Here is a 114,014-nt window from a genome sequence, read left to right as displayed (position 1 = left end):
GGCCAGTGAGGCAGTGTGCGCCGCCGCGCAGCTCAACGTGCGTCGGGCAGCTCGATCTTGACCTCCAGCACCTCCAGGTTTTCCTGGCGCTCCAGGTGGACCTTGATGTCATCCGGGCTGATGGAGACATACTTCGAGATCACCTCCACCAGCTCCCGCTGCAACTGCGGCAGGTAGTCCGGGCCACCGGATCGGCCGGAACGTTCGTGGGCCAGGATGATCTGCAGCCGCTCCTTCGCGACCGTTGCCGATTTCTTCTTTTCCCCAAGCAGGAAGGAGAGGAAAGACATGAGCTCACCTCCCGCCGAACAAGCGCTTGAAGAAGCCGGGCTTCACCGCATCGACGAAGCGCATCGGCTTGTCTTCACCGAGAAACCGCGCAACCACGTCTTTGTACGCTTCCGAGACATCACTGTCTTTCAGGTGGATGGCTGGCACGCCCTGGTTGGAAGCCTGCAGCACCACTTCGGATTCAGGAATCACGCCGATCAACGGGATTCGCAGGATCTCCTGGATGTCTTCCAAGGAGAGCATCTGCCCGTCTTCCACCCTGTGCGGGTTGTAGCGGGTGATCAGCAGGTGCTCCTTGATCGGCTCGGCGCCGTCGATGGCCCGCTTGGTCTTCGAGCTCAGCATGCCCAGGATGCGGTCGGAGTCGCGCACCGAGGACACCTCGGGGTTGGTCACCACCAGGGCTTCGTCGGCGAAATGCATCGCCAGCAGCGCACCGGTCTCGATGCCGGCCGGGGAGTCGCACACGATGTACTCGAAACCCATCTCCGCCAGGTCCTTGAGGACCCGCTCCACGCCGTCCTTGGACAGCGCGTCCTTGTCGCGGGTCTGCGAGGCAGGCAGCACGAACAGGTTCTCGCACTGCTTGTCCTTGATCAGGGCCTGGTTCAGGTTGGCCTCGCCGTTGATCACATTGATCAGGTCGTAGACCACCCGGCGCTCGCAACCCATGATCAAGTCCAGGTTGCGCAGGCCCACGTCGAAATCGATCACTGCGGTCTTGTGGCCCCGAAGCGCGAGGCCTGAAGAGAAGCTGGCACTGGTGGTGGTCTTGCCGACGCCTCCCTTGCCGGAGGTCACCACGATGATTTTGGCCATCAGTTGCAGGTCCTATAGAAGTTCAGGGTCTACCGCCCGGCGCGGCCGGCGGCGAATGGTTCAGAGTTTCAAGGGTTCCATCACCAGCTTCTCACCCACCAGGCGGATCTGGGCGGCCTTGCCGGCCACTTCGGGCGGAATGGCGGTTTCCGTGGTCCGATAGATGCCAGCGATCGACAGCAGTTCCGGTTCCAGGCAGGTGGTGAAGATGCGCGCCGCGGTGTTGCCCCGCGCCCCGGCGATCGCCTTGCCGCGCAGCGGCGCGTAGACATGCACGTTGCCGTCAGCAATCACTTCGGCGCCGAAGTTCACTGCAGCCAGCACGACGATGTCGCCGCCCCGGGCGTACACCTGCTGGCCCGAGCGCAACGGTTTGTCCACGATCACCGTGGCAGTGGGCGGCACCGGTATCTCGCGCGCCGCCTCGGGCGGCGCGATGTCCGGCGCCGGCGCGGGGGCAGCGGCCGTCGTGGCGGCCTGCTGCTCGGGCGCCTCGACCAGCCCGGCCGCCAGCGCCGCCGCCATTTGCTCCGCGCTGCCGCCCTTGGCCGCCATCGGGGCCATGCGGTAGCGCCGCAGCAGGGCCAGCAGCCCCTGGAAGTCGATGGTGGCGGCCTCCTCGCGCAGCGGCGCCAAATCGATCACCACCGGGTCCTGGTTGAACAGTTCGGGGGTCGGACCGATCCGCGCCTCCAACTCCGCCGCGAGCGCCGCGAGGTCGGGCGTCTTCAGCACCACGGCAAGCAGGGTCAGCGTGGCGCTCTTCAGGTCAAAGATGGCAGGGGCGTTCCCTGTGGAGACTACGGCCATGGGGCAGCAAACACCTCGAAAGTGCTGAAGTTTACCGGGCAGCGGCGCTCCCCGGCCGCCAAAGCCCGTGGCTCACCGGCGCGGCCAGCGGCCGGCGCGCAAGTCACTGCACCGGCATTCCTTCACACACGACCCCTGTCAATGCTTACATAAACACAGGCAACTAAGGGAAAACCGCAGGATCGCGGGCAAAAATGAGCTTTCAGAACATCGCCCTGGTCGCCTTCGAACCATGGGAATGGAGTGACATGGCTTTTCAGAAGACCGCCCTGTGGAACCGCCTCGATGTCGAACACTGCCCCGCCGTCGTTGCATCCCCTAACTCATGCAGGCGCGTCAGTGATTGCTTATCGCCAGCTCACCCCATAGCATCCTTTGTGCATATACACCTACGTCCTTCGAATTTCAGCGGAGACCCGCTGCTATCGAGCAGGCGCACCGGCTCTGGGAGACCCGGGCGCCTGCACAGCCGACCCGGCATGCGCCCCGTGGCCAGCCGGCGGCCAGTAGGACTCAGCGGCGGCCGGTGCGAGCGAACGCAACCGAGCGCCGGCCGTAAGGCCGCTTGAACACACGTTCAGTGGAGGAGGAAACTCGATGGGCCGCATCCACCCGGAGAAAGGGCTGAGCTCTTCCCTCTGCAGCAGGCCCGCCGGCGCAGCGTCACACGGAACTCACAACATCGTTGCCCGGCTTCACCAACGCGCCCTCGCCTCACCCCGGCATCTGGCGTTTCGCCACCTGCGGGACGGTGAATTCGATGAGCAGGACTGCACCTATGCCGATCTTTGGCAGGCGGCCTGCGCGGTGGCGTCGGAGGTGTCCAGGCGGGGGCTGCAGGGGCAGCGCATCATGCTGGTGCTGGAGCCGGGCCTGCCCTATGTCGCCGCACTGTTCGGCATCCTGCTGGCCGGAGCCACCGTGGTGCCGGCGTTTCCACCGGTAGGCGCCCGTGCGGTGCGCCGCATGGCGGCGATCCATGCCGACTGCCGTCCCTCGCTGGTCATTGCCGGCCCGGACATCCGCCTGCTGCAGCGCCGCGTGGACGCCGAGCTCGGCGCGCTGGGGCAGTCGCCACGCTGGCTGTTCCTGGAGGACGGCCAACTGGAGAAGGGCTGGACCGGTCCCGAGCCCGTGCCGGCCGACTCGCCGATCCAGATGCCAGCGCCCGCCGTGCTGCAGTACACCTCGGGCTCCACCGGGGCGCCCAAGGGGGTGCTGCTGAGCCATGACAACATCGTCAGCAACTGCGAGGTGCTCGAGGCGTTTCTCGATCCGTCCGCGGACCGCATCGGCCTGTCGTGGCTGCCGCCCTACCATGACATGGGGCTGATGGGCACCCTGCTGCTGGCCGTGCACAGCGGCTTCCCGCTCATCACGATGAGCCCGGCGCATTTCGTGCAAAACCCGCTGCGCTGGCTGCGGGCGGTGACCCGGCACCGCGTCAGCATGACGGTGGCGCCCAACTTCGCGCTCGACCTGTGTGCCGACGCCGTCGACGAGCTCTCGCTCGACAGCCTGGACCTGGCCTCGCTGCGGCGGGTCTTCTGCGGGGCCGAGCCGGTGACCCAGGCCACGCTGCAGCGCTTCTGCGGGCGCTTTGCACCACGCGGCTTCTCGCGCGCCGCACTGCTGCCCTGCTACGGGCTGGCCGAGGCGACTCTCTTCGTGGCAGGCAAGGCTGGCCCGGAGTCGCCCAGCGTGGTGAAGGTCGACACCGCGGCCCTCGATCACGGCTTCGTCCATGTCACGCAGCAGACCGCGGGCGCGCGCGCCCTGGTCGGCTGCGGCACGGCGGCGCATGGCCACGAATTGCTCATCGTCGATCCGCAGACCCGACTGCGCCTGCCGGAGCGCATGGTGGGCGAAATCTGGATCCGGGGCCGCAACGTCGGCCTCGGTTACTTTGAGAAGGACGCTGCCAGCGAGGAGACCTTCCGCGCCTGCCTGGCGGACGATCCGGCACGCCGGCGCTTCCTGCGCACCGGCGACCTCGGCTTCCTCTGCCGCGGCGAGCTGTTCGTCACCGGCCGCATGAAGGATGTGGTCGTGCTGGCCGGGCGCAACCTGTATCCCCAGGACATCGAGCAGTCGGTCCAGCAAAGCCATGCGGCCATCCGCCGCAATGGCGTGGTGGCCTTCGCCGTGCGGGAGGACGACAGCGAGCGCCTGGTGATCGTCGCCGAGCTCTCGCGCCGTGCCGGCTTGCAGACCAACGGCGCCCTGGCCAGCGTGCGGCAGGCCGTCGTCGAGTCGGTCGTGCGGGACCACGGCGTCGCCCCTTCCCGTGTCCATCTCGTCCCCACTGGATCCATTCCGCTCACCACCAGCGGCAAGGTGCAACGCCAGGCCTGCAAGCAGGCCTTCCTGGCCCGGTCCCTGGCCGGGCTGGACCCCTGAGCCTCCTCGGCCCTTCTTCGCCCGCAACCACCATGCAGTCTTCCCATGGCGACACCGCCATGTCGCGCCATCTTCCTTCCGAGCCCGCCGATCGACGGGCCCGCCAACTCGCCCCGCTGACCGTTTGTCTGCCGGCGCTCGGCTTCCTCGCAGCGCTCGCGTTCTCGGCGCATCACGGCTTCAACGGCCGCGATGCGGCGCTGCTCGGAGCCATGTACCTGCTCACGGCGCTCGGGGTGGAAGGTGGCCTGCACCGGCATTTCAGCCATCGAGCCTTCAAGGCGCGCCGTTGGCTCAGCATCGGCCTCGCGGTGGCCGGCAGCATGGCGGCACAGGGGCCGCTGCTGTTCTGGGTGGCCACCCACCGCCTTCACCACGCCTTCGCCGATCGGGACGGTGACCCCCACTCGCCCAGGGCCACCGGCTGCGGCCGGCTGAGTCGGGTGCGTGGCTGGTGGCACGCCCATGTCGGCTGGCTGTTCTCGCTGGAGCGGCGAGGCTGGGCTCGCCATGTACCCGACCTGCTGCGCGACCGCGGCCTGGTACTGGTGAGCCAGCTCTACTTCGCCTGGGTGGCGCTGGGCCTGTTGCTGCCCACACTGCTGGGTGGCTTGCTGGCCGGCAACCTGCACGGCGCGCTCGGCGGCTTCCTGTGGGGCGGCCTGGCCCGCATCTTCCTGCTGGACCAGGCCACCTGGGCCGTCAACTCCATTGGCCACGCCCGCGGCGCACAGCCGTTCCACACCCATGACAACAGCCGCAATGTGGCCTGGCTGGCCTTGCCCACGCTGGGAGGGGCCTGGCACAACAACCACCACGCAATGCCAACGCTGGCCTGCAACGACCGGCATCCCTGGCAGCTCGACCCCACCGCCTGGTTCATCCGCCTCATCGAGGCCGCCGGGCTGGCCTGGGACGTTCGCAAGACACCCCTGCCCGGCGCGAGCAGCGCCGCCCCCCATCCACAGATCCGGCCTGCCTGCATGGCGCGCCTAACGTACCCGGAGGACCCTGATGAGCCTGGAGACCGCCTCAACTGCTGCATTGCCGGCACCATCGGGACTGGCCGAGCCGCCACCGGACGGTGTGTGCCCACTGGTCGGCAACGGCGCGAGAACGAAGCAGCTCGCCGCACTGTGCGTGCTGCTGCTGCCGGCCGCCGGCTTCGCCCTGGCGCTCGACCAACTGCGGCAAGGCCGGGCCAGCCTGCTCGACCTCGCGCTGTTCCTCGGCTTGTATGGCCTGCAAATGGCCGGCATCACGATGGGCTTCCATCGCTACCTGGCACACAAGGCTTTCCGCACGTCCAGAGCGTTCGAAGCGATGTTGCTGGTGTGCGGCTCGATGGCCGCCCAGGGGCCCATCATGTTCTGGGTGGCCACGCACCGGCGCCACCACGTCTATGCCGACGAGCCCGGCGATCCGCACTCCCCCAACCTGGCCGGCAGCGGCCTGCAGGGGGCGCTGCGTGGCCTCTGGCATGCGCATGTCGCCTGGATGCTGACCACCGACGTGTCACGCTGGAACTACTTCGCGCCCGACATCCTGCGCAACCGTCGGCTGTTCTTCTTTCACCGCACCTACGGTCTGTGGGTCGGGCTGGGCCTGTTGCTGCCGGCCGCCGTCGGTGGCCTCGCCGAAGCCAGCTGGGACGGTGCCTGGCGCGGCCTGCTGTTCGGCGGGCTGGCCCGCCTGTTCGTCGCCAACCAGGCCGCCTGGTGCGTGGGCTCGCTGTGCCACCGCTTCGGAAGCCGGCCCTTCCACACGCGCGACCGCAGCGCCAACAACTGGCCGGTGGCTCTGCTGACCTTTGGCGAAGGCTTGCAGAACAACCACCATGCGTTTCCTGCTTCCTACCGGCACGGCATGCGTTGGTGGGAACCCGACCTGAGCGGCTGGCTGCTCACCGGCCTGGGCGCCCTCGGCGTGGTGTGGGACTTGTCCCATCCCACTGCAGAAGCCATCGAGAAAAAAAGGCGCCTCAGACGCCAGGCCGTCTCGGATGATCCCCGGCTTTGAACAAGGAGCACGCCCATGCTGAACTACGACTGGTGGGGCGGACTCGTCCGCAAGTTCCAACGGACCGGGCCGGCAACGACCGCCGCTGACCTGCTGGACGAGGCGGCCCTCAAGCGCTGGCTGGTCTGGCGGCTGGCCACCTACCTGAAGCGGCCGCAGACCGAGATCGACACCACCCTGAGCTTCGATGCCTACGGGCTGGATTCGATCGCCGCCATCAAGCTGTCCGGCGAGCTGGAGAAGCTGCTTGAACGCCGCCTCTCGCCGGCCCTGCTGTTTGACCATGACAACATCGACCAGCTGAGCGCCTTCCTCGCGTCGGAACTGCAACGCGACAGCCACCACCCGGACTGAGGACGGCATGTCTCGCCCCCGCCTACCGACGGCGCCCGATGCCAGTTTCGGCTCGCTGATGGCGCAGGTGCGTGCGCTGGAAGGCGCCCGCCTCGCCAGCGCCGTGCCGCCCGACTGCCTGCGCCCGCGGCCCTGGCGCGGGCTGGCCGGTTTCGCCACCAGCTACCTCCTGTACGCCGGTGCGCTCGTTGCAGTCGCACATGCACACTGGGTGCTTCAGCTGCCGCTGTACCTGCTGGCCGGGCTGGGCGGCTGGGGCCTGCACTGCATTGCTCACGATTGCGGCCACCAGTCCTTCTCCCGCAGCAGGCGCCTCAACAGTGTGATCGGGCAGCTGGCCTTGCTGCCGCTGCTCTATCCCTTCCATGCCTGGCGCCATGTGCACAACCTGCACCACCTGCACACCAATCACCTGGAACTCGACACCGACTGGCGACCGCTGAGCGCCGAGGTGCATGCCCGCCTGCCACGATGGGAGCGCCTGCTCTACAGCGCCACCCGCTCATGGGCCTTCTGGGCTGGCACCATCCGCTACTGGGCGCTCAGTGCCTTCCGGCCCGGCTTCTTCCCCAAGCGGGAGATGCGGCGCGACGCCTGGCAGTCCATCGTCGTGGTGCTGGTGGCAGGCTTGGTCTACCTGGCCCTGCTGGCTCACGCCACCGGGGCCTGGGGCCTTCTGCGCTACTTTGTCTGCCCCTGGCTCGCCATCCATCTCTGGTTCAGCACCACCACCCTGATGCACCATGTGCGCGGCGACCTTCCCTTTCTGCCCGGAACGCACTGGACGCCCAATGCCAGCCGGCTGCTGCTGACGGTGGACTACCGCTATCCACGTCCACTGGAGTTCCTCACCCATTACATCTCTCTGCACACTGCCCACCACGTGGTGCCGGCGGTGCCCTTCTACCACCTGCCGGCCGCGCAGGCCGCATTGAAGCAGGCCTATCCCGGCTTGCTGCGGGAGCACCGGTTCAGCTTTGCCCAGCTGCTGCACATCCTGCGTGACTGCCGCTTCTACGACAGTCGCCGCGGCTACTACCGAAGTGCACGGCGCGCCGGCCGTGACGAGCCGCTCGCCGCCGCTGGTGAAGCGGTGCACGCGGCGGATGCGACGGCGGCCGCACCAGACGACGCCTCCCGATGCACGGCACGCTGAGCACGCTGCAGCAGCAGGGCGCAGAAGCGCGGCTGCGGCTGGCGTGCCGCTGGTTCGGCGGTATGGCGCCACGCCTGTTGGGCCGGTGGGCCGCCGGGCAGTTCAACGCTACCCGCCCTACCCGGGACAGGCCACGCGACATCCCGCCGCTCGGCGCGCAGCGCTTCGCCATCGACGGCGCCGGCGGCGTCACCCACGGCTGGCTGTGGCCTCAGGACGGCCCGGCCGCCCTGCTGGTGCACGGCTGGGGCACCGACAGCCGCAGCATGCTCGGACTCGTGCGGCCCCTTCAGCAGTTGGGACTGAAAGTGGCCGTCTTCGACGCGCCGGCACATGGTGTCTGGCCGGGCCGCACGACGACCATGACGGACTTCACCGCGACCACCGCAGCCGCCTTGAGGGGGCTCGGTGACGTTGCGGTGGTGGCAGCCCACTCGGCCGGTGCGATTGCTGCCATCGCGGCGCTGGCCGATCAGTGCGCGCTGCGACGGCAGCTGCACGCATTGGTGCTGCTCGCGCCGGCCTGCTCGTTGCCGCTGCTGCTGGAGCAGTGGGCCGTCGCTGGGCATGCGCTGCCGAGACCAGTGGTGGAGGTGGTGTACAGCGAGCTGCAGCGCCGCAACGGCGTGCCGGTGAGCCACTGGGATGCGGCGAGTCTGGGCCGTGACCTGTCCACCCCGGCCCTGGTCCTGCATGACCCGTGTGACCCGGTGGTGCCCTACCTTCATGCCGCGCGCCTGGTCGACCATCTGCCCATGGCCCGGTTGTCGATGATGCCGGCGGCCGGCCATGCCGGCGTGCTGCACTCACCCGACACCAGGCGCCAGGTCGCCAGCTTCGTCCGGGAACAGCTCCATGGCCGGGCCGCTGGCGGGCCCTCGATCGGCATGCCGGGACCACCACGGGCAGCCTGCCCGGCCCTGCCCGTTCAACCGTAGCTGGCGAGGCGCGTGGCGACGTCGTAGGCGCGGGCGTCGATGTCACGCATGTTCTGGGTGCCGGCCGCCAGCCGCAGCTCTTCCTGCGCGTCCTGCCAGTCCTTCTGGCTCTTCGACAGCGTTGACGAACCGGTGCGGGTCAGCCGCCAGTAGCGCTCCCGCAGGTCCTCGGTACCGACTTCGCAATCCACCAGGCCGCTGCGCTTGAGCGTCGCGAGCGTGCGGCTCAGCGTGGTGGAATCCATCAGCAAGCCTTTGGCGAGCTCGCCGGTGGTGACCCGGCCGCGCTCCCGGATCACCATCAGGATGGTGTATTGCGTGATCTTGATCCCGTGGCGGCTGAGCTTGGCGTCGTAAACCTTGGTGATCGCGCGAACGGCCTGCCGAAGCGTTCCGCAATAACACAAGAGACGGATCGGGTTGTCGGACATGCTGCTATCGGTATCTTGGCCGGTGAACAAGAGAGGCGGTGCCGCTGTCCCGAGTCTTGCGCTGAGTGACTGCGGCGGAACTGCTTGGCTGCCGCGGTGGAGCCGGCGCAAATGGTAGAGCTTCCCAGGACGACAGGCGGCGTGGACAACGGGTACCCCAGCAGTACCGTCGGACATGGCCGAATGACGCGAGAGGCCCACCGCAGCCGGTGCCTGGCGGCACGGAGCGAAGGCGCCGGAACGCCCACTCCGTCAGGCAGTTGCCTGGTTATGGTGACGACGGCCCGCAGGCGCACGGAGAGGGGTATCCCGTAGCACTGCGAGAGCCAACAGGGGCGTTGGAAGCAGCGGCCCAGGGCCTCTTGTGGTGGCCTCGGTCCGACGGAATGGCGGCCTTTTCCCGGAATGCAGCGGATGGCTTCGGCCGCGCCGGACGCACGGCTTTCGCCCGACCGGCACATGGTGCAGGCGGCCCGCGCCAGGTGATGTCGATGCGATCCGTACATCTTCGTAGTGCATAAAGCTGTGGCGATCGTAGCGCTCGCACGGATGCTGTTGAAGATCCTTTGGCAGAGCTGACAGGCCGAACTTCCACCATGACATCCACTGCTTCGACCCGCTGGCGGCAGAAGCGCAGGAGTACGCAAAAAATCGCTTGCGGGTCGCCGATCGAGACCATCGCTCAAGCCAAGGAGAGGGATGCTAGCCGCCCTGACACAAGGCCATCTTCGCCGCACGAGCGGCCATGATGCGGCGGTCGATATACCGGGCAGGGAGCCGGCCGCCATGACGTGCCGCGATCGGCATCAGAGGTGGGCGGGACAGCGTGCCGCTGCGTCCCCGACCGGGCCGCGCAGCACCGGGCCGGTCATGGCGAACCTGCGAAAAAGGAAGCCGGCGGCTCCCTCTTGAAGCATCGGCGTGGGCGGGATCGGTGCACCTGCACACTCCCGCTTCAAGAAAGCTGTAGCTACACCGACAGGCACCGTCATCGCGTGGGCGGCGTGGGCTTGTTTGCAGAAGCAGAGCAGGCCATGCCGGCCGGAATGGAGTGTCGTGCGGGAGCCACTGCAGCACCGCCGGCCGCCCAGGGCGGCGGCCAAGCCGGCCGGTCCGATCCTCAGCGGAGACGGACCAGCGGGAACAGGTCAGCGCAGGGGTAGGCCGGTGCGGAGCCGGGTCGGCTGCCGCACCCGCCAGGGCCGGACGCAACCGCCGCCGACAAGACGGCAGCGGCGCGATGCCACCGGAAAGGTGCGCTCAGAGCCCTGCCGCCTTGAGGCGGTTGGCGTGAGACCGGTAGAAGGCGACCGGGTCTGAGGAGAACAAGCCGCGCAGCCCGAAGGCATGGTTGATCTGGTCGATGTGGTTCCAGTCGTAGTTGTCCCGCAGCACTTGCCCCCAGCGCGAAGAGCAGCGGCCCACCAGTCCGTCGTTCGCCTCGCCCTTGAAGAACAGCGAGGCGATGCCCAGCATGGCATCGCCCGGATCGAACAGATGCGTCATCACCGACGTCCCGCCGACCGAGTAGTAGTTGACGCCATTCACGCTGGCAGGGCCGCTGCCACAGGTGGTGGACGGTGCGCCGGCCGGAAAGCGGGCATTGAAGGCAGCGGCCCCCTGGGTGGTGAGCGACAACATGGCGGCTTCGGAGTTTTGCGGCAGGCCGTCATTGCCTGACAACACGCCGATCAGACGCGCAAAACCGTTGATCAGGGAGGCGACGACCTTCGTGCTGCCGGTCTCGTCCGTGCCGCGCTTGACCGCGTCGGCCACCGGGCTGCCCTGATGTGGTGTGCCGACCGTGGTGACGGAGGCGACCAGCTCGGGCGCCACCGCGGCGACATAACGCACCGTCTGCCCTCCGTGGCTGTGGCCCATCAGGTTGAAGCGCTGGTAGCCATGCGCTGCCTTCAGCCGCCGCAACTCGGCCAGCAGCTGCTCGCCACGCACTTCGCTGCTGTTGGCAGCCGACTGCTGCGTGATGTGCACGGTGGCCCCTCCAGCGCGCAAGGCGGTCCCGATACCGTGCCAATAGTCGGCAATGCCCATCGAGTCCCAGCCAAACAAGCCGTGCACCAGCACGATGGGATGGCGGGTCTGCGTGTAGCTGTCTGCCGCTCGGGCCGGCAGGGCGGCCAGGCTCATGGCACTACCAAGGCTGGCCAGGGCAAGGACGGTGGAGGCAAGGTGTCGTTTCACGAGTACTCCTCTGGGTCGACGGTTGGACCGCGTCACCGCCTGCCGCGGCGAGCCGCCGCGGCGCGGCGCGGGAGTTCGATTGAAGTGGCCGGCCAGCCGCCGCGGGCTGGGGCAAACCCAAAGATGCACTGCAGCAAAGTGATCCGCTTTTTCGACTGGCAACATCAGCAGTGCGATCAATCACGCACCCCCCTCGTTTAAGGGGGATGCGTGACCAAGAGCGACCGGCGGGCACAGAAATCAACGAAATCGACGGATGCGGGGCTGCCACTCAACAAACGAGCTTCGCAAGCGGGTTTTCGCGGAATGCGAATTGCTTAGTGTTTCCCCCAGCTGTCAGTTTTTGTTCGGAAAGCGCTGCACTGCTGTCTCCGATTGCCGCGGCCCGCGTGCCGCCGCGAGAAGGCCTGCAAGGTTTACAAAACCGCACAGAAACCACTAGTTACATCCGAAAAGGACAGGATCCCGGACAGTTGCCGTACGGATGGTTGCACCCGAGGTGCAGCCAAAGTCACCGACGCAAAGGGCGCGTGCCAGGAGCGTCGGGTTCATCCCGGAGGAAACATGGAACATTCGGCTTACGCTCACAGCCTCGATCACATCCTGCACAGCATTGAAAAGCTCGACCTGGAACCGATGAAGTTCCGCCTGACCCACGAGAAGACCGAAAACCCGTGGTCCCGCGAGCGGGCCGAGCTGGCCGCCCTGGGCTATCGCCGCTATCTGGTCCTCCAGGCGAAGTACCCCGGCAAGATCATCCCGCCGACGGAAGACATCGACACCTTCTGGCACGCCCACATCCTCGACACCCGCAAGTACGCTGAAGACTGCCAAAACGTCTTTGGCTGCCTGCTGCACCACTTCCCGTACAGCGGCCTGCGGGGCGATGAGGATCTGTCCCGCCACGAAGCTGCTGCGTCCGACATGAAAGCGCTTTACGAGCGTGAGTTCGGCGAGCCCCTGTCCCTGCTGGGCGCCTGGTGGACGCACGAATCTGCCGGCAGCCAGCCGGAGCTGAAGTCGGCGTCGTGCACCCGTGTTGCGGCCAGCTGGCACGCCGGCGAGGAGTCGGTGGCACCGGCACGGGCCCAAGCCGCAGACGCAGCCGTCGAGGCGGCCGTGGCTCGCCCGCGCGCTTCCGAGCGTGAGCGCCGCAAGGCCACCTCGGCCGCTTGGTGCGGTTGATCGCCTGAGACGGCGCGGCTCGCTGCCATGGACAGCGGCCGTGCCAGGGTTCCGCTGAGCCCGGGTCGCCGGCGTTCAGCGGGACGGGGCGCCGGAGGCGCCCGCCAGCACAGGGCATTTCTCGCCCTTCACGGCCCATCGCGCATCACGCACGCCACTCGGGCCAGGACCTCCCCGTGGTCCCCCGGTCGCTGCTCCTCGCAGCATCTTCATCGCCGGCTGACTCGACAGGGCACGGAGGCAGACGGCACTGCCGCTTCGTGCGCCAGGCGCAAGCGGCCGGGGCGCAGTTCAGCGGCGGCATCAGCGGCAGAACCAGCGAGCCATCGCCATTGTTTCGGCGCTGCACCCACCGCTGCAGGCCGTGCACCAGCGAGCTTGCCTCATGGCAAGTCGCTGAGCGACAGCAGCGGGAGACGCCGGGCTTTTCCTGCCGCCGGGGCGCGCCTTGTCCTGCCAGCCCGGACGACGCAGCCGGTCAAGCGCTGGCGGTGCGCGGCTTCTCGCTCAATTTCATCAAAGCCTGGGCGAGGGCTTCAACCGCCACTGGCTTCTGGAGCACATCGACCTCGGGATGGTCGAGCCGGATGGCCCGCACGTCGGCCGCGTCGCCGGTGATGACGACCGTCACCACGTCGGCCCGCGCCGCCCGCGCCTGCAGGATCACGTCCAGGCCGGTGCTGCTGGGCAAGCGATAGTCGGCCAGCACGGCATCCCAGGGAAACGGCTGCTCCGACAGCCGGGCGAACGCGGCCTCCGCATCGAGCTCCACGTCCACCTGCATGCCCCAGGAACGCAGCAACTCGGCGGTGGTGTCGCCAACCAGGGGATCGTCTTCGATCAACAGCACCCGACCGGAGAAGGTCGGCAGCTCGCGGGGAATGGGGATCAGTTCCGGGGTATCGGCCATCGGGACCGATACCGTGAAGATGGTGCCCTCGCCGGCGGCCGACTTCAGGGTGACCGGATGGTCGAGCAGCAAGCTCATGCGCCGCACGATCGACAAGCCGAGCCCGAGGCCCAGCGCCGGATTGCGTTGCGGATTGCCGAGCTGGCGGAATTCCTCGAAGACCTCTTCCTGCTTGTCTTCGGCAATGCCGTCGCCGGTGTCCTGCACGAAGATCAGCACCCGCTCGTCGTGCACCTCGGTCCAGACGCGGACCGAGCCGCCGGATGGCGTGTACTTGATGGCATTGCTCACCAGGTTGCGCAGCATGCGGCCGAGCAGGGCCGAATCGCTGCGCACGCCGACCCGGGTGGGCTCGACGATGAAGCGCAAGCCCTTCTGCTGGGCGCCGACGAAGAACTCCTCCAGCAGGCTTTGCAGCAGCGTCTGCAGTTCGAACTCGACGTAGTTCGGCTCGATCAGGCCCGCGTCCAGTTGCGACACATCGAGCAGCGCGTTCAGCAGGGTCGACAGGTTCAGCACGGAACGACGCAGCCGCTCGACGGTCGAGGCCTCGCCACCGTCCGGATAACGGGCGGCCAGCAGGGCAATGTTGAGGGTCATGGCCTGCAGCGGCTGTCGCAGGTCGTGGCTCGCTGCGGCGAGGAAATGGGTCTTGGACAGGCTGGCCCGCATGGCGTCGTCCCGCGAACGGCGCATCTCCTCGGTCGCCATGGACAGCTCCTGCTGCCTCAGGGCGAGGTTGGCGGCCATCTGGTCCAGCGTGGAGCCGAGCTGGCGGAACTCCGAATCCTTTGAATTGGCGAGCTCGGTGCGTGCCTCCAGATCGCCCTCGCCCCACCGCATGGCGGCCCGCTCCAGCCGAGCCAACGGCCGATGCAGACCGCCGCGGGCGATGAACCAGGCGAGCAGCAGCGCGAAGAACATCGCACCGAGCACGGTGGCGGCCCGGCGCAGCGCCTGTTGACGCACCGAATACAGCACCTTGTCGCGGTCGAACACCAGGGCCACCGACATCCCGGTGGGGCCGCTGGTCACCGGCACATAACCGACGATGCGCTCCTCGCCGCCAATGCGCAGCGCCGTGGCACCCGGCCCGCTGCGGCTGAGCAGGGCGCGCACCTCACGTGCCACCAGGTGCCCGCTGCCACCCATGTCGGGCTGCTCCACCATGGCGGTGCCTCGCCGGTCGGCCACGATCAGCCGGGCACCGGCGGGCAGCGGGTTCTCGGCGAGCTTGCCGGCCATCCACTTCAGGCTGACCGAGGCGAAGACCACGCCGGCCACCTCCGAGGAGGCGCCCTTGACGGGGTAGGAGTAGTGGATCACCGGGCTGCCCGGACCGCGGGCAAATGCGTACTCCCCGACCACGAAGTCCTTGGTGCGGATCGCCTGGGTGAAGTACCAACGATCGCCGATGTCGATCTGCCCCTTTTGGTAGAGATAGGGCATGCCCAGGCAGTAGAGGTCGCCATCACCGTCGGCCACGCCGATCGTGAAGGCCGCCTGGAACTGCTGCTGCAGGGCCTCGACGTATTCGGCGCAGGCTTGCTTGTCCTTGTTCTTGACGAAGGGGTTGGCCGCGATCGCCACCAACAGTTCACGATAGCCACCGGTCAGCTGCTCCAGCTGGCCGGCCACCAGTTCGGCCTGGCGCTGCGCTTCCTGGAAGGCAGCTTCCTCCTGGCGCTTGAACTGGTCAATCTGCTCCACGGTCTCGACGACCATCACTGGCGCGAGCGCGGCCAGGACGAGTACTACAAGACGGGTACGTAGCTTCATTGCGCTGGTAGAAGAAGATGAGCTCGCCGCGAAACGCCGCCGGGCTTGTTGTTATTCAGAACGGCTACCCGCAGGCCGCCCTCCCAATCGGGCCGACTCGGAGCTTCAGCCACCCGCACGCGACACTCTAGCTTGCAAAAACAGTTACTGCCATTCGACCTTGCCCCGGGCGGCTCACGCCCGTTGCGTCCATACGGCGACGGTCTGTGACAGCGGTTTGACAGCCCGCCCTGATAGTGTCGCAGACGGGCCGCCGACGGCCCGCACCGCCACCTGCCACCGGTCCCTGCGCCAGGCATTTTTCGACTCAGGACACCGCCATCGCCCCGCCTCGCTCCCCGGCCCTGCCCCGCCCGCTGCGCGTCGGCTTGACGCTTGTCGTGGCGGCGCTGCTCGCGTTCGCCTGCGAGCGCCTGCACACGCCCCTGCCGTGGATGATCGGCCCGCTGGTGGGCACCGCCCTTGGCTGCGTGCTGGGCCTGCCGCTGGCCAGTGCCGGGCCCCTGCGCAATGCCGGCCAGTGGGCCATCGGCACCGCACTGGGCCTCTACTTCACGCCCCAGGTGGTCAGCATTGTCGTCGGCCAGGCCGGCGCCATCGTGGCCGGCATCGCCTGGGCGCTGGGCCTCGGTGCGGCCTTCGGTGCCTGGCTGGCGCACAGCAACCGCGGCATCGGCGGGCTGGACCGGGCCACCATCTTTTTCTCCAGTGCCATTGGCGGTGCCTCGGAGATGGCGGTGCTGGCGGAACGCCACGGCGGGCGGGTCGAGCTGGTCGCCTCGGCGCACAGCGTGCGCATCATGCTGGTGGTGCTGGTGATTCCCTTCGGCTTCCAGTTCGCCGGCATCCAGGGGCTCGATCCCTTCGTGCCCGGGCCGGCGCGCGTCGACGCGGGCGGACTGCTGCTGTTGATCGCGGCCACCAGTGCCTTGTCCTTGCTGCTGCAGCGCTGGAACAAACCCAATCCATGGGTGCTGGGCTCGCTGGCGGTGGCCGCCACGCTGACGGCCAGCGGCATCGAGCTGTCGGCCCTGCCGCACTGGATGACCAATCTGGGCCAGCTGTTCATCGGCGTCGCGCTTGGCACCCGTTTCACGCCCGCATTCATTCACACCGCGCCGCGCTGGCTGCTGACGGTGGCCGGCGGCACCTTGCTGAGCATCGCCGCCAGCGCTGCCTTTGCCTGGCTGCTGGCGAGCTGGGTGGGGCTGCATCCGGCCACCGTGCTGCTCGGCACCTCGCCGGGTGGCATTGCCGAGATGTGCCTCACCGCCAAGGTGCTGCAGCTGGGCGTGCCGATCGTGACGGCTTTTCATGTCACACGCATGGCGGCGGTGGTACTGCTGGCCGGACCGCTGTTCAGGTGGAGCGAGCGCCTGCGACGCGCCTAGCGACGCAGGCGGGCGGCGAACAGCTCGGCAATCGACACCTCGCGCGGGCCGGGTTGCAGCTCGAAGCGGTCGCCCGCTTCGATACGGCCCACCTCGCGCACGGCGAGGTAGAAGCCGCAGTAGCCCGACTGCGCCATCAGCTTGCTGGCCTGGCGAAAGCCCATCGCTGCGTCGAACTTGAAGCACGGCATGCGCGGCGCGCTGACGGCCAGCGTGCAGTGCGGGAACTGCAGCAGGTCACCCACCCAGGCCTGGGCTTCCAGCAGGCCCTCGATCGTCAGGTTCTCGCCCAGGCTGCCAGCCGGCAAGGCATCGTGCCAGCCGCCCTGCCCCGCCTGGGCGCGTACCGTGGCCCAGAAGCGGTAGTGCTCATGAGGGTAGGCATAGACCGCCTTGTCCAGCCCGCCGTGCACGCTCTGGTCGGCTTGCTCGTCGCCTTCCAGGCCCAGCGAACGCAGCACTCCCCCACCGGCCAAGGGCCGCTTGCGAAAGCCGGTCATCACTTCCCTGCCGTCGATGTGCGCGGGCTCCACGCGCCCCACGTTGACCGACAACACCCTGCCCATGCTGCTCATCTTTCGTCTTCCTCAGGCCGGCCGCGGCGCCTGCAAGCGGAAGCCGCCGGGCGCGTTCTGCAACGCCCGGCGGCCCAGCGGGCCGGTGAGCCAGTTCATGAACAGCTTGGCGGCCGGGTGCGTGCTGCGGAAGGATCGCATGGCGTGATAGACGTCCGCCAACCGTGGATCGCCCTGCAGCAGGATGCCCAGCTGCTTGCGCTGCTGGGAGGCGCTCCAGGTTGCCCGGTCCACCAGCACGCAGGCGCGCACGGCATCGGCTTGCGCCAGCGTCTCGCCGCTGCCGGCACCGGCGCGCTGGTACCACGGCCCCTGGGGCGTGATGCCGGCCTGGCGGAACAGCGCCGCCTCCTTGAGCTGCGCACCCGAGCGCTCGGCGCCGGACACGAAGCGGGCCTCGCCGCGGGCTCCGGCAGCCGCGATGGCCTGCAGCGCACGCAGCACGTCGCGCTCGCCCGCCAGGGCGGGCAGTTCGGGCCGGCCCTTGGGGCCCACCGGGCCGGCCAGCAAGTAGTCGTTGCTTGCGACGAAACGGCGGTCGTGCACCAGGCCTTGCTTCTCGAGCCCGGCCTCGAGCTCCGGGGCATGGGTGATGGCGACGTCCAGCTCGCCGCGCTCCAGCAGGGCCAGCACCTTGCCACTCGGGCCCGGCACCAGCTGAATGGCCAGCCCGGCATCGCGCGCCACTGCGACGCGCAGGCGTTGCGCCATGCCGCTATCGAACAGGGCCGTCGCGACGCCGACCAGCAGCAGCGCTTGCTGGGGCCGGCGTTGCTGGGCAGCCGCCCAGCCGGGAGCGGCACAGGCCGCCAACAGAGCAAGGACATCACGACGGACAAGAGGCATGGCACGAAGACAGGACGCCGCGGTTTGCGAGCGCCGGCATCTTAGCCATTAAAGCGGCTCGGACCGCCGCCACCTGACGCGGGAGCGCCGCCCAACGCCCCGGCCGTGTCGCGCGGGTGGCGCACGGGCCGCAGCCATCCGTGCATTTTTCCATTCCGTTTACGCATAACTGCCCGCCCGGCCGGGGTTACGGCGAGATTACACTGATCGCGGCCGCTCCAGGCGGCCAGCCCGGCGCTGCCATGGAGCCGCCGGCCCGCATCCGGCCTGGCCAAAAGCCGAGCACGGCATTTGCTTGACCACCTGTCCACGCAAGCCCCCTGTCGGGGCCGCAACAGGTACCCTGCCGTAACCGGCAGCCGCGCGGCATCCGGAAAGCCGCGTGCTCATCGCTCGCGCCTCGGCGCGTCGTGCGCCCTGCACCAGGCTTTCCGAATCCCGTGTTTTTATGTTTGGAGACTCCATGAACCAGCCTGTCATGCAGGGGCTGCAACTGAATGCGCCCGCCCATGTGAAAAACGCCAAGCTGCTCGCCTGGGTGGCCGAAATCGCGGCACTGACCCAGCCCGAACGCATCTACTGGTGCGACGGCAGCCAACAGGAATACGACCGCCTCTGCCAGGAACTGGTGCAGGCCGGCACCTTCCGCAAGCTCAACGAAGCCAAGCGCCCCAACAGCTACCTGGCCTGGAGCGATCCGAGCGATGTGGCGCGGGTCGAGGACCGCACCTTCATCTGCACCGAGAACGAAGCCGACGCGGGCCCGACCAACAACTGGGAAGCGCCTGCCAAGATGCGGGCCCGGCTGCAGACCGGTCCGGACGCGCTGTTCAAGGGCTGCATGCGCGGCCGCACCATGTATGTGGTGCCGTTCTCGATGGGCCCGCTCGGCTCGCCCATCGCCCACATCGGCGTGGAGCTGTCGGACAGCCCGTATGTCGCGGTCAACATGCGCATCATGACCCGCATGGGCCGGGCGGTGTACGACGTGCTGGGCGTGGACGGCGAGTTCGTGCCCTGCGTCCACACGGTGGGCGCGCCCCTGCAACCGGGCCAGAAGGACGTCGCCTGGCCGTGCAACCCGACCAAGTACATCGTCCACTATCCCGAGACGCGCGAGATCTGGAGCTACGGCTCGGGTTATGGCGGCAACGCCCTGCTCGGCAAGAAGTGCTTCGCGCTGCGCATCGCCTCGACGATGGGCCGCGACCAGGGCTGGCTGGCCGAGCACATGCTGATCCTCGGCGTGACCTCGCCCGACGGCAAGAAGCACCATGTGGCCGCCGCCTTCCCGAGCGCCTGCGGCAAGACCAACTTCGCGATGCTGATCCCGCCGGCCGGCTTCGAGGGCTGGAAGGTCACCACCATCGGCGACGACATCGCCTGGATCAAGCCGGGCGCGGATGGCCGCCTGTATGCCATCAATCCCGAGGCCGGTTACTTCGGCGTGGCGCCGGGCACCAATGTCAAGACCAACCCGAACTGCATGGCTTCGCTCGGCCGCGACGTGATCTTCACCAACGTCGCGCTCACCGATGACGGTGACGTCTGGTGGGAAGGCATGACCGACACGCCGCCCGAGCACTGCATCGACTGGCAAGGCCAGGAATGGACGCCGGCCATCGGCCGTGACACCGGTCGCAAGGCCGCCCACCCGAATGCCCGCTTCACCGTGGCAGCCACCAACAATCCGGCGCTGGACCCGCAATGGGACGATCCGCGCGGCGTGGCGCTGGACGCCTTCATCTTCGGCGGCCGCCGCTCCACCACCGTGCCGCTGGTGACCGAGGCGCGCAACTGGACCGAAGGCGTCTACATGGCCGCCACGATGGGCTCGGAAACCACCGCCGCGGCCGCCGGCCAGCAGGGGGTGGTGCGCCGCGACCCGTTCGCGATGCTGCCCTTCATGGGCTACCACATGGCCGACTACTTCCAGCACTGGCTGGCGCTCGGTCAGCGCCTGGAAGCCAGCGGCGCCCGGCTGCCGCGCATCTACTGCGTCAACTGGTTCCGCAAGGGCGACGACGGCAAGTTCGTCTGGCCGGGTTTCGGCGACAACATGCGCGTGCTGAAGTGGATGCTGGATCGCGTGGAAGGCCGCGGCCAGGGCAGCGAGCACGTCTTCGGCGTCTCGCCGCGGTATGAGGACCTGGAATGGCGCGGCTCCACCTTCAGCGAGCCCAGCTATCGGCAGGTGGCCAGCATCGACGCGGCGGCCTGGCAACAGGAGTTCCGCCTGCATGACGAGTTGTTCGCCCAGCTGGGCCCGCGCGTGCCGAGCGCCCTGCTCGACGTGAAGCGCAACTTCGAGGCGCGCATCGGCTGAGCGGCCGTCGCCTCCTCCTCCCCCCGAAAAGGGCACCGGCAAGGTGCCCTTTTTTCTGGGCGCCGCCCTGTATCGACACGAGCGATGCGCCTTGCTGGGGCAGGCCCGCGCGAGATGCTGCGCATCTGTGGCACCTGCAGCAGATGGCAAACAGTCACTTGTCATTATTGGTATTTGCTGCTTGTGAGCGCAAACTCCGGGAGCTAGGATCGCCGGCGCCCCCGCCAGGCGCCTGCCGGCAGGCGAGCTGCGGCTGCTGCCGCCTTCCCCTTGATTTGCGAGGTTCCCAGATGAGTGCTCGATTCCCAACTTCGGCCCTGTGCCGCGCCTTGCGCCGCGTCGGGCTCGCTGCCGCGGTGTGCATGGTCTTGTCTCCGCTCGCCCACGCCGGCAGCCGTGCCGAAGGAACGCCGTGGCACGCCAGCGCGGCCGCGTCTGCGCGGCCGCGGCTGGCCACCGACCAGCTGATCGTCAAGTACCGCAGCCCCTCGGCGCGGCGCCTCGGCGCCATGCTGGACCAGCGCCCGGCCACCAGCGCCGCGTTGGCGCAGTTCGACGTGCAGCTGCGGCCCGGGCGCATGCTGGGAGCCCAGACCCAGGTGCTGCGCCTGTCGCGCAAGCTGCCGGCCGAGCAGGCCGCGGAGCTGGCGCGCCGCATGAAGGCCGACGATCCTGCCATTGAGTACGCCGAGCCCGATCGCATCCTGACACTGCAGGCGACGCCCAGCGATCCCCGCTATGGCGAGCAATGGCACTACTTCGAGGCGACCGGCGGCCTCAACCTGCCGGCGGCCTGGAACAGCGCCACCGGGGCTGGTGTGGTGGTCGCAGTGATCGACACCGGCTACCGGCCGCACGCGGACCTCAAGCGCAACCTTGTCGCGGGCTACGACTTCATCGGCGACTCGTTCATGGCCAATGACGGTGACGGTCGCGACGCCGACGCCAGCGACCCGGGCGATGCCACCCTGGCCGGCGAATGCGGCGGCGGCCAGCCCTACCAGGACGAAGACAGCAGCTGGCACGGCACCCACGTGGCCGGCACGGTGGCGGCGGTGGCGGACACCACCGGCGTGGTGGGCGTGGCCTATAACGCCAAGGTGCAGCCCGTGCGCGTGCTGGGCAAGTGCGGCGGCTACCTGTCCGACATTGCCGAGGCCATCATCTGGGCCTCTGGCGGCAGCGTGACCGGCGTGCCGGCCAACGCGACCCCGGCGCGGGTCATCAACCTCTCGCTCGGCGGCGGCGGGCAGTGCGACCAGACCATGCAGGACGCGGTCAACCAGGCACGCAGCCGGCAGACGGTGGTGGTCGTGGCAGCCGGCAACTCGGCCACGGACGCGAGCAGCTTCACGCCGGCCAACTGCGAGGGCGTGGTGACGGTGGCAGCCACCAACCGCAGCGGCGCACGCAGCTACTACTCCAACTATGGCGCAGCCGTCGAAGTCGCCGCACCGGGCGGAGAAACGAGCGGCAGCGCTGCCAACGGCATCCTCTCCACCTTGAACGCCGGCCGCACCTCGCCCGGAGCCGACAGCTATGCCTTCTACCAAGGCACCTCGATGGCGAGCCCGCACGTGGCGGGTGTCGTGGCGCTCATGCTGGAGCGCAACGGCAGCCTGACACCGACCGAGGTGAGCACCCTGCTGCAGAACACCGCCCGTGCCTTTCCGGCCGCCTGCAGCGGCTGCGGCCGCGGCATCGTGGACGCGGCCGCAGCCGTCGCGGCAGCCGGTGGCGGCAGTGGCGAGCCCGGCGACGTGCTCGAGGCCGAGCCCAATGACAGCGCCGACCGCGCGCAGGTCATTGCCGCGAGCGGCAGCCAGGTGCGCGGCACCATGGGCGACGAATCGGACCGGGACTTCTACAGCGTCTCGGTCGGTGCCGGCCGCACGCTGCAGGTCGGCCTGCAGCCCAATGCCGGCTCCGACTATGACCTGTACGTGCGCGACGCCAGCGGCCGGCTGGTGGCCCGCAGCGTCAAGGGCACCGGCCAGCGCGACAGCGTCACGGTGCGCCACAGCGGCGGCAGCGCGGTGTACTCCATCGAAGTGCGCTACTACGACGGGGACACCGGCGACCAGGGCCGCTACACGCTCGACGCGAGCTTCTGAGCCGACCCGGCATGCCACGACAAAGCCGCCCGCGGGCGGCTTTTTTCATGGTCGGCGGCACACGGTGCACGCCGGAAAAGAAAAACCCGCCGCGAGCGCGGCGGGTCTTGCATCCACGGGCCTGGCTGGGCCCGGGCACCGGGGATCAACGATCCAGTTCGCCGTCGAAGCGGCAGGCGGCGGCACGCAGGTCAGCGGCGAAGCCCGGCTGGGTGCGTTCGTACTCACGGGCCATCTGCAGCACCGCCTGGACCGACTCGAAGTGGGTCGGTTCGCGATGGAACAGGCCAGCGAGCCGGCGGGCGCCCTGGTAGGCAGTGGCGAACAACTCACCCAGCGGGCGGGCGCCGCGCGGGGTGTGAGATTGGGCGCCGATGTTCAGATGGATGGTGGTGGCAGTCATGATGTACTCCTTGGCGAGATAGGTTCAGCGCGCCAGGGCAGCAGCCAGATAGGCTTGGGCAGCGGCGCGCAGCTCTGCCGCTTCAAACGGTTGGGATGCCTGGTAGCGGTCGGCCAGGCAATTCAGTTCGTGGGCCACACGGGTGGCGTGGGGCCGTTGGGCGATCGACTGACGCAGCAGCGTCCCCAGCCGGCGACCGGTGTCCACCAGCCGGGCAACGACGCCATTGGTCGCGATCACGCGGGCATCGGCATGCATGTGGGCAGTGGTGGCAGTCATGGTGGAGGTCCTTGGCGAGTCGATGGTTGGAAGTATGGGGTAAACCCTAGGTATGCCGCCAATGAATTGTGTGAATCTTAGAAATTCACCAATCTGATATCAGATGAACTTCCGGACGCTGGACCTGAACCTCTTGCGTGTCTTCGACCAGGTGATGGCGGAGCAGAACCTGACCCGGGCGGCCGAGCGGCTCGCGATGACGCAGCCCGCGGTGAGCAATGCCTTGCGGCGCCTGCGCGAGGCACTGGGAGACGACCTGCTGGTGCGCACTGCGTTTGGCGTCAAACCCACGCCCCGGGCCGAGGCGCTGTGGCCCGAGGTTCGGGCGGCACTCGCGCGCTTGCAGGACGCACTCGATCCGCCGGCGTTCGACCCGGGCGCCTCGGAGGCGACCTTCCGGCTGGCGATGGCGGACGCCACGGCAGCCACCTTGCTGCCCTCGCTGGTCGCCCGCATCGAGCAGACGCAGGCGCTCACCAACCTGCGGGTGCTGCCCCTGACCACCCGTGACCCACGGGCACTGCTCGACAAGGGGGAGGTGGACTTCGCGATCGGCTACTTCCCCGACGCGGTGGCGGCACTCACATCGCAAGGCAACGCGGCCTCGCTGCACCACCAGCGGCTGTGGGACGGGCAATACGTGTGCGTCATGCGCAAGGGCCATCCGCTGGCGGAGCAGGAGCTGACGCTCGACCACTTCTGCGCGGCCCACCACCTGTTGGTGAGCTTCTCAGGGCGAGCGCACGGCTTTGTCGACCAGGCACTGGCCAGCCTCAAGCGCACCCGGCGCATCGTGCTGACGGTGAACCAGTTCTTCACCGCCGGCCGGGTGGTGATCCATTCCGACCTGCTGACGGTGCTGCCACGCGACTTCCTGCCGGCCACCGGCTTCGAGCGCGAGCTGACCGTCAAGCCGCTGCCGCTCGCGCTCCAGGGCGTGCATGTGGAAGTACTGTGGCACCAGCGGCATGACCGCGACCCGGCACACCGCTGGATGCGCGAGCAGATCCTGGCCGTGGGCGCGCAGCGCGGTGCGCGGGAAGTGCCGGCGGCCGTGCCGGGCGAGGCCAGCTGAGCCGCAGGCGGCCAGCGCTGGCTCGCCGCCTGTGGCTCAGGCCGCCACGCGGGCGTCGCGGCGGGTCGGCGAGGCGGTGCCGCCGGCGTCCAGGAAGCCGAAGTCGAGTGCCGGGCGCCGGCCGTTCATCAACTCGGCCAGTGCACGGCCCGAGCCGGCACCGTGTGTCCAGCCGAGCGTGCCGTGTCCCGCGTTGACCCAGAGATTGGGCAGCCGGGTGCGCCCGATGTAAGGGATGTTGGTGGGCGTGCTGGGTCGCAGGCCGGTCCAGTAGTTCGGCTCGCTGGCGTCGGCAACACCGGGGAACAGCTCTTCATAGCGACGCACCAGTGCCTCGCAGCGAACGCGGGCGGTGGGCGTGTCGAGCCGGGTGTCGAAGCCGGCCAGCTCGGCCGTGCCGGCGATGCGGATGTGGTCGCCCAGGCGCGAAATGGCGATCTTGCGCGAATCGTCCAGCAGGCTGACCATGCTGGCGCGCTCCGGGTGCTTCAGCCGCAGCGTCGCGGAGTAGCCTTTGGCCGGGTAGATGTTGAGCGGCACGCCCAGCGGCCGCAGCAGCGGCGCGGTGTAGGAGCCGAGGGCCGCGACGAAGCTGTCCGCCTGCAGCACCACCGGTTGGCCGGTGCGCCGGTCGCGCAGCCGCACGCGGCTGACGCGCCCGCCCTCGGCGTCCAGCGCCAGGATGTCGTGCTCGTAGAGGAACTGCACGCCGAGCGCCTCGCAACGGCGCGCCAGCGCCTGCGTGAAGACGCGAGCGTCGCCGGATTCATCGCTCGGCGTGTAGGTGCCACCAAAGATGTTGCGCTGGAAGCTGCCGAGCGCCGGCTCGATCCTGAGCACCTCTTCGCGCGACAGCACCTTGCGGTCGACGCCGTAGCTGCGCATCAGCTCGGCACCGGCCGCACCGGCCTCGAAGTCCTTCTGCGAGGAGAAGAAATGCAGGATGCCGCGCTCCAGCCGCTGGTATTCGATGCCGGTTTCGGCCACCAGCGCCTTCAGCGCTTCATGGCTGTAGCGCCCGAGGGCCACCAGCTGGCGCACATTGCGCTCGAAGGCCGAATCGCTGCATTGCAGCAGGAAGCTCAGGCCCCAGCGCCATTGCTGCGGGTCGAGCTTGGGACGGAAGAGCAGCGGAGAATCGTCCCGCGCCAGCCATTTCAGCACCTTCAGCGGTGCATCCGCGCTGGCCCAGGGCTCGCAGAAGCAGACCGAGATCTGGGCGCCATTGGCGAAGCTGGTCTCCAAGGCAGCGTCGGCCTGGCGGTCGACCACCACCACGTCGTGCCCGGCCTGCTTCAGGTACCAGGCTGTGCTCACGCCGATGATGCCGGCGCCCAGAACGATGACCCGCATGACAAGCTCCTTGTGTGTGCTGGGTAGATTTCAGATATCGAGAGGTCGCAGGGCCAGTTGCAGCGCCATCCAGCCCATCACGCCGGCAATGCCGAGGTCGATGGCGCGCCACACGCCCGGCTGCCGCAGCCAGCGTGCCGCGGCCAGCGAGCCGAAGCCCAGCACCGAGAACCACAGCAGCGATGCAAGCCCCGCGCCGAGCACAAAGGCCAGGCGGGCCGTGGCCGCATGCTGCGCGCCCAGGGTGCCCATCAGCACCACCGTGTCGAGATAGACATGCGGGTTGAGGTAGGTCATCGCCAGCGTCGCCGCCACCGTGGGGCCGAGGCGCTGCACGGTGCCGGTGCCCACCAGGGCGGCCGCCGGCCCGCTCCAGGCACGTCGCGCCGCCCGCAGCGCGTACAGCGCCAGGAAGGCCGCGCCGCCGAAGCGACAGATCTCCAGGAACAGCGGCGAGGCAGCGATCAAGCGGCCAAGGCCGTACACCCCGACCACCGTCAGCAGCCAGTCGGACAAGGTGCACAAGGCCACCACCACGCCGACATGCGAGCGCGCCAGCCCCTGCCGCAGCACCAGCGCGTTCTGCGCGCCGATGGCGACGATCAACCCACCCATCGTCAACAAGCCCTGCAGGCCGGCCGCGGCGAACGCGGCGTCAGTGGCGGGTGTCAAAACTGCGGGCATGCCGGCATTCTCGGCAGACGGCGGGCCCGGGTGAAGCGAGATGAATATCCATCGCGTTACATTAGCTTTACTTATGCACGATTTTGATCCCGCGTCGCTCGACTGCCTGGCCGCCCTGGTCGACGAAGGCAGCTTCGAGCGGGCCGCAGCGCGGCTGTCCATCACCCAGTCGGCGGTGTCGCAGCGCCTGCGTGCACTGGAACAGCAGGTGGGCCAGCTGCTGGTGGTGCGCGCACGCCCGCTGCGGCTTACCGAGCCCGGCAAGGTGCTGCTGCGGTTCGCCCGCCAATGGCAGGCGCTGCGGGCCGACGTGGCGCGCGAGCTGGAGGAAAGCGCCACGCCGGACGAGCGCCTGCCCATTGCGGTGAACGCCGACAGCCTGGCCACCTGGGTGCTGCCGGCACTGGATCCGCTGGTGCAGCAGGGCGTCTCGCTCGAACTGGTGGTGGATGACCAGGACTTCACCCACGACTGGCTGCGCCAGGGCGCCGTGCTGGGCTGCGTCTCGACGGTGCAGCAGGCCTTGCGTGGCTGCCGGGTCGTGCCGCTCGGGGTGATGCGCTACATCGCCGTGGCCAGTCCGGCCTTCGTGGCGCGGGAGCTGCCGCAAGGCCTGACGCATGCCAACTTCGCGCACGTGCCCTTCCTCGTCTTCAACCGCAAGGACGACATGCAGGCACAGTGGGTCGGACGCGCCTTCGGGCTGCGCGCACCGCGCCTGCGCGACCGCTTCGTGCCGTCGTCCGAGGCGTATGCACGGGCCGTCCTGATGGGCTGGGGCGTCGGCGTGGTGCCGGAGTTGCAGGTGCGCGACTGGCTGGCCAGCGGCGAGCTGGTGCAGTTGCACCGCGAGGTCTGCATCGAGGTGGCGTTGCACTGGCACCAATGGAAGCTGGGCAGCGAGCAGCGGCCACAGGCACGCGCCGCCCTGCTGGATCGCATCGGCGAAGCGCTGCTGGCCGGCGCAGGGCGAGACCTGGCGTCGCCACAGGGTGCAGCCGCCGCAGGGTGCGACTGACCGTGCAGCGCCGTACCCTGCTCACCCAGCTTGGCCGCAGCGCGGCTGCGCTTGCGCTTGGCAGCCTGTTCGGTTCCTCACCGGGGCAAGGGCCGCTGCCGGACCCGTCGGAGCGCTCCTTCGCCGACTATCCCTTCACGCTCGGTGTGGCCAGCGGCATGCCGCGCCCCGACTCGATCGTGCTGTGGACCCGGCTTGCTCCGCGGCCCTACGAGCCGGGCGGCGGCCTGCGGCCGACGCCGCTGGCGGTGCGCTGGGAGCTGGCCGATGACGAGCACTTCAGCCGGCCGGTGCGTGCCGGCGAGCAGCTGGCGCGGCCCGAGCACGCGCACAGCGTGCACGTGCAGGTGGACCGGCTGGAAAGCGGGCGCGTGTATTTCTACCGCTTCATCTGTGGCGATGCCGTGAGCCCCATCGGGCGCACGCGCACCGCGCCCGCGGAAGATGCACCCGTGCAGCGCCTGCGCCTGGCGCTCGCCTCGTGCCAGCACTACGAGCAAGGCCACTACGCGGCGCACCGGGAGCTGGCGGCACGCGACCTCGACTTCGTGCTGTTCGTCGGCGACTACATCTACGAGACCAGCAACCCGACCTACATGGTGCGCCGGCACGAGGGCCGCACGCCGACCCGGCTGGACGCCTTCCGGCGCCGTCACGCGACCTACAAGCTGGACCCGCACCTGCGTGCCGCGCACGCGGCCCACCCCTGGATCCTGACCTGGGACGACCATGAGGTGGAAAACGACTATGCCGCCGACCATTCGCGCTTCGGCGGCGACCCGCACAGCTTCCTGATGCGCCGGGCGGTGGCCTACAAGGCCTATTTCGAGCACCTGCCGATCGCGCCGGGGCGCGCGCCGAACGGGCCGGCCATGCGCATCCACGACCGCTATGCCTGGGGCCGGCTGGCCGAGCTGTGGACGCTGGACGCCCGGCAATTCCGCAGCCCGCAGGCCTGCGGCGAGGACGGCCCCAACGGCGGCGGACGCCTGCTGAGCCGTTGCGCCTCGGTCGCCGACCCGGGCCGCAGCGTCTTCGGTGCCGAGCAGGAGCGCTGGCTGGACAGCGGCCTGCAGCACAGCCTGCGCAGCTGGAAACTCATCGGCCAGGCCAGCCAGATCAGCAGCTGGGGCGTCGACACGCCCTTCGGGCGCAGCATCTACAGCGATGCCTGGGACGGCTATCCGGCAGCCCGCGAGCGGCTCCTGCGCGGTATTGCACGAGGCGGCGTGCAGGACGTCATCGCCCTCGGCGGCGACGTGCACCGGCACGTGGCCGCGCAACTGCGAGCAGCGCCCAACGACCCCGGTTCGCCCATCGTGGCCAGCGAGTTCGTCACCAGCTCGCTCACCTCCCGCGGGCTGCCCGGCGTGGCAACCGCCCTCATCCGCAGCGCCAATCCCGACCTGCTGCACGCGCGCGGCGATGAACGGGGCTATGCGGTGCTGGAGTTGACGCCGCGGCAGGCGCGCTGCGAATTCCGCGCCACCGCCTTCCCGGTGGCCGAAGCGGCCCGCCTGTACACCCAGGCGGCCTTTGTCGTGGAACGTGGCCATGCCGGGGTGCAGGCCGACCTTTGAAGCGGCCGACCGCAGCCGCCGGGCATCCGCGTGAACTGCACCGCTTTTCAACCGCAACTCGCTGCGCATCCGGCTTGAAGACAGCGCACACTGAAAGCCATCCAGTGCCCTGACAGCGAGGTTTCATCATGGGCCGATTCCATTTCCCTGCATGGCTGCACCCCTTCCTGCAACGCGACCGCATGCCGTCGCACCGCGGCGAGACGCGGGGGCAGGACCCTGCCGATCAGGGCACCGAGCTGGCGCTGGAGATGCGGCTGGCCGCCGACATGCCGCCCATCCGCCGCGAGTTGGCCACCACCGGCTTCGGTGATCCGGCCGACTGAACCTGCGGCGCCCGCCCTGGCACTCAGCGCCGGGCGCGACCGGCTTCCACCGCCCGCATGCCCGGCCCAGCCGCGGCGGAGCCGGGAGGAGCTTCAGCGAATCAGCAGCACAGGCACCTTGCAGTGCGCCAGCACATTGGTGGCCACCGAGCCGAGCACCAGGTTGCGCAAGGCCGAATGGCCATGCGAGCCCATCACCACCATGCCGAACTGGCCCTTCTCGGCGGTCTTGGCAATCGCCTCGGCGGGATGGCCCACCTCGAAGCAGGTGCTGGCCTTGCGGCCGCGCGCCTCCAGGAAGGCCCGCACCGGTTGCAGCACCTTCTCGGCCTCGTCGCTGTAGTACTCGGTCAAGGTCTGCTTGTCGATGACGGCGGCCGCCCGCGGCGGCACGGCCGGCACGACGGTCAGCACCGTGAACTCCTGGCCCGGGCCGAAAGCATCTTCGTGCGTGGCCAGGTAGTCCAGCATGTGCTGGGTGTACTCACTGCCGTCCGCCGCAATCAGGATCTTCATCGCCTGCTTCCTTTCAATGGATATGTCGAATGCTGCGCAGCATCTCACGGCCCCCCGGCGTCTGCTTGATGCGCGTCAAGCGCCCCGCGTCCGGCAGGGCCGGCGATGCGACGATGCCACGTGATCCGCCATGTGGCCTGCTACGCAGCACAGTAACCAAAGCTTGCAATTTTTTTGAGGCCGCCGTGCAGCAATCTGGCTTCCTCCCCTATCTGAGGGATGTTGTGTCCGCGGGCGGACAGTACAGTTGCTTCCCAGTAGCTGTCACACGGAACTGGGATTCTCTCAATTCGGCACGTGTCTTCAAGCGCCCCAGAGCGCTACAAGGCGCGACAAGACCACCTGCTCCCAACGACGTCCTATTGAGGACTTGAAGCCCGCCCGGCCTCCGGGTGGGCTCTTTTTTTGCCTGCTCTGCGGACCTCGTCCACTGCCGCTTCACTGGCCGAAGCCGCCGGCCAGCGCGCCGCGAAGGTGGTCGACGAAGCACTGCACCGCACGCGGCACCTGGGCGCTCCAGGGCCGGATGGCGAACAGCCGCTCGCCGAAGAAGCCGACCGGACGCCACTCGGGCAACAGCTGCCGCAGCTGCCCGGAGCGCAGCCCGGACAGGGCACTGAAATCGGGCAGCAGCCCGATGCCCAGCCCGCCCAGCACCGCTTCGCGCAGCACCTCGCTGTTGTTGGCCTTCAGCGGGCCGCTGACGGGGACGCTGACGCGCTCGGCCGGCCGGCGGCCGAGCTGGCGCTCGAAAGACCAGCTCTGTGCGCCGCTGTCGCGCAGGTACAGCAGGCAGTCGTGCGCGGCCAGCTCGGCCGGCTGCTGCGGGGCGGGGCGGCGCGCCAGGTAATCGGCGTGCGCCACGAGCAGGGAGCGGGTGCAGCACAGCGGCCAGGCCACATGGGTCTCCGGCGGTGCCTGGGTGTGGCGTATGGCCAGGTCGAAGCCTTCCTGGGCGAGGTTGACGAAGCGGTCGCTCAGCTCGATCTCGAGCCGGATCTCGGGATAGCGGCGCAGGAAGGCAGGCAGGGTCGGCGCGACGTGCTGCCGCCCGAGCGCCACCGGCGCCGTCACCCGCACCAGGCCGCGCGGCGTGCCGGCCAGGTCGCGCACGCTGGCGAAGCTCTGCTCGATGCGGGTGAACGAGGCCTGGATGTCGGCCACCAATTGCTGGCCAGCCTCGGTCAGACCCACCGAACGGGTCGTGCGGCGCACCAGCGGCACGCCGGCCGCCCGCTCCAGGTCGGCCACCCGGCCGCTGACCGACGCCTTGGACACGCCCAGGCGGCGGGCGGCCTGGGTGAAGCTGCGGGTCTCGGCCAGCACGGTCAGCAGGTGCAGGTCGGCCAGGACGGGTGCGATCTGGTGGGCGCTCATGAGGGGCGGCCGGAAGTCGGCCATTGTTCAGGATGCTGAACAATGTAATCAGCTCGTTGGCATTCTCAAAGCCCGGGGCGCCACCTAGACTGTGCTCACTCTCATCCCATCCCCTCTCACAGGAAGGAGCCGTCGTGGGCGCATCCGATCTCCCGTCTTCCCCCCCGTCCGTGTCCACCACCGTGCAGCACTGGATCGACGGCCGACTGGCCCCGGGCCATGGCGAACGCGTCCAGGACGTGTTCAACCCGGCCACCGGCGAGGTGGCCCGCCAGGTGAGGATGGCCTCGGCCGAGGACGTGGCCGCCGCGGTCGCAGCCGCGCAAGCGGCCTTCCCGGCATGGGCGGAGACGCCGCCGATCCGGCGCGCCCGCGTGATGCTGAAGTTCCTGGAGCTGCTGAACCAGCACCGCGACACGCTGGCCGCCCTCATCACCAGCGAGCATGGCAAGGTGTTCAGCGACGCCCAGGGCGAGGTCTCGCGTGGCATCGACGTGGTGGAGTTCGCTTGCGGCATTCCGCAGCTGCTCAAGGGCGACTACACCGACCAGGTCTCCACCGGCATCGACAACTGGACGCTGCGGCAGCCGCTGGGCGTGGTGGCCGGCATCACGCCCTTCAATTTCCCCTGCATGGTGCCGTGCTGGATGTTTCCGCTGGCCCTGGCCTGCGGCAACACCTTCGTGCTCAAGCCGAGCGAGCGCGACCCTTCGGCCGCCCTCTTCATGGCCGAGCTGCTGAAGCAGGCCGGCCTGCCCGACGGAGCCTTCAACGTGGTGCAGGGCGACAAGGTGGCCGTGGACGCGCTGCTCGAGCATCCCGGCGTGAAGGCGCTGAGCTTCGTCGGCTCCACCCCGATCGCGCAGTACCTCTACGAGCGAGGCGCCCACTTCGGCAAGCGCGTGCAAGCCCTGGGCGGTGCCAAGAACCACATGGTGGTGATGCCCGACGCCGACATGGAGCAGGCGGTGGATGCCCTGGTGGGCGCCGCCTACGGCTCGGCGGGGGAGCGCTGCATGGCCATCTCGGTGGCGGTGCTGGTGGGCGACGTGGCCGACCGCATCGTGCCGCGCCTGGCCGAGCGGGCCCGCCAGCTCAAGATCAAGAACGGCATGGAGCCCGATGCCGAGATGGGCCCCATCGTCTCGCGGCAGGCGCTCGATCGCATTTGCGGCTACATCGAGGACGGCGTGAACAGTGGCGCCCGCCTGGTCGTCGACGGCCGCGGCCTGAAGGTGCCGGGGCATGAGCAGGGCTTCTGGATCGGCGGCACGCTGTTCGACCATGTGACGCCGCAGATGCGCATCTACCGGGAAGAGATCTTCGGGCCGGTGCTGTCCTGTGTGCGCGTGAACGACTTCGCCGAAGCGGTCGAGCTGGTGAATGCCCACGAGTTCGGCAATGGCGTCGCCTGCTACACCCGAGACGGCCATGTGGCGCGGGAGTTCGCGCGCCGCATCCAGGTCGGCATGGTCGGCATCAACGTGCCCATCCCGGTGCCGATGGCCTGGCACGGCTTCGGTGGCTGGAAGAAGAGCCTGTTCGGCGACCAGCACGCCTATGGCGAGGAAGGCGTGCGCTTCTACACCAAGCAGAAGTCGGTGATGCAGCGCTGGCCGGAGGCAACGGCCAAGGGCGCCGAGTTCGCGATGCCCACCGCGAAGTAGCCGGCCCCCTGCCCTTGCAGCAGCAAGGCCAGCCGCGGCTGGCCTTTTTTACGCGCCGGCCCGTCAGGCCGGCGCCACCTGTGGGTGGGCACCAGGCGGGCACCGCTCGCACCGGGTTCCCGGCATCCGTAGTTACCCTGGCTTTTTGCCTCCTGGGCAGCCCGATCCTGCCTTCCCGTGGTGGTTGGTGCCCGGGCACCGCGATTGCTGAATCTCCCTTGCGACGAAGAGTTCACGAGCGACCTGCTGGACAGGGTGTCGCCCCAGCCGAGTGTCGGCCAGTACAAGCAGTTTGCGGATCTCACGCGATCGACCTGTCGCGCTGCCCCATTGCCACCGTGCAGGCAGCAACGCAGGACCATCTTCCGTGAGGTCGGCACTGAGCCGCAGCGATCGCGCAATCGGCCAGGCGCCGCGCCCCCGCGTGCCGGACGCTCGGGACTCTTCGTTTCGCGCCTTGCCGTGGCAGCCGCCGGGCCGGTTGTGCCAAGGCAACGACCGCTGCCTCTCGCCCATGTCCGCCGTCGAACCGCCCCAGCTCTACAGCGACCTGCTCGCAGTGTGGCGCGCCCGCGCCCGCTATGGCGACGCGCCGTGCTGGTCCGAGCGCCAGCAGGCGCTGTACTGGGTGGACACGCCAGCCCAGCGCCTCTACCGCTACACCCCCGACAACGGCCATCGCGAACGCTGGTACTTCCAGGCGCCCGTCTACGCGCTGGCCGAGCGCCAGGACGCGGACAGCCTGCTGGTGGCCCTGCCTCACGGCCTGGCCTGCTTCGATCCGCAAGCGGCGGACGGCTACGGCCGCCTCGAGCCGCTCGCCGGCACACCGTCCGTCCTGCAGGACGGCCAGCGCTGGGTGCAGGGCGGTTGCGACTCGCACGGGCGCTTCTGGGTCGGCCTGGCCCAGGCCGGCCGGCCGGCTCGCGGCCTGGCGCTGTGGCAGATGCCGGCGCACCGTGATGGCAGCCCGGCGCTGCAGGGTGAGGACACCCCCGTGCATGGCCTGGCCTGGTCGCCGGACGGTGCCACCGTGTACCTGAATGATGGCGACAGCCGGGTCTGGGCCTTCGATTTCGACGCCGGCTCGGCACAGCTGTCGGCCCGCCGTGAATGCCTGCGTTGCGACCCTGCGGAGGGCCGCCCGCGTGGCATGGCGGTGGACACGGCCGGCCGACTCTGGATCGCCCGCTGGGGCGGCGGCTGCGTCAGCTGCCACGACCCGGCGGATGGCCGTGAACTGATGCGCCTGGAGCTGCCCGCCCGGCAGGTCACCCATCTGGCCTTCGGCGGGCCGCACCGGCGCACGCTGTTCGTCTGCAGCGCCCGTGAGGGCATGGACCCGCTGCAACTGCGGGCCGAGCCGCTGGCCGGGGCCCTGTTCTCGGTGCAGACCGACGCCACCGGCCTGCCGGCCGGCCGCTACGCCGGCTGAGGCATCAGGTGCCGATGATGCCGCCATCCTGCCGGCGGATGACCACCGTCGCCGAGCGTGGCCGGCCGCCGTTGCCGTCGGGCCAGCTCGAATAGCGGCCCGGCGCGGCAGGGTCGCTGCGCTCGGACGGCGTCTCGCCGGGATGCTGGATGTTGACGAACAGGGTGCAGAGGTCCGGCGCCATCGTGGCACCGGTGACCTCGCAGCCGGGCGGGCCGACCAGGAAGCGCCGGATCTCGCCGGTGGTGACGTCGGCCGCCAGCATCATGTTCTGCGGCAGGCGAGCGTAGTCGCCCTTGCCCATCGTGGTGGAAGAGGCGTCGGTCTCGATCCACAGCACGCCGCGCGGGTCCATGAAGAGGCCGTCGGGGCTGCCGAAGAAGTCGCCCTTGACGTTGCCACGCGCATCCGGGTTCTCGTTGGCCGGGTCGCCGGCCAGCACGAAGTGGTTCCAGCTGAAGGCCAGGCCGTCGAAGTCGCCGTCTTCCTTCCAGCGGATGATCTGGCCCATGCTGTTGGCGGCACGCGGATTGGCCGCATCGACCGGGGGCTGCCCCTCGGTGCCGCGGCTGGTGTTGTTGGTCAGCGAGCAGTAGACCTCGCGGCGCTCGCTGTCCACCGTGAGCCATTCCGGGCGGTCCATCTTGGTGCCACCCAGCAGGTCGCTGGCCTGGCGGCCTTTCACCAGCACCTCGCCCTGGTCGGCGAAGCCGTTGGCAGCGGTCAGCGGGCCGCTGCCGTGCACGAGCGGCAGCCAGGCACCGCGCCCGCCCGCGTCGAAGCGGGCCACGTACAGCGTGCCATGGTCGAGCAGGTCCCGGTTGGCCTGGGCGCCGCCGGGGCGGATGGCATCACGCGAGACGAACTTGTAGATGTACTCGAAGCGAGCATCCTCGCCGGAGTACACCACCGCCCGGCCGTCGCGGGTGACGGCCACCGTGGCGCCCTCGTGCGTGCCGCGGCCGAGCGCGGTGCGCTTGACGGGTGTGGAGGTGGGGTCCATCGGATCGATCTCGACGATCCAGCCGAAGCGGTTCGGCTCGTTGGGATGGCGGGTCGCGTCGAAGCGCTCGTCGTGCTCGTGCCAGCGGTAGCCCCAGCCGTTGGGCTTGAGGCCCCAGCGCCTGGCATGCGCGTCCGGCTCGGCGGGACCGTGGAAGTAGCCGAAGAAGTTCTCCTCGCCGGCCAGGTAGGTGCCCCAGGGCGTCTTGCCGCTCGCGCAGTTGTTGAACGTGCCCAGCACGCGGCGGCCCTCGGGGTCGGCCGCGGTGCGCAGCAGCGCATGGCCGGCGGCCGGGCCGGCCACGCGGAAAGGGGTGTAGGCGGTGATGCGGCGCGCGTACCGCGACGGCCGCACCACTTCCCAGGTGGCATCCTGGCGCTGCAGCTCGATCACCGAGATACCGTGGGCCGCCTGCGACTTGCGGACCTTCTCGGCCGACCAGGTGGCCATGCCGTCGGCATGCAGCAGGCCGTCGTCGGTGTATTCGTGGTTCATCACGAGCAGCCCGTGGTCGCTGCCGCTGCCCAGCGGGTAGAAGTGCACGCCGTCATGGTGCATGCCCATTTGCACCGCCTGCTCGGCCGCGGTGTTGCTCGCATCGGGCTTGAAGGCCGGCATGTCGCCCGCCACGCCCACCGGCTCGCCCCACGGGGCGAGCACGCGGGCCACGTAGCCCTCGGGCACCACCAGCCGGTCGCCCGCGGTGACGGGCACCGACTTGAAGCCGAGCTTGGCACCGCCTGCGCCTGGCCCGCCCGGCGTGGCACAGCCCGGCAGCAGGGGCGCGAACAGGCCGGCCACCACCGCGGAGAGGCCGCCACGCACGAGGGTGCGCCGGGCAGGGTCGGAGACGCTGTGGATGTCGGGATTGGAAGAGCGGTTGGAGTCTTCCATTGTCGAGAAATCTTTGGGCATGTGTCTCTCTCTTCAGTTGTTGTGCGTGGGGGGTTCGATTGTGGGGATTCGGCCATTGGCGCGCCTGTTCAATGTGTGACGGCCAGGCCGGCTTGCGTATGCTGGCGGCCCGTGCACGCAACCTCGCTCATCGCCATGACGCCGATCACCCTCGACACCCCCCAGCTGCGCCTGCGCCCCTGGCGCGCTGACGACCTGGCCCCCTTCGCCGCGATGAATGCCGACGCCGAGGTGATGCGCTACCTGCCGAGCCGCCTCGAGCGTGCCGACAGCGATGCCCTGGTCGAGCGCCTGCAGGCCCATATCGAGCGCGACGGCTGGGGGCTGTGGGCGGTGGAGCGCCGCGCCGACAGCCGCTTCATCGGCTTCACCGGCCTGTGCGAGGTGCCCGAGGTGCTGCCCTGCTCGCCCGGTGTCGAGATCGGCTGGCGGCTGGCCCGGGCGGCCTGGGGCCAGGGCCATGCGACGGAAGCGGCGCAGGCGGCGCTGCAGTTCGGCTTCGAACGACTGGGCCTGCAGGAGGTGGTGTCCTTCACCGCTGTCGTCAACCAACGCTCGCAGGCCGTGATGCACCGGCTCGGCATGAGCCGCGATGCAGCCAACTTCGAGCATCCCCGGCTGCCGCCCGGGCATGAGCTGCGGGAACACGGCGCCTGGCGGCTGCCGGTGGAGCGCTGGCGCGCCTTGAACGGCCGCTGACATGGCCCCGGGCATGCCCACCGCTCAGCGCAGCATCCACTCGTGGGCGGGGTCGTTGCGGAAGCACCAGCGCCGCCCCGGGCCGGCCATCACGTTCAGGTAGTAGAGGTCGTAGCCGTGCGGCGCCACGCAGGGGTGGTAGCCACGCGGCACCATCACCACGTCGTGGTTCTCGACGGCCAGGGCCTCGTCCAGGCTGCGGTCGTCGGTGTAGACCCGCTGGAAGGCAAAGCCCTGGGCCGGGTTGAGGCGGTGGTAGTAGGTCTCCTCCAGCTGCGTCTCGCCGGGCGCCGCCTCGGTGTCGTGCTTGTGCGGCGGATAGCTGGACGAATGCCCGGCCGGCGTCACCACCTCCACCACCAGCAGGTGGTCGGCCCCGGCATCGGACTCGGGCAGGATGTCGCAGATGTAGCGGGTGTTGCTGCCCTGCCCGCGGGTGCTGCGGGTCATCGCGCCGGGCTCGATCAGGCGGGCCGGGTGGCGCCCGCTCGACGGTGCGGTGCACAGCGCCACCTCGGCGGGGCCCAGGGCGGTGATGCGCACCGCCTGCCCCGGCGGCAGGTAGACCGCCGCCGGCGCTACCGGCTCGAAGACGCTGTCACGCGTGCCGAGGCCGCGCCAGGCATGGCCTGCGGCCTCGACATCGACGCGGCCGGTGAGCACCACCAGGCACAGCTCGCGCGTGCCGGTCTGCACCGCCTCGGCCTCGCCCTTGGCCAGCCGCAGCGCGCGGAAGCCGACATGGGTCCAGCCGGCCGATGCCGGCGTCACCTCGACGATCTCGCGGCCCACCGGACGGGCCTTCACGAGCAGGCTCATGGTCGTCCCTCCTCAGGCCGCCAGGCGGCGCTGGTTGATGGCATCCACCAGCGCGCGCAGCGTGTCGTGGCCCTTCTTGGCATAGGCGTAGCTGGGTGCCACGGCCGGGTCCTGCTCGGCCTCCACCACCAGCCAGCCCTGGTAGCCGGCAGCATGCAGGGTGTCGAGCACGGCGGCGAAGTCGATCGCGCCGTCGCCAGGCACGGTGAAGGCGCCGTTGAGCACCGATTCCAGGAAGGCCCACTGGCGGTTGCGCGCCATCGCTACCACCTCGGCCCGCACGTCCTTGCAATGCACATGCACCACGCGGTGCACATGCTGCTTCAGCACCGCCAGCGGATCGGGCGCGCCGCCGAAGTAGGCATGGCCGGTGTCGAACAGCAGGCCGACCTTGCCGGGATCGGTCTCGGCCATCAGCCGGTCGATGTCCTGCGGCGACTCGACATAGGCGCCCATGTGGTGGTGATAGGCCAGCGTCAGGCCGTAGCACTCCTTCAGGTGGGCACCGAAGGCGTCGAGGCGTGCCGCATAGCCTTGCCATTGCGCGTCGCTGGTGAAGCGCGGCCGCTTGAACAGCGGCACCTCCAGCTGGCCCTGCACCGACTGGGCCACCTCACCGTAGACCACCACCCGGCAGCCCTGCGCCTGCAGCTTGCGCATGTGGGCGGTGCAGGCGGCCATCTCGTCTTCGAGCGTGCCCTCGGCCAGCCGGCCCGAATACCAGCCGGAGACGCAGGCCACACCGAACTCGGCCAGCTTGGCCTTCAGGGCCTGCGGGTCCTTGGGGAACTTGTTGCCCAGCTCGAAGCCTTCGTAGCCGATCTCGGCGCCCTCGGACAGCGCGGTCTCGAGCGGCGTTTCACCGCCCAGGCTGGGCAGGTCGTCGTTGCTCCAGGAGATGGGATTGATGCCGATGCGGACGTTCCAGGGCGTGTTGCTCATCATCGTGTTGCCTTCCAATTGCGCGGGCGGTGCTTCACACCCGCTGCTGCTGCTTGTTGACGCGGTATTCCTGCCGGGCGGTGGCCACTTCGGCGCGCTGCGACACTTCGGGCAGCGCCACTTCCCACCAGCAGCCGCCGTCGGCGGTGGTGCGCTCGGGCGTCGTGTCGATCACCAGCACGGTGGTGCGGCTTGATGCACGGGCCCGCACCATGGCGGCCTTCAGCGCCGCCACGTCGGCCACATGCTCGGCATCGGCGCCCAGGCTGCGCGCATGCATGGCGAAGTCGATCTGCGCCGGCTCGCCGCCCTCGGGCACGCAGTCGTCGAGCAGGTTGTTGAAGCGGGCCCCGCCGCTGGCGCGCTGCAGGCGGTGGATGCAGCCGTAGCCGCGGTTGTCCAGCACCACCACGATGAGCTTGCGGCCCAGCATCACCGAGGTGGCGATCTCGGAGTTCATCATCAGGTAGGAGCCGTCGCCCACCATCACGATCACTTCCTGCTGCGGGCGAGCCATCTTCACGCCCAGGCCGCCCGCGATCTCGTAGCCCATGCAGGAGTAGCCGTACTCCATGTGGTAGTTGCCGGGCCCGGCCGCGCGCCACAGCTTGTGCAGCTCCGCCGGCAGGGTGCCGGCGGCGCAGACCACGACGTCCTGCGTGGGTGAATCGGCCGCCGAGTCGCGCACCGCGCCGATGACTTCCGCGTCGTAGGGCAGCTCCTGCCCGCGCGGGGCAGCGGTGGTCAGCTCAGCGACCCGGTCGCGCCACGCGGCGGCGGCGGTGGCGGCGCGGTCGGTCCAGCCGGCGTCGGCCCGCCAGCCTTCGCAGGCCCGCGAGAGCCGCTGCAGACCGACCCGCGCATCGCACACCAGCGAACGGCCGCCCCACTTGGCGGCGTCCACCGGCTGCACGTTCAGGCTCAGCAGCCGCGCCTGCGCGAACAGGGCGTGCGAGCCGGTGGTGAAGTCCTGCAGCCGGCTGCCCACGGCCAGCACCAGGTCGGCATCGCGGGCCAGCGTGTTGGCCGCGGGGGAGCCGGTGACGCCGATGGCACCCAGGTTCATCGGATGGTCCCAGGACAGGCTGCTCTTGCCGGCCTGGGTCTCGGCCACCGGCACGCCATGGCGCTCGCAGAACTCGCGCAGCGCGGCACCGGCCTCGCTGTACAGCACGCCGCCGCCGGCCACCACGAAGGGCCGGCGGGCGCTGCGCAGCAGCTCGGCGGCGCGGGCCAGCTCGTCCTGGTCGGGCTCGGGGCGGCGCAGCCGCAGCGGCTCGGGGTGCAGGAAGTCGTCGGGGCAGTCGAAGGCCTCGGCCTGCACGTCCTGCGGCAAGGCCAGGCAGGCCGGGCCGCACAGCGCCGGGTCGGTCATCACCTGCACCGCCCGCGGCAGCGCGGTCAGCAGCTGCTCGGGCCGCATCAGGCGGTCGAAATAGCGCGTCACCGGACGGAAGCAGTCGTTGGCCGACAGGTCGCCCTGGTGGAAGTCCTCGACCTGCTGCAGCACCGGGTCGGGCGCGCGCGAGGCGAACACGTCGCCCGGCAGCAGCAGCACCGGCAGGCGGTTCACATGCGCCAGCGCCGCGGCCGTCACCAGGTTGGTGGCGCCCGGGCCGATGGACGTGGTGACGGCCATGATGCGGCGGCGCATGTGCGCCTTGGCATAGGCGATGGCGGCGTGGGCCATGCCCTGCTCGTTGTGCGCCCGGTAGGTGGGCAGCTCCGCGCGCCCGGCCCACAGGGCCTCGCCCAGGCCGGCCACGTTGCCGTGGCCGAAGATGCCGAACACGCCGCCCACATAGGGCAGCAAGCTGCCGTCGGACTGTTCCACCCGCAGGGCCGCCAGGTGGCGCACCAGCGCCTGGGCCACGGTGAGTCGTTGGGTTCCCATTGCTCTCGGTCCTTTCCTGCCTCAGGCCGCCTGACGCACCGGGGTGGCGCGCGACAGCCAGGCCTGCACCAGCTCGCCGAAGTTGCCGGCCACCGCCTGCACCAGGGCGCTGTCGTCCAGCTCGCCGCGCAGCCAGCGCCGGCTGGGCTCGGACCACAGCGTGCGGCCCACCATGAAGCCGCGCACGATGTCGCTGCCGGCCTGCGAGAAGCCGCGTACCAGTTCCGCCAGCGGCTGGTTCAGCCCGAGGATGACGGCGCCGCGGCAGTGTGGGTCGCGCTGGCGCACCAGGGCCTGCAGCGCCTGCCAGCCGGCATCGCTCATCGGCGCGAGCTTCCACCATTCGGGCTTGAGGCCGAGGTTGTACAGGCGCGTCACCGCACGCAGCACCGCCTCGTCCTGGCTCACGCCGGCGCGGCGCGGCGGGATCACCTCCAGCAGCAGCTCGTGCCCGCTGGCGCGCGTGGCTTGCCAGAGCTGGCGCAGCTGGCTCTCCTGCTCCAGCCGCAGCAGGGCGGGATCGTCCGGGTGGTAGTGCACCAGGCACTTCACCACCTGCTCGGCGGGCCAGTGCAGCAGCTGGGTGGCCACTGAGTCGCCGCCGTCGAAGCGCAGCGGCCGCGAGCCGGGCAGCTCCACCGGGCGGCCCACCCACCAGCCGCGGCTGGTGGCGCGGTGCAGGGCCGCCTCGCCATAGGCGCCGTCGATCAGCACGCCGATGCGACCGCGCAGGCCATGCGCCTGCTCGACCTGCTCCACCGCCTGCACCAGCAGCAGCTTGAGCGCGGGGATGCGTGCCTCCGGCGCCCCTGCCTCGCGAGCCAGCTCGAAGAACTGCGCCCGGTGGTCGAAGGCCATCACGCACAACTCGTCCCAGCGCCGCCGCGGCACGGCCACGCGGTGCAGGTGGGCCAGCTGCGCGTCGGCATCCACCCGGGGCGAGCGCTGCCCGGAGAACCAGTGCGCCAGCTCCGCCTGCGTGGGCATGGCCGGCGCGCAGCCGTGGCGCGAGACGACGATGGCGCCGCAGGCGTTGGCAATGCGTGCCGACGCAGCGAAGTCGCGCCCCTGCAGCAGCCCGCTGAGCAGGCCCGACAGGAAGGCATCGCCGGCCCCCAGTACGTTGAGCACCTCGACCCGCTCGCCAGCGTAGGTTGGCGCGTCGCCAAGGTCGGCCGGCACCTCGCCCTCGATCACGCAGCAGCCCAGCGCACCGCGCTTGACCACCAGCGTGGCGGCGCTGGCCGCACGCACGGCGCGCAGCGACGCCAGCAGGTCGGTGGGCTCGCCGCCGGCGATCAGGAATTCCTCCTCGGTGCCGACGATCAGCTCGAACTCGCCCAGCAGCGCCTGCAGCTGCCGCGTCACGCCGGCATCCGGCACATAGCGCCTCTCGCCCTCGCCCCTGCGGGTCAGGCCCCACAGCACCGGGCGGAAGTCGATGTCCAGCACCCGCACCACGCCGTGCCGGCCGGCGTACTGCAGGGCCCGGGTGGCGGCCTGCCGGGTGCCGGGCGTGCTGAGGTGGGTGCCGGTGATGGCCAGCGCACGGCAATCGGCGATGAAGCGCTCGTCGATCAGGGCCGCGTCAAGCGCCATGTCGGCGCAGTTCTCGCGGTAGAACAGCAGCGGGAAGGTGTCGCGGTCCTTCAGGCCCAGCAGCACCAGGCCGGTGAGGCGCTCGGGGTCGACCTGCACTTGCGAGGTGTCGCAGCCTTCCTGCTGCAGCGTCTCGACCAGGAAGCGGCCCATGTGCTCGTTGCCGACGCGCGAGATCATCGCGCTGCGCAGCCCCAGGCGGGCCACGCCGAAGGCGAGGTTGGCGGAGGAGCCGCCGAGGTACTTGGCGAAGCTGGTGGCGTCTTCGAGACGGCAGCCGACCTGCTGGGCATAGAGGTCCACGGCCAGCCGGCCGAGGCAGGCCAGGTCGTGGCGGCGGCCGGCGGGGAATTGAAGGGTAGGCATGGCGGTTGTTCCGGAGAAAGGCCCTGTCTGCGGGCGTTCAGCGCTTCTTCTTGCGGATCTGGTCGGCCACCACCGCGGCGACGATGATCCCGCCCTTGATGATTTCCTGGATGTAGGAGTCCACCCCCAGGAAGGTGAAGCCGCTGGAAATCACCCCGAGGATCAGCGCGCCGATGACGGTGCCGGTGATGCGCCCCACCCCGCCGGACAGGCTGGTGCCGCCGATGACGGCCGCGGCGATGGCATCGAGCTCATAGGACATGCCCATGCCCGACTGCCCGGTTTGCGCCCGCGAGGACGCGATGACGCCGCCCAGCCCGGCCAGCAGCCCCGCCAGCACGTAGATCATCACCAGGTGCTTGTTGAGGTTGATGCCCGAGACGCGGGCGGCCACCGGGTTGCCGCCGATCGCGTAGGTGCACTTGCCGAAGCGGGTGTAGCGCAGCACCAGGTGGAAGACCAGGGCCGTGCCGAGGAAGACGATCACCGGCATGGCGCCGCTGCCGATCCACAGGTAGCTGTCGCTCAGCATGCTGACCGGCTGGCCGTGGGTGTAGTAGCGGGCCAGGCCGCGGGCCGAGACCATCATGCCCAGCGTCACGATGAAGGGCGGGATGGCCGTCTTCACCACCAGCGTGCCGTTGATGAAGCCCACCAGGCCACCGACCGCGATGCCGGCCAGCATTGGCACGATCGCCGGCAGGTCGGTCAGCGACGGGTACACCGCCCGCGAGTAGTCCGACACCTGCGCCAGGCTGGCCGCGACGATGGCCGACAAGGCCACCACCGAGCCCGAGGACAGGTCGATGCCGCCGGCGATGATCACCATGGTCACGCCGATGGCCAGCAGGCCGATCTCCGAGACCTGCAGGATCATGATGAGCAGGCCTTGCGGGTTGTAGAGGAAGGACTGGTCGCGCACGATCCAGCCCAGCACCTCGAAGCCCAGCGCGATGCCGATCAGCACCAGGCCGATGCTGAGCTCGGGCGGCAACCGGCGGTGGGCGCGTGGCGCGAAGGGCGCCTCGGGCGCGGGAGTGGCTTGGGTGAGCTGCATGGCGGGGGGTCTCCTGTCGCGGCTGCCGGCCGCCCCGGGGGCGGCGGTCGGGTTCACGGTCTGCATGTCCATCAGGCGGCGGCGCCCACGCCGGAGGCGAGCGCCATGATCTTTTCCTGCGAGAACTCGGCACGCGCCAGCGTGCCGGCGGCGCGGCCTTCGTGCATCACCAGGATGCGATCGCTCATGCCCATCACCTCGGGCAGCTCCGACGAGATCATCACGATGGCCACGCCCGCCTGAGCGAGCGAGGTCATCAGCTTGTGGATCTCGGCCTTGGCGCCGACGTCGATGCCGCGGGTCGGCTCGTCGAGGATGAGGATGCGCGGCTGGTTGAGCAGCCAGCGGCCGATCAGCACCTTCTGCTGGTTGCCGCCGCTGAGGTTCTCGATGGTCTCGTCCAGCGACGGTGTCTTGACCTGCAGCTGCCGCCGCATGCCTTCGCACAGCTGGCGCACCTCGGCCTGGCGCACGAAGCCGGCGGTCTCGTGGCGGTGCAGCGAGGTGATCTCCATGTTGTCGCCCACCGTCAGCGACAGGAACAGGCCGGACTTCTTGCGGTCCTCGGTCAGCAAGGCCATGCCCAGGCGGATGGCGTCGCGCGGCTCGCGCACCTGCACGCAGCGGCCGTCCACGCAGAGCTCGCCGCCGTCGGCGGGCGTCACCCCGAAGATGGCTTCCACCACCTCCGTGCGGCCCGAGCCCATCAACCCGGCCAGGCCCAGGATCTCGCCGGCCCGCACCTCGAAGCTGACGTCGCGGAAGGCGGGACGCCGCGTGAGGCCGCGCACCGACAGCACGACGTCGCCGATGGTGGCCACCTGCTTGGGGAAGATCTGGTTCAGCTCGCGGCCCACCATGGCGGCGATCAGTGAACGGTTGTCGAACTCGCTCGCCTCGCCGGTGACGATGTGGCGGCCGTCGCGGAACACCGAGATGTCGTCGGCGATGCGGAACACCTCGTCCATCTTGTGCGTGATGTAGACGATGGCCTTGCCCTGGCGCTTGAGGTCTTCGATGATGCGAAAGAGGTGCGCCACCTCCTTGTCGGTGATGGCCGAGGTGGGCTCGTCCATGATCAGCACGTCGGAATCGAAGGACACCGCCTTGGCGATCTCGACCATCTGCCGGTTGGCGATGCTCAGCTCGCCCAGCTCCACCTCGGGGTCGATGTGCAGGCCCAGGCGCTGCAGCAGTGCCTCGGTCTGCCGGTGCAGCGCGCGGTGGTCGACCAGGCCGAGCCGGTTGCGGGGCTCGCGGCCGATGAAGATGTTCTCGGCCACCGTCATGTCGGCCAGCAGGTTCAGCTCCTGGTGGATCATGGCGATGCCGCGGTCCAGCGCGTCGCGCGGCGTCTTCAGCACCAGCGGCTGCCCGCGCAGCAGCAGGCTGCCGCCGTCAGGGCGGTAGATGCCCGAGAGCACCTTCATCAGCGTCGACTTGCCAGCGCCGTTCTCGCCCATCAGGGCATGCACGCGGCCGGCGCGTATCTTCAGCGACACGCGGTCCAGCGCCACGACGCCGGGAAAGGCCTTGCGGATGTTCTGGGCCGACAGCAGCACGTCGTCGTCGGCAGCACGGGAGGTGGCGCTCTGGCGCTCCAGCAGTTCGGTGGGCACGGTGGGTCCTCGGGCGGCAGGTGCGAGGGGGCCAGCGGTGGCCCGCAGGACACCGGTGGCATCAAAAGAGAGGCCGCGGGAACGGCGGGGCGCCAGCCCCGCGGCCTCAGCGCTCCCCTCAGTTGGAGGCGTACTTCTTGAAGTTCTCGGGCGTCACCAGCTCGTAGGGAATCATCACCTCGGCCGGCACGCTCTTGTCGCCCTTGGACAGCTTGATGGCCGCCTCGACCGCGCTGACACCCTGGGCGCGGGCGTTCTGGAACACCGTCACCGCGAGGTCGCCCTTTTGCATCTCGGTGAGTGCGTCAGGCGTGGCGTCGACGCCGGCCACCAGCACCTTCTTCGGCGACACCTTGGCCTGGCGCATCGCCAGCAGCGCACCGATGGCCATCTCGTCGTTGTTGGAGGCCACCGCATCGATCTTGAGGCCGGCGCTGATCCACTTGCTCATCAGGTCCAGGCCCTGGTTGCGCTGCCAGTTGGCGGTCTGCTCCTCGATGATCTTGATGCCGGGGTACTTGGCCGCCACTTCCTTGACGCCCTTGGTGCGGTCACGCGCGGCATCGGTGGACAGCTCGCCGACCATGATCACCACGTTGCCCTTGCCTTCCAGCTTCTTGGCCAGGTAGTCCATCTGCAGGCGGCCGGCGATGAGCGAGTCGGAGCCGACGAAGACCGCACCGTTGCCCATCTTCTCGTCCGGCCGGCGGTTCACGTAGACGATGGGCACGCCGGCCTTGCGGGCGGCCTCGCTCATGCGCTTGGTGGCGGCGGTGTCGGCCGGGTTGACGATGATGGCCGAGACCTTCTGCGAGACGAAGGTCTCCACCTGGTTGACCTGCCGCCCGACATCGCCGCGTGCGTCCTCGAAATGGATGCTGACGCCCTTCTGCCCCTCCGCATGCTTGGCCATGGCCTGCCGCAGGATGGTGAGGAAGTTGTCGTCGAAGTGCGCCATCGAGACGCCGATCTTGGTCTGGGCCAGGGCGGCCAGGGGGAACATCAGCGCGGCGGCCAATGCGGCGGTCCATCGTTTCATTTGTCGTCCTCTCGGTCTGGTGGAACGGGTGCTGCCGTACATCGCGGCAGGCTGTGGTTCACGCGGCGGCGGGACAGGCCCGTGGCCGCCGGGCATCGACCCGATGCCACCCTGGCTGTCCTGCAGCCGGGATGGCGATCTGCAAATGTCGTTTCCCTGCGAAGCGATTGTAGAAACGCGCTTCTCTTCTTGCAAATGGAATTCTAAGTTCTGGCGTTAGGGAAAACCCGTTTCTAATGCCAGATCCGGGCTCGGCGGGATCCGGCCTGTCCTGCGGTGCCTTCGTTACAGCACCAGGCGCCCGGCTTGCGAGGCCCTGCATCGGCTCGCGGCAGAGCCCGGTGGCAGCGTGATTGAACGGCCGCGCCCCGCGCGCCCCGGGTCGCAAATACATTTCCAACTACCGCCTTGCGGGAAAACCCGTTTCCACAAACGGCAGCGCACTTCTAGAATTGATAAAACTTTTCCACGCACGAGCCGCGCATGCCCGCCTCTCCTCCCAGCACCGTCGACCAGCTGATGAAGCACATCTCCAGCGAGTTCGAGGGCTTGAGCCGCCAGCTCAAGGTCATCGCCCGCTATGTGGAGCAACACCGCGACCACCTGGGGCTGGAGGGCATCCAGGACGTGGCGGCGAACTGCGGCGTGCAGCCCTCGGCGGTGGTGCGCTTCGCCAAGCATTTCGGCTTCTCCGGCTTCTCGGAGATGCAGAAGGTCTTCCGCGAGGTGATCGCCAAGCAGATCGCGCCGAGCCGCAACTACAAGGCCCGCATCCGCGAGGTCATCGAGTCGGGCGGCGGCTCGCTCAGCAGCACCGAGATCGCACACGAGTTCCTGGCCGGCAGCATCGCCGGCATGCAGGAGCTGCAGAACAGCCTGGACGAGCCCGCCTTCAAGAAGGCGGTGGACCTGCTGTCGATGACCGACTCCATCTGGATCGTCGGCTCGCGGCGCTCCTTTTCGGTGGCGGCCTACCTGGACTACGCGCTGCAGCACACCGACAAGCGCATCCAGCTGGTCTCGGCGCTCGGCAGCACGCATGAGGGCCAGGTGCGCTCGGTGCGCCGCGGCGACGTGATGATCGCCATCTCCTTCGCCCCCTATGCCGAGGAGACGGTGACGGTGGCGCACAGCGCGGTGCAGCGCGGCGCCAAGCTCATCGCCATCACCGACAGCCGCATGGGCGCCCTCGCCCGCGAGGCCCACACCACGCTGCTGGTGCAGGACACCTCGGTGCTCGGCTTCCGCTCCCTCACCAGCACCATGGGCCTGGCACAGAGCCTGTTCATTGCGCTGGCCTACCGGCTGGAGCTTGCCTACCAGCCCACCACCACCCGCACCTCCAGCCTCAACGCATGAAAAACGTCGCCATCTTCGGGGCCGGCCGCATCGGCCGCATCCATGCCGCCAACATCGCCGCCCTGTCCGGGGTGCGCCTCAAGTACGTCTGCGACCCGGTGGCCGACAACGCCGCGGCGCTGGCCCAGCAGCACGGTGCCCAGGTGGGCAGCATCGAGGCGGTGTTCGACGACAGCAGCATCGACGTGGTGGCCATCGCCTCGCCCACCGACACGCACAGCGAGCTGATCACGCGGGCCGCCACGGCACGCAAGCACATCTTCTGCGAGAAGCCGGTGGACCTCTCGGTGCCGCGGGCCGACGCCTGCCAACGCGCGGTGGAGGCGGCCGGCGTGGCCTGCATGATCGGCTTCCAGCGCCGCTTCGATCCCACCTTCAACGAAGCGAAGGAACGCCTGCAGCGCGGCGAGATCGGCACGCCCGAGATGCTGGTGATCACCAGCCGCGATCCGGGCGCACCGCCGGCGGAGTACCTGAAGGGCTCGGGCGGCATCTTCCGCGACATGCTGATCCACGACTTCGACGTGTTCCGCTGGATCCTCGCGGCCGATGGCGACGAAGCCGAATGGATCAGCGCCACCGGCTCCTGCCTGGTGGACCCGCGCATCGCCGAGGTGGGCGACATCGACAGCACCGCCGTCACGCTGCGCACCCGGCGCGGCCGGCTGTGCCAGATCAACACCTCGCGGCGCGCCGCCTATGGCTATGACCAGCGCTTCGAGGTGCTGGGCAGCCAGGGCCTGCTCGCCTGCGGCAACCACAGGCCGAGCGAGGTGCTGCAGTGGGACGCCCGCGGCGTGCATGCGGACAAGCCCGAGCATTTCTTCCTGCAGCGCTACCGCGACGCCTACCGGCTGGAGATGGCGCACTTCTTCGACGCGCTGCAGACCGGCGCGCCCTTGCGCACCACCATTGCCGACGGCGTGGCAGCGCAGAAGCTGGCCGACGCAGCCGCGCTGTCGCACCAGAGCGGCCAGCCGGTGCGGCTCTGAGCCAGCGCGGCCGGGCACAGTGCCTGGCCACCGCTTCCCTGCCGCCTGTCCGGCCGCCGCAGCGGCGGCCGCTGCCTTCCCCTCACTGGAGAGCTTTGCCATGCCTCAAGCCCTGCGCTTGGGCATCGCCGGCCTTGGCCGCCTGGGCCGCCGGCATGCCGACAACCTTGTGCACCGCACCCGCGGTTGCGTCCTGGCCGCGGCCTGCAGCCCGGTGCCCGAGGAGCTGGTCCATGCGCGCGACGCCCTCGGGGTGGCGCGCCTGTACGAGCACTACGAGCAACTCGTGCAGGACCCCGAGCTGGACGCGGTGGTGCTGGTCACCCCCACTGCCCTGCATGCCGACCAGGCGATCCTGGCGCTGGAGGCGGGCAAGCATGTCTTCATCGAGAAACCACTGGCGCTGAACCTGCATGACTGCGAGCGCGTCGAGGCGGTGGCCGCAGGTCGCCCGCAGCAAGTGGCGATGGTGGGCTTCGTGCGGCGCTTCGACAGGAGCTATGCGAACGCCTTTGCGCAGGTGAGCGAAGGCGGCATCGGGCGGCCCTTCCTGGTGCGCTCGCAGACCTGCGACCGGCTCGACCCCTCCGGCTTCTTCGTGCGCTTTGCGCCCAGCTCCGGCGGCCTGTTCATGGACTGCAGCGTGCACGACATCGACCTTGCGCGCTGGATGCTCGGCCAGCCGAAGGCGACACGTGCCTTTGCCAGCGGCACCATCGCCGTCCCCCACGACCTGGCGCCGCTGGGCGACGTGGACAACGCGATGGGCATCGTCGAGTTCGAGGGGGGTGCACGGGCGATGTTCTATGCCTCGCGCACCTTCGCGCACGGCCACGAGCCGAGCACCGAGGTCATCGGCACCGAAGGCAAGCTGCTGGTGGGCGCCGGCGCCGCGCGTGACCGGGTGGTGCTGAGCGACCGCCATGGCGTGCGCCAGCAGGCGGTGGATGACTTCTTCGAGCGCTTCGCCAACGCCTTCGAGCAGGAGATGCAGGCCTTCGTCGATGCCTGTTGCGGCCGCAGGCCGGTGCCGCTGACCTTGCAGGACGCGACCGAGGCCACCCGCATCGGGCTGGCGCTGACGGCGTCGCTCAAGAGCGGCGAGGTGCAGGTGATCAGCTGAGCGGCAGGCCGTCCCGGCCCGCGGGGCGGTGCCGCGCGGGCCAGCGGTGCCGTTCACCGCGCCAGCCGGTCGGCGGCTGCCGCAACAAAAAAGGGGTTCCCGCAGGAACCCCTCAAACTCGAGTCATCCCGGAGGGGGTGACCCGCTCACTCGCTCTCGTGCCAGCGATCAGAAATCGTGGCGCATGCCGAAGTCGATGCCGTTCCTCGACTTCTGGTCGTCGGTCTTCTGGCGCGCCACGTCGGTGTACAGGAAGGTGCGCTTGCTCAGCGGGTAGAAGTAGCCCACCGAGAACTTGCGGGTCTTCACGTCGTCCAGCTTGCTGTGGTTGAACAGGGCACGCAGTTCGCCGGTGCCGACATCGAAGCCACCGCTCAGTTGCAGGTCGGTCTGCTTGGCACCGTCGTCGCCGCCGATGTCCTTGGTGCGGGCGGCCGTGCCATAGATGCGCCAGCCGGTGCCGGAGTACTTCAGGCCGAAGCCGACGCTGTCGGACTTGTCGTGGTTCTGCTGCAGTGCCACGCTGGCCTTGATCGGGCCGGCCAGGTAGGTCAGGGCCGCGCCGTAGCTGTTCGCCTCTGCGCCCGTGCTTTCCTTCAGGCTGCTACCGACGGCCAGGCTGACCGGGCCGAGGGCCGGGGTGGTGTACATCACCGAGTTCGCCCACTTGGTCTCGCCAGCGCCAGCGCGGCTGAAGGAAGCGCCCACGGTGTCACCGTCGTAGACCTCATAGCCGCCGCCGGTGGCCATGTCGATGGGGGACGCCTGGCGGCCCAGCTTCACTTCACCGAAACCACCACGCAGGCCCACCACCGAGACGTCGGTCCAGAACGGGTCCTGGGACGCACCGGTGTCGGCGTTGAAGCGGTGCTCCATGTGGAAGAAGGCACTCAGGCCGCTGCCCAGGTCCTCGACGCCTTTGAAGCCCAGGCGGTTGCCCGAGCCCGGCTCGACAGCCAGCTTCTCGCTGGTGACCTTGCGCAGGCCCAGGTCCACGCGACCATAAACCTGAACATTCGATGCCTGTGCAAAAGCGGCCGGTGCCAGCAGTGCGGTCAGGGCGGCAACAGCGGCCAGCTTGAGCTTGGGGGTGGTCCTCACGTTCATCTCTCCAGATAGTTAGATCCGAGGACCGCCGCTTTCACTTCTTCGAGGGAAAGTCGTTCACGTCCTCGGGGCGGATGGTGAGAGGACCCCGCATTAAGGAGAATTAATGTTTTTACCTAGTACGATCTGGAAATGGATTTCTACACGCGAATGAAATGAGTGAAATAGTTCGAATGCCCGACTAAAGGAGTGCGATAAAAGCACACACTTTCGCCGCAGAAGTTGGCAGACACTTTCGGCACTTCGCGCGTGAAACGAGCGTAGTTACGGACCTGACAGCGTTCAACCTGCGCACGTGGCTTGCTGATGTGTCCCCTGATCGTCGATTGAACGGTCGTTCCAGGGCAAGCAGGCCGGCACCTGCCCAGCACACTCAAACGTGGCAACGATGCAACACCGCCGGGAAGTTGTGGCGCCGATGCGTCAGTGCCGGGTGGCGTACATCAACTCGTCCACGCTGTGCATGACCTCCGGGGAGGCCACGCCCGCGAAATCGCCGCGCAAGGCCTTCAGCGCGTAGCGCTCCTGGTGGATCTCGTCGGCGGTGCGCACGCCGAGGCGCCGCAGCAGCGGCAGCGGCGGGCACCAGCCCTGCAGCGCGTGCTGCAGCAGGAAGCCGGCCACCACCGCCGGCACCAGGAACCACTTGCGGTCCACGGTCGCACCGAGCGCGGCGCCGGCCAGGCTCACCGACGCGGCGGCGGTTTCCAGCCAGCGCTCGATGTCCCACTCCTCATCCAGCTCCACCAGCCGTCGCTCGATGTACTGCGGCCCGCGCTGGGCGGCCTCGGCCAGGTGCGCCTCGGTGCGCCGCCGGATGCGCTCGTCGGGGCCCAGGTCCAGCCCGCCCGGCGGGCGCTTGCGGGAACGGAGGAAGGTGTCCATGCGTCGCTCCTGGTACAGCTTGGTCCTTCACAGGTTCAGCAACGGTTGTTCCTGAAACCGGCCCGCGCCACGCGATGTTCGGCCGCACAATGCCTGCCATGAAGCAGCCCCTCACCCTTATCACCGGCGGCAGCCGCGGCATCGGCGCGGCCACCGCGCGGCTGTGCGCGGCCCGCGGCCACCGAGTCGTCATCAACTACGCCCGCGACGCCGCGGCGGCCGAGCGGGTCGCCTGCGAGCTGCGCGAACAGGGCGGCCAGGCACTGGCCCTGCAGGCCGACATCTCGGTGGAAGCCGAGGTGCTGCGCCTGTTCGAGGAGATCGACCGCCAGTGGGGCCGGCTCGACGGCCTCGTCAACAACGCCGGCATCGTCGACACCCGGGCCCGGGTGGATGAAATGAGCCTGGCGCGGGTGGAGCGCATGTTCGCCATCAATGTGTTCGGCAGCTTCCTGTGTGCTCGCGAGGCGGTGCGGCGCATGAGCCGGCGCCACGGCGGCAGCGGCGGTGCCATCGTCAATGTCTCCTCCGTGGCGGCGCGGGCCGGCAGCGCGGGCCAGTACGTGGACTACGCTGCCAGCAAGGCCGCCATCGACACCTTCACGCTGGGCCTGGCGCGCGAGGTGGCCGACGAAGGCATCCGCGTCAACGCGGTGCGCCCCGGCATCACCGAGACCGACATCCATGCCTCGGGCGGCGAGCCCGAGCGGGCCTGGGCACTGGCCGGCCAGATCCCGATGCAGCGCCCGGGGCGGCCGGAGGAGATCGCCCATGCGATCGCCTGGCTGCTGTCGGACGAAGCCAGCTACACCACCGGCGCGGTGCTGGACGTGGGCGGCGGTCGCTGAGCAGAATCGGGCATGGACCTGCTCAAACCCCTCATCGCCTTGTTGGCAATCGTCAATCCGATCGGCGTGGTGCCGTTCTTCATCCACTTCACGCGTGGCTTCACCGCCGAGCAAAAGCGCCACACCATCCGGGTGGCGTCGTTCGCGTCCTGCGTGGTGGTGGCGGTGAGCGCGGTCGCGGGCCTGCGGGTGATCGAGTTCTTCGGCATCTCGATCGCGTCCTTCCAGGTCGGCGGCGGCCTGCTGCTGCTGATCAGCTCGATGCAGATGCTGCAGGCCCACCCGGCCGAGACCAGCGAGGAAGACGTCAATGAAGGCGCCTCCAAGGCCGACGCCGGTGCCAGCATTGCCGTGGTGCCGCTCACCATTCCGCTGCTGACCGGCCCGGCGACGATCTCGACCATGGTGATCTATGCCCAGAAGACCCAGCACTGGTGGCAGGTGGGCGCGCTGATGGGCTATGGCGTGGTGATCGGCGCCGCGGCCTTCCTGGCACTGTCGGCCGCCGGCCGCATCGCCAAGCTGCTCGGCCAGACCGGCATCAACGTGATGACGCGGCTGATGGGCCTGATCCTGGCCGCGCTGGCGGTCGAGATCATGGCCGACGGCCTGGTGAAGCTGTTCCCGGCCCTCGGCAGCTGAAGCGCATCCGGCTGCCCGTCGCCTGCCCGCTGCCCGCTGCCCGCTGCCCGCTGCCCGCTGCCCCGCCCCGCCGTGCCATGCCGGTGATGCTGCAGCCTGCCGGCCGGCTGGGCACGCGCTGCACTGCGCTGCTGCAGCCGGCCTGGCGGCTGGCAGACCGCCGTCGCCGGGCCGCGGCCTCGTGCCGCGGTGGAGCCGGCCACGCTGTGCTGCCGCCGGCAGTGCTCAGCCTTCCTCGTGGCGCGGGCTGTCCAGATGGAAGAAATTGCTCGGGTTGCCAGCCTTCATCCGGTCCTGGAAGACAAAGACCAGCCCGCGTTCACGGAAGGTGTCCAGCCAGGCCTGCCAGGACACCTCCTGCAGCCCGCTGTCGTAGTCGGGGAAGTCCAGGCGCAACACGCGCGGCTGCCCGGGGTCGGCATCGTGCACGGTGGCCGGACGGGCGCCCCGTTCATCGGCCCAGCGCATGATGACGTCCGGATTGCGGGTGGCCAGGGTCTGGCCGTCATGGTCGGGGCGGTCGTCCAGCGTGTGGATCCACTTGGCATGGCGGGCGCTGCCTGACAGCAGCTGGCCCTGAGCAGCGAAGTTGGCGGCGTCCTCGCCGGTGACGGGGCCGCCGGCATCGTCGCCCTCCCCGGCCTCGGCGCGGCTGTCGCCGCGACCGTCCACCGGTGCGGTGCCGGGGCTGCCGGCACGCCGGTCTTCCAGCTCCTGGCCCAGCGCATCGAGGTCGACACCGGTCTTCTCGACCTGCGGGAAGATCTCGCCTTCCTCTTCCTTCACATGCAGGGCGACATATTCACCCAGCACCCGCACCATGGCCTGGAAGCGGGGAGTGCCGGCCGGCTCGTCCTGCAGCCGGGACAGCAGGTCCCGGGTGGTCTGGTGCTCCAGCGTCGCTTCCTCGAACAGGTCCTCGCGGGCGGTGGCGTCGCGCAGGTAGGGGTAGAAGACGCCTTCCTCGATGTCGGCGTGGGTGGTCAGCTCGGTGACGATCTCGTCGCGCAGTTCACGCTGCTCGCCCTCGTCATCGGTTTTCTCGAAACGATGGAACAGTGTGAGGACCTTCTTGTGATCGCGACGCAAGACCTCCAGCGCATTGGTGGAACGGGGCATGGTGCGGCTCCTTGAGGGTGGTGGCACGGACCCTCCGCGGCGCGGCAAGCCCCGTGCCGCCCGCCCTGGCAGCCGTGACAGTACAGTGGCAGCCCTCGGCTGCCCCCTTGCTCAGAACAGGCGGGCCTTGAACTGCACGGCCAGCGCGCCGTCCACCCGATCGTCGAGGCTGGGGATGTAGACCAGGTTGACGCCGACGCGGCGGTGCTCGATGGCCAGCATGGGCACCAGGGTCGGGAAGTAGCCGCCGTCACGCACGCTCTTGTAGCCGTTGACGACCCCCAGGCTGGCGCCCAGGCGCAGCCGGGTGTTGGCGCCCAGCTGCATGCCCAGCGGTGCCCAGCCGGCCTGCAGGTAGTTGCTGCTGCCGTTCACCGAGTTGGTGTAGTGCCCGGCATTGAGCTGCCAGCGTTCCGACAGGTGCCATTCCGCGCCGATGCCGGTGTTGGCACTGCGGTAGCGGTCGGCATGTCGGGTGTGATACGACAGGAAGCCGCTGGTGATCCACAGCTGCCGGCCGGCGTCGGCCTGCGCTGCCGGGGCAGCGGGCGCCTCGGCGGCTTCAGCGGTCGAAGCCGACAGCACGGGTGCAGAGAACAGGCCCAGCATCAGGGCGGACAGGGCGGCGGCAGCGGGCTTTTTCATCTGCGTTTCTTCGATCGGCGTCAGCAGCGGCAGGGAACCCGCCGGGGGCGCTGCTGTTCACCGCGACCGGCGTCGGCTGCGGTTGCCGGCCGCGGGGGGCCGGCGCACGAAGCGACCTGTTCCGGGAAGCGGCGCTGTGAGCCGTCACTTGACCGAAGTGATTCACGTGCACGCCGGCGGCGCGACTTGCGTCACGCACCGCGCGGGCAAGCGCCTACTGCGCGTCGAGCGCGCGCACGTCGCTGAGGTCCTTCAGGCCCACGCCGGTGAGCTGCAGGCGCAGCGCCTCGCGGGCCAGCCACAGCAGCTTGCGTGCGGCCTCGTCGTGGCTGAGGCCTTCGGGACGCACGTTCGACAGGCAGTTGCGCTCGGCGTCGGTGCGGCCGACACGTGGCGCATGGGTCAGGTAGATGCCCAGGCTGTCGGGTGAACTCAGGCCCGGCCGCTCGCCGATCAGCACCGCCACGCAGCGGGCCCGCAGGCGCTGGCCGATGTCGTCGCCGAGCGCCACGCGCGCCTGCTCGGCCAGCACCACCGGCCCGAGCCGCCAGCCGGCCGGGCAGCGCTGCAGCACCCGCTCGATCACCGGCACCGCCTGCCGCTCCACGGCGGCGGAGGACAGGCCGTCTCCCACCACCAGCAGCAGGTCGCAGGCAGGGGGGTCAAGTGCGTCGAGGGCGGCGGCCGAGGCCGTGTCGAGCCGCCGGCCCAGGTCGGGCCGCAGCAGGTAGGTGGCCCGGTCGGGCGCGGCGCTGCGCACGCGCTGCACCGCAGGGCCCAGCGCCTTGATGCGCGCCGCCAGCGCCGGCACGTCGAGCGGCAGGTGCACCGCGTCGCGGGCCTGCGCATGGGCACAGCCGAAGGCCAGCAACTCGCGGGTCGGCAGGCTGGCCCCCGCCCGCCCGAGGGCCACCCGTGCGGGGGTCAGCCCCCGCCAGTGGGCCCAGGGATCGGGCGCGACGGCTTCGCCGGCGGGTTCACTCTCGGCCGGGGCGGGGCCGGCCGATCCGCTCGAGGCCGGCGCACGTCCGGCAGCTGCGCTCGAGGCCGGCGCCTGGTCGGCGGGTTCACTCGCGGCGGGGGCGGGGCCGGCCAACCCGTTCGAGGCCGGTGCTTGATCGGCAGCTGCGCTCAAGGCTGGCGCCTGGTCGGCGGACTCATTCCAGGCCGGTGCTTCGCCAGTGGGCCCCCCCCGGGCCGCTGCCTCGCCGGGGGCCGGCCCGCCAGCCGCACCGGGCGGCATGGCCTTGTTCACGACAGCGCTCCCCACGCGGCGGGCGCCACGCTGGTCTCGGCCAGGGGCCAGTGCGCAAGCAAGGCATTGCCGGCATGGGCCGGCAGCAGCTGGCCGGCGCTGTCGGTGATGCCCATGCGCTGCAGCCAGGCCTCGAACTCGGGGGCCCGCTTCAGGCCCAGCACCCGGCGCAGGTAGAGGGCATCGTGGAAGGACGTGCTCTGGTAGTTGAGCATCACGTCGTCGGCACCCGGCACGCCGATGAGGAAGCTGACGCCGGCCGCGCCCAGCAGCGTCATCAGGTTGTCCATGTCGTCCTGGTCGGCCTCGGCATGGTTGGTGTAGCAGACGTCGCAGCCGATCGGCAGGCCCAGCAGCTTGCCGCAGAAGTGGTCCTCCAGCCCGGCGCGGGTGATCTGCTTGCCGTCGTAGAGGTATTCCGGGCCGATGAAGCCGACCACCGTGTTCACCAGCAGCGGCGCGTAGGCGCGTGCCACCGCGTAGGCCCGCGCCTCGCAGGTCTGCTGGTCGACGCCATGGTGGGCGTTGGCCGATAGCGCCGAGCCCTGGCCGGTCTCGAAGTACATGACGTTGTCGCCCAGCGTGCCGCGCCGCAGCGACAGTGCCGCCTCGCGCGCCTCGCGCAGCAGCGCGAGGTCGATGCCGAAGCTGCGGTTGGCCGCCTCGGTGCCGGCCACCGACTGGAACACCAGGTCCACCGGCGCGCCCTTCTCGATGGCCTGCACGGTGTTGGTCACATGCGTGAGCACGCAGGACTGGGTCGGCACCTCGAAGCGCTGGATCACCTCGTCCAGCACATGCAGCAGGTCGATCAGCGCACCCAGGCTGTCGCTGGCCGGGTTGACGCCGATGACGGCATCGCCGGCCCCGTAGAGCAGCCCGTCGAGCATGGACACCGCGATGCCGCGCGGGTCGTCCACCGGATGGTTGGGCTGCAGCCGCACCGCCATGTGGCCCGGCAGGCCGATGGTGTCGCGGAAGCGGGTGACGACGCGGCACTTGCGGGCCACCAGGATCAGGTCCTGGTTGCGCATCAGCTTGCTGACGGCCGCCACCATCTCGGGCGTGAGGCCGGACCGCACCCGGGCGAGCGCGGCACTGTCGGCGGCGTCGCTCAGCAGCCAGTCGCGCAGGCCGCCGACGGTGAGGTGGCTGATCTCGGCGAAGGCCAGCGCATCGTGCGTGTCGAAGATCAGGCGGGTGACTTCGTCGCGCTCGTAGGGCACCACCGCCTCGTCGAGGAAGTGGCGCAGCGGCAGGTCGGCCAGCGCCAGCCGGGCGGCCATGCGCTCGGCCGCGGTGGCCGCCGCCAGGCCGGCCAGCTGGTCGCCCGAGCGCAGCGGCGTGGCACGCGCCAGCAGGCTCTTGAGGTCGGCGAAGCGCCAGCGCTGCCCGCCGAGGTCCTGGGTGAATCCGGGCATCGGCGACCTCGCTCAGGCAGTGGGGGTGAGGCGCTGCGCCGGGGCCGCCGCCCGCTGCACCGCGGTGAGGCGGAAGTAGCCCCAGGCCAGCGCCATCAGCAGCGCGAACAGCGCCGACACGAGCGGGTTGAAGTACACCATGGTGCCCAGGCATACCACCGCCAGCACCAGCGCCACGGCCGGGAACAGCGGGTAGCCGCGCGCCGGGAAGGGCCGCTCCAGGGCAGGCTCCTTGCGGCGCAGCGCGAACAGGCTGGCCATCGACATGATGTACATGACGATAGCACCGAGCACCGCCATGATGACGATGTTGGCGGTCAGCGTCTGCCCGCCCAGGGTGACGAGGTTGTCGCTGAAGATGGCCGCGATGCCGACGACACCGCCGGCCAGCACCGCCACCCACGGCGTGCCGAAGCGCGGGTGCACGCTGGCCAGCACGCGCGGCAGGTAGCCCTCGCGCGCCAGCGCGAAGATCTGCCGCGAGTAGCCCAGGATGATGCCGTGGAAGGAGGCCACCAGCCCGAACAGGCCGATCCACACGAGCATGTGCAGCCAGCCGCTGTCGCCGCCCACCACCGCCTTCATCGCCTGCGGCAGCGGGTCGTTGATGTTGGCGAGCTGGCGCCAGTCACCCACCCCGCCGGCCAGCACCATCACGCCCAGCGCCAGCACCAGCAGCGTGAGGATGCCGGCGATGTAGGCGATGGGAATGGTGCGGCGCGGCTCGCGCGCCTCCTCGGCCGCCATGGCCACGCCCTCGATGGCCAGGAAGAACCAGATGGCGAACGGAATGGCGGCGAACATGCCGGGGATGGCCGCCGCCGAGAAGGACGCCTGGCCCGACCAGCCGCCTGCGGTGAAGCGCGCCAGCGAGAAGCCGGGCGCCACCACGCCCATGAACACCAGCAGCTCGAAGATGGCCAGCACCGTCACCATCAGCTCGAAGGTGGCAGCGGTGCGCACGCCGACGATGTTGAGCGCCATGAAGACCAGGTAGGCGCCCACCGCCATCAGCTTGGCGTCCGCCGCGGGGAACTGCACCTGCAGGTAGGCACCGATGGCCAGCGCGATGGCCGGCGGCGCGAACACGAACTCCACCAGCGTGGCGAAGCCGGCGATGAAGCCGCCGGTGGGCCCGAAGGCCCGGGCCGCGTAGGCAAAGGGCCCGCCGGCATGCGGGATGGCCGTGCTCAGTTCGGTGAAGCTGAAGATGAAGGTGGTGTACATCGTCGCCACCACCAGCGTGGTGACCAGGAAGCCCAGCGTGCCGGCGCTGGCCCAGCCATAGCTCCAGCCGAAGTACTCGCCGGAGATCACCAGCCCCACCGCCAGGCCCCACAGGTGCCAGGCATTGAGGGTGGGCTTGAGTTGCTGCTGACCGGGGTGTTGCATCGCGCGCTCCTTCACCGTTGTGTCGACCTGGCACACGGTAGGCAGGCGCTGCGCCGGGCGCTATCCCATTTCGGCACGCCGGCGCCCCGCTGGCCAGCGGCCTGGCTCTTGCTTTCCCGGCGGGCGATGCCGCCTCCGCCCGCCATGACCGCCACGCTGCAGCAGCGCCGCACCTGCGATGTCGACGAGCAGGCCGCGCTGCTGCACGGCTGGAACCAGCGGTATGCGCAGCTGTCCTGCGGCCCGTTCGAGGGCGAGGTGCAGGAAGCCTGGCTGCCGGCGGGCACGAGCTCGGTGCATCTCTTCGTGGAGCGCACCAGCCGGCGGCTGTGGCAGGCGGGGGCGCTGCGGGACGGCCGGGTGGCCATTGGCGTGCCGCTGGCGCTGCCGGAGCCGGCGGCCTTCTGCGGCACGCCGGTGGCGGATGCCGATCGGCTGTTCGTGTTCTCCGGCGCCGGCGGCTTCGAGTTCTGCACCCCGGCCGGGTTGGTGATGGCCGGCATCGAGCTGGACGCCACCCTGCTCGGCGACGCCGGCCTGGCCGGGGCGCTGCAGCAGCCGGGCCTGCACGCCGCGTCGGCGCAGCGCTGCGGCGCCTGGCGGCGTTTCGTCGTGCAGGCCTTCGAGGCCCTGGCCACGCCGCCATCGGCCCGGCCGGCACGCCATGCGGCGGCCGTGAGCGAGGCGGCCCTGCAGGCGCTGGCCGAGCTGCTGGGCGACGAGATGGCACCCGCCGGCGGGCCCGACCTGAATGCGCAGCGCCGCTGGAAGCTGGTGGCCCGCGCCCGCGACATCGTGCTCGGCCGGCCCGACGAGCCGCCCAGCGTGCAGCAGCTGTGCCGCCAGCTGGGCGTCAGCCGGCGCTGCCTGCAGGCGAGCTTCCAGGAGGTGCTGGGCACCAGCCCGGTGAATTTCCTGCGGGCGGTGCGGCTGGCCGGCGTGCGCCGGCTGCTGCGCACGGCCCCTTCGGTGACCGAGGCAGCGGTGCACTGGGGCTTCTGGCACCTGGGGCACTTCTCGCAGGAATACCGCGAGCTGTTCGGCGAACTGCCGTCCGTGACCTGGCGCCGTTATCACGGCTGAGCCGCGGTGCGGGCATCCACGCCGCCGCCGAAGCCGGTCCCGGCCGGGCGGCCCGGCGGCCCGGCGACAGCGAGCTGAGCCGCACGCCGAGGCCGGGCAGGAGCACCGCCGCCTCGCCGAGGATGGCCCGCGTTCCTTGGAAGGGCGCAGGGGCCGGGGCACGGCCCGCAGGCCCGCCCAGGCACACGGAGAGCGCGGGGCCAGCCTGTTTCGGCCCTTGCCCCTGCGCTCAGGCCGGACGAGCTGCGCCGGCGCGTTCCCGCAGCCAGGCCGCCGCGCCCAGCCCCGCCACCCGGCCGCTGGCGAAGCAGGCGGTGAGCAGGTAGCCGCCGGTCGGCGCTTCCCAGTCCAGCATCTCGCCAGCGCAGAAGACGCCCGGCAGGGCCTGCAGCATCAGGTGCTCGTCCAGCCCCTCCAGCCGCACGCCGCCGGCGCTGCTGATGGCTTCCTCCACCGGCCGCGGTGCCGCCAGCGTCAGTGGCAGCTGCTTGATGGCGCGCGCCAGCCGGGCCGGGTCGTTGAAGTCGGCGGCCGGCAGCAACTCGCGCAGCAGGCCCATCTTCACCCCCTTCAGCGACAGCCGGCTCTGCAGGTGGCTGGACAGCGAACGCGAGCCGCGCGGGTGCGTCACCTCGGCCAGCACGCGCGCAGGCTCCCAGCCGGGCATCAGATCGAGCTCGATGCGCGCCTCGCCGCGTTGCGCGATCTCGTCGCGCAGCCGGGCGGATGCGGCGTACACGAGGCTGCCCTCAATGCCGCTGTCCGTCACCACAAACTCGCCCTGGCGGCGAAACGGCTCGCCACCGTCCGCGCCGGCATGCGCGAGCACCACCGACTTCAGCGGCTCGCCGGCATGGCGGCTGCGGAAATGCTCGGTCCAGCCGCGGCTGCCCGGCGCGCGGCCGGCCACGTCGAAGCCGCAGTTGGCGGGCTGCAGCGGCGCCACCTCGATGCCGCGCTGCTGCAGCCACGGCACCCAGGCCGCGTCCGAGCCGAGCCGCGGCCAGCTGGCGCCGCCCAGCGCCAGCACCACGGCGCCCGCTGGCCGGCGCAGCTCGCCGGCCGGGCCGGCAAAGCGCAGGCGGCCGTCCTCGGCCCAGCCCAGCCAGCGATGCCGCATGTGCAGGCGCACGCCGCTGCCGCGCAGGCGCTGCAGCCAGCTGCGCAACAGCGGCGCCGCCTTCATCTCGGCCGGGAAGACCCGGCCGGAGCTGCCGACGAAGGTGCTGACGCCCAGGCCCTGGGCCCAGTCGCGCAGCGCTTGCGGGTCGAAGCCGGCCAGCCAGCCGGCCAGCGGCTCGCGGCGGCTGCCGTAGCGGGACAGGAAGGGCTCGATCGGCTCCGAATGCGTCAGGTTGAGCCCACCCTTGCCGGCCAGCAGGAACTTGCGCCCCACCGAGGGCATGGCGTCATAGAGGTCCACCGGGCAGCCGGCAGCGGCCAGCACCTCGGCGGCCATCAGCCCTGCCGGGCCGCCGCCGACGACAACGGCTGCGCCGGCCGCCGGCACCTCGGAGGAAGGGGAAGGAGAAGAAGTCATCGCCACATTGTCCGGCAGTGGCGCAGGGCCGCACCGAGGGCCGGGACACGGCCGCGCGGCAGAATGCCGCCACGCCTGACCCTTGCCGCCCAACGACCGTCCATGCTTCAGCCCCGGCTCCACTGCACGTGCTGCGATGCCGACCTGCCGCCCGACTCCACCGAGGCGGGCCCTCGGGACGCCGGGTGCGCGGTCGGGCGCGCCCGGCGTCCACTCGTCACCATGCGGGGCTTGCCCTGTCCACGCGGCACCGCCCGGCGCAGGCGTTGCGCCGGTGGCGCCATCCGGCGTACCGTCTGCCCGCGCAGCGCGGTCCTCGTGCTGCCAGGCCGCCGCCCGAATGTCGACGGCGGGCTTCGGGCCCGGCCGCACCGGCCGGCCGCCCGGTGGGCACGCCAGCCAGCGTCCGTCGAACCGGTCTACCCGCCGGGCGGCGGCACGGACAGGGGCTGAGCGTGGCGATCGAAAAACTGCGACTGCTCCTGCTGCCCGGCCTGGACGGCACCGGCCTGCTGTTCGCGCCCCTGCTGGCCGCGCTGCCGGCCGGCGTGCGGGCCGAGGTGCTGCGCTACCCCTGCGAGCACCCCCTGACCCTGGCGCAGCATGCCGACGTGGTGGAGCAGGCCTGGCCGGCCGACGGCCGCGTCGTGCTGCTGGCCGAGTCCTTCTCCGGCCTGGTGGCGCTGCAGTTGATGCAGCGCCGTCCGCCGCGGCTGGCCGGCCTGCTCTGCGTGGCCGCCTTCGCCGAGCCGCCCCGGCCCTGGCTGCTTCAGCTCGCCACCCGGCTGCCGGGCAGCGCTCACCTGGCTCGCGGTGCCCCGGACTGGCTGCTGCGCCATGCCTGCGTTGGCCGCGAAGCGGATGCAGCGACGCTGGCCCTGCTGCGCCAGGCGCTCGCCCGCGTGGCGCCGGCCGTGATCGCCCACCGGCTGGCCCTGCTGCGCAGCGTGGCCCGCCCGCCGGCCGGACCGGCCGGCGACCTGCCGCCGCTGCGCTACCTGCAGGCACTGGGCGACCGGCTGGTGCCCCGGCGCTCGGCGGGCTGGTTCCAGGCCCACTGGCCGGGCTGCCGCGTCGACGCGATCGACGGCCCCCACTTCCTGCTGCAGGCCCGCCCCGGTGCCTGTGCCCGCTGGGTGAGCGAGGCGCTGGCCACCATGGTCTGACGCCGGCCCCGCCGTCCCGGCGGCCGGCACCGCCCCCTCGGCTGCGGGGGGGACATCGCCAGCCGGCCAGCGCCACGGCGCTCCGCGGGACGCTAAGCTCGCGCCTGCCGAACCCCGCTGCCGCCATGTCCTCCGCCGCCCACCTGCTCCTGCTCGAAGACGATCCCGCCATCGCCCGCACAGTGGCCTATGCCCTGGGGCGCGAGGGCTACACGGTCGAGCAGGTCGGCCTGGTGCGCGAGGCCCAGGCGCGCCTGCAGGCGACGCCGGGCATCGAGCTGGCGGTGCTGGACGTCGGCCTGCCCGATGGCAGCGGCCTGGACCTGTGCCGCGAACTGCGCCAGCAGCGCCCGGCCCTGCCCATCGTGCTGCTGACCGCCCGCGCCGACGAGACCGACCGGGTGCTCGGCCTGGAGCTGGGCGCGGATGACTACATCGCCAAGCCGTTCAGCCCCCGCGAGCTGGTCGCCCGCGTGCGGGCGCTGCTGCGGCGCGCCCGCCTCGGTGCGACGGCGCCTGCAGCACCGGCTCCGGCCGCCTCGCTGTTCGAGTGCGACGAGGCGGCCGCCCGCATCCGCTACTGCGGCCAATGGCTCACGCTGACCCGCCGCGAGTTCGGCCTGTTGCGACTGCTGCTGAAGACGCCGGGCCGCATCCACAGCCGCGACGCACTGCTCGACGCCGTCTGGGGCCTGGGCGCCGACAGCACCGACCGCACGGTGGACACCCACGTCAAGACGCTGCGCGCGAAGCTGCGCGAGGTGCGAGCCGACCTGGAGGTGATCGTCACCCACCGCGGCATGGGCTATTCGCTGGAGCTGCCCTGAGCACCCGCGCCCCGCTGTCGAGCCGGCCGGCCGTCGCCGCCCTGGCGCGGCCGGCGCCAAGGCGGCCCCGCCCTGCGCACCGACCGGCGCTGCCCGCGCCCTGCCGGCGATGAAGCTCGGCCTGCGGCTCTTCCTGGGCTTCTTCCTGATCACCGGCATCGCGGCCTTCTTCGTGCTGCGCGTGTTCGTGGCCGAGGTCAAGCCCAGCGTGCGCGAGGTGATGGAAGACATCATGGTCGACACCGCCAACCTGCTGGCCGAGCAGGTGGCCGACGAGCTGGCCACCCTGCCAGCGGGCGGCTCGCTGGGCGAAGGCCCCTTCGCCCGGCGGGTGCGGGACTACGCCCGCCGGCCCATCGATGCCCGCATCTGGGGCCTGAGCAAGCAGTCGCTCGACTTCGACCTCTACGTCACCGACGCCACCGGCCGGGTGGTGTTCGACTCCCGCCATGACGGCTCGGTGGGCCAGGACTTCTCGCGCTGGAACGATGTCGCCCGCACGCTGCGCGGTGAATACGGCGCCCGCGCGACACGCGAGATCTACCTGGACGACCGCACCTCCGTGATGTACGTGGCGGCGCCGGTGCGGCGCAACGGCCGCATCATCGGCGTGCTGACCGTGCTCAAGCCGCTGGTGACGGTGCAGAAGTTCATCGAGCGGGCCGAGCACAAGATCCTGGTGCAGGGCCTGTGGCTGCTCGGCCTGTCGCTGACCGTGGGGGTGCTGGTGACCGGCTGGCTGGTGTGGTCGGTGCGCCGCCTGCGCCACTATGCCCAGCATGTGCAGGCCGGCCAGGCCCCGGCGGTGCCGCAGCTGTCGGGCGAGCTCGGCGAGCTGGCCCGTGCGGTGGACGCGATGCGCGAGCGGCTGGAAGACCGCGAGCACCTGGAGCGGGTGGTGCGGGCGCTCACGCATGAGCTGAAGAGCCCGCTGGCCGCCATCCGCGGCGCCGCCGAGCTGCTGCAGGACGAACTCCCCGCGCCCGACCGCGAGGTCTTTACCGCCCAGATCACCGAGCAGACCGAACGCCTGCGCACCCTGGTGGACCGGATGCTGGAGCTGTCGCGCCTGGAGGGCCAGCGGGCGCTGGCCCATGCCACCGCGGTGCCCCTGTGCGCCTGTGTCGACGGCGCGCTGGCCGACAAGCAGGCGCAGCTCGCCCGCCATCGCCTGCAACCGGTCTGGCGCGTGCAGGAGCCACTCGCGGTGGCCGGCGATGCCGAGCTGATCGCCGTCGCCGTGAGCAACCTGCTGCAGAACGCGATCGACTTCGCTCCGCCTGGGTCGCCGCTGGAGCTGTCGGTACGCCAGGACGCCGGGCAGGCGGTGGTCGAGCTGCGCGACCACGGCCCCGGCGTGGCCGACTATGCCCTGCCCCACCTCGGCGAGCGCTTCTATTCCACCGTGCGCCGGGACGGCGCCAAGGGCAGCGGGCTGGGCCTGGCCATCGTGCGCCAGATCATGCAGCTGCATGGCGGCCGGCTGGAATTGCAGCCGGCGTCGCCCGGCCTGCGGGCCAGCCTGCGGCTGCCGCTGACCCCACCGCGCTCCGCTCATCGCGTGGATCCGTCCGCCCATCAAAAGGAGCGAGCACTTACGTAACTCGTGGTTGGCAGGGGATGTCCACCCATCGTCCGGCCATCCCAGCGCCGCCAGGGCCTGCAAGCTTTTGCAGGGCTTTGGCCCGGGTTACGAACCGACATCCGGCGCCCTGCCGGCATGGGAGAGTTCGGCCGCCCCGTGCGCCACCGTCGGCGCCAAGGAGCTTCCATCCCCATTCCGAGAGGAGTCCACACAGCATGACGTACTCGAAGCAAGGCCCCGCCGCTGGCGGGCGCCGCCCTCGCCCGGCGCCGGGCCGCGCGCGTCCCGTCGCCCGTTGGGCGGTGCTGGCGCTGAGCCTGGCCGCCGCCACGTCGGCCGCACTGGCCGCCGGCGAGCGGGCCCCCGTGCAGCGCAGCGGCAAGGCCTTCGCCGCGCTGGCGCTGCCGGCCCAGCAGCTGCAAGGGCACCAGGCCGTGCAGGCGCTGGGCGACCGCCTGCCGGACGTGGCCGCCTGGTACGGCCGCTCCCCGCGCCAGCTGCGCGAGCTGCTCACCACCGACCGGGCCGCCTGGCTCGACCGCCGCGGCCGGGTCTACTTCGTCGAAGACCGCAGCCCGCTGCCGCCCTCCGCCGGGCTGCGCGCGGCGCCCATGGCGGCCGACGCCCGGGCCCGCATGCAACCGCTGGACCAGACCTTCACGCTGCACAGCCGGCCGGGCGCACGGCGCACCATCTACCTGAACTTCCTGGGCGCCTCGCTCGCCCAGACCGCCTGGAACGAGAACCGCCCGCCGATCTACGCCGAGCCCTTCAGCGTGGACAACGACCCGCAGTCCTTCAGCGCCTTCGAGCTGGAACGCATGCAGGGCATCTGGCAACGGGTGGCCGAGGCCTATGCCGCCTTCGACGTCGACGTGACGACCGAGCCCCCGCCCCCGGACGCGCTGAGCCGCTCCGGCTTCGGCGATGAGCGCTACGGCACCACCGCCCTCATCACCCGCGGCCACTTCATGAACTGCGGCTGCGGCGGCGTGGCCTACCTCAGCGCCTTCGACGACACCGACGACTATCACAAGCCGGCCCTGGTGTTCTACGACGCGCTGGGCGGCGGCGACGAGAAGTCGGTGGCCGACGCCACAGTGCACGAAGTCGGCCACAACCTCGGCCTGAGCCACGACGGCACCAGCAACGAGGGCTACTACATGGGCCACGGCGAGGGCGCCACCGGCTGGGCCCCGGTGATGGGCGCCGGCTACTTCAAGCCGCTGGTGCAATGGAGCCGGGGCGAGTATGCCGACGCCAACAACCGCGAGGACGACTATGCGGTGATGGCGAGCAACGGCCTGCAGCCGACACCGGACGACCATGGCGAGACACAGGGCACCGCCACGGTGCTGCAGGCCCTGGCGGCGCAGGGCGGTGCCGCCTTCCAGGCCAGCGGCGTGATCCAGCATCCCGGCGACCGCGATGTCTTCCGCATCACCGCCGAGGCGGGTCCCTTCAGCCTCACCGTGTCGCCAGCGGCACGCGGCGCGATGCTGGACATCGGTGCCTCGCTGCACGACGCCAACGGCACCGCCATCGCCTGGGACCTGCCAGCCGACCGGCTGGAGGCCACCGTCAGCGCCAACCTGCCCTACAGCGGCACCTACTACCTGGTGGTGGACGGTGTCGGCAAGGGCGACCCGGGCGGCACCGGCTACAGCGACTACGGCTCCATCGGCCAGTTCACGCTGGCGGCCAGCACCGGCGCCGCCGCGTGGTGGAGTTCCGGCCGGCGCCCCGATGCCTGGGGCCGGCCGGCTGCCGCGGCCCCGCAGGCCGGCCGCGCCACGCCGGCGGCAGCAGGCCCCGCCACCCAGCGGCCGCTGCGCTGACGGCCCCGACGCGGCACTGCCGCCGCCATCGAAGGCGCCCGCGGGCGCCTTTTTTGTGGCCGGCGCAGGCCGTCGATCACACGCTTTATCAAGCGGGTGAAATTAAGCCATTGAAGTGGCCGGGCCGCGGCGACAATGCGAGCCCGAAAAACCGGCCTTCACGTCGCATCGTCCCCGCCTCATGCCTCGACAGCCGACACCCGTTTCCCATCGCAGCGGCAGGCTGACGCGCGCCGAACTGGCCCTCTACCGCGGCCATGTGCAGGGCATGAGCCTGCGGGCGCTGCATGCCCGCTATTTCCCCGGCGAGCCTCGCGAGGCCGACCTGCGGCACCTGAAGGCCCGCATCGTCGAGATCGAGCGCGAGCTGGCGGCGGCCAGCCACCGCACCGGGCGTGCCGAGTTGGCGCAGCTGTTCACCGGCGCTGCCGCAGCCACCGACGCCGCCCGCCGTGCAGCGGGCCGCAACGGCACCACCGCCGCCGGCGCTGCCCACCCGGTGCGCCGTCTGCTCGACGCCCTGGCCTGGATCGAGGCGCGCGGCTTTCCCCAACCGCGCCCACAGGACCGGGTCGAGGAATGGCTGGCCCCCCTCTATGCCGACAAGCTGCGTGCCGCCGGCCTGCTGACCCTGGCCCAGCTGACCGAGCGCATCGAGGCCGGCGGCCGCGATTGGCACCACGGCCTGCGCGGCCTGGGGGCGGCCAAGGCGGCCCGCATCGAAGCCTGGCTGGCGGCCCAGGCGCCCCACGCCAGCGTGCGGCTGCCCGAGGCGGCCCGCCTCAGCGCCGGCGAGCGCCGGCAGGCCCGGCTGGCCAGTGCCCCGGCGGCGGCCGGCATCGTGCCGCTGGAGCGGCTGCACTGCCCGGCGGCGCTGGATGGCCGGGACGGCCGCTTCCGGGCCGCGCCGGCGGCCGGGCCGCTGCTGGCGGCCAACGATGTCGAGGCAGTGCATGCCTGGCTGGCCGCGCAGGCGTCGCCGCACACCGCGCGGGCCTACCGGCGCGAGGCGGAGCGGCTGCTGCTGTGGTGCCTGCAGGTGCGCGGGCAGCCACTGTCCTCGCTCGACGGCGAGGGCCTGCAGGCCTACCTCGCCTTCCTGCAGGACCCCCAGCCGGCCGGCCGCTGGTGCGGCCCGCGCGGCACGCCGCGCTGGAGCCCGGCCTGGCGGCCCTTTGAAGGCCCGTTGTCAGCGGCGGCGATCCGGCATGCGCTGGCGGTGCTGCAGGCGCTGGCGCGCTGGCTGGTACGCCACGGCTACCTGGCGCAGGACGCCTGGGCCGGCGTGGTGGCGCCGCTGCCCTGCGCAGCCCCGGCCGGCCGGCCGCGCCAGCTCACCCTGGCGCAATGGCAGCACCTGGACACGCTGCTGGCCCGGCTCGACGACCGCGGGGCACGGCCGCGACTGAAGTTCGCGCTGCGCCTGCTGGCCGCCACCGGGCTGCGCCTGTCGGAAGCGGTAGGCTGCCAGGCCGCCGACCTGCGCTGCCAGCCCGGGCCTGATGGCCAGCCCGCCTGGCGCTTGCGTGTCACCGGCCCGCGCGGCCAGCCGCGCGACGTGACCGTGCCGGCATCGCTGGCTGCCGAGGCTGGCCGCTACCTGCAGCTGCGCGGCCTGGGCAGCGACTGCGCCCGTGTGCCGGCCGGCACCCTGCTGCTCGGGTGCGCGACCGGCGACGGCGGGCGCCTGCCGGCGGGCGGCGGCATCACCGCGGGCACGCTGTACCGCCAGATCAAGGCCTTCTTCGCCTTGGCCGCGACATCGCTGGCCGCCACCGATGCGCAGGCCGCCGCCGGCCTGCGCCTGGCCAGCACCGGCTGGCTGCGGCACCTGGCACCGCCGCCGCACGGGGCGGCGCAGCCGCATGGCACTCAGGCGGGGCCGCAGGCGGTCGCCGAAGCACTGGCGGACACCGCATAGCAGCGCCCGTCCCCGGCGCCGGCAGCGGCAGCGCTTCACATTCGCTTCACGCACTTCATGCGCGGCTCACCGGGGCCGGCCACAGTGCGGGCCTTTCTCATCCATCGGCCTCGCCATGAAGCATCCCCTTCTCCTCAAAGCCCTCGCCATCGTGGCGATCTTCGCCGCGCTGCTGCTCGGCCTGCACAGCGTCGACCGGCTGGTCGACGAGCGCCGCCACCGGCAGCGCCAGGCCGAGCAGAACATCGAGCAAGGCAGCGCCGGGCGGCAAACGGTGATGGGGCCGGTGCTGCACAGTGCCTGCGTCGAGGAATGGGAGCAGACCCAGGCGCGCGACGGCCAGGCGCCCACCGTGACGGTCGAGCGCCGCGAATTCCGGCTCACTGCCGTGCCGAGCCGCTTGAACATCGACGCCAGCGCGGCACCGGAGCCACGCTACCGCGGCCTGTTCAAGGTCAACGCCTATGCCGCCAAGGCCACCGTGCAGGCGCAATGGGACAGCCTGGCGTCGCTGGTGCCCCGCCGCGAGCATCCCGGCTCGCGGCTGCAGTGCGGCGATCCGCTCCTGATGGTGGCCCTGAGCGACCCGCGCGGCATCCGGCTGGCGCAGGTGCAGGTGCAGGGCCAGTCGCTGGCGGTGCGGGCCGGCACCTTCCATGGCAGCTATCCCGGCGGCTTCCATGCCGTGCTGCCCGAGGCGCTGCGCGGCGAGTCGGCCATCACCGCCCAGCTGCAGCTGGACCTGCTGGGCACCGGCGAACTGTCGCTGGCCCCGGTGGCCGGCAGCACGCGCCTGGTGCTCGATTCGGGCTGGCCGCACCCGTCCTTCGGCGGCCGCTTCCTGCCGGCCTCGCGCGAGGTGAAGGCCGACGGCTTCACCGCCACCTGGCTCGTCTCGTCGCTGGCCACGACGGCGCCGGCCGATTTCGCCCGCGGCGCCGGCCTCTGCCATGCGTCGGCCTGGGCCTCGCCGGAGCTGGAGACCGCCACCGGCGGCCGCAAGCCGGGTTGCATCGAGAGCTTCGGCGTCGCCTTCATGGACCCGGTGAACCCGTATGTGCTGAGCGACCGTGCGATCAAGTACGGGCTGCTGTTCATCGTGCTGACCTTCGTGGCGGTCGGCATGGTCGAGCTGCTGCAGCGCCGCCGCGTGCACCCGGTGCAGTACCTGCTGGTGGGCTGCGCGCTGCTGTGCTTCTTCCTGCTGCTGGCCAGCCTCTCCGAGCACCTGCCCTTCGGCGCCGCCTATGCGGCGGCCAGCACGGGCTGCGCCCTGCTGCTGGCCTACTACGCCAGCCACATGCTGGGCGGCTGGCGCGCGGGGGTGGCCTTCGGCGTCGGCACCGGCGGCCTGTACGGCGCGCTGTATGCCCTGCTGCAGATGGAGCAGGCGGCCCTGGCCATGGGTGCAGTGCTGCTGTTCGCGGTCCTGGCGGCGCTGATGATCGCCACCCGCAAGCTCGACTGGTACGGGCTGTCGGACTCGCTGGCGGCCCCGCGGGCGCCGGCCGCGTGAGCCGGCTGCCGCCTGGCCGGGGCCCGCGCCGCGGCGGGTGGCGGCCGCGCCCGCCGGCGCCCGCGGGCTGCCGGTTCCCGACATCGCGGCATGGCCGTTGCCTCTCCTGTCCGGGTCCCCCGGGCGCTCGGCTGCCGTCGCGCCCGGCCATCGCCGGGCGCTGGCCCGGCAGCGGTCGACCGCAGGTCGGCCGTGCCCACCCCCTGGAGGAAAAAAGGATGAACAACGATCCCCTGCTCACGATGTTGATGTACTTCGTCATCCCGCTGTGGTTCGTGGCCGGCATTGCCGACTGGTTCTGCCACCGGGCGTCGGACATCGAGCACACCACCGGCGCGAAGGAATCACTGATCCACCTGCTGATGTTCGTGCAGGTCGGCCTGCCGCTCGCGGCGGCCCTCATCTTCGAAGTCAATGCCCTGCTGATCGCCGGCATCATCGTGATGTTCTTTGTGCACGAGGCGACTGCGCTGTGGGATGTCAGCTATGCCACCTCCGGCCGCCATGTCGGACCGCTCGAGCAGCACGTGCACAGCTTCCTCGAGATGATCCCGCTGATGGCCGGCCTGCTGATCATCGGCCTGCACTGGGACCAGTTCCTGGCCCTGTTCGGCCAGGGCAGCGAGCCGGCCCGCTTCACGCTCGAGCTGAAGGACAACCCGCTGCCGTGGTCCTACGTGGTCACCGTGCTGGCGGCCGCGGCGCTGATCGAGTTCGCTCCCTACGTCGAGGAGCTGGTGCGCGGCCTGCGCGCGCGGGGCAGCCGCCGCAGCGCCACGGGCGGTGACTACCGGCACCGCATGAGCCACCGCTGACGGCCATGGCGGGCGGTGGTAGTTTTTGCGCCGCCTGCTCGCAATACTTGCCCGGCGCCGCGCGCCACCCCGCGTGCCGGGCGGCCCTGCGGCCGGCACGCCGGTCGCTCCGCCTTCAAGCCTGCCCCGGCCTGCCGTTTCATTCGCTTCGACGCCGGTGGTGGGCAGCATGGAGGCTTTGCTCATGAACGCTCATCAGACGCTGCTCCCATCCGCGTTTGCGCTGCTGGCCGGGCTGTACGGCCCGGCCGGCTGGGCGGCGCAGCCCGGCCAAGAGCCGGGCCAGGGCCCTGCGGCGGCTCCGGCACAGAGTACCGTCGCCGACATCCTGAAGGCCCCGGTCGAAGGCACCGAGATCCGCCTGCGCGGACGGCTGGTGCGCCGGGAGTCCGAAGGCCGCTACTTGTTCTCCGACGGCTCCGGAGCCATCCGCCTCGAAGCGGGCGGCCTGCCCGAGCCGCAGCACGGCAAGATCACCGGACAGACCACGGTGGAAGTGATCGGCGCGGTCGAAGGCGGCCCGGCCGCCTCGCCGACGATCGACGTGCGCCGCATCACGGTGATCGCACCCTGAGCCTGGCCGTCCATGCGCCAGGCGCCGCCACGCCGTAGACTCTGCGACGGCCGAGCCCACCCTCACCACAGGCCTGACCGCTCGGCCGGCGGCGCCTGTGCTGCAGGCGCCGCCGGGCCGAGGAGACAGCCGTGGCGGAGCTTGCGAGCTTTGACTTCATCATCGTGGGCGCCGGCACCGCCGGCTGCCTGCTGGCCAACCGGCTCAGCCAGGACCCCACCAGGCGCGTGCTGCTGCTGGAAGCCGGCCGCAAGGACGACTATCACTGGATCCACATCCCGGTCGGCTACCTCTACTGCATTGGCAACCCCCGCACCGACTGGCTCTACCGCACCGAGGAAGACCCCGGCCTGAACGGACGCCAGCTGCGCTACCCGCGCGGCAAGGGCCTGGGCGGCTGCTCCAGCATCAACGGCATGATCTACATGCGCGGCCAGCAGCGCGACTACGATGGCTGGGCCGAGCAGTGCGGCGACGCCACCTGGCGCTGGGAGCACTGCCTGCCCTACTTCCGCCGCCACGAGGACCACTGGCGGCTCGATGCCCCCCATGGCACGCAGGCCAGCGAGGCCTTCCGCGCCCTGCACGGGCACGGCGGCGAATGGCGCGTCGAGAAGCAACGGCTGCGCTGGGACATCCTCGACGCCTTCGCCGCGGCCGCCCGCCAGGCCGGCATCCCGGCCACCGAGGACTTCAACGGCGGCAACAACGAAGGCGTCGGCTACTTCGAGGTGAACCAGCGCGCCGGCTGGCGCTGGAACACCGCCAAGGCCTTCCTGCGGCCCATCTTCCGCAGCCGCAGCAATGTGGAGATGTGGACCGGTGCCCACGTCACCCGCCTGCTGACCGACGGCGACCCTGGCAGCGCCGGGCTGCGTGTCCTTGGCTGCGAGGTGATGACGCCGGCCGGCCGGCAGCAGGTGCGGGCCACCCGCGAGGTGGTGCTGTGCGCCGGCGCGGTGAACTCGCCGCAGATCCTGCAGCTCTCCGGCATCGGCCCGGGCGCCTGGTTGCGCGAGCACGGCATTGCCGTGCAGCACGACCTGCCCGGCGTCGGCGAGAACCTGCAGGACCACCTGCAGATCCGCGCGGTCTATGGCGTGCAGGGCGTGCGGACGCTCAACACCCTGGCCGCCTCCTGGTGGGGCAAGGCCCGCATCGGGCTGGAATACGCCTGGCGGCGCAGCGGGCCGATGAGCATGGCACCGTCGCAGCTGGGCCTCTTCACCCGTTCCTCGCCGGCACACCCGTGGCCCAACCTGCAGTACCACGTGCAGCCGCTCTCGCTGGACGCCTTCGGGGAGCCCCTGCACCACTTCGACGCCTTCACCGCCAGCGTCTGCAACCTCAACCCGGGCAGCCGGGGTTTCGTGCGCGTGCGCTCGCCCCGTCACGACGACGCGCCGCGCATCCAGGCCCGCTACCTCTCGACGCCGGAGGACCGCCAGGTGGCCGCCGAGTCCCTGCGCCTGACACGGCGCATCGTCTCGCAGGCGGCCCTGCAGGCCTTCCAACCGCAGGAGCTGCGCCCCGGGCCGCAGTACCAGGGCGACGAAGAACTGGCGCGCCTGGCCGGCGACATCGCGACCACCATCTTCCACCCGGTCGGCACCTGCCGCATGGGCCGGGCGGACGATCCGATGGCGGTGGTCGACCCCCGGCTGAAGCTGCGTGGCGTGGCCGGCCTGCGGGTGGCCGATGCGAGCGTGATGCCCACCATCACCAGCGGCAACACCAACTCGCCGACCTTGATGATTGCCGAGCGGGCTGCCGAATGGATCCTGGCCGATGCGCGCTGAGCGTCAGGCCGACGGCCCTGCCAGCCGCTCGCGCAACGCGCGCAGGTCGCCCATCACACGGGCCAGGTCGACCGGCTTGGTCCAGTAGCCGGCGAAGCCGGCCTCGCGTGCACGCAGCAGGTCCTCCGGCAGGGCGTCGGCCGAGCACATGAAGGCCGGTGTGTCGGCCAGGCCCGGCAGGGCCCGCAGCCGCTGCAGCAGCTCGAAGCCGCTCATGTCGGGCAGGTTGGCATCCAGCGCCAGCACGTCGGGCCGCCATTGCGCCGCCAGTGCCAGGCCCTGGCCCCCGCTGTCCGCAATGCGCAGCTCCAGGTCTGGCTGCCGGCCCAGCGCTTCCTCGAACAGCAAGGCATTGATCGGGTTGTCTTCGACATAGAGCAGCCGCAGCACCGGGGCGGCTGCGTGGCCCGGCGGCGCAGCGCCCGCCGCCGCGTCGCTCGCCAGCGGCGGCGATGCCGGCAGCGCGCCTGGGGCCGCCCCGGGCAGCTCCACATGCGCGCAGGTGCCGCGGCCGAGCTGGCTCTGCAGCTCCAGGTGGCCGCCCATTTCCTCCACCAGGCGGCGGGCGATGACCAGCCCCAGGCCGGTGCCCTCCACCGCCGAGCTTTCGCGGCCCAGCCGTTCGAAGGGCTGGAACAGCGCATGCAGCTGGTCGGCGGCAATGCCCTGGCCGGTATCCACCACCCGCAGCGCAACCCGGTTCGCCGCCAGGCGCTGCGCCACCAGCCGCACCGTGCCGCCCGGGCGGTTGTACTTGATGGCGTTGGAGACCAGGTTGATCAGCACCTGGCGCAAGCGCTGCTCGTCGGCCTCGACATGGCAGCCGGCCGGGACCTCGTTGTAGACGGCGATGTCGCGCTGGCCAGCCAGCGGGGTGAGCAGCTCCGCCGTCTCCGCGGCCAGCGCCCGCAGGTCCAGCACGGCCGGATGCAAGGTGAGGCGGCCTTCCTCGACCTGCTGCAGGTCCAGCACGTCATTGACCAGGGCCAGCAGGTGGTGCCCGGCGCGCAGGATGTGCTGCGCATAGTCCTCCTGCTCGGGCGGCAGGCCGGGCCGGTTCACCAGCAGCTGGGCAAAGCCGAGCACCGCATTCAACGGCGTGCGCATCTCGTGGCTCAGCCGGGCCAGGAAACGGGTCTTGCTGCGGCTCGACGCTTCGGCCGCCGCGCGCGCCTGCCGGGCCTGCTCGGCCTCGTGCAGCCCGGTGACGTCGCGGAAATAGACCGTCAGCCCCAGCTCCGAGGGATAGGCATGCACCTCCAGCCAGCAGAGCAAGGGCGCGTAGTACGCCTTGAAGTTGACGGCGCGGTTCTGCGCCACGGCGCGCTCGTATTCCCGCTGGAAGACAGTGCCCACGGCCTGCGGAAACTCGGCCCAGACGCAGCGGCCCAGCAGCGACTCGCGGGGGCGAGCCAGCACCTGCTCGGCATGCCGGTTCACATAGGTGAAACGCCAGTCGTGGTCGAGCGTGAAGACAGCGTCGGTGATGCTCTCCAGCGTGGTGCTGAGCTGGCGTGCCAGCTCACGCGCTTCACGCTCGGCCAGCTTGCGGTCGGTGATGTCCTGGATCGCGCCGCTGACGCCCACCACCGCGCCCTGGTCGTCACGTTCGGGCAGGCCGATCAGGCGCACCCAGCGCAATGCGCCGCTGGCGTCCCGCAGGCGGGCCTCGAGGTCGAACCCGCGCTCGCCGGCAATGCTGGCCGCCAAAGCCTCGCGCAACCGCGGCTGGTCTTCGGGCAGGTAGAAGCCAATGGCGGCCTCCAGGCTGGGCGCCTCGCCCACCGGAATGCCGTGGAGCGCGCACACTTCGTCCGACCAGCTCAGGTGCAGGTCGGGCAGTGCCACCGACCAGCCGCCCAGCCGCGCTACGCTGCCCGCCAGGCTGAGCAGGGCCTTCTTGCGACGCAGGCGCTCCTGTGCACGCAGCTGCTCGGTCACGTCCTGCAGCAGGATCAGCCGGGCCGGCTCGCCGTCGAAGTCGACCTCGCCGCTTACCACCTCCACATCGATGAGCGAGCCGTCACGCCGCCGGTGCCGCCACAGCCCATGCCGCCCGTGGTGCGGCCCCTGGCGCAACATGTCGTCGAGCCGCGGCAGGTCTTCTGGCGGGCGGATGTCGTCGACGGTCATCGACAGGAACTCCGCTTCCGAGTAGCCGTAATGTTCCACCGCCGCCCGGTTCACCGCCAGGAAGCGGCGGCTCGCCAGCGAGAACACCCACATCGGCAGCGGGTTGCGCTCGAACAGCAGGCGCCAGTCACCCACCGGACCGGCAGGCGATGAGGGCATGGCGGCCGGCGGGTGCTGCATGGCGAGGCGGCCGGGGCCGCCCCTCAGGGGGCGGGCAGCTGGATGACGTCGAACGGCAGCAGCGGTGGCGGGTTCTTCTGCTTGTCCAGCTGGCTGTTGACAATCTGCAGCTGGCCGCGCACCAGCGCGGCGGTGGTGGGGTAGCGCAGCCGGCTGCTGCTCAGGCGCTGTGCCACACGGCCGCGTGCATAGTCGGGCTCCAGCGAGACCCGCACGATCTCGTTCTCGACATTGCGCACCACGTACAGCTCGCGCCCTTGCAGCACCAGCCCGTCGCCATGTGGCAGGGTGGCGTCCAGCTGCACCGGCTGCACCGCCTGGCTGCGGGTGTCGATGCGCCACAGCTGGCCGGTGGCCGACTGCATGGCCAGCAGGTAGCGGCCGTCCGGGGTCGCGACGATGCCGTTCAGGTTGGTCTCGCCGCTCACATAGCGGATCGGCGTGCGGCCGAGGTCCAGCCACGGCTCGAGCTGCGTCGGCTGGTCCACCACGTTGCGGGCGCGGAACAGCACCGGCCGGAAGGAGTCGGTCACGTAGGCATGGCCATCGGCCGAGAGCGCCAGGTCGTTGATGAAGGCATGCGGACTGTGCGGCGTCTTCAGCACCGCCAGCGTGCGGCCACTGGCGGCATCGACCAGGGCCACCGTGCCCTCGGCGCCGCCCGCCACCCACAAGCGCCGATGTGCGTCGAGCCGGATGCCGAGCGCGGCACGGCGGCCCGGCGAGCCGCCCAGCGACAGCAGCTCGGCGCGTGGCTGGCCCGGCTCCAGCTTGTACAGGTGGCCTTCGGCGGCCGAGCCCACATAGGCGGTGCCGCTGGTCTCGTCCACCGCGATGCCTTCGGGGAAGACATTGCTGCCCGGGAAGGTGTGGCGCGCCCCGGCCGGAGGCTCGCCGGCCAGCTCGATCATCCCGCACAGCAGGCGCGGGCCGCTGTTGCCAGCCGGGTCGCTGCGGTAGTCGTCAGGCAGCTCGTGCACGACGAGCGTGCGCCCCAGCACGCTGGCGGGGCCGGGCTTCAGGCCAATGCCGGGCCGCTCGGCCTGCAGGCGGGCGCGGCCGTCGGCACCCACCACCAGGTTGGGCAGGTCGCCACCGTGCGCCTCGGCCGGCGGCTGTGAAGGATGGCCGTGGTTGCGGCTGTGCAGCGGATCGAAATGCGGGCCGGCCGCACCGAACGGCACGATCTTGCCGGTGGCCGCATCCGGCCCGGGCGCGCACTCGCCATGCTGGTGGATGTGGAAGCCATGCTGGCCGGGCGACAGCCCGCGCACCTCGATGTCGAGCGACAGGCCCTGGGCCGTCTCGGTGAAGCGGGCCTCGCCCGCTGTCTGGCCTGCCGCATCACGCAGCGTGGCGCGCGCAGCGGGCGGCGCCGCCTGGGCGCTGGCCGGCGTGGGACCGGCCAGCAGGCAGACCGCGGCGGCAACAGTGGCGAGGGGAAGCAACAGGGGTTTCATCTCATCGTCCTTCGTAGCTGACGCGGTAGATCACGCCGTTCTCGTCCTCGGCCACCAGCAGCGAGCCGTCGGGGGCCAGGGCCAGCCCGGCCGGCCGGCCGAAGCGGGCGGGCCGGTGTGCTTCCTGGTGCTCGCTCGCCTGCGGGCTGCGGCCTGGCTCGCGCAGCGCCGGTGGGGGCGAGGCCATCAACCAGCCGGTGAGGAAGTCGTCGATGCCCACCGGCTGCCCGGCAGCGTCGAACCGCACGCGCACCACCTTGTACCCGCTGGGCGCGGCACGGTTCCACGAGCCCCGCATGGCGACGAAGGCGCTGTGGCGGTACTCGGTCGGGAACTGCCTGCCGGTGTAGAACACCATGCCCAGGGGTGCCGCATGTGCGGTGTAGGTCAGCACCGGGGCCTGCGTGGTGGGGCAGAAATCGGCCTTGCTCGTGTTGGGAGGATCGTTGGCCTGCAGCTTGTCGGGCTGGCGGTCGCCGTAGCACCAGGGCCAGCCGTAGTCCTTGTTCTTCTCGATGCGGTTGAGCTCCTCGGGCGGCTGGTCGTCACCGCGCCAGTCAGAGCCGTGGTCGAAGCCGTAAAGCGCCTGGCTCACCGGATGCCAGGCAAAGCCGATGGTGTTGCGCAGGCCGCGGGCATACACCGTGCGGGCCGATCCGTCGGGCGCGGCGACCACCAGCGTGCCGCTTTCACCGGCGGTCTCGCGGCAGTTGTTGCAGGTGGAGCCGACGGTGATGTAGAGCAGCCCGTCGGGGCCGATGGCCAGCGTGCGGTTGGGGTGCTGCCCGGCGTCGGGCAGGTCGTCGATGATGACCTTGGGGTTGGACAGCGTGCCGTCGGCCTGCACCTCGGCCAGCAGCACCTTGCGGTCGGACGCCATGTAGAGCCGTTGGCCGTGCAGCGCCAGCCCGTTGATCCACTTGATGTTCTGCGCCACGGTCTTGCGCTCGTCGGCCACGCCGTCGCGGTCGGTGTCGCGCAGCAGCAGCACGTCGCCCTGTGCCCGGCGCGAGGCATAGACATCGCCATTGGGTGCCACCTGCAGCCAGCGAACGTTCTGCAGGTTTTTCGCGAACACGCTGACCTTGAAGCCGGGCGGCAGCTTGAGCTGCGCCAGCAGGCGTTCCTCAAAAGGCAGTGGCGTGGGGTCGGTGACCGTGCCGCTGAGGGTGATCGGGCCATCGCCGGGCGGCAGTTGGGCATGCGCCAGCGGGCCGACGCAGAGCAGGCCGGCAAGCAGGCCGTGCAGACGTTTCATCGGGGCTCTCCTGCGGAAGGCGGCGCCAGCATGCGCCGCCACATGGCCGGCAAGGCCCCAGCGGCCCTGCCCGCCCGCAGAAGTCAGCAAATCGCAATCCCGAGTGCGCGGCCAGCGCGCACCGCGCTCAGGCGGCCGGCACGAAGCTGCGCACCGCGCGTGTCGCCAGGTCCAGGTAGCCCGGCGCGTGGCGCTGCACGCGCAGCCGCAGCTCGCGCCCCAGCTCCTGCAGGCGCCAGCGGGTTTCGCGCAGGACCAGCGTGAGCTCGAGGTGCATGGCGGGGTCGGCGACCTCGTTCACCAGGCGTCGCAACTCGCCGGCATCGCGGGTGTTGACACCGGCGCTGACCAGCGCCATGCAGATGCGGTCGTAGCGGAAGCTAGCGGCCTGGAAGGTGAGCCGGGTCGGGCCGTCGGCCGCGTCGAGCTGTTCGGCCAATTCGGGCCGGAACTGCTCGATGCGGTGGATGCCCGCCACCACTTCGTGGACCTGGCCCAGCGTGTCGTCCCAACTCGGCAGCTGGACGCGGTCCATTTCCTGCTCGAGTGCGGCAGGGGTGGAGACGACTGCATCAATCACCGTACGGTCGAATTCGCCGGGCACCAGCTTGAGCGCTACCCGGGCGCTGTGCATGGGCGTGCGGCTCGCCTCCGCCAAACCGGCCAGCAACTCACTGGCGCCGAGGATACGGCCCGGCTTGCCAATGGCCTCCGCCCTCAGGCCCGCCGGGTAGCCGAAGCCGTCCAGCCGCTCATGGTGTTGCAGCACTGCCTGCGCCACTGTTTTGTCGAGCTGCGGAATGTCGGCGAGCAGACGAAAGGCCACCAGGGGATGCACGCACACCTGCTTCCATTGGTGCAGCTTTAGCGAGCCTCCCTTGAGCACCGCCGGATCGATGTACAGCTCGCCAACGTCGTGATACAGGCCAGCCAGCATGGCGGCCCTCAGCTGGTCCGCGCTGTTCAGCCGCAAGTGCTGGTGCAGCGACATCGTCAGCAGGCTCACCGCCACCGCATGGTCCAGCTTGCGCGCGTCCTGCCCCGCATAGAGGGTCAACAGCGTGTGCAGGGTCTCGATGTCCGGAAAGGCACGCAGGCTGTCGAGCACCTCGGCGGCGGCCGGCGGCCGCAGCGCGTGCACCGTGGGGTGCTGCTCCAGCAGCCGTTCCCCGGCTTCGGCCAGTTGGTTGCCATCCAGGCCACCCGCCACCTTGAGCGTGCTTTCCAGCGGCTTGCGCAGCTTGTATTCCAGCAGGCGCTCACGCACTCGTTCATCGATCCTGGCACCTTTGCTCAGCAGCTTCATGCCATTGCCAGCAACGATGTCCTCGGTGGCCTCGATGTCCTGGGTGCGGGATGCATCCATCACCCGGTCGAGGTAGTGTCGGTTGACCACGGCAGCGTCATTCATAAGCAGGCATTCAGGCACGGCAGGAGATGCCGCCGGGCACGGGCGGCCTTGCTCGGATATCGGAACGAACGCTGCCGTGCTTGAGCGTGAAGATCGAGGCAGAAGTCTCGAATCAGGCCCGCGCCGCCACCGATGCCGTGGACGCTCGGCTGCCCTTGACGGCAGGCGCCGGGCTGGGGCTCGGGCTCACTTCAGCTGGAAGGGGCCGCCCTTGTCGAGCGCACGCCGGTAGGCCTCGCGCGCGTGGATGCGGGCCAGGAAGTCCGTCAGGCGCGGCCGGCGCGCATCCAGCCCGCCGCGCGCCGCGGCCGCTTCCAGCGGGAAGCTCATCTGGATGTCGGCCGCGCTGAACTGCTCGCCGGCAAACCAGGGCCGCGTGGCCAGTTCTGCTTCCATGTAGTCCAGGTGCCGCGCGATCTGCGGCATCACCAGCATGCCCTTGGCGCGCGCCGCGATCGAGCGAGCCACCGGCTTGGCGAAGAAGGGCATCGGCGCGGTCTCGATGCGATCGAACACGAGCTTGAGCAGCAAGGGCGGCATCGCCGAGCCCTCGGCATAGTGCATCCAATAGGTGTAGCGCAGCCGCTCCGGGCTGCCGCTGGCCGGCACCAGCCGGTCGGCACCGTAGCGCCCGGCCAGGTACTCCAGGATCGCGCCCGACTCGGCCAGCGTGAGCCCGCCGTCCTGGATCACCGGCGACTTGCCGAGCGGATGCACCGCGAGCAACTCGGGCGGTGCCAGCAGGGTCTTGCGGTCGCGTTCATAGCGCTTCACCTCGTAGGGCAGGCCCAACTCCTCCAACAGCCAAAGCACCCGTTGCGACCGCGAGTTGTTGAGGTGATGGACGATGATCATGTTTGCTTCACAGGTGAGACAAACCGCCAGCATGCCCGAGATCGCCGACAGTCGTTGCCATGCGCCCGACAGGCGGTGACTGCTGAAAAAAGGGGCAGGAAAACCCCTAGTGCGAGGCCGGCTGGGTCATCCTACAGTCACGTCACTCGCTGCGGGCCCGGCCTTCCAGGTGCCTGCGCAGGGCGGGGGTCTGAGGAGACACAGAGAAGCAGTACAAGAGACTCTGTGACGCACAACGAATGTCACAATTGCAAGGGCGCTGGCCATGGTCAGCGCCCTTCGTTTTTCCGGGTCCCGCGCCGCCTTTGCACGGTCCTGCGGTGCCGGCCTCCCCTTGCTTCACTTCTTCACCATCGTTCGCGCCGATGTTCGAACTTGCCGTTGCCACGCTCGCCTCGCTGTTTGCCGGTTTCGTCGATGCCATCGTCGGCGGCGGCGGCCTGATCCTGGTGCCGGCGCTGTTCGGCGTCTTCCCCAGCGCACCGCCGGCCACGCTGTTCGGCACCAACAAGGGGGCTGCGGTGTGGGGCACGGCCTGGGCCACGCTGCAGTACGCCAAGCGGGTCGAGATGGTCTGGTCGGCCTTGCTGCCGGCCGCCCTGGCCGCGCTGGTGGGCGCGGCGCTCGGCGCGTGGAGCGTCACGCTGGTCGACCCGAGCGGACTGCGCCGGGCCCTGCCGCTGATCCTGCTGGCGGTGCTGCTGTACACGCTGGCCAAGAAAGACCTCGGGCGCGATCACCAGCGTCGCTACGGCGGCCGCCAGGAAGGCCTGGTGGCCTCGCTGATCGGCCTGCTGGTGGGGTTCTACGACGGCTTCTTCGGCCCCGGCACCGGCAGCTTCTTCGTCTTCCTGTTCGTGCGCGTGCTGGGCTACGACTTCCTGCATGCCTCGGCCAGCGCCAAGCTGCTGAACACCGCCACCAACCTGTCGGCACTGGCGCTGTTCATCGCCAAGGGCCACATCTGGTGGAAGTACGCGCTGGCGATGGCAGTGGCCAACATCGTCGGCAGCCTGTTCGGCACCCGGCTCGCGCTGAAGCACGGCGCGGGCTTCGTGCGCGGCATGTTCATTGCCGTCGTCTCGCTGCTGATCCTCAAGACCGGCTACGACGCCTTCCTGCGCGGCTGACCGCGACGGCCCGGCTGGCTGTGCGGGTGCCTGTGGCGCGGCACACCGCGAGCGCCGATTTGGGTACAGTGGGCCGCTCGACATGGCCTCTCCCCGATCCGTGCCCTCCCGCCGGTTCCGCCTCTGGCTCGCGCCCCGCGCCGGCCTGAGCACACGCACCCGCATCGGGCTCGGCTTCGGCGGCCTGGCCTTGGCGGTGTTCCTGGCGGTCGGCCTCGCCTCGGGCGACTCGGCCCGCCGGCATGCCAGTGCCAATGCCGGCCTGAGCCTGGCCGAGCTGTCGCGCCACCTGTCCGCCATGCTGGAAGCCGGCATGGCCGAGCGCTACCGCGAGGTCCGCAACATCGCCAGCCTGGCCCAGCTGCAGGACGGCCCGCTCGACCTGGCGCAATGGCGCGCCCTGCTCGAGCAGCTGCAGGCCTCCTATGCCCATTACGCCTGGATCGGCGTGACCGACGCCGACGGCATCGTGCGGGCCGCCACCGGCGGCGTGCTGGAGGGGCGCGACGTGTCGCAGCGGCCCTGGTTCGTGCAAGGCCGCAAGGGCGCCTTTGCCGGCGATGTGCACGACGCAGTCCTGCTGGCCAGCCTGCTGCCACCTTCGGACTCGCAGGAGCCGCTGCGCCTGGTGGACGTGGCCGCCCCGCTGCGGCAAGACACGCGGCTGCTCGGCGTGCTGGGGGCCCACCTCAGCTGGCAATGGGCCGAACAGCTGGGCCGCCAGGTGCTGGCGCCGGTGGAAGCCGCCCGCCAGGTCGAGGTGGTGGTGGTGAACGCCCAGGGCGAGCAGCTGCTGGGCCCGAAAGGCGGCGCCGCAGTGACCCTGCCGCGCGCCCGCATCGACCGGCTGCTGCAGCAGCCCTATGGCGTCGAAACCTGGAGCGATGGGCGCCGCTACCTCAGCGCCGCCCATTTCGGGCAGGGCAGCGCCGACTATCCCGGCCTGGGCTGGACGGTGCTGGTGCGCCAGCCGCTGGACACCGCCATTGCGTCGGCCCACCGGCTGCAGTGGCAGATCATCGGCTTCGGCCTGTTCGGTGCGCTGGCCTTCGGTCTGGCCGGCTGGGGGCTGGCAGGGCGCCTGGCGGCGCCCCTGCGCCGGGTGGCCGAACAGGCCCAGCTGCTGGCCGCCCACGGCCATCCGGGCGAGCACCCGCCGGCCAGCCACGACGAGGTGGCCCAGCTCGCCCAGGCCCTCGGCGAGCTGGTGGAGCAGCTGCGGGCCCGCGAACGCGAGCTGATGGCCCTCAACGACACCCTGGAGCAGCGGGTGCAGGACCGCACCGAGGCGCTCGAGCGCGCCAACGCCGACCTGCAGAGCTTCTCGCGCAGCGTTTCACACGACTTGAAGGGGCCCATGGCTTCGATCGGCGCCGCGGCGCGTCTGGTGCAGGAGCTGCACGGTTCGCGGCTCGATGCCCGCGGCCGCCAGATGCTGGAGCTGATGGCCAGTGAATGCGACCGGCTCGGCGTGCTGGTCGACGAGCTGCTCTCGCTGTCGCGCGTCGAGCACCAGCCGCTGCAGCGCCAGCCGGTCAGCATGGCGGCCCTGGCACGCGCCGCCGCCGAGGACGTGCTGAAGCAAGCGGGCCACGCCGGCCCGCATGCCGAGCGCGTGCAGATCGTGTTCGGCGAGTTGCCCACCGTCGAGGGCGACGCGGTGCTGCTGCGGCAGGTGTGGCACAACCTGCTGTCCAACGCGGTGAAGTTCACCCGCCAGGTGGACCATCCCCGCATCGAGCTCGGCGCGCACATCGACGGCCGGGAGCAGGTCTTTCACGTGCGGGACAACGGTGCCGGCTTCGACGCCCTGCAGGCGCAGCGGTTGTTCTCGGCCTTCGAGCGCCTGCACTCGGCGGTCGAGTTCCCGGGCAGCGGCGTGGGACTGTCCATCGTCAAGCGCATCGTCGCGCGCCACGGCGGGCGGGTGTGGGCCGAAGGCGAGGTGGGCCGCGGCGCCTGCTTCTGCTTCACGCTGCCGACCGGCGCTGACGATCTCGACGATGCAGCGGCCAGGCCGGGCGCCGGGCCGCCGCCTGAGCCTCTCGCGCCGGCGCCCCCGGCACCGGCGTGAGAGGCTCGACCTTCGCGCCTGGATCAGCGCCTGGGCCGGCGCCTCGGTCAGCACGCCGGCCAGCCTCCCGCGCGGGCCCCCGGCGGCCGCCGCGCTACACCGCTGCGCGGCCCGTCGGCGGGCCCGGCATGCCGCGTCAAGGCGGCACGAGCGCCAGCCGCCGCCCAGCCGGCCGCCACGCTCAGGCGGCTTTCGTGAACAGCTCGCGATGCTGCTCGCGCAGCAGCGCCTTCTGGACCTTGCCCATGGTGTTGCGCGGCAGCTCGGCGACCACGAACACCCGCTTGGGCACCTTGTAGTTTGCAAGCGCGTCCTTCAGCGCGGCGATGAGGGCTGCCTCCTGCAGCAGCACGCCGGGACGCGCCACGGCCACCGCCACCACCGCCTCGCCGAAGTCGGGATGCGGCACGCCGATGACGGCCGACTCGGCCACGCCGTCCTGCCGGTTGAGCACGTCCTCGACCTCGGCCGGGTAGACGTTGTAGCCGCCACTGATGACCAGGTCCTTGCTGCGACCCACGATGCTCAGGTAGCCGTTCTCGTCGAAGCGGCCGACGTCGCCGGTGCGGAACCAGCCGTCGGCGGTGAACTCCTCGGCGGTCTTCTCGGGCAGGCGCCAGTAGCCAGCGAAGACGTTCGGCCCACGCACCTCCACCCCGCCGATCTCGCCCACCCCGCATGGCTGACCGGTCTTGGCATCGACCACCCGCACGCTCACGCCCGGCAAGGGCCGGCCCACCGTGCCGCCGACCCGGGGGCCGTCTTCGGGGCGGCAGGGGTTGGAGGTCAGCATCACCGTCTCGCTCATGCCGTAGCGCTCCAGGATGGTGTGGCCGGTGCGCTCGCGGAAGCGCTCGAAGGTCTCCACCAGCAAGGGCGCCGAGCCGCTGATGAACAGCCGCATTCCGGCGCAGGCCTCGCGCGTCAGGCCCGGCTCGGCCAGCAGGCGCACATAAAGGGTCGGCACCCCCATGAAGACGCTGGCGTGCGGCAGCTTCGCCACCACCGTCGCGGGGTCGAACTTCGACAGCCAGATCATCCGGCTGCCCTGCAGCAAGGCCGAATGCACCGCCACGAAGAGCCCGTGGATGTGGAAGATGGGCAGGGCATGGATCAACACGTCCTCGCGCCGCCAGTCCCAGTAGTCGCGCAGCGTGAGCGCGTTGCTGAGCATGTTGCCGTGCGTCAGCATGGCACCCTTGCTGCGGCCGGTGGTGCCCGAGGTGTAGAGGATGACGGCCAGGTCCTCGGGCGAGCGCGGCACCGGCTCATGGCGGTCGCTCATGTGCGAGGCGCGCTCCAGCAGCGAGCCGCTGCGCGTGTCGTCCAGCGTGAAGACATACGCCGTGCCCATCGAGAAGGCCAGCTTGCTGACGGCGGAAAAGTCGCGGCTCGCGCAGACCACCACCGACGGCTCGGCATTGCCGATGAAGTACTCCAGCTCGGCCAGCCGGTAGGCCGTGTTCAGCGGCAGGTAGACCAGGCCGGCCCGCAGGGTGGCGAGGTAGAGCATCAGGGCCTCGACCGACTTGTCGGTCTGCACCGCGATGCGTGCGCCGGCCGGCAGGCCGAGGCTGGCCAGCAGGTTGGCCATCATCGCGCTGCCGCGCTCCAGGTCCGACCAGCGGTAATGCAGGCCGTTGTCGGTCTCGATCGCGATGCCGTCCAGCTCGGCCGGCCAGCCCGCGCGCAGCGCGGCAAACAGGTTGTGGTGGGTGTCCATGTCGGGGTCGCGTTGAAGTGGCGCCGAAGCCTCGGCCGGGGCGCCGATTGTCCTCCCTGCCCGCCGCGCCCCGGCGGCCGCGCGTGCGCGGCGCGCGGTCACGCCTGGGCCGCCAGCGTCCGGCGCAAGCGCTCGGCGGCGAAGTCCACGAAGGCCCTCACCTTCGCCGCCGCCTTGCGGCCTTCGGCATAGACGAGGTGAACCGGGATGGGTGGCGGCTCGAACTCGGCCAGCACGATCTGCAGGCGGCCGGCGCGCACCGCATCCGCCACCTGGTAGGACAGCGCGCGGGTCACGCCATGCCCGGCCAGCGCGGCGTCAATGCTCACCTCGCCGGCATTCACGAGCAGCCGCACCCGCGGCTGCACCAGCTGGCGCGCCCCGTCACCGGGCGGCCCGCCGAACTGCCAGGGCTGGTCCGGCCCGCCGGTCTGCGAGCCGCCAATGGCATCGTGCGCGGCCAGGTCGGCCGGCTGCTTCGGCACGCCGCGCGCAGCAAGGTAGGTGGGCGCCGCCACCACCACCCGGCGCACCATGCCGACCGGCAGTGCCGTCAGCGAAGAGTCCGGCAGGTGGGCGATGCGCACCGCCACGTCGAGGCCTTCGTCGATCAGGTGAACGACCCGGTCGACGAAGAAGGTCCGCACCCGCATGCGGGGATGCGCGTCGAGGAAGTCCAGCACCAGCGGTGCCACATGCAGGCGGCCGAACATCACCGACGCCGTGACCGACAGCTGGCCCTGTGGCTCGGCATAGGCGCCGCCGGCCGACGCCTCGGCTTCCTCGATGTCCGCCAGGATGCGCTTGCAGTCGAGCAGGTAGCGCTCGCCGGCCTCCGTCAGCCGCACGCTGCGGGTCGTGCGGTGCAGCAGCCGGGCACCCACCTGCTGCTCCAGCGCCACCACCGCCCGGGTGACGGCCGGCGCCGACAGCCGCAGGCGCCGGGCTGCAGCCGCAAAGCCGGCCGCCTCGGCGACCGCGACAAACACCTGCATGCACTCCAGACGATCCATGTCGCCATTTCATCCAAGGTAACGGTGAAATGTCAACGGCGGCGATTCTGTCTTCCCTGCGAAATGAATAAGGTGGCGTCCTCATCCATTTCCAGCTACAGAAAGGCCCCCCATGAGCCGCCCTTCAGCCTCCATGCCGGCGCAGCCGATCCGCCTCTACCGCTACGCCCTGTCCGGCCATGCGCATCGCGTGGAGCTCTTCCTGTCGCTGCTCGGCCTGCCGGTGCAGCGGATCGACGTCGACCTGAAGGCCGGCGAGCAACGCCAGCCCGCCTTCCTGGCCCGCAACCCCTTTGGCCAGGTGCCGGTGATCGAGGACGGCGAGCTGACGCTGGCCGACAGCAACGCCATCCTGGTCTACCTGGCGCGCCGCTACGACAGCAGCGGCCACTGGCTGCCGCTGGAGCCGGCCGCCGCTGGCGAGGTGCAGCGCTGGCTCAGCGTGGCCGCCGGCCCGCTGGCGCTCGGCCCCGCGGCCGCCCGGGTGGCGGCCGTCTTCGGCCGCCCGCTGGACCCGCGCAGCCACGAGATCGCCACCCGCCTGTTCGACCAGCTCGACGCCCGGCTCGCCGACCGCTCCTGGCTGCTGGCCGGCGACACGCCCACCATCGCCGACATCGCGCTCTACACCTACACCGCGCATGCGCCCGAAGGCGGCGTGTCGCTGGTGCCCTATGCCCACCTGCGGGCCTGGCTGGCGCGCATCGAGGCCTTGCCGGGCTTCGTGGGCATGCAGCGCTCGGCAGTGCCGGCCCCGCAGCAGCCGTCTTCCGCCACGGCAGGTCCGCGGCCATGAGCACGCCCCTGCCCGGCTCACCGGCCGCGGCCGCCCTGCCAGGCGGGCCCGACACGGGCTCGCCGTTCCACCCCGGCGAGCAGGAGCTGCAGGCCCGCGCCGGCCTGCGCGAGCGCATGGAGCAGGTCGGCCGCAAGGTGATCCGCGACTTCATGCCCGACCAGCACCGCGAGCTGTTCGAGCAACTGCCGCTGCTGGTGGTGGGCAGCCTCGACGAACAGCAGCGCCCCTGGGCGTCCTGGCTGTGCGGCCAGCCGGGCTTTGTGCGCAGCCCGGATGCGCGCCGGCTGCAGGTGCAGGCCCGGGTGGACGCTGGCGATCCGCTGGCCACCCGGCTGGCAGTGGGCCAGCCGCTGGGGCTGCTGGGCATCCAGCTCGAAACCCGGCGCCGCAACCGCATGAACGGCCGCATCAGTGAGGTCGGCGCCGACGGCTTCACCGTGCAGGTGGAAGAGAGCTTCGGCAACTGCCCGCAGTACATCCAGGCGCGCCTGCCCTCCTTCGTCCCGCCGGCGGCTGCCGGCTTGCCCGCCCCGCCGCGTGCCGAGGCACGGCAGCTGTCGCCGCTGGCCGCCTCGCTGGTGGCGGCGGCCGACACCCTGTTCATCGCTTCCGCGGCACCCGGCGCGGCGGGCGTGGATGTGTCCCACCGGGGCGGCCGGCCGGGTTTTGTCGCGCTCTCGCAGGATGCCGGCGGCACCGTGCTGACACTGCCCGACTACCGCGGCAACTTCCTCTTCAACACCTTGGGCAACCTCCGCCTGTGGCCGCATGCCGGGCTGCTGTTTCCCGACTTCGAGCGCGGCGGGCTGCTGCAGCTGACCGGCAGTACCGAGATCGTCTGGGACGGTCCGGAAGTCGAAGCGGTGCCGGGCGCGCAGCGGCTGTTGAGGTTTCGCGTCGAGTCGGGCTGGTGGCGGGCAGGGGCGCTGCCGCTGCGCTGGTCGGCCCCGCAGCTCGCGCCTCAGCTGGTGGCCCTGGGGGAATAGCGAAGGGGCCTCCCGCGGGCCCGCCGCATCGGCGCACCAGGGCTACTCCAGGGACCGCGGCGGTGCGTTGGGCGTCAGCAGCCCGGCATCGCGCCAGGGGCTGCGCTTGCCGCCGCAGGCCTCCCGCCAGTCCATCGCGCGCCAGTAGGCGGGCGCGCGTGCCTGCGCAATACCGGGCCAGGACAACGGATCGGCCCCCACCCACGGCAGGAAGGGATTGCGCCGGCCATAGCCCCACAGCTCGATGCGCACCGAGGGCCGCACCGCCGGGCCGCGCGCGTGGAAGCCGAAGGTGTCGGCCACCACCAGGGTGTTGGCCGGCACGTCGAAGGCCCGCGGCGGCGGCAGCCCGAGCGCCGGCAATGACTCACGTGCCACCCGGAACGAGCCGCGGGCGGTGTAGCGGTCGGCATGCCGGGCGGCCTCCAGGCTCAGCTCGCGCTCCCAGGCCAGGCGCTCCGGGCTCAGCCGGTGCGAGCCGGGCACATAGCAGAAGGCGCCCGCATCGGCCTCCACATCGGTCAGGAACAGCCAGGCCTTGACGGTGGGATGGAAGGTGTCGGCATGCAGCCGGGTCTGCGGATCGGGCGCCGCCTTGCGCACCTGCGACAGGATGGTCTGCACATAGCCCACCGGCTCCTGGTCGAAACTGCCGACATAGCGTGTCAGGCCGTGCCACAGCGGTCCGGCGAGGAACTCACGCACTTCAGGCTGGGCCCGCAGGAAGGCCGCATCGAGCGCGATGCGCCGGGTCACGGTATCGCCCTGCACCATCTCGCGCGCCGGGGCACGGTGGGCCAGCACCCGCTCGCGCAGCCGCTCGAAGACAGCGGGCGGCAAGGCCTCGGTGCGCAGCACGAAGCCGTCTCGCTCGAAGGCGGCGCGGTCCTGCGGCGACACCAGGGAGGCCAGCCGTTCGCGCCGCTGAGCCGCCAGTGCGTGGGCGGTGCGCAGCCGCCAGGCATGCAGGCCCCAGTCGTTCAGGCGGCGCGAGCCGATCAGCGGATTGTCCCGGAACGACTTCGCCGGCGTCAGCAAGGCCAGCGCCCACCACGGGCCCAGCAGCAGGTTTTTCAGCGGGTGGCTCATGCGGCCACGGCGGCACGGGGCGTGCCCGCCGCCCCGCGGGGCCGGCCTGCCCTGCCCGGCGCCCCCGTCCCGGCATCGCCGCGGGGTGGCTGGTTCACAGGCCGGCGGCTGCCTTGTCCAGCCAGCCGAGCGTCTTGGCATGCAGGCTCTGGACATAGAGCCGGTCCGCCGTCTCGGTGATGGCGGTCGTTTCGGGATAGGCGCCGCTCGGGTCCTGCAGGTCGGCCCGCACCCGGCCGGTTTCATCGAAGGCCATCACATGCCCGTACGCCGCCGGCACCGGCCACCAGGCGCGCGGCAGGCGCAGGGTCAGGCGGCGCAGCCACGGCTGGTCGGCACTCTCGTCCATGAATTCGCTGCGCGGCTTGGCAAAGCCGACCCACAGCCGCCCATCCAGGCCGCGCATCAGGTTGTCGGGATAACCCGGCAGGTTGTCGAGCAACACCTGGGCTTGCGGGGCCGCATCGAGGGTGAGCGCCCGGGCGTCGAGCTGGCGGGCCAGCACGGCCAGCTTCCAGATGCGGTATTCCCCGGTTTCGTTGACGAACAGGTGGCTTTCGTCAGCCGACAGGGCCAGCCCATTGGGAAAGCACAGCCCGCTCATCAACACGCGCGTCTGGCCGGTCGCCGGGTCGTGCTCCAGCACCCGGCCGGTGGCCTGATGCTCGATGATGTCGAGCACGCTGGCTTCGAAGGTGCCACCCCAGGCCTTGGGCCCGAAGCGGCGCGAGGCATCGGTGAAGTAGATCTTGCCATTGCGCGCCACCACCACTGCGTCGACATACCGCAGCGGGTCGCCCTCCACCTCGTCGGCCAGCACCTGCAACCGTGCGGTGGGCCCGATGCCGGTGGCTTTCAGCAAGGCGCCATGGCGGCCGTACATCGGGTCGGCGATGACCATCGCCCCGGCCGCATCGAAATCGAAGCCCAGCGGTCGTCCCCCGGTGTGCACCGCCACCTCGCGTCCCGAGCCGTCGGCCCGCATGCGCAGGATGCGGCCGCTGCGCACGGCGATGTAGATCCAGCCGTCCGGCCTCGCCACCACATGCTCCGGGCCGTCGTCGCCTCCCAGGTCGAGCGAGCGCAGTTGCGCCAGCCGGTGGTTGACGGCATGCGCGCCCTGGTAGCCCGGCGCAGCCGGCGCCTGCCACGCCACCGGGTCGATCGGCACGGGCCACAGCAACAGGTAGGCAACTCCGGCCCCGACGGCCGTGGCGAGGACCAGCAACAGGCGTCTCATCGGCGGTACACCCTTCACATGACGGTGCCCGATTATTCGAGGCAGGAGGTCCGCTTGTGTCCTGGCAAATGTCGGAGGAACGCGGCTCGCACACGGGCTCGGATGACCGCCTGCTATGTGAACCATCAAGTGAACCAATTAGCCATTTGCTTTCCTTAGGAAGACACTATTCCAAGGCACATCGAGCAAGGAATAGACAATGGCCAAGACTGCCAGCTTCGGCATCCTGCACCTCGGCATCTCGTTCTCGGTAGGCTATGTGCTCACCGGCAGCGTCGCGATCAGTGGCGCGATGACGCTGATCGAGCCGCTGCTCAACACGGTGGCCCACTACTTCTTCGACAAGTACTGGGGGCATGCGCCGCTGGTGGCCCGGCTGCGTCGCTGGGGGCAGGCGCTGCGGGTCGGGCGGGCGGCCGCCGGGCCAGCGTCGGTGCCTGTCTGACGGCGAAGGCGCGATTTTTGCCCTATCGTCCGGGCGATGCAGCACGCCCGGTTCTCGCCCTCGTCCCCGCTTTCCCTGCCCGCGCTCGACACCCGCAGCGCCCTGTTCCTCGACTTCGATGGCACCCTGGCCGAGCTGGCACCCCGCCCGGATGCGGTGCGGGTGCCGCCGGAGTTGATCGACACGCTGCGCGCGCTGCACCAGGCCCTGCAAGGGGCGATCGCCATCGTCTCCGGCCGCCCCGTTGCCCAGCTGGACGCCTTGCTGGCGCCGCTGCACCTGGCATCGGCCGGCGTGCATGGCGTCGAGCGGCGCAGCGCCGACGGCTACCTGCAGCGCCTGCCCGCGCCCGACGGCCTTATCCTGGTGCAACAACGCGCGGACGCGCTGGCGGCCGAGCTGCCGGGGCTGCTGGTCGAGCACAAGCCGGGGGCGCTGGCACTGCACTACCGTCAGCGGCCGCAGGCGCGTGAGCGCTGCGTGGAGGTGATGGAGGCCGCGGTGCGCGAAGCGGGCGGGCTGACGCTGCTGCACGGCAAGATGGTGTTGGAAGCCAAGCCGGAGATGGCCACCAAGGGCCATGCCATTGCGGCCTTCCTGCGGGAGCCTCCCTTCCTCGGCCGCCGCCCGCTTTTCGCGGGCGACGACGTGACGGACGAGGCCGGCTTCGCCGCGGTGCAGGCCGCAGGCGGCGACACCCTGAAGATCGGCGAAGGTGAAACCGCCGCCGTCCACCGGCTGGCCGACCCGGCCGCCCTGCGCAGCTGGCTGGCACGGTGCGCCGCGCAGCTCGCTGCACAACCCACCGGCAGTGCGGACGGCGGCTGAGCGACACTCGACAGAACAAGACCAACCAGGGAGAACGACCGAATGAACCCAACAGCGGCCGCGCCGCCCTTCCACGGGCTGCCCTCGCCCTCCTCGCTCGACTGCGGCGTGATCGGCAATTGCGCCTACAGCGCGCTGGTGGACCGCCATGCCCGCATCGTCTGGTGCTGCCTGCCGCGCTTCGACGGCGACCCGGTCTTCAACGCCCTGATCGATCCGTCGGAACAAGGCGCGCTGTGGGGCTTCGAGCTGGAGTCGTTCGCGCGCAGCGAGCAGTACTACGAGCCCAACACCGCCATCCTGCGCACCCGGCTGTACGACACGCACGGCCAGGGCATCGAGGTGGTCGACTTCGCGCCGCGCTTCTTCAGCCGCAACCGCATGTTCCGGCCGCTGTCGCTGGTGCGTCGGGTCAAGCCCATTGCGGGCGCACCGCGCCTGCGGGTGGTGCTGCGGCCGCGCTTCGACTGGGGCAGCACCGTCCCGACCGTGACCCGCGGCAGCCACCACATTCGCTATGTCGGACCCAACCAGACACTCCGGCTGACCACCAACGCACCGCTAAGCTACATCCTGGCCGAGTCCTACTTCGTCGCCGACCGGCCGATGGACTTCATCCTCGGCCCCGACGAGACGCTGATGGAAGGCATCCGGGAGGTCGCCCGCTCGTTCGAGCAGGACACGGCCGCCTACTGGCGTGTCTGGAGCAGCCGGCTGCACATTCCGCTGGAATGGCAGGAGGCGACCATCCGGGCGGCCATCACCCTCAAGCTCTCGCTGTTCGAGGACACCGGCGCCATCATCGCCGCCATGACCACCAGCATCCCCGAGGCGCCGGGCAGCCAGCGCAACTGGGACTACCGCTACTGCTGGCTGCGCGACGCGTTCTTCGTGGTGCGGGCGCTCAACAGCCTGTCCGAGATCGGCACCATGGAGGACTACCTGCGCTGGCTGGGCAATGTGGTCTCGCAGGCCGCCGGCGGGCACATCAAGCCGCTCTACGGCATTGGCCTGGAGCTGGACCTGCAGGAGCAGTTCGTGCCGCACCTGCCCGGCTACCGGGGCATGGGGCCGGTGCGGGTCGGCAACCAGGCGCACGAGCACTTCCAGCATGACGTCTACGGCAACATCATCCTGGGCGCAGCCCAGGCCTTCCACGACCGGCGGCTGCTGCGGCCGGCCGGGCTGGCCGAGTTCCAGCAGCTGGAGGCGGTGGGCGAGCAGGCCTTCCGCGTCTATGACCAGCCCGACGCCGGCATGTGGGAGCTGCGCACCCGGGCCCGCGTGCACACCTCCTCCGCCCTGATGAGCTGGGCCGCCTGCGACCGGCTTGGCAAGATCGCCACCCGTTTCGGCCTGGGCGACCGGGCGCAGTTCTGGCATGCCCGCGCCCACGAGATCCGCCACCGCATCCTCGACGAATCCTGGTCCGAGAGGCGACAGGCCTTCGCCGAGAGCTTCGGCGGGCACGACCTCGATGCCAGCGCACTGCTGATGGCCGAGGTCGGCTTCATCGACCCGCGCGACCCGCGCTTCGTGGCCACCGTCGACGCGCTGGAGCACTCGCTGTGCGATGGCCCCTACATGCGGCGCTACGAGGCGCCGGACGACTTCGGCAAGCCGGAGACGGCCTTCAACATCTGCACCTTCTGGCGCATTGACGCGCTCGCGCGCATCGGCCGCAAGGAGCAGGCGCGCGAGATCTTCCAGGCCATGCTGGACGCGCGCAACCACCTCGGGCTGCTGTCGGAGGACACGCACCCGCTGACACGTGAAATGTGGGGCAACTTCCCCCAGACCTACTCGATGGTGGGCCTGATCAACGGAGCCGTGCGCCTGTCGGTGCCCTGGGACACGCAGATCTAGCGTTCCAAGGGGCAGCCGGCGCACGCCTTTAACGCGCCTGGGTCCCCGGCAAGAGGGCCCGGCGGGCAACTTTGCTGAGGAGGACATTTATGGGACGTGTTGTCGTCGTCTCCAACCGCCTGGCCGATCCGCGCAAGGCGGCCGCCGGCGGCCTGGCGGTCGCCCTGGGCGAGACGCTGAACGCCACCGGTGGCGTCTGGTTCGGCTGGAGCGGCAAGATCGTCGAGGCCAACGAAGGTGGCACGCCCGGCGAGGGGGAGCTGCACCTCCACCAGGCCGGCAATGTGACGCTGGCCACGGTGGATCTCTCGCGCGAGGACCATGACAGCTACTACCTCGGCTATTCCAACCGGGTGCTGTGGCCGGTGTTCCATTACCGGCTCGACCTGGCCGACTTCAACACCAGCTCACTGGCCGGCTACCGCCGCGTGAACCAGCTGTTCGCCCGCAAGCTGATGCCGCTGCTGAAGGCCGACGACGTCATCTGGGTGCACGACTACCACCTGATTCCCCTGGCCGCCGAGTTGCGCGCCATGGGCTGCACCAACCGCATCGGCTTCTTCCTGCACATCCCCCTGCCGCCGCCGCTCATCCTGGCCGCCTTGCCGGGCCATGAATGGCTGATCCGGGCGCTCTTCGCCTACGACCTGGTGGGCCTGCAGAGCCAGGCCGACGTGAGCCATTTCTCCCGCTACGTGCAGTCCGAGGCGGGGGCCGAGGAACTCGGCGACGACCTCTACCGCGCCTTCAACCGCACCTTGCGGGTGAGCGCCTTCCCCATCGGCATCGACGTGGACGAGTTCGCCCGCCTGACCCACGGCAAGGAAGCACGCGAGACCTACGAGACCATGCGCGAGCAGTACTCGCGCCGCCGGCTGCTGATCGGCATCGACCGGCTGGACTACTCCAAGGGCCTGCCGCAGCGCATCCGCGCCTTCCAGGAGCTGCTCGCCAGCTACCCCGAGAACCGCGACAGCGCCACGCTGATCCAGATCGCCTCGCCCACCCGCGAGAGCGTTGACGCTTATGCCGACATCCGGCACGAGCTGGAGCACCTCTGCGGCAAGATCAACGGCGACTACGGTGAGCTCGACTGGATGCCGGTGCGCTACATCCACCGCACGGTGGCCCGCAAGCGCCTGCCGGGGCTGTGCCGCATCGGGCGGGTCGCACTGGTGACGCCGCTGCGCGACGGCATGAACCTGGTAGCCAAGGAGTACATCGCCGCCCAGGACCCGGCGGACCCCGGTGTGCTCGTGCTGTCGCGCTTTGCCGGTGCCGCCGAGCAGTTGCGTGAGGCGCTGCTCGTCAACCCCTACGACGTGCAGGGCACCGCCCAGGCCATCCAGCAAGCGCTGCAGATGCCGCTGGAAGAGCGCCAGTCCCGGCACCAGAAGCTGCTGGAGCGCATCCGGACGCAGGACGTGCACTGGTGGCGCCGCAGCTTCCTCGACGCGCTGAGCCGCGTGCCGACCTGAGCCGCGGCGATGCGCCGCCCTGCCCCAGCCGTCAAGGCTGGGTGGCCTGCTCCACGTACCCCAGCCAGCGCAGCGCCTGCTCCCGCGAGTCGCCACACATGTCGGGGTCCGGTTGTAGCGAGCCGCACACCGTGGGCCGCTCGGGCCGGCCGAACAGCTGGCAACGATTGTCCTCGGTCAGCTGGACGCAGCGCACCCCTGCCGGCTTGCCTTGGGGCATACCGGGGATCGGGGAACTGATGGAGGGAGCGATGCAGCAGGCGGCGCATCCGGAACGGCATTGCATGACAAGCCAGCAGGGCCAATAGAGTCCGAGGGGAGCACCGCACTGTAGCGGAATGGGCGGTTCCCGCACGTGCGGCGGGCCCCGGCGGGCGTGATGCCTTGCGCGGCCCCGCCCGAATTTCCACCGGCCACCGGGTGCGCAGTGCACCGCGGCCGCCGCGGCAGTGACATAGTTGCCGATGTCGCCGCCGCGGTTCCGGCCGCGACGGCGGCGGACACCCCTCTGGAGTGACTTCTCCAGCCCCCCCTCCTAAAATTGACGGTTTGCCCGCGCCCAGCGGGTTTCCCTCTGCGCCCACCCGGGGCGGCTGTCGAGGTTCAAGATGCTCTACCCCAAAACATTCGATGTGATCGTCGTCGGCGGCGGCCATGCCGGGACCGAGGCGGCCCTGGCTTCCGCCCGCATGGGCTGCGACACCCTGCTGCTGACGCACAACATCGAGACCCTCGGCCAGATGAGCTGCAATCCGTCGATCGGCGGCATCGGCAAGGGGCATCTCGTCAAGGAAATCGACGCGCTCGGCGGTGCCATGGCGGCCGCCACCGATGAGGGTGGCATCCAGTTCCGCATCCTCAACAGCTCGAAAGGTCCGGCGGTGCGGGCCACCCGTGCGCAGGCCGACCGCATCCTGTACAAGGCTGCGATCCGCCGGCGACTGGAGAACCAGCCGCGGCTCTGGCTGTTCCAGCAGGCGGTGGACGACCTCATCGTTGAGGGCGACCGGGTGGTGGGCGCGGTGACCCAGGTCGGCGTGCGCTTCGCGGCCCGTGCGGTGGTGCTGACGGCTGGCACCTTCCTCGACGGGAAGATCCACGTGGGCCTGCAAAACTACGCAGCCGGCCGGGCGGGGGACCCGCCGGCGGTCTCGCTCTCGGCCCGGCTGAAGGAGTTGAAGCTGCCGCAAGGCCGGTTGAAAACCGGCACGCCTCCCCGCATTGACGGCCGCTCCATCGATTTCTCCCGCCTGGTCGAACAACCGGGCGACCTCGACCCGGTGCCTGTTTTCAGCTTTCTGGGTTCGGCCGCCCAGCATCCGCAGCAGGTGCCCTGCTGGATCACGCATACCAATGAGCGCACGCACGAGATCATCCGCTCCGGCTTTGACCGCAGCCCGATGTTCACCGGTGTCATCGAAGGCGTCGGCCCGCGCTACTGCCCCAGCATCGAGGACAAGATCAACCGGTTCGCCGACAAGGACTCGCACCAGATCTTCCTGGAGCCCGAAGGCCTGACCACGCACGAGTTCTATCCGAACGGCATTTCCACCTCGCTGCCCTTCGACATCCAGCTGGCGGCGGTGCACTCCATGCCCGGACTGGAGCAGGCGCACATCCTGCGCCCCGGCTATGCCATCGAGTACGACTACTTCGACCCGCGCGAGCTGAAGTCCAGCTTCGAAACGCGCGCCATCCAGGGCCTCTTTTTCGCCGGGCAGATCAACGGTACGACGGGCTATGAGGAAGCCGCGGCCCAAGGGCTGTTCGCAGGTGCGAATGCGGCGCTGCAAGTGCAGGGCCGCGACCCCTGGGTGCCCGGCCGTGAGGAGGCCTACCTGGGGGTGCTGGTCGACGACCTCATCACCAAGGGCGTGACGGAGCCCTACCGCATGTTCACCAGTCGCGCCGAGTTCCGCCTGCAGCTGCGGGAAGACAACGCAGACCTCCGTTTGACGGAACGGGGCCGGGAGCTGGGCCTGGTGGACGACGTCCGCTGGACCGCCTTCAATCGAAAGCGCGATGCGGTTTCACGTGAAACACAGAAGCTGAAGTCGACCTGGGTCCACCCCGGCATCCTTGCCTCTCACGATGCGGAGCGGCTGGTCGGCAAGGCGCTCGAGCATGAGTACAACCTCGCCGACCTGTTGCGCCGTCCGACGGTGAAATACGAGCAGGTCGAAGAAATCGCGCGGCTCGCGCGCCCCGAGGCGGGCGTTTCACGTGAAACCTTGTCGGCGGAGTTGGGAGAAGAGCTGGCGAAGGCAGTGGTGGAGCAGGTGGAAATCGGCATCAAATACGCCGGCTACATCGACAAGCAGAACGAGGAAGTGGCGCGCGCGGCCCATTACGAGAACCTCAAGTTGCCGGCAGAGCTGGACTACATGCAGGTCACGGCACTCAGCCATGAGGTGAGGCAGAAACTGAACAAGCATCGGCCCGAGACCCTCGGCCAGGCATCGCGCCTGTCCGGCATCACGCCCGCCGCTGTCTCCCTGCTGTTGATCCACTTGAAGAAAGGGCGCTTCAAGGGCTTCGCTGACCTACGCGAAGATGCAGCCATCCCGAGCGCCGCTCCCACGGCAGGGGCTGCTTCAGCATGAGTGCCGGTGCCCCCTCCCCTGCCCTTGCGCAAGGTCTGGCCTCGGGTGCTGAAGCACTGGGCCTCGAGTTAAGCCACGAGCAGCAGGCCCAGCTGCTCCGCTATCTGGGCCTGATCGAGAAGTGGAACCGGGTCTATAACCTCACGGCCATTCGCAGGCCCGACGAGATGCTGACGCATCACCTTCTGGACAGCCTCGCAGTGGTGCCGCCGCTGCGTCGACATCTGGGCGGTGCAGCAGCCCGCCTCCTCGACGTCGGCAGCGGCGGTGGACTGCCGGGCGTGGTCCTCGCGGTGTGCCTGCCTGAGCTCACCGTCACTTGCGTTGACGCCGTGGCCAAGAAAGCGACCTTCGTTCGTCAGGTTGCAGCCGAGCTGGGCCTGAAGAACCTCAAGGCTGAACATGCCCGCATCGAGGACTTGCCCGCCGCCGGTGCGCAGGTCGTCTCGTCCCGGGCGTTCGCCTCGTTGCCCGACATGACGTCGCTGACGTCCCAGCACCTCAGCCCGAATGGCGTGTGGATGGCGATGAAAGGCAAGCGCCCGGACGAGGAGATCGATGCACTCGGCCTGGCGGTCGGCGTGTTTCACGTGGAACAACTGACTGTTCCCGGCCTGGACGCTGAGCGCTGCCTGGTATGGCTGCGCCCCATCAGTGGCTAGATCCGGCTCACATCACTTCACATCTGTCGCGACTGTTCTTCGCCGGTTCGAAGAACGCCGCCTTGACCCCCTGTCTCCCCCGGCGGAAAATCCAACCAGTTTCTCCGACCAGAATGATGGACAGCTCCACCGTCGGCGCCTTCGAAGCCAAAACCCACCTGTCGGCCCTGCTTGAACGGGTGGAACAAGGCGAGGAGATCGTCATCACCCGCCATGGCCGTCCCATCGCCCGCCTGGCGCCTCTCTCCCCGGCCAGTCGAAGCGCGGACGAACTGCTGGCCCGCGTGCGCGCCCTGCGGGCCGGGCATCGACTCGACCTGGACTGGAAGCTGTTGCGCGGTGAAGGCCGCTGCTGAGATGGCCAGCCACATCTGCGTTCTGGATGCATCGGTCACCCTGGCCTGGTGCTTCGAAGACCAGGCCTCCGAGGCGGCTGACGCTCTCCTGCAGGCCTCGACCGAGCACGGGGTGGCGGTGCCCATCCACTGGCACCTCGACGTCGCGCAACTGCTCGAGCGGGCCCAGCGCTGTCAGCGCATCACCGAGGCCCGGGCCACCGAGTTCCTGGCCCTGCTGGACGCCCTGCCGGTCGACATCGATGCCGCCGCACCGGAGCGCGGTCGCCGAGAAGTGCTCTACCTGGCCCGGGAAACGGCGCTCAGTCCTTATGACGCCGCCTACCTGGACCTGGCGATTCGCCGCCGGCTGCCGCTGGCCACCCGGGACCCGTTGCTGCGACAAGCCGCCGCGGCGCTCGGGGTGAACACCCTCGACCTTTGAATCCATGGCCAAGATTTTCTGCATTGCCAACCAGAAGGGTGGCGTCGGCAAGACGACCACCGCCGTGAACCTGGCTGCCGGCCTGGCCCAGGTCGGCCAGCGTGTGCTGCTGGTCGACCTCGATCCCCAGGGCAATGCCACGATGGGTTCGGGCGTGGACAAGCGCGCCCTGTCCAGCAGCGTCTACGAAGTCTTGCTCGAATCCGCCACCATCGCCGATGCCAAGGCCCGCTCCGAGGTGGGCGGCTACGACGTGCTGGGTGCCAATCGGGAGTTGGCTGGCGCCGAGGTCGAACTGGTCGACCAGGAACGCCGCGAGCGGCGCCTGAAAGCCGCACTGGACGCCGCCGATGCCGACTACGACTTCGTGCTCATCGACTGCCCGCCCAGCCTGTCCATGCTGACGCTGAACGGCCTGGTCTCCGCCCACGGGGTGATCGTCCCCATGCAGTGCGAGTACTTCGCGCTCGAAGGCTTGAGCGACCTGGTCAACACCATCAAGCAGGTGCATGCCAACCTGAACAAGGAGCTGAAGATCATCGGCCTGCTGCGCGTGATGTTCGATCCCCGCATCACCTTGCAGAACCAGGTGAGCGAGCAGCTGAAGCAGCACTTCGGCGACAAGGTGTTCCACAGCGTCATTCCGCGCAACGTGCGGCTGGCCGAGGCACCGAGCTACGGCCAGCCGGGCGTCGTGTTCGACCCGGCCTCCAAGGGCGCGCAGTCGTATGTCGACTTCGCCCGTGAGATGGTCGCCCGCATCCAGACCCTGTAGCCGGCGGCGCAGGGCGCGTCGGGATCGATTCAGACAAGAGCGAGAGGGGCGCCGCGATGCGCAAGGTGATTCTGTTGTTGCTGCTGGCCGCAGCGAGTGTTTACTACTGGAAAGACCGTCAGCAGGTCAGCGAAGCCAAGGTCCACAACTTCCTGCGCGCGCAGACGGCCGCCCTGCAGCAAAAGGACACCGAGACCCTGTGCGCCCAGTTGTCCCCAACCTTTCGCGGCCACGTGATGCAAGTGATTGCGGGCCAGGCGCATCCGGAAACCACCGACCGCGACGCCAGCTGCCAGCACCTGCGCGACTTCTTCGACATGAAGACGCAACTCGACCGCAGCCTGCCGGCCGGCTCCGAATACGGCATCGACTACACGCTCAACGTTGACCGCATCACCCTCTCCGACGACAAGAAGGAAGCGGTGGTGGACCTGCGCACGCGCATGAATTTGGCCAACCTGATCGTCATCGACTCGGTCAGCACCGACACCCTGCGCATGTACAAGGGGCAGGTGGTGATCGAATCGTCCGAGGGGCGCGTCACTGTCTCCGGTCCGGCCGCAGGCCAGATGCGCCCCTGAGACGCGGCGCCCCCTCCTCGCCATCCCCCGCCCCCATGACCGCATCGCATCCAAGCCTCCCCGACCGCTTGCTGGCCCGCATCGAGGAGGCTGGCCTGAATGCTTCGGCGCCGCCGCAGCAGCGCCTGATCGACGGCTGGCTGGTGCGTTACTCGCCCGGCAAGGCCAAGCGCTCCCGCAGCATCAATCCCATCGCGCCAGGCCGCCTGCCGCTGCCCGAGAAGCTGGCGCTTTGCGCCCCGGTGCTCGAAGCGGCCGGCCTGCCCCTGATGGTGCGCATCACGCCCTTTGCAGAACCAGCCGGCCTGGATGCGGGGCTGGCCGACCTGGGCCTGCCCGCCTTCGACGACACCCGGGTGATGGTCCTGCAAGACCTGCTGCACACGCTGCCCGCCGCAGCGGCCCTGCCGCTGGACGCCGTGGATGCCGTCACCTGCGCCGAGGTGCTGGGCCAGCTGCGTGGCTCGCCGGCCGCCCAGGTCCCCGCACAGGCGCAGCGACTGGCCCACTCCCCGGTGCCCTACCGCGCTTTCGTGCTGCGCGATGGCGACGGCCAGGTGCAGGCCTGCGGCCAGTACGCGGTGGAAGGGCCGTTGGTGGGCCTCTACGACGTCATCACCGCGCCACAGGCGCGTGGTCAGGGGTGGGCCACCCGGCTCTGCCTGGAGCTGCTGCGCCGCGCCTGCGCGGAAGGCGCCCGCACCGCCTACCTGCAGGTCGATGCCGACAACCTGCCGGCACGCACCGTGTACCATCGCATCGGCTTCCGCGACGGCTACGCCTATCACTATCGCGGCGCTTCGGCCCTGCCCGACAGCCGCCCTCCTCTTTCAGCATGACCCACCGCATCCTTGTGCTGCCTGGATGGCAGAACTCCGGTCCCGACCATTGGCAAAGCCGCTGGGAGCGCCTGCACGGCGACCAGCGCGTGGAGCAGGACGATTGGGACTGGCCGCGCCGTGGCGACTGGATGGCGCGCCTGGAAGACACGCTGCTGGCCGACCCGCGGCCGGCCCTGCTGGTGGCCCACAGCCTGGGCTGCCAGCTGGTGGCTGCCTGGGCCGCGCACTCCCGTCACACCGACCGTGTCAGGGGAGCGCTGCTGGTCGCGCCGCCCGACACCGAGCAGGCCGACATGCCACCGCAGCTCTATTCGTGGCGCCCCATTCCCCGCCAGCGCCTACCCTTCCCGGCGACCGCCGTCGTCAGCAGCGACGACCCCTATTGCAGCCCCGAGCGCGCTGCCGCGATGGCCTCCGACTGGGGCGCCGAGGTGGTCACCCTGGGCCCGTACGGCCACATCAACAGCCAATCCGGCCTGGGCGACTGGCCACAGGGCCGCGCGCTGCTGGAAGCGCTGGCGCGCACCTGAACCCGCTCCTGCTCATCGGACGAAATCCATGGTCACGAAAAAACCGAAAGGCCTCGGCCTCGGCCTCGAAGCCCTGCTGGGCCCCAAAGTGAGCGACACCGGCCCCGGTTCGCCAGACACCGCCCGCGAAGGCAGGCCGTCCACGCTGAAGCTCGAGCAACTGCGCCCCGGCAAGTACCAGCCGCGCACCCGGATGGACGAGGGCTCGCTCTATGAGCTGGCCGAAAGCATCAAGGCGCAGGGCATCATGCAGCCCATCCTGGTGCGTCCGCTGGGCGAGCAGCAGTACGAGATCATCGCCGGCGAGCGGCGTTCGCGCGCTGCCAAGCTGGCGGGGCTTGCCGAAGTGCCGGTGCTCGTGAAGGAAGTGCCGGACGAAGCCGCCGCCGCGATGGCGCTGATCGAGAACATCCAGCGGGAAGACCTCAACCCGCTCGAGGAGGCGCAAGGCCTGCAGCGGCTGGTGAGCGAATTCGGCCTCACCCACGAACAGGCCGCCCAGGCAGTCGGACGCTCGCGCAGTGCCGCGTCCAACCTGCTGCGCCTGCTCAACCTGGCCGAGCCGGTACAGCAGATGCTGATGGCCGGCGACCTCGACATGGGCCATGCCCGGGCCTTGCTGCCGCTGGAAGGCGCACAGCAGATCCTCAGCGCCAACGAGATCGTCTCGCGCAAGCTGAGCGTGCGCGAGGCTGAAAAGCTGGCGAACAAGGCCACTCATGCGCGCCAGTCGCCACTGCTGCGGGTCAAGCAGGACAAGTCGCGCGACATCTCACGCATCGAGGAAGAGCTGTCCGACCGGCTGACCGCGCCGGTCGAGATCCGCGTCAAGAAACGCACCAAACGGGGTGAGCAGGGTGAGGTCGTGATCGGCTTCGGCTCGCTGGAGGAACTCAACGGCCTGCTGGACAAGCTGGGCCTGTCCACCAAGTAGCGGCCGCCCCGACGACTGCCCGGGAAAGCTGCCGAGTACCGGCAGTCGGTCTCCCAAGCCCCCGTCTTGCGCTGCCGGACAGGCTGGTGGCCGCGATTCGCTGGCCACCGCCGTCACGCTGGTCCAAGCCCCCCTCAAGCCTGCCGTTGCTTGCAGCTGCCCGACGCCATGGCGCACTCAGCGTCAGCCGCCTGCACTGGCACCGTCGAGGGTAGGTGAGCCGCAAGCGCCCGGTCCCGGTGGCTGCGGGCGGTGTGGCTGCCCTGCGACAGCCGCTGCATCCTGAAGCCGCTGCCACGACCGATGCCACCAGCTTCCCTCGGTCGACGCCGACCCGCGCTGGCCCGCGCAGCCCTGCCTCGCGAAGCCGCGCACCGCTTCGCAACAGCCATGGCCGAGCTGCGCAAAAGCCTCCTTGATTTGATGAAGCCGTCCCCCGCGCATGGGGGAAAGCGCGCGCACGATGTCACAGACGGATGCCGTTGACCGCAAATACCCCGTGGAACTTTCGCCGAGCCTGTGCTCTCCTTCGGTCAGGCACACGCTGTATTCGCAACGTGTGACAACGATGCCAGGCGAGGGCACGCTCCTTGCACAGTAGAGTCGGGGAACAGATTGGTGTTTCGCCTTTTGTACAAGGCATGCGCATAGTAGTTTTTCGCCCATGCTGAAACCATGGCAATGCGCGAAGCCCGAAGATGGGTTGAACGCGGAGTCGGAAAGGGATTAGGAGGTCTGCGATGGACGTCATCAGCAACTTCGCCGCTCGATACGAGCGCACCCGGGAAGAGGAGCTCTCCCTGCAGGAGTACCTCGACATCTGCAAGCGCGATCCCCTGGCCTATGCCACTGCGGCCGAGCGCATGCTCAAGGCCATCGGCGAGCCGGAGGTGGTCGACACCCGCAATGACCCGCGGCTGTCTCGCATCTTCGCGAACAAGGTCATCAAGATCTATCCGGCCTTCCGCGAGTTTTACGGCATGGAGGATTCCATCGAACAGGTGGTGTCCTATTTCCGGCACGCAGCCCAGGGCCTGGAGGAAAAGAAGCAGATCCTGTATTTGCTCGGCCCGGTCGGCGGCGGCAAGAGCTCGATTGCCGAACGCCTGAAGCAATTGATGGAGCACGTGCCGTTTTATGCGATCAAGGGCTCGCCGGTGAACGAATCACCGCTGGGTTTGTTCGATCCGGATGAAGACGGCGGCATTCTCGAAAAGGAATACGGCATTCCCCGGCGTTACCTGCAGCGCATCCTGTCGCCGTGGGCCGTCAAGCGGCTGGAAGAGTTCGGTGGCGACATCCGGCAATTCAAGGTCGTCAAGCGCTACCCCTCCATCCTGCGTCAGACCGGCATCGCCAAGACCGAGCCGGGCGATGAGAACAACCAGGACATTTCCTCGCTGGTCGGCAAGGTTGACATCCGCCGGCTGGAAACCTATGCCCAGGACGATCCCGACGCCTACAGCTACTCCGGTGGCCTCTGCCTGGCCAACCAGGGTCTGCTCGAGTTCGTCGAGATGTTCAAGGCACCGATCAAGGTGCTGCACCCGCTGCTCACCGCCACCCAGGAAGGCAACTACAAGGGCACCGAAGGCTTCGGCGCCATTCCCTTCGACGGCGTGATCCTCGCGCACTCGAACGAGAGCGAATGGAAGGCCTTCCGCAACAACAAGAACAACGAGGCCTTCCTCGACCGCATCTACATCGTCAAGGTGCCCTACTGCCTGCGGGTGAGCGAAGAGATCAAGATCTACGAGAAGCTGGTGCGCAACTCCTCGCTGGCCCAGGCACCGTGCGCGCCTGGCACGCTGAAGATGATGGCCCAGTTCTCGGTGCTGACCCGGCTCAAGGAGCCCGAGAACTCCAGCATCTTCAGCAAGGCCCAGGTCTACGACGGCGACAACCTGAAGGACACCGACCCCAAGGCCAAGTCGATCCAGGAGTACCGCGACTACGCGGGCGTCGATGAAGGCATGAGCGGCATCTCGACCCGCTTCGCCTTCAAGATCCTGTCCAAGGTCTTCAACTTCGACTCGACCGAGGTCGCCGCCAACCCGGTGCACCTGATGTACGTGCTCGAACAGCAGATCGAGCGCGAGCAGTTCCCGCCGGAAACCGAGCAGAAGTACACCTCCTACATCAAGGAGCTGCTGGCACCGCGCTATGCCGAATTCATCGGCAAGGAGATCCAGACCGCCTACCTGGAAAGCTACTCCGAGTACGGTCAGAACATCTTCGATCGCTACGTCACCTATGCCGACTACTGGATCCAGGACCAGGAGTACCGCGATCCCGACACCGGCGAGATCTTCGACCGGGCCTCGCTGAACGCGGAGCTCGAGAAGATCGAGAAGCCGGCCGGCATCAGCAACCCCAAGGACTTCCGCAACGAGATCGTCAACTTCGTGCTCCGCGCGCGCGCCAACAACGCCGGCAAGAACCCGCTGTGGACCAGCTACGAGAAGCTGCGCACGGTGATCGAGAAGAAGATGTTCTCGAACACCGAGGAGCTGCTTCCGGTCATCAGCTTCAACGCCAAGAGCAGCGCCGACGAGCAGAAGAAGCACGAGGACTTCGTCAACCGCATGGTGCAGAAGGGCTACACGCCCAAGCAGGTGCGGCTGTTGTGCGAGTGGTACCTGCGGGTGCGCAAGAGTTCCTGAGCGAGCTGCAAGTGGACCGGCAGTTCCAGGCGGGCACAGCTCCAGGGCGCTAGAAGGACGCAACGGCATGCGGACCCGGTGTGGTTCCCCCCGCTGCCGCTGCGGCTCCCGCGTCCCGCCCGCCGCGAACTCCGGCCCGCTCTTGTAGGTCCAAACAGCACCACCCCGGAAGGCACACCATGCCCATGCTCCAACAGATCATCGATCGGCGGCTGTCGGGCAAGAACAAGTCCATCGGCAACCGTGAGCGCTTCTTGCGCCGCTACCGCGAGCAGATCCGCGATGCGGTGCGCCGTGCGGTCAGCGGTCGCGGCATCCGCAACCTGGAGCAAGGCGAGGACATCACGCTGCCGCGGCGCGACGTCTCCGAACCTGTGTTCAGCCACGGCCAGGGCGGCAAGCGCGAATACGTGCACCCCGGCAACAAGGAATACGTCAAAGGCGACCGCATCGAGCGGCCGCAAGGCGGCGGCGGCCAGGGCGGCGGCTCCAATGCGAGCGACAGCGGCGAGGGCGACGACGATTTCGTCTTCCACCTCAGCAAGGAAGAGTTCATGCAGGTCTTCTTCGAAGACCTGGCCCTGCCCCACCTGATCCGCACCCAACTGGCTGAAGTGCCGGAATGGAAAAGCCACCGCGCAGGCTTCACCAGCGATGGCACCCCGAACAACCTGCATGTCGTGCGCTCGATGCGAGGTGCGCTGGCCCGGCGCATCGCGCTCGGCGGCGATTCACGTCGGGAGTTGCGTCAGCTCGAGCAACACCTGGAGCACCTGCAGCGGCATCCCCACCCCACCGACCTGCTGGTGGCCCGAGAGATCCGCGAGACGGAAGCCGCCATCGAGGAATTGCGCGCGCGGCTGCGGCGCATCCCCTATCTCGACCCCATCGACCTGCGCTACCGCAACCGGGTGCGCGTGCCGGTGCCCAGCGCGAAGGCGGTGATGTTCTGCCTGATGGACGTCTCCGGCTCGATGGATGAGGCGCGCAAGGACATGTCCAAGCGCTTCTTCATGCTGCTGTACCTGTTCCTGACCAAGCACTACGAGAAGATCGAGCTGGTCTTCATCCGCCACCATACCCAGGCGGCGGAGGTCAGCGAGGACGAGTTCTTCCACGCCACCGAGACCGGCGGCACCGTGGTGTCGAGCGCCCTGACGCTGATGCAGGACATCATCAAGTCGCGCTACCCCAGCGGCGAGTGGAACATCTACGGCGCTCAGGCCAGTGACGGCGACAACTGGCACCACGACAGCGGCCGCTGCCGCGAATTGCTGGCCGACCAGATCCTGCCGCTGTGCCGCTACTACGCCTATGTGCAGGTGGCCGAGGCCGAGCAAAACCTCTGGGAGGAGTACACCCAGCTGCTCGATGGCCACAAGAACTTTGCGATGCGCAAGGTCTCGGATGCCGCTGACATCTACCCCGTGTTCCGGGACCTGTTCAAGAAGGAGGGAGCGCCGACATGATCACCGACACCCTGCTCACGCCGAAGAGCCCGCGCGCCCACGAACCGCTGCCCAGCCCGTCGGACTGGACCTTCGACCTGATCGAAACCTACCACGACGCGATCGCCCGCACCGCCGAAGGCTACCGGCTCGACACCTACGCCAATCAACTGGAGATCATCACGGCCGAGCAGATGATGGATGCCTATGCTTCCGTCGGCATGCCGGTGATCTATCGCCACTGGTCCTATGGCAAGCAGTTCATCGCCACCGAGAAGAACTACCGCCGCGGCTTCATGGGACTGGCCTACGAGATCGTCATCAATTCGGACCCCTGTATCTCTTACCTGATGGAAGAGAACACGATGGCGATGCAGGCCCTGGTGATCGCACATGCGGCCTACGGCCACAACAGCTTCTTCAAGGGCAACTACCTCTTCCGCATGTGGACCGATGCGTCGTCGATCATCGACTACCTGGTCTATGCAAAGAACTACATCGCCGAATGCGAGGAGCGCCATGGTGTCGAAGCGGTCGAAGATCTGCTCGACTCCTGCCACGCACTGATGAACCACGGTGTGGACCGCTACCGCCGTCCGCAGAAGCTCTCGCTCGCACAGGAACAGGTGCGTCGAACCGAACGCGAAGCCTATCTGCAGCAGCAGGTCAACGACCTCTGGCGCACCCTGCCCCGTCGCGCCGACCGCAGTGCCGAGGAAGAGGAAGCGGCCAAGCGCTTCCCGGCGGAGCCGCAAGAGAACCTGCTCTATTTCATCGAGAAGAACGCGCCCCTGCTGGAGCCCTGGCAACGTGAGATCGTCCGCATCGTGCGCAAGGTGGCGCAGTACTTCTACCCGCAGCGCCAGACGCAGGTGATGAACGAAGGCTGGGCCACCTTCTGGCATTACACGCTGCTCAACACGATGTACGACCGCGGCCAGCTGGCCGATGGCTTCATGCTCGAGTGCCTGAAGTCACACACCAATGTGATCTACCAGCCGCCGGTGGGCCACCGCGCCTACAGTGGCCTCAACCCGTATGCGCTTGGGTTCGCCATGTACACCGACCTCAAGCGCATCTGCGAGGCACCGACCGACGAAGACCGCCGCTGGTTCCCCGACATTGCCGGCAGCGACTGGCTGACGACACTCGACTACGCCATGCGCAACTTCAAGGATGAGAGCTTCGTCGGCCAGTTCCTCTCGCCCAAGATGATGCGCGACTTCCGCTTGTTCTCGATCCGGGACGACGAGAGCGAGCCGGAGCTCGAGGTTGCCGCCATCCATGACGACAGCGGCTACCGTGAGTTGCGCGAGAGCCTGTCGCGCCAGTACGACCTGAACCACCGCGAGCCCAACATCCAGGTCTGGAGCGTCAACCTGCGCGGCGACCGCTCGCTGACCCTGCGCCACACCCAGCACAACAACCGACCGCTGAACGACGATGCGCAGGAAGTGCTGAAGCATGTGGCCCGGCTGTGGGGCTTCGACGTCCACCTGGAAAGCGTCGACGGCCGAGGCCAGGTGCAGCGACAGTGGACGGTGGCCGCGCCCAAGAGCTGAGCTGGCGTACACCGGGCATGGGTGCATGCCGAGCCCCGCGAGAAAGCCGGCCGCCCGCAGGCGCCGGCTTTCCTGCTTCTCATGCACCTGCCATCGGCTGGTCGTGCTTCAGAGGACGAAGATCTTCCCTGGATTCATGATGTTGTTCGGATCGAGCGCCTGCTTGATCGAACGCATCAAGGCGACTGCGCCCGGCCCTGCCTCGTCCTGCAGGAAGTCCATCTTGTGCAGCCCGATGCCGTGCTCGCCTGTGCAGGTGCCTTCGAGGCGGATCGCCCGCGAGACCAGCTGGCGGTTCAATCGCTCGGCCAGCTCCCGTTCCTCGGCACTGGCCGGGTCGATCAGGTAGCCGACATGGAAGTTGCCGTCGCCGACATGGCCGAGCAGGAAATACGGCAGCCCGGCGGCGTCCGCCTCGGCCACCGTGTCGAGCAGGCACTCGGCCAGGCGCGAGATGGGCACGCAGGTATCGGTGGTCACCGCACGGCAGCCGGGCCGCAGCTGCAAGGCCGCGAAGTAGGCATGGTGGCGCGCTGTCCAAAGGCGGCTGCGCTGCTCCGGCGTGGTGGCCCACTCGAAGTCCTCGCCGCCCAGCTCGCTGGCAATCTGCTGCACCGTCTGGGCCTGCTCGGCCACCGAGCTCGGCGAGCCGTGGAACTCCATCAGCAGCATCGGGCCCTCACGCAGCTGGAGCTTGTCATGGCGGTTCACCGCTCGCACCGTGTTCACGTCCAGCAGTTCGCAGCGTGCAATCGGCACGCCACTCTGGATCACCGCAATCGTCGTATTGACCGCCGCATCGAGACGGGGGAAGCTGCAGATGGCGGCTGAAATCGCCTCCGGCTGGGGATAAAGCCGCACGGTGATTTCGGTCATCACGCCAAGGGTGCCCTCGCTGCCCACGAACAGCCGGGTGAGGTCGTAGCCGGCGCTGGACTTGCGGGCCCGGGTGCCGGTGCGCACCACCTCGCCGCTGGCCGTCACCACGGTAAGGCCCAGCACGTTCTCTCGCATGGTGCCGTAGCGCACGGCGTTGGTGCCACTGGCACGGGTGGCGCTCATGCCGCCGACGGAGGCATCGGCCCCCGGATCGATCGGAAAGAACAGGCCGGTGTGGCGGATCTCTTCATTGAGGCGGCTGCGCGTCACTCCGGCCTGCACGGTGGCAGTCAGGTCCTCCGGCTGGACCGCAAGCACCTGGTCCATCTGCCCGAGGTCGATGCACAGGCCACCGTGCACGGCCAACAGGTGCCCTTCGAGGGAAGAGCCGACACCATAGGGAATGACCGGCACCCGGTGCTCGTTGGCCAGCCGCACCGCGAACGCCACCTCCTCGGTGGAGCGGGCAAACAGCACCGCCTGCGGCGGCGGCACATCGAAAGGCGACTCGTCGCGGCCATGCTGCTCGCGCACTGCCAGCGCGGTCGACAGGCGTTCGCCGAAGCGGGCCTGCAGGGTGGCCAGCATCACGTCAGGGACGGGCCGGGAAGACACCAACGGCTGGTGAGGGGACAACGAGGTGCTCATGGGGTTCCAATATCGCTCGGCGGTTGTTTATCTGCATCCCCGCGCCGTAAGCCGAAGACACAAAATTCGACGTTGGTTTCAATAAGTCCAGGGCATCAAGCGTATCGCATTCCTAGAGTGAAGGATGCCTAGAACAAACACGGGCTTTGTGAGCCGATGGAGTCTCTGCCTGCAGCAAGTTATCGCCGCTTCCTTCAATCACCCGCTCCTGACTCTCCCGCCATTTCGGTATTGCGAGAAGAATCTGAGACGATCGACTGATGTTGAAGGGCAGTCCATTTGAGGGGGAAATATGCAAATCAATCAGAAGGGCCACCTTATAGATCCACGCATCGTTCTGGCCATTCGCCCCACTATTGAGGGCAGCGCAATGCGGGTGGTGCGAGGAATCATTGTTCACCAAACCGACTCCCCGACCGCCAGCTCAACCCTCAATAGCTATCGTGCTTCGAATGCGAACGGCGCACACTTTCTGATCGACCGGGACGGGACCATCTATCAAACGGCTTCGATATTTGCTGCAACGCCCCATGTTGGGCTGATGAAGGCGCGCTGCTTGGCGGAACACCGTTGTTCGCCTGCCGACATGGAGGCGTTGAAAAAGTTCAATTCGAGGCGCGAACATCGGAGGGAGCAGGAAAAGGAAGTACCTGACCGGTATCCGTCAAACAAGGATGCCATTGGCATAGAGATCGTTGGCATGTCGTACTCGGTCAACGCCACAGCCAATCCCGTCGACCGGATCTATGAGCAGGTCAGTGATGCACAGAACCGCTCTCTGAAGTGGCTGGTTCAGATTCTGACATTGGCTCTCAGGGTACCAATGTCCGAGGTTTTCCGCCACCCGACCGTCGCATACAAGAATCTTACAGAGGCCGCGACAGCAACATGGCGCTGATCTCAACTTCTTCCAAGATCATAGGCTTGCTGGCCGCGCTATCACTGACCACGCTCTTGCGCGCATCACCGAACGACTCATTGTCGGCATTCGAACCGAAGACCTTCCCTCTGAAACTTCCTGCTATCAAATCAGTTGAGATCGATAGAAATGGCATGAAAGCAACTGCCGCGAAGGACGCTCCAGGAAATTGCGATCATTTTCTTCTGACGAAACGGGATGTCCTACGTTATTTGAAACGTGCACGCCAGGTTTCCCGACAGGACTACCTCCACGAGTTGGACTGGGCCCCTTGCTACGCCGCCGGCAAGGTGGTTTTTGCGAACGGGGTAAGCGGCACGTGGGGAATTCAGGAATACCTCGCCGGGACAATCCTGCTAAATAGTGGGAAGGAGTTCTTCCTCTATTGCCCCGACTGCCGGTTCGAAGGACCGACTCTCCCACCAGGCTCCGGAGCACGATAGGTAGCTGGCCGGCCCCACCCCAAGGCTCAATCGACTACGATCCACCCATGGGCAACCGACTCACTCAAATTGCCACGCGCACCGGCGACGATGGCAGCACCGGCCTCGGAGATGGCAGCCGTGTTCGCAAGGACCACCTTCGTGTGCATGCGATGGGCGATGTGGACGAGCTGAATTCGCACCTCGGTGTGCTGCTGGCCGAGCCGCTGCCACAGGAGGTGCGCGACCTGCTGGTCGTCGTACAGCACGAGTTGTTCAACCTCGGCGGCGAACTCTCGATGCCAGGCCATGAATTGCTGGCCGCGGAAGCGGTGCTGCATCTCGATCAGGCACTCGTCCACCACAACGCTGCCCTGCCCCGGTTGAAGGAATTCATCCTGCCCGCTGGCACTCGCAGCGCGGCGCTCGCCCATGTGGCTCGCACCGTGGCGCGCCGGGCCGAGCGTGCTGTGGTGGCGCTCGGCAGCGAAACGCCGGTGCGCGACACCCCGCGGCATTACCTCAATCGATTGTCGGACCTCTTGTTCGTGCTCGCCCGTGTGCTCAACCGGGCCAACCTGGACGGCCAGGGTGGCGACGACGTCTACTGGAACAGCGAACGCCTCCGGCGCGCCAACGCAGACTGAAGAGGCCAGCGAATCGCTCGCGTCAGCGCATCGGTGCCGTGGCACCGGTGTGGAATTCACTCGGGCTCAACGTGCCGTCGGTGTCGACATCGAGCTCGTCGAAACGGGCCGAAATGGCTGGCAGGCGGGTTGCCTCGTCGCGGCTCAGCTTGCCGTCCTTGTCGACGTCAATGCGCACGAACAAGGCTTGAATGGAACTGTCCTTGGGCACCGGCGCACTGCCGGGTGGCGTCTGTGCCTGCACGCCCAGCGCCAATGCGCCCAGGGTCACAAGCAACACGCGACGGGCTTGCTCCACCATGCTGCGATCAAAGACGGGGGTCGGGGAACGGGACATTGGCCTTCCTCAATGATGAAAATTAGTCGCCATTGAACCGGCCGACTGTCTCACAAGCCAGCAGTTTTTCTCCACCTTACCCGCGTTACACCAGCAAATGCAGCGCAAGAGAAGAAGGTAAGCACACGCACACCTCCACAAGCGAATGGTGCACTGACTAACGCTGAGGCAAAAAAAACCCGCCAAGGCTCGTCAGAACCGAGGCGGGCGGATCCCACTTGGTGTGGGCTCTGCTGAGGGAAATCAGACAATCAGAGGAACAAGGAATCGGCGAGGCCGAAGCACTCCCGGCGGGCGCTCGGGCAGCAACACCATCCTGGGCTCGCACCCGGAATGATCGTCGCGCTGCCATCAGGCGCAGCCGTCACTTCGACGTCATGGCTGCATTGCACTACGGCAGTCCGATCGGCGCCAGCCTTCTTGCTGCTCCTTACTGCGCTTACATGCCCCCATCAGAGCGCAACACGATCGCAGTCGTCCCCAGGCCGGGCTCAGTCGCGCCGCCGTTTCACCGCTTCGGAGAGGATGTCGAGCACCTCGGCGGAATCATCCCAGCCAATGCAGGCGTCGGTGATGCTCTTGCCGTATTCCAGCTTGCGCGGGTCGTCCTTGCCCGGGTTGAACTTCTGGGCGCCTTCATGGAGGTGGCTTTCCACCATCACCCCGAACACGCGCTTGGAACCTGCTGCCACCTGGTCGGCGATGTCGCGTGCAACGACGACCTGGCGCTTGTGCTGCTTGCTGGAATTGGCGTGCGAGCAGTCCACCATCAAGGTCGTCGGCAGTCGGGCGGCCTCCAGGTCGTGGCAGGCGGCCTGCACGCTGGCCGCGTCATAGTTCGGCGCCTTGCCACCACGCAGGATCACGTGACAATCCTTGTTGCCGCTGGTCTCGACGATGGCGACCTGACCGTTCTTGTGCACCGACAGGAAGTGGTGCGGCCGGCCAGCGGCCTGGATCGCATCGGTGGCGATCTTGATGTTGCCATCGGTGCCGTTCTTGAAGCCGATCGGTGCTGACAGGCCGGACGCCAGTTCGCGGTGCACCTGGCTCTCGGTGGTTCGCGCCCCGATGGCGCCCCAGGCAATCAGGTCGCCGATGTACTGCGGCGAGATCACGTCCAGGAACTCGCTGCCGGCGGGCACGCCGAC

97 protein-coding genes and 1 pseudogene (1 of these 98 running past the window's edge) are annotated in these 114,014 nt (G+C 69.6%); 55 read left to right on the top strand and 43 right to left on the bottom strand.

Translation table 11 applies throughout. The features are described 5' to 3' along the window. Window positions 1-32: 32 nt before the first annotated feature. The 3 genes from minE to minC are packed head-to-tail and all read right to left on the bottom strand — an operon-like array spanning window position 33 to window position 1,920. The gene (gene minE, locus N7L95_RS16050; RefSeq protein ID WP_301256262.1) at window positions 33-290 is read right to left on the bottom strand and encodes a cell division topological specificity factor MinE; all 258 of its coding nucleotides are present in this window, start codon (window positions 288-290) and stop codon (window positions 33-35) included. Window positions 291-294: 4 nt separating this feature from the next. Next, complete coding sequence (minD, locus tag N7L95_RS16045) at window positions 295-1,110, bottom strand: septum site-determining protein MinD (RefSeq protein WP_301256261.1); 816 nt, start codon at window positions 1,108-1,110, stop codon at window positions 295-297. A gap of 60 nt (window positions 1,111-1,170) precedes the next feature. Then, window positions 1,171-1,920, bottom strand: a complete 750-nt coding sequence (minC, locus tag N7L95_RS16040; protein WP_301256260.1) for a septum site-determining protein MinC — start codon at window positions 1,918-1,920, stop codon at window positions 1,171-1,173. A gap of 597 nt (window positions 1,921-2,517) precedes the next feature. On the opposite strand from minC, the gene N7L95_RS16035 reads away from it, so the two are divergent. The 6 genes and pseudogenes from N7L95_RS16035 (at window position 2,518) to N7L95_RS16010 (ending at window position 8,787) form a co-directional block, all read left to right on the top strand. After that, on the top strand, window positions 2,518-4,320 hold the full coding sequence (locus N7L95_RS16035; RefSeq protein ID WP_301256259.1) for a fatty acyl-AMP ligase: 1,803 nt from the start codon (window positions 2,518-2,520) through the stop codon (window positions 4,318-4,320). Between the two features lie 32 nt (window positions 4,321-4,352). After that, window positions 4,353-5,105 (top strand): annotated as a pseudogene (locus N7L95_RS16030) (acyl-CoA desaturase); the annotation flags it as partial. 229 nt (window positions 5,106-5,334) lie between these two features. Next, window positions 5,335-6,339, top strand: coding sequence for an acyl-CoA desaturase (locus N7L95_RS16025; RefSeq protein WP_301256258.1), 1,005 nt, complete (start codon window positions 5,335-5,337; stop codon window positions 6,337-6,339). Between the two features lie 15 nt (window positions 6,340-6,354). Next, window positions 6,355-6,693: an acyl carrier protein gene (locus N7L95_RS16020; RefSeq protein WP_301256257.1), complete on the top strand. Its 339-nt coding sequence runs from the start codon at window positions 6,355-6,357 to the stop codon at window positions 6,691-6,693. Window positions 6,694-6,700: 7 nt separating this feature from the next. Beyond that, entirely contained in the window at window positions 6,701-7,849 is a 1,149-nt protein-coding gene (locus N7L95_RS16015) for a fatty acid desaturase (protein ID WP_301256256.1), read from the top strand. Next, window positions 7,834-8,787, top strand: a complete 954-nt coding sequence (locus N7L95_RS16010) for an alpha/beta fold hydrolase (protein WP_301256255.1) — start codon at window positions 7,834-7,836, stop codon at window positions 8,785-8,787. The genes N7L95_RS16015 and N7L95_RS16010 overlap by 16 nt, the downstream gene beginning before the upstream one ends. Here N7L95_RS16010 and N7L95_RS16005 read toward each other — a convergent pair. Further along, on the bottom strand, window positions 8,778-9,218 hold the full coding sequence (locus N7L95_RS16005; protein WP_301256254.1) for a MarR family winged helix-turn-helix transcriptional regulator: 441 nt from the start codon (window positions 9,216-9,218) through the stop codon (window positions 8,778-8,780). The genes N7L95_RS16010 and N7L95_RS16005 overlap by 10 nt on opposite strands. Before the next feature lie 1,260 nt (window positions 9,219-10,478). Then, window positions 10,479-11,420, bottom strand: a complete 942-nt coding sequence (locus tag N7L95_RS16000) for a lipase family alpha/beta hydrolase (RefSeq protein ID WP_301256253.1) — start codon at window positions 11,418-11,420, stop codon at window positions 10,479-10,481. Between the two features lie 564 nt (window positions 11,421-11,984). On the opposite strand from N7L95_RS16000, the gene N7L95_RS15995 reads away from it, so the two are divergent. Further along, window positions 11,985-12,605 (top strand): glycine-rich domain-containing protein, encoded by a 621-nt coding sequence (locus tag N7L95_RS15995; protein ID WP_301256252.1) that lies wholly within the window; start codon window positions 11,985-11,987, stop codon window positions 12,603-12,605. A gap of 478 nt (window positions 12,606-13,083) precedes the next feature. Here N7L95_RS15995 and N7L95_RS15990 read toward each other — a convergent pair whose 3' ends face one another. After that, window positions 13,084-15,294, bottom strand: a complete 2,211-nt coding sequence (locus N7L95_RS15990) for a hybrid sensor histidine kinase/response regulator (protein ID WP_301256251.1) — start codon at window positions 15,292-15,294, stop codon at window positions 13,084-13,086. Window positions 15,295-15,662: 368 nt separating this feature from the next. Between N7L95_RS15990 and N7L95_RS15985 the strand changes: the two genes are divergently transcribed. Continuing rightward, the gene (locus N7L95_RS15985; protein ID WP_301256250.1) at window positions 15,663-16,685 is read left to right on the top strand and encodes an AbrB family transcriptional regulator; all 1,023 of its coding nucleotides are present in this window, start codon (window positions 15,663-15,665) and stop codon (window positions 16,683-16,685) included. On the opposite strand, the gene N7L95_RS15980 is transcribed toward N7L95_RS15985, so the two are convergent. Next, window positions 16,682-17,260, bottom strand: a complete 579-nt coding sequence (locus N7L95_RS15980) for an MOSC domain-containing protein (protein WP_301256249.1) — start codon at window positions 17,258-17,260, stop codon at window positions 16,682-16,684. The genes N7L95_RS15985 and N7L95_RS15980 overlap by 4 nt on opposite strands. Before the next feature lie 12 nt (window positions 17,261-17,272). Continuing rightward, window positions 17,273-18,106 (bottom strand): substrate-binding domain-containing protein, encoded by an 834-nt coding sequence (locus tag N7L95_RS15975; RefSeq protein WP_301256248.1) that lies wholly within the window; start codon window positions 18,104-18,106, stop codon window positions 17,273-17,275. 463 nt (window positions 18,107-18,569) lie between these two features. On the opposite strand from N7L95_RS15975, the gene N7L95_RS15970 reads away from it, so the two are divergent. After that, the gene (locus N7L95_RS15970; protein WP_301256247.1) at window positions 18,570-20,432 is read left to right on the top strand and encodes a phosphoenolpyruvate carboxykinase (GTP); all 1,863 of its coding nucleotides are present in this window, start codon (window positions 18,570-18,572) and stop codon (window positions 20,430-20,432) included. 362 nt (window positions 20,433-20,794) lie between these two features. Further along, window positions 20,795-22,546, top strand: coding sequence for a S8 family peptidase (locus N7L95_RS15965; protein ID WP_301256246.1), 1,752 nt, complete (start codon window positions 20,795-20,797; stop codon window positions 22,544-22,546). A gap of 145 nt (window positions 22,547-22,691) precedes the next feature. Here N7L95_RS15965 and N7L95_RS15960 read toward each other — a convergent pair whose 3' ends face one another. Together N7L95_RS15960 and N7L95_RS15955 are read right to left on the bottom strand one after the other, a co-directional pair. Beyond that, window positions 22,692-22,949: a hypothetical protein gene (locus N7L95_RS15960; protein WP_301256245.1), complete on the bottom strand. Its 258-nt coding sequence runs from the start codon at window positions 22,947-22,949 to the stop codon at window positions 22,692-22,694. 24 nt (window positions 22,950-22,973) lie between these two features. Continuing rightward, window positions 22,974-23,228 (bottom strand): hypothetical protein, encoded by a 255-nt coding sequence (locus N7L95_RS15955; RefSeq protein WP_301256244.1) that lies wholly within the window; start codon window positions 23,226-23,228, stop codon window positions 22,974-22,976. A gap of 103 nt (window positions 23,229-23,331) precedes the next feature. Between N7L95_RS15955 and N7L95_RS15950 the strand changes: the two genes are divergently transcribed. Then, window positions 23,332-24,303 carry a LysR family transcriptional regulator gene (locus N7L95_RS15950; protein WP_301256243.1) on the top strand — a complete coding sequence of 324 codons (972 nt, stop codon included), beginning with the start codon at window positions 23,332-23,334 and terminating at the stop codon, window positions 24,301-24,303. A 36-nt stretch (window positions 24,304-24,339) separates the two neighbouring features. Here N7L95_RS15950 and N7L95_RS15945 read toward each other — a convergent pair whose 3' ends face one another. Then, window positions 24,340-25,656 carry a D-amino acid dehydrogenase gene (locus N7L95_RS15945; protein ID WP_301256242.1) on the bottom strand — a complete coding sequence of 439 codons (1,317 nt, stop codon included), beginning with the start codon at window positions 25,654-25,656 and terminating at the stop codon, window positions 24,340-24,342. 30 nt (window positions 25,657-25,686) lie between these two features. Further along, entirely contained in the window at window positions 25,687-26,340 is a 654-nt protein-coding gene (locus N7L95_RS15940; RefSeq protein WP_301256241.1) for a LysE/ArgO family amino acid transporter, read from the bottom strand. A 73-nt stretch (window positions 26,341-26,413) separates the two neighbouring features. On the opposite strand from N7L95_RS15940, the gene N7L95_RS15935 reads away from it, so the two are divergent. The 3 genes from N7L95_RS15935 to N7L95_RS15925 all read left to right on the top strand — a co-directional run bounded on the left by N7L95_RS15935 (window position 26,414) and on the right by N7L95_RS15925 (window position 29,264). Next, the gene (locus N7L95_RS15935; protein ID WP_301256240.1) at window positions 26,414-27,358 is read left to right on the top strand and encodes a LysR family transcriptional regulator ArgP; all 945 of its coding nucleotides are present in this window, start codon (window positions 26,414-26,416) and stop codon (window positions 27,356-27,358) included. A 2-nt stretch (window positions 27,359-27,360) separates the two neighbouring features. Next, window positions 27,361-28,938 (top strand): alkaline phosphatase D family protein, encoded by a 1,578-nt coding sequence (locus N7L95_RS15930; protein WP_301256239.1) that lies wholly within the window; start codon window positions 27,361-27,363, stop codon window positions 28,936-28,938. 128 nt (window positions 28,939-29,066) lie between these two features. Then, window positions 29,067-29,264: a hypothetical protein gene (locus N7L95_RS15925; protein WP_301256238.1), complete on the top strand. Its 198-nt coding sequence runs from the start codon at window positions 29,067-29,069 to the stop codon at window positions 29,262-29,264. Between the two features lie 93 nt (window positions 29,265-29,357). Here the strand turns inward: N7L95_RS15925 and N7L95_RS15920 are convergent, their stop codons facing one another. Next, window positions 29,358-29,780, bottom strand: coding sequence for a universal stress protein (locus N7L95_RS15920; RefSeq protein ID WP_301256237.1), 423 nt, complete (start codon window positions 29,778-29,780; stop codon window positions 29,358-29,360). A 438-nt stretch (window positions 29,781-30,218) separates the two neighbouring features. Beyond that, window positions 30,219-31,157, bottom strand: a complete 939-nt coding sequence (locus N7L95_RS15915) for a LysR family transcriptional regulator (protein WP_301256236.1) — start codon at window positions 31,155-31,157, stop codon at window positions 30,219-30,221. Between the two features lie 170 nt (window positions 31,158-31,327). Between N7L95_RS15915 and N7L95_RS15910 the strand changes: the two genes are divergently transcribed. Both N7L95_RS15910 and N7L95_RS15905 read left to right on the top strand, forming a co-directional pair. After that, complete coding sequence (locus N7L95_RS15910) at window positions 31,328-32,824, top strand: CoA-acylating methylmalonate-semialdehyde dehydrogenase (RefSeq protein ID WP_301260164.1); 1,497 nt, start codon at window positions 31,328-31,330, stop codon at window positions 32,822-32,824. 514 nt (window positions 32,825-33,338) lie between these two features. Beyond that, window positions 33,339-34,259, top strand: coding sequence for an SMP-30/gluconolactonase/LRE family protein (locus N7L95_RS15905; protein ID WP_301256235.1), 921 nt, complete (start codon window positions 33,339-33,341; stop codon window positions 34,257-34,259). Between the two features lie 4 nt (window positions 34,260-34,263). Here N7L95_RS15905 and N7L95_RS15900 read toward each other — a convergent pair whose 3' ends face one another. Next, on the bottom strand, window positions 34,264-36,177 hold the full coding sequence (locus N7L95_RS15900) for a PhoX family protein (RefSeq protein ID WP_301256234.1): 1,914 nt from the start codon (window positions 36,175-36,177) through the stop codon (window positions 34,264-34,266). A gap of 135 nt (window positions 36,178-36,312) precedes the next feature. On the opposite strand from N7L95_RS15900, the gene N7L95_RS15895 reads away from it, so the two are divergent. Continuing rightward, complete coding sequence (locus N7L95_RS15895) at window positions 36,313-36,876, top strand: GNAT family N-acetyltransferase (protein ID WP_301260163.1); 564 nt, start codon at window positions 36,313-36,315, stop codon at window positions 36,874-36,876. Window positions 36,877-36,900: 24 nt separating this feature from the next. Here N7L95_RS15895 and iolB read toward each other — a convergent pair whose 3' ends face one another. The 7 genes from iolB to N7L95_RS15860 form a co-directional block, all read right to left on the bottom strand. Then, a complete protein-coding gene (iolB, locus tag N7L95_RS15890; protein ID WP_301256233.1) occupies window positions 36,901-37,695 on the bottom strand; it encodes a 5-deoxy-glucuronate isomerase in 795 nt (264 codons plus the stop codon). A 12-nt stretch (window positions 37,696-37,707) separates the two neighbouring features. Next, window positions 37,708-38,637 (bottom strand): myo-inosose-2 dehydratase, encoded by a 930-nt coding sequence (iolE, locus tag N7L95_RS15885; protein ID WP_301256232.1) that lies wholly within the window; start codon window positions 38,635-38,637, stop codon window positions 37,708-37,710. A gap of 34 nt (window positions 38,638-38,671) precedes the next feature. Beyond that, a complete protein-coding gene (gene iolD / locus N7L95_RS15880) occupies window positions 38,672-40,531 on the bottom strand; it encodes a 3D-(3,5/4)-trihydroxycyclohexane-1,2-dione acylhydrolase (decyclizing) (protein ID WP_301256231.1) in 1,860 nt (619 codons plus the stop codon). Between the two features lie 21 nt (window positions 40,532-40,552). Further along, a complete protein-coding gene (locus N7L95_RS15875) occupies window positions 40,553-42,496 on the bottom strand; it encodes a bifunctional 5-dehydro-2-deoxygluconokinase/5-dehydro-2-deoxyphosphogluconate aldolase (RefSeq protein WP_301256230.1) in 1,944 nt (647 codons plus the stop codon). 37 nt (window positions 42,497-42,533) lie between these two features. Beyond that, window positions 42,534-43,553 (bottom strand): ABC transporter permease, encoded by a 1,020-nt coding sequence (locus tag N7L95_RS15870; RefSeq protein WP_301256229.1) that lies wholly within the window; start codon window positions 43,551-43,553, stop codon window positions 42,534-42,536. Window positions 43,554-43,624: 71 nt separating this feature from the next. Next, complete coding sequence (locus tag N7L95_RS15865) at window positions 43,625-45,172, bottom strand: sugar ABC transporter ATP-binding protein (protein WP_301256228.1); 1,548 nt, start codon at window positions 45,170-45,172, stop codon at window positions 43,625-43,627. Between the two features lie 118 nt (window positions 45,173-45,290). After that, entirely contained in the window at window positions 45,291-46,211 is a 921-nt protein-coding gene (locus tag N7L95_RS15860) for a sugar ABC transporter substrate-binding protein (RefSeq protein WP_301256226.1), read from the bottom strand. Window positions 46,212-46,694: 483 nt separating this feature from the next. Between N7L95_RS15860 and N7L95_RS15855 the strand changes: the two genes are divergently transcribed. The 3 genes from N7L95_RS15855 (at window position 46,695) to N7L95_RS15845 (ending at window position 49,685) form a co-directional block, all read left to right on the top strand. Next, a complete protein-coding gene (locus tag N7L95_RS15855; RefSeq protein WP_301256225.1) occupies window positions 46,695-47,570 on the top strand; it encodes a MurR/RpiR family transcriptional regulator in 876 nt (291 codons plus the stop codon). Next, entirely contained in the window at window positions 47,567-48,562 is a 996-nt protein-coding gene (iolG, locus tag N7L95_RS15850) for an inositol 2-dehydrogenase (RefSeq protein ID WP_301256224.1), read from the top strand. Before N7L95_RS15855 ends, iolG begins: the two co-directional genes overlap by 4 nt. A 100-nt stretch (window positions 48,563-48,662) precedes the next feature. Next, window positions 48,663-49,685, top strand: a complete 1,023-nt coding sequence (locus tag N7L95_RS15845; protein ID WP_301256223.1) for a Gfo/Idh/MocA family oxidoreductase — start codon at window positions 48,663-48,665, stop codon at window positions 49,683-49,685. A 168-nt stretch (window positions 49,686-49,853) separates the two neighbouring features. On the opposite strand, the gene N7L95_RS15840 is transcribed toward N7L95_RS15845, so the two are convergent. Both N7L95_RS15840 and N7L95_RS15835 read right to left on the bottom strand, forming a co-directional pair. Further along, window positions 49,854-50,786, bottom strand: coding sequence for a porin (locus N7L95_RS15840; RefSeq protein ID WP_301256222.1), 933 nt, complete (start codon window positions 50,784-50,786; stop codon window positions 49,854-49,856). 429 nt (window positions 50,787-51,215) lie between these two features. Then, entirely contained in the window at window positions 51,216-51,677 is a 462-nt protein-coding gene (locus tag N7L95_RS15835; protein ID WP_301256221.1) for a YgaP family membrane protein, read from the bottom strand. A gap of 98 nt (window positions 51,678-51,775) precedes the next feature. Between N7L95_RS15835 and N7L95_RS15830 the strand changes: the two genes are divergently transcribed. Both N7L95_RS15830 and N7L95_RS15825 read left to right on the top strand, forming a co-directional pair. Beyond that, entirely contained in the window at window positions 51,776-52,525 is a 750-nt protein-coding gene (locus N7L95_RS15830) for a glucose 1-dehydrogenase (RefSeq protein WP_301256220.1), read from the top strand. 12 nt (window positions 52,526-52,537) lie between these two features. Then, a complete protein-coding gene (locus N7L95_RS15825) occupies window positions 52,538-53,167 on the top strand; it encodes a MarC family protein (protein WP_301256219.1) in 630 nt (209 codons plus the stop codon). Between the two features lie 225 nt (window positions 53,168-53,392). Here the strand turns inward: N7L95_RS15825 and N7L95_RS15820 are convergent, their stop codons facing one another. The 5 genes from N7L95_RS15820 to eat all read right to left on the bottom strand — a co-directional run bounded on the left by N7L95_RS15820 (window position 53,393) and on the right by eat (window position 58,999). Continuing rightward, a complete protein-coding gene (locus tag N7L95_RS15820; protein WP_301256218.1) occupies window positions 53,393-54,286 on the bottom strand; it encodes a hemerythrin domain-containing protein in 894 nt (297 codons plus the stop codon). Between the two features lie 111 nt (window positions 54,287-54,397). Next, the gene (locus tag N7L95_RS15815; protein WP_301256217.1) at window positions 54,398-54,931 is read right to left on the bottom strand and encodes a hypothetical protein; all 534 of its coding nucleotides are present in this window, start codon (window positions 54,929-54,931) and stop codon (window positions 54,398-54,400) included. A gap of 214 nt (window positions 54,932-55,145) precedes the next feature. Beyond that, entirely contained in the window at window positions 55,146-56,066 is a 921-nt protein-coding gene (gene eutC, locus N7L95_RS15810) for an ethanolamine ammonia-lyase subunit EutC (RefSeq protein ID WP_301256216.1), read from the bottom strand. 116 nt (window positions 56,067-56,182) lie between these two features. Then, window positions 56,183-57,607 (bottom strand): ethanolamine ammonia-lyase subunit EutB, encoded by a 1,425-nt coding sequence (locus N7L95_RS15805; RefSeq protein ID WP_301256215.1) that lies wholly within the window; start codon window positions 57,605-57,607, stop codon window positions 56,183-56,185. A gap of 12 nt (window positions 57,608-57,619) precedes the next feature. Beyond that, window positions 57,620-58,999: an ethanolamine permease gene (gene eat, locus N7L95_RS15800; protein ID WP_301256214.1), complete on the bottom strand. Its 1,380-nt coding sequence runs from the start codon at window positions 58,997-58,999 to the stop codon at window positions 57,620-57,622. 144 nt (window positions 59,000-59,143) lie between these two features. Here eat and N7L95_RS15795 point away from each other — a divergent pair, with 144 nt between their 5' ends. Continuing rightward, entirely contained in the window at window positions 59,144-60,082 is a 939-nt protein-coding gene (locus tag N7L95_RS15795; protein ID WP_301256213.1) for a helix-turn-helix domain-containing protein, read from the top strand. 229 nt (window positions 60,083-60,311) lie between these two features. Here N7L95_RS15795 and N7L95_RS15790 read toward each other — a convergent pair whose 3' ends face one another. Further along, complete coding sequence (locus tag N7L95_RS15790) at window positions 60,312-61,622, bottom strand: TIGR03862 family flavoprotein (protein ID WP_301256212.1); 1,311 nt, start codon at window positions 61,620-61,622, stop codon at window positions 60,312-60,314. A gap of 455 nt (window positions 61,623-62,077) precedes the next feature. Here N7L95_RS15790 and N7L95_RS15785 point away from each other — a divergent pair, with 455 nt between their 5' ends. The 9 genes from N7L95_RS15785 to N7L95_RS15745 all read left to right on the top strand — a co-directional run bounded on the left by N7L95_RS15785 (window position 62,078) and on the right by N7L95_RS15745 (window position 73,663). Then, window positions 62,078-62,788, top strand: coding sequence for an alpha/beta fold hydrolase (locus tag N7L95_RS15785; RefSeq protein WP_301256211.1), 711 nt, complete (start codon window positions 62,078-62,080; stop codon window positions 62,786-62,788). A 125-nt stretch (window positions 62,789-62,913) separates the two neighbouring features. Further along, window positions 62,914-63,615, top strand: coding sequence for a two-component system response regulator CreB (creB, locus tag N7L95_RS15780; RefSeq protein WP_301256210.1), 702 nt, complete (start codon window positions 62,914-62,916; stop codon window positions 63,613-63,615). Window positions 63,616-63,724: 109 nt separating this feature from the next. After that, window positions 63,725-65,218 carry a two-component system sensor histidine kinase CreC gene (gene creC, locus N7L95_RS15775; RefSeq protein ID WP_301256209.1) on the top strand — a complete coding sequence of 498 codons (1,494 nt, stop codon included), beginning with the start codon at window positions 63,725-63,727 and terminating at the stop codon, window positions 65,216-65,218. 197 nt (window positions 65,219-65,415) lie between these two features. After that, on the top strand, window positions 65,416-67,038 hold the full coding sequence (locus N7L95_RS15770) for a hypothetical protein (protein ID WP_301256208.1): 1,623 nt from the start codon (window positions 65,416-65,418) through the stop codon (window positions 67,036-67,038). Between the two features lie 181 nt (window positions 67,039-67,219). Then, a complete protein-coding gene (locus N7L95_RS15765) occupies window positions 67,220-68,959 on the top strand; it encodes a site-specific integrase (RefSeq protein ID WP_301256207.1) in 1,740 nt (579 codons plus the stop codon). Between the two features lie 115 nt (window positions 68,960-69,074). Beyond that, complete coding sequence (gene creD, locus N7L95_RS15760) at window positions 69,075-70,475, top strand: cell envelope integrity protein CreD (RefSeq protein ID WP_301256206.1); 1,401 nt, start codon at window positions 69,075-69,077, stop codon at window positions 70,473-70,475. 218 nt (window positions 70,476-70,693) lie between these two features. Continuing rightward, window positions 70,694-71,290 (top strand): diguanylate cyclase, encoded by a 597-nt coding sequence (locus tag N7L95_RS15755; protein ID WP_301256204.1) that lies wholly within the window; start codon window positions 70,694-70,696, stop codon window positions 71,288-71,290. A gap of 184 nt (window positions 71,291-71,474) precedes the next feature. Next, window positions 71,475-71,864: a YgiW/YdeI family stress tolerance OB fold protein gene (locus N7L95_RS15750; protein WP_301256202.1), complete on the top strand. Its 390-nt coding sequence runs from the start codon at window positions 71,475-71,477 to the stop codon at window positions 71,862-71,864. A 131-nt stretch (window positions 71,865-71,995) separates the two neighbouring features. Continuing rightward, window positions 71,996-73,663 (top strand): GMC family oxidoreductase, encoded by a 1,668-nt coding sequence (locus tag N7L95_RS15745; protein WP_301256201.1) that lies wholly within the window; start codon window positions 71,996-71,998, stop codon window positions 73,661-73,663. A 3-nt stretch (window positions 73,664-73,666) separates the two neighbouring features. Here N7L95_RS15745 and N7L95_RS15740 read toward each other — a convergent pair whose 3' ends face one another. The 5 genes from N7L95_RS15740 to N7L95_RS15720 form a co-directional block, all read right to left on the bottom strand. After that, on the bottom strand, window positions 73,667-75,955 hold the full coding sequence (locus N7L95_RS15740) for a PAS domain S-box protein (RefSeq protein WP_301256200.1): 2,289 nt from the start codon (window positions 75,953-75,955) through the stop codon (window positions 73,667-73,669). Between the two features lie 44 nt (window positions 75,956-75,999). Further along, window positions 76,000-77,436 carry a superoxide dismutase family protein gene (locus tag N7L95_RS15735; protein WP_301256199.1) on the bottom strand — a complete coding sequence of 479 codons (1,437 nt, stop codon included), beginning with the start codon at window positions 77,434-77,436 and terminating at the stop codon, window positions 76,000-76,002. Between the two features lies 1 nt (window position 77,437). After that, complete coding sequence (locus N7L95_RS15730; protein ID WP_301256198.1) at window positions 77,438-78,694, bottom strand: PQQ-dependent sugar dehydrogenase; 1,257 nt, start codon at window positions 78,692-78,694, stop codon at window positions 77,438-77,440. Window positions 78,695-78,821: 127 nt separating this feature from the next. Continuing rightward, window positions 78,822-80,105: an HD-GYP domain-containing protein gene (locus tag N7L95_RS15725; RefSeq protein WP_301256197.1), complete on the bottom strand. Its 1,284-nt coding sequence runs from the start codon at window positions 80,103-80,105 to the stop codon at window positions 78,822-78,824. Window positions 80,106-80,291: 186 nt separating this feature from the next. After that, window positions 80,292-80,960, bottom strand: a complete 669-nt coding sequence (locus tag N7L95_RS15720; RefSeq protein ID WP_301256196.1) for a glutathione S-transferase family protein — start codon at window positions 80,958-80,960, stop codon at window positions 80,292-80,294. 365 nt (window positions 80,961-81,325) lie between these two features. Between N7L95_RS15720 and N7L95_RS15715 the strand changes: the two genes are divergently transcribed. Together N7L95_RS15715 and N7L95_RS15710 are read left to right on the top strand one after the other, a co-directional pair. Then, window positions 81,326-82,090, top strand: a complete 765-nt coding sequence (locus tag N7L95_RS15715; RefSeq protein WP_301256195.1) for a sulfite exporter TauE/SafE family protein — start codon at window positions 81,326-81,328, stop codon at window positions 82,088-82,090. 82 nt (window positions 82,091-82,172) lie between these two features. Continuing rightward, a complete protein-coding gene (locus N7L95_RS15710; RefSeq protein WP_301256194.1) occupies window positions 82,173-84,164 on the top strand; it encodes an ATP-binding protein in 1,992 nt (663 codons plus the stop codon). 181 nt (window positions 84,165-84,345) lie between these two features. Here the strand turns inward: N7L95_RS15710 and N7L95_RS15705 are convergent, their stop codons facing one another. Next, window positions 84,346-85,887: a malonate--CoA ligase gene (locus N7L95_RS15705; RefSeq protein WP_301256193.1), complete on the bottom strand. Its 1,542-nt coding sequence runs from the start codon at window positions 85,885-85,887 to the stop codon at window positions 84,346-84,348. Window positions 85,888-85,985: 98 nt separating this feature from the next. Next, entirely contained in the window at window positions 85,986-86,900 is a 915-nt protein-coding gene (locus tag N7L95_RS15700; protein WP_301256192.1) for a LysR family transcriptional regulator, read from the bottom strand. A gap of 112 nt (window positions 86,901-87,012) precedes the next feature. On the opposite strand from N7L95_RS15700, the gene N7L95_RS15695 reads away from it, so the two are divergent. Further along, on the top strand, window positions 87,013-87,696 hold the full coding sequence (locus N7L95_RS15695) for a glutathione S-transferase family protein (protein WP_301256191.1): 684 nt from the start codon (window positions 87,013-87,015) through the stop codon (window positions 87,694-87,696). Continuing rightward, the gene (locus N7L95_RS15690) at window positions 87,693-88,685 is read left to right on the top strand and encodes a pyridoxamine 5'-phosphate oxidase family protein (RefSeq protein WP_301256190.1); all 993 of its coding nucleotides are present in this window, start codon (window positions 87,693-87,695) and stop codon (window positions 88,683-88,685) included. Before N7L95_RS15695 ends, N7L95_RS15690 begins: the two co-directional genes overlap by 4 nt. 42 nt (window positions 88,686-88,727) lie before the next feature. Here the strand turns inward: N7L95_RS15690 and N7L95_RS15685 are convergent, their stop codons facing one another. Continuing rightward, complete coding sequence (locus N7L95_RS15685) at window positions 88,728-89,774, bottom strand: phytanoyl-CoA dioxygenase family protein (RefSeq protein WP_301256189.1); 1,047 nt, start codon at window positions 89,772-89,774, stop codon at window positions 88,728-88,730. Window positions 89,775-89,868: 94 nt separating this feature from the next. Further along, entirely contained in the window at window positions 89,869-91,014 is a 1,146-nt protein-coding gene (locus tag N7L95_RS15680) for an SMP-30/gluconolactonase/LRE family protein (protein WP_301256188.1), read from the bottom strand. 199 nt (window positions 91,015-91,213) lie between these two features. On the opposite strand from N7L95_RS15680, the gene N7L95_RS15675 reads away from it, so the two are divergent. From N7L95_RS15675 to otsA, 4 genes are all read left to right on the top strand, one after another. Then, a complete protein-coding gene (locus tag N7L95_RS15675) occupies window positions 91,214-91,459 on the top strand; it encodes a DUF2061 domain-containing protein (RefSeq protein ID WP_301256187.1) in 246 nt (81 codons plus the stop codon). A gap of 36 nt (window positions 91,460-91,495) precedes the next feature. Beyond that, window positions 91,496-92,287 carry a trehalose-phosphatase gene (gene otsB, locus N7L95_RS15670; protein ID WP_301256185.1) on the top strand — a complete coding sequence of 264 codons (792 nt, stop codon included), beginning with the start codon at window positions 91,496-91,498 and terminating at the stop codon, window positions 92,285-92,287. A gap of 42 nt (window positions 92,288-92,329) precedes the next feature. Then, on the top strand, window positions 92,330-94,153 hold the full coding sequence (locus N7L95_RS15665) for a glycoside hydrolase family 15 protein (protein ID WP_301256183.1): 1,824 nt from the start codon (window positions 92,330-92,332) through the stop codon (window positions 94,151-94,153). 89 nt (window positions 94,154-94,242) lie between these two features. Then, window positions 94,243-95,631, top strand: coding sequence for an alpha,alpha-trehalose-phosphate synthase (UDP-forming) (gene otsA, locus N7L95_RS15660; RefSeq protein WP_301256181.1), 1,389 nt, complete (start codon window positions 94,243-94,245; stop codon window positions 95,629-95,631). A 31-nt stretch (window positions 95,632-95,662) separates the two neighbouring features. Here the strand turns inward: otsA and N7L95_RS15655 are convergent, their stop codons facing one another. Then, the gene (locus N7L95_RS15655; protein WP_301256180.1) at window positions 95,663-95,917 is read right to left on the bottom strand and encodes a YkgJ family cysteine cluster protein; all 255 of its coding nucleotides are present in this window, start codon (window positions 95,915-95,917) and stop codon (window positions 95,663-95,665) included. 322 nt (window positions 95,918-96,239) lie between these two features. On the opposite strand from N7L95_RS15655, the gene mnmG reads away from it, so the two are divergent. The 12 genes from mnmG to N7L95_RS15595 all read left to right on the top strand — a co-directional run bounded on the left by mnmG (window position 96,240) and on the right by N7L95_RS15595 (window position 109,011). After that, window positions 96,240-98,234 carry a tRNA uridine-5-carboxymethylaminomethyl(34) synthesis enzyme MnmG gene (gene mnmG / locus N7L95_RS15650; protein WP_301256179.1) on the top strand — a complete coding sequence of 665 codons (1,995 nt, stop codon included), beginning with the start codon at window positions 96,240-96,242 and terminating at the stop codon, window positions 98,232-98,234. Further along, window positions 98,231-98,896 (top strand): 16S rRNA (guanine(527)-N(7))-methyltransferase RsmG, encoded by a 666-nt coding sequence (gene rsmG, locus N7L95_RS15645; protein ID WP_301256178.1) that lies wholly within the window; start codon window positions 98,231-98,233, stop codon window positions 98,894-98,896. Before mnmG ends, rsmG begins: the two co-directional genes overlap by 4 nt. A gap of 116 nt (window positions 98,897-99,012) precedes the next feature. Beyond that, window positions 99,013-99,252, top strand: a complete 240-nt coding sequence (locus N7L95_RS15640; protein ID WP_301256177.1) for a type II toxin-antitoxin system Phd/YefM family antitoxin — start codon at window positions 99,013-99,015, stop codon at window positions 99,250-99,252. Continuing rightward, entirely contained in the window at window positions 99,236-99,676 is a 441-nt protein-coding gene (locus N7L95_RS15635; protein ID WP_301256176.1) for a type II toxin-antitoxin system VapC family toxin, read from the top strand. Before N7L95_RS15640 ends, N7L95_RS15635 begins: the two co-directional genes overlap by 17 nt. Window positions 99,677-99,680: 4 nt before the next feature. Next, window positions 99,681-100,451, top strand: a complete 771-nt coding sequence (locus tag N7L95_RS15630) for a ParA family protein (RefSeq protein WP_301256175.1) — start codon at window positions 99,681-99,683, stop codon at window positions 100,449-100,451. A gap of 56 nt (window positions 100,452-100,507) precedes the next feature. Further along, window positions 100,508-101,032 (top strand): hypothetical protein, encoded by a 525-nt coding sequence (locus N7L95_RS15625; protein ID WP_301256173.1) that lies wholly within the window; start codon window positions 100,508-100,510, stop codon window positions 101,030-101,032. A gap of 35 nt (window positions 101,033-101,067) precedes the next feature. Further along, window positions 101,068-101,871 (top strand): GNAT family N-acetyltransferase, encoded by an 804-nt coding sequence (locus tag N7L95_RS15620; RefSeq protein WP_301256172.1) that lies wholly within the window; start codon window positions 101,068-101,070, stop codon window positions 101,869-101,871. Further along, window positions 101,868-102,404, top strand: a complete 537-nt coding sequence (locus tag N7L95_RS15615; RefSeq protein WP_301256171.1) for an RBBP9/YdeN family alpha/beta hydrolase — start codon at window positions 101,868-101,870, stop codon at window positions 102,402-102,404. Before N7L95_RS15620 ends, N7L95_RS15615 begins: the two co-directional genes overlap by 4 nt. 28 nt (window positions 102,405-102,432) lie before the next feature. Further along, window positions 102,433-103,338 carry a ParB/RepB/Spo0J family partition protein gene (locus tag N7L95_RS15610; protein ID WP_301256170.1) on the top strand — a complete coding sequence of 302 codons (906 nt, stop codon included), beginning with the start codon at window positions 102,433-102,435 and terminating at the stop codon, window positions 103,336-103,338. A 740-nt stretch (window positions 103,339-104,078) separates the two neighbouring features. After that, window positions 104,079-106,001, top strand: coding sequence for a PrkA family serine protein kinase (locus N7L95_RS15605; protein ID WP_301256169.1), 1,923 nt, complete (start codon window positions 104,079-104,081; stop codon window positions 105,999-106,001). A gap of 179 nt (window positions 106,002-106,180) precedes the next feature. Beyond that, window positions 106,181-107,470 carry a YeaH/YhbH family protein gene (locus N7L95_RS15600; protein WP_301256168.1) on the top strand — a complete coding sequence of 430 codons (1,290 nt, stop codon included), beginning with the start codon at window positions 106,181-106,183 and terminating at the stop codon, window positions 107,468-107,470. Continuing rightward, on the top strand, window positions 107,467-109,011 hold the full coding sequence (locus N7L95_RS15595; protein WP_301256167.1) for a SpoVR family protein: 1,545 nt from the start codon (window positions 107,467-107,469) through the stop codon (window positions 109,009-109,011). The genes N7L95_RS15600 and N7L95_RS15595 overlap by 4 nt, the downstream gene beginning before the upstream one ends. Before the next feature lie 108 nt (window positions 109,012-109,119). On the opposite strand, the gene N7L95_RS15590 is transcribed toward N7L95_RS15595, so the two are convergent. Beyond that, entirely contained in the window at window positions 109,120-110,478 is a 1,359-nt protein-coding gene (locus N7L95_RS15590; RefSeq protein WP_435870104.1) for an FAD-binding oxidoreductase, read from the bottom strand. 352 nt (window positions 110,479-110,830) lie between these two features. Between N7L95_RS15590 and N7L95_RS15585 the strand changes: the two genes are divergently transcribed. Genes N7L95_RS15585 through N7L95_RS15575 form a run of 3 tightly spaced genes read left to right on the top strand, consistent with a single transcriptional unit; the run spans window position 110,831 to window position 112,526 of the window. After that, entirely contained in the window at window positions 110,831-111,436 is a 606-nt protein-coding gene (locus tag N7L95_RS15585; RefSeq protein WP_301256165.1) for a peptidoglycan recognition protein family protein, read from the top strand. Next, complete coding sequence (locus tag N7L95_RS15580; protein WP_301256164.1) at window positions 111,427-111,900, top strand: hypothetical protein; 474 nt, start codon at window positions 111,427-111,429, stop codon at window positions 111,898-111,900. The genes N7L95_RS15585 and N7L95_RS15580 overlap by 10 nt, the downstream gene beginning before the upstream one ends. A gap of 47 nt (window positions 111,901-111,947) precedes the next feature. Then, window positions 111,948-112,526: a cob(I)yrinic acid a,c-diamide adenosyltransferase gene (locus N7L95_RS15575; protein ID WP_301256163.1), complete on the top strand. Its 579-nt coding sequence runs from the start codon at window positions 111,948-111,950 to the stop codon at window positions 112,524-112,526. 22 nt (window positions 112,527-112,548) lie between these two features. Here N7L95_RS15575 and N7L95_RS15570 read toward each other — a convergent pair whose 3' ends face one another. Both N7L95_RS15570 and N7L95_RS15565 read right to left on the bottom strand, forming a co-directional pair. Further along, complete coding sequence (locus N7L95_RS15570) at window positions 112,549-112,863, bottom strand: EF-hand domain-containing protein (RefSeq protein ID WP_301256162.1); 315 nt, start codon at window positions 112,861-112,863, stop codon at window positions 112,549-112,551. A gap of 491 nt (window positions 112,864-113,354) precedes the next feature. Further along, window positions 113,355-114,014, bottom strand: the 3' portion of a protein-coding gene (locus tag N7L95_RS15565) for a 3-deoxy-7-phosphoheptulonate synthase (protein WP_301256161.1). Its footprint extends 459 nt past the window's final position; only the last 660 of its 1,119 coding nucleotides appear in the window; its start codon lies beyond the right edge, outside the window; the stop codon is at window positions 113,355-113,357.

It is taken from the genome of Eleftheria terrae (genome assembly GCF_030419005.1).
GTDB lineage: Bacteria > Pseudomonadota > Gammaproteobacteria > Burkholderiales > Burkholderiaceae_C > Caldimonas > Caldimonas terrae.
This window is presented reverse-complemented; position numbering and strand designations above follow the sequence as displayed.

Coding starts and splice junctions, on each gene's coding strand:
- minE (WP_301256262.1), bottom strand. CDS start 290: ATGTCTTTCCTCTCCTTCCTGCTTGGGGAAAAGAAGAAATCGGCAACG.
- minD (WP_301256261.1), bottom strand. CDS start 1,110: ATGGCCAAAATCATCGTGGTGACCTCCGGCAAGGGAGGCGTCGGCAAG.
- minC (WP_301256260.1), bottom strand. CDS start 1,920: ATGGCCGTAGTCTCCACAGGGAACGCCCCTGCCATCTTTGACCTGAAG.
- N7L95_RS16035 (WP_301256259.1), top strand. CDS start 2,518: ATGGGCCGCATCCACCCGGAGAAAGGGCTGAGCTCTTCCCTCTGCAGC.
- N7L95_RS16025 (WP_301256258.1), top strand. CDS start 5,335: ATGAGCCTGGAGACCGCCTCAACTGCTGCATTGCCGGCACCATCGGGA.
- N7L95_RS16020 (WP_301256257.1), top strand. CDS start 6,355: ATGCTGAACTACGACTGGTGGGGCGGACTCGTCCGCAAGTTCCAACGG.
- N7L95_RS16015 (WP_301256256.1), top strand. CDS start 6,701: ATGTCTCGCCCCCGCCTACCGACGGCGCCCGATGCCAGTTTCGGCTCG.
- N7L95_RS16010 (WP_301256255.1), top strand. CDS start 7,834: ATGCACGGCACGCTGAGCACGCTGCAGCAGCAGGGCGCAGAAGCGCGG.
- N7L95_RS16005 (WP_301256254.1), bottom strand. CDS start 9,218: ATGTCCGACAACCCGATCCGTCTCTTGTGTTATTGCGGAACGCTTCGG.
- N7L95_RS15995 (WP_301256252.1), top strand. CDS start 11,985: ATGGAACATTCGGCTTACGCTCACAGCCTCGATCACATCCTGCACAGC.
- N7L95_RS15990 (WP_301256251.1), bottom strand. CDS start 15,294: ATGAAGCTACGTACCCGTCTTGTAGTACTCGTCCTGGCCGCGCTCGCG.
- N7L95_RS15980 (WP_301256249.1), bottom strand. CDS start 17,260: ATGAGCAGCATGGGCAGGGTGTTGTCGGTCAACGTGGGGCGCGTGGAG.
- N7L95_RS15975 (WP_301256248.1), bottom strand. CDS start 18,106: ATGCCTCTTGTCCGTCGTGATGTCCTTGCTCTGTTGGCGGCCTGTGCC.
- N7L95_RS15970 (WP_301256247.1), top strand. CDS start 18,570: ATGAACCAGCCTGTCATGCAGGGGCTGCAACTGAATGCGCCCGCCCAT.
- N7L95_RS15965 (WP_301256246.1), top strand. CDS start 20,795: ATGGTCTTGTCTCCGCTCGCCCACGCCGGCAGCCGTGCCGAAGGAACG.
- N7L95_RS15960 (WP_301256245.1), bottom strand. CDS start 22,949: ATGACTGCCACCACCATCCATCTGAACATCGGCGCCCAATCTCACACC.
- N7L95_RS15955 (WP_301256244.1), bottom strand. CDS start 23,228: ATGACTGCCACCACTGCCCACATGCATGCCGATGCCCGCGTGATCGCG.
- N7L95_RS15950 (WP_301256243.1), top strand. CDS start 23,332: ATGAACTTCCGGACGCTGGACCTGAACCTCTTGCGTGTCTTCGACCAG.
- N7L95_RS15945 (WP_301256242.1), bottom strand. CDS start 25,656: ATGCGGGTCATCGTTCTGGGCGCCGGCATCATCGGCGTGAGCACAGCC.
- N7L95_RS15940 (WP_301256241.1), bottom strand. CDS start 26,340: ATGCCCGCAGTTTTGACACCCGCCACTGACGCCGCGTTCGCCGCGGCC.
- N7L95_RS15935 (WP_301256240.1), top strand. CDS start 26,414: ATGCACGATTTTGATCCCGCGTCGCTCGACTGCCTGGCCGCCCTGGTC.
- N7L95_RS15925 (WP_301256238.1), top strand. CDS start 29,067: ATGGGCCGATTCCATTTCCCTGCATGGCTGCACCCCTTCCTGCAACGC.
- N7L95_RS15920 (WP_301256237.1), bottom strand. CDS start 29,780: ATGAAGATCCTGATTGCGGCGGACGGCAGTGAGTACACCCAGCACATG.
- N7L95_RS15915 (WP_301256236.1), bottom strand. CDS start 31,157: ATGAGCGCCCACCAGATCGCACCCGTCCTGGCCGACCTGCACCTGCTG.
- N7L95_RS15905 (WP_301256235.1), top strand. CDS start 33,339: ATGTCCGCCGTCGAACCGCCCCAGCTCTACAGCGACCTGCTCGCAGTG.
- N7L95_RS15900 (WP_301256234.1), bottom strand. CDS start 36,177: ATGCCCAAAGATTTCTCGACAATGGAAGACTCCAACCGCTCTTCCAAT.
- N7L95_RS15895 (WP_301260163.1), top strand. CDS start 36,313: ATGACGCCGATCACCCTCGACACCCCCCAGCTGCGCCTGCGCCCCTGG.
- iolB (WP_301256233.1), bottom strand. CDS start 37,695: ATGAGCCTGCTCGTGAAGGCCCGTCCGGTGGGCCGCGAGATCGTCGAG.
- iolE (WP_301256232.1), bottom strand. CDS start 38,637: ATGAGCAACACGCCCTGGAACGTCCGCATCGGCATCAATCCCATCTCC.
- iolD (WP_301256231.1), bottom strand. CDS start 40,531: ATGGGAACCCAACGACTCACCGTGGCCCAGGCGCTGGTGCGCCACCTG.
- N7L95_RS15875 (WP_301256230.1), bottom strand. CDS start 42,496: ATGCCTACCCTTCAATTCCCCGCCGGCCGCCGCCACGACCTGGCCTGC.
- N7L95_RS15870 (WP_301256229.1), bottom strand. CDS start 43,553: ATGCAGCTCACCCAAGCCACTCCCGCGCCCGAGGCGCCCTTCGCGCCA.
- N7L95_RS15860 (WP_301256226.1), bottom strand. CDS start 46,211: ATGAAACGATGGACCGCCGCATTGGCCGCCGCGCTGATGTTCCCCCTG.
- N7L95_RS15855 (WP_301256225.1), top strand. CDS start 46,695: ATGCCCGCCTCTCCTCCCAGCACCGTCGACCAGCTGATGAAGCACATC.
- iolG (WP_301256224.1), top strand. CDS start 47,567: ATGAAAAACGTCGCCATCTTCGGGGCCGGCCGCATCGGCCGCATCCAT.
- N7L95_RS15845 (WP_301256223.1), top strand. CDS start 48,663: ATGCCTCAAGCCCTGCGCTTGGGCATCGCCGGCCTTGGCCGCCTGGGC.
- N7L95_RS15835 (WP_301256221.1), bottom strand. CDS start 51,677: ATGGACACCTTCCTCCGTTCCCGCAAGCGCCCGCCGGGCGGGCTGGAC.
- N7L95_RS15830 (WP_301256220.1), top strand. CDS start 51,776: ATGAAGCAGCCCCTCACCCTTATCACCGGCGGCAGCCGCGGCATCGGC.
- N7L95_RS15825 (WP_301256219.1), top strand. CDS start 52,538: ATGGACCTGCTCAAACCCCTCATCGCCTTGTTGGCAATCGTCAATCCG.
- N7L95_RS15820 (WP_301256218.1), bottom strand. CDS start 54,286: ATGCCCCGTTCCACCAATGCGCTGGAGGTCTTGCGTCGCGATCACAAG.
- N7L95_RS15815 (WP_301256217.1), bottom strand. CDS start 54,931: ATGAAAAAGCCCGCTGCCGCCGCCCTGTCCGCCCTGATGCTGGGCCTG.
- N7L95_RS15805 (WP_301256215.1), bottom strand. CDS start 57,607: ATGCCCGGATTCACCCAGGACCTCGGCGGGCAGCGCTGGCGCTTCGCC.
- eat (WP_301256214.1), bottom strand. CDS start 58,999: ATGCAACACCCCGGTCAGCAGCAACTCAAGCCCACCCTCAATGCCTGG.
- N7L95_RS15795 (WP_301256213.1), top strand. CDS start 59,144: ATGACCGCCACGCTGCAGCAGCGCCGCACCTGCGATGTCGACGAGCAG.
- N7L95_RS15790 (WP_301256212.1), bottom strand. CDS start 61,622: ATGACTTCTTCTCCTTCCCCTTCCTCCGAGGTGCCGGCGGCCGGCGCA.
- creB (WP_301256210.1), top strand. CDS start 62,914: ATGTCCTCCGCCGCCCACCTGCTCCTGCTCGAAGACGATCCCGCCATC.
- creC (WP_301256209.1), top strand. CDS start 63,725: ATGAAGCTCGGCCTGCGGCTCTTCCTGGGCTTCTTCCTGATCACCGGC.
- N7L95_RS15770 (WP_301256208.1), top strand. CDS start 65,416: ATGACGTACTCGAAGCAAGGCCCCGCCGCTGGCGGGCGCCGCCCTCGC.
- N7L95_RS15765 (WP_301256207.1), top strand. CDS start 67,220: ATGCCTCGACAGCCGACACCCGTTTCCCATCGCAGCGGCAGGCTGACG.
- creD (WP_301256206.1), top strand. CDS start 69,075: ATGAAGCATCCCCTTCTCCTCAAAGCCCTCGCCATCGTGGCGATCTTC.
- N7L95_RS15755 (WP_301256204.1), top strand. CDS start 70,694: ATGAACAACGATCCCCTGCTCACGATGTTGATGTACTTCGTCATCCCG.
- N7L95_RS15750 (WP_301256202.1), top strand. CDS start 71,475: ATGAACGCTCATCAGACGCTGCTCCCATCCGCGTTTGCGCTGCTGGCC.
- N7L95_RS15740 (WP_301256200.1), bottom strand. CDS start 75,955: ATGCCCTCATCGCCTGCCGGTCCGGTGGGTGACTGGCGCCTGCTGTTC.
- N7L95_RS15735 (WP_301256199.1), bottom strand. CDS start 77,436: ATGAAACCCCTGTTGCTTCCCCTCGCCACTGTTGCCGCCGCGGTCTGC.
- N7L95_RS15730 (WP_301256198.1), bottom strand. CDS start 78,694: ATGAAACGTCTGCACGGCCTGCTTGCCGGCCTGCTCTGCGTCGGCCCG.
- N7L95_RS15725 (WP_301256197.1), bottom strand. CDS start 80,105: ATGAATGACGCTGCCGTGGTCAACCGACACTACCTCGACCGGGTGATG.
- N7L95_RS15720 (WP_301256196.1), bottom strand. CDS start 80,960: ATGATCATCGTCCATCACCTCAACAACTCGCGGTCGCAACGGGTGCTT.
- N7L95_RS15715 (WP_301256195.1), top strand. CDS start 81,326: ATGTTCGAACTTGCCGTTGCCACGCTCGCCTCGCTGTTTGCCGGTTTC.
- N7L95_RS15710 (WP_301256194.1), top strand. CDS start 82,173: ATGGCCTCTCCCCGATCCGTGCCCTCCCGCCGGTTCCGCCTCTGGCTC.
- N7L95_RS15705 (WP_301256193.1), bottom strand. CDS start 85,887: ATGGACACCCACCACAACCTGTTTGCCGCGCTGCGCGCGGGCTGGCCG.
- N7L95_RS15700 (WP_301256192.1), bottom strand. CDS start 86,900: ATGGATCGTCTGGAGTGCATGCAGGTGTTTGTCGCGGTCGCCGAGGCG.
- N7L95_RS15695 (WP_301256191.1), top strand. CDS start 87,013: ATGAGCCGCCCTTCAGCCTCCATGCCGGCGCAGCCGATCCGCCTCTAC.
- N7L95_RS15690 (WP_301256190.1), top strand. CDS start 87,693: ATGAGCACGCCCCTGCCCGGCTCACCGGCCGCGGCCGCCCTGCCAGGC.
- N7L95_RS15685 (WP_301256189.1), bottom strand. CDS start 89,774: ATGAGCCACCCGCTGAAAAACCTGCTGCTGGGCCCGTGGTGGGCGCTG.
- N7L95_RS15680 (WP_301256188.1), bottom strand. CDS start 91,014: ATGAGACGCCTGTTGCTGGTCCTCGCCACGGCCGTCGGGGCCGGAGTT.
- N7L95_RS15675 (WP_301256187.1), top strand. CDS start 91,214: ATGGCCAAGACTGCCAGCTTCGGCATCCTGCACCTCGGCATCTCGTTC.
- otsB (WP_301256185.1), top strand. CDS start 91,496: ATGCAGCACGCCCGGTTCTCGCCCTCGTCCCCGCTTTCCCTGCCCGCG.
- N7L95_RS15665 (WP_301256183.1), top strand. CDS start 92,330: ATGAACCCAACAGCGGCCGCGCCGCCCTTCCACGGGCTGCCCTCGCCC.
- otsA (WP_301256181.1), top strand. CDS start 94,243: ATGGGACGTGTTGTCGTCGTCTCCAACCGCCTGGCCGATCCGCGCAAG.
- N7L95_RS15655 (WP_301256180.1), bottom strand. CDS start 95,917: ATGCAATGCCGTTCCGGATGCGCCGCCTGCTGCATCGCTCCCTCCATC.
- mnmG (WP_301256179.1), top strand. CDS start 96,240: ATGCTCTACCCCAAAACATTCGATGTGATCGTCGTCGGCGGCGGCCAT.
- rsmG (WP_301256178.1), top strand. CDS start 98,231: ATGAGTGCCGGTGCCCCCTCCCCTGCCCTTGCGCAAGGTCTGGCCTCG.
- N7L95_RS15640 (WP_301256177.1), top strand. CDS start 99,013: ATGGACAGCTCCACCGTCGGCGCCTTCGAAGCCAAAACCCACCTGTCG.
- N7L95_RS15630 (WP_301256175.1), top strand. CDS start 99,681: ATGGCCAAGATTTTCTGCATTGCCAACCAGAAGGGTGGCGTCGGCAAG.
- N7L95_RS15625 (WP_301256173.1), top strand. CDS start 100,508: ATGCGCAAGGTGATTCTGTTGTTGCTGCTGGCCGCAGCGAGTGTTTAC.
- N7L95_RS15620 (WP_301256172.1), top strand. CDS start 101,068: ATGACCGCATCGCATCCAAGCCTCCCCGACCGCTTGCTGGCCCGCATC.
- N7L95_RS15615 (WP_301256171.1), top strand. CDS start 101,868: ATGACCCACCGCATCCTTGTGCTGCCTGGATGGCAGAACTCCGGTCCC.
- N7L95_RS15610 (WP_301256170.1), top strand. CDS start 102,433: ATGGTCACGAAAAAACCGAAAGGCCTCGGCCTCGGCCTCGAAGCCCTG.
- N7L95_RS15605 (WP_301256169.1), top strand. CDS start 104,079: ATGGACGTCATCAGCAACTTCGCCGCTCGATACGAGCGCACCCGGGAA.
- N7L95_RS15600 (WP_301256168.1), top strand. CDS start 106,181: ATGCCCATGCTCCAACAGATCATCGATCGGCGGCTGTCGGGCAAGAAC.
- N7L95_RS15595 (WP_301256167.1), top strand. CDS start 107,467: ATGATCACCGACACCCTGCTCACGCCGAAGAGCCCGCGCGCCCACGAA.
- N7L95_RS15590 (WP_435870104.1), bottom strand. CDS start 110,478: ATGCTGGCCACCCTGCAGGCCCGCTTCGGCGAACGCCTGTCGACCGCG.
- N7L95_RS15585 (WP_301256165.1), top strand. CDS start 110,831: ATGCAAATCAATCAGAAGGGCCACCTTATAGATCCACGCATCGTTCTG.
- N7L95_RS15580 (WP_301256164.1), top strand. CDS start 111,427: ATGGCGCTGATCTCAACTTCTTCCAAGATCATAGGCTTGCTGGCCGCG.
- N7L95_RS15575 (WP_301256163.1), top strand. CDS start 111,948: ATGGGCAACCGACTCACTCAAATTGCCACGCGCACCGGCGACGATGGC.
- N7L95_RS15570 (WP_301256162.1), bottom strand. CDS start 112,863: ATGTCCCGTTCCCCGACCCCCGTCTTTGATCGCAGCATGGTGGAGCAA.